This window comes from Methylobacterium sp. C1, assembly GCF_001854385.1.
GTDB lineage: Bacteria > Pseudomonadota > Alphaproteobacteria > Rhizobiales > Beijerinckiaceae > Methylobacterium > Methylobacterium radiotolerans.
In genome coordinates this window covers 6221773-6334272 of the sequence record NZ_CP017640.1, presented here as the reverse complement: position 1 = coordinate 6334272, position 112500 = coordinate 6221773, and the positions used below count along the sequence as shown (strand labels likewise).

Annotated in this window: 104 protein-coding genes and 1 tRNA gene (2 of these 105 cut by a window edge); 54 read left to right on the top strand and 51 right to left on the bottom strand. The window is 71.6% G+C overall.

The window, feature by feature from the left end; all coding sequences use genetic code 11:
- Positions 1–852, bottom strand: partial view of a Pls/PosA family non-ribosomal peptide synthetase gene (locus tag BKE41_RS29305; protein WP_071000587.1) — the start only. Its footprint begins 3219 nt before the window's first position; the window shows 852 of its 4071 coding nt (coding positions 1–852); its start codon is at positions 850–852; the stop codon falls past the left edge of the window.
- Between the two features lie 111 nt (positions 853–963).
- Positions 964–1551 carry a histidine phosphatase family protein gene (locus BKE41_RS29300; protein WP_012322416.1) on the bottom strand — a complete coding sequence of 196 codons (588 nt, stop codon included), beginning with the start codon at positions 1549–1551 and terminating at the stop codon, positions 964–966.
- 95 nt (positions 1552–1646) lie between these two features.
- On the opposite strand from BKE41_RS29300, the gene BKE41_RS29295 reads away from it, so the two are divergent.
- Both BKE41_RS29295 and BKE41_RS29290 read left to right on the top strand, forming a co-directional pair.
- On the top strand, positions 1647–2639 hold the full coding sequence (locus tag BKE41_RS29295) for a polyphosphate kinase 2 family protein (RefSeq protein WP_024828040.1): 993 nt from the start codon (positions 1647–1649) through the stop codon (positions 2637–2639).
- A 16-nt stretch (positions 2640–2655) separates the two neighbouring features.
- Positions 2656–3810 (top strand): AAA family ATPase, encoded by a 1155-nt coding sequence (locus BKE41_RS29290; RefSeq protein WP_059409450.1) that lies wholly within the window; start codon positions 2656–2658, stop codon positions 3808–3810.
- A gap of 116 nt (positions 3811–3926) precedes the next feature.
- Here BKE41_RS29290 and fabI read toward each other — a convergent pair whose 3' ends face one another.
- Both fabI and BKE41_RS29280 read right to left on the bottom strand, forming a co-directional pair.
- Entirely contained in the window at positions 3927–4751 is an 825-nt protein-coding gene (gene fabI, locus BKE41_RS29285) for an enoyl-ACP reductase FabI (protein WP_012322413.1), read from the bottom strand.
- A 127-nt stretch (positions 4752–4878) separates the two neighbouring features.
- Entirely contained in the window at positions 4879–5805 is a 927-nt protein-coding gene (locus BKE41_RS29280; RefSeq protein ID WP_012322412.1) for a J domain-containing protein, read from the bottom strand.
- 240 nt (positions 5806–6045) lie between these two features.
- Between BKE41_RS29280 and BKE41_RS29275 the strand changes: the two genes are divergently transcribed.
- From BKE41_RS29275 to BKE41_RS29260, 4 genes are read left to right on the top strand one after another with little or no spacing between them, the layout of a single operon-like run.
- Positions 6046–6429, top strand: coding sequence for a VOC family protein (locus BKE41_RS29275; protein WP_012322411.1), 384 nt, complete (start codon positions 6046–6048; stop codon positions 6427–6429).
- Positions 6429–7514 carry an ABC transporter substrate-binding protein gene (locus tag BKE41_RS29270; RefSeq protein ID WP_024828042.1) on the top strand — a complete coding sequence of 362 codons (1086 nt, stop codon included), beginning with the start codon at positions 6429–6431 and terminating at the stop codon, positions 7512–7514. Before BKE41_RS29275 ends, BKE41_RS29270 begins: the two co-directional genes overlap by 1 nt.
- A gap of 23 nt (positions 7515–7537) precedes the next feature.
- Positions 7538–8563 (top strand): iron ABC transporter permease, encoded by a 1026-nt coding sequence (locus tag BKE41_RS29265; protein WP_012322409.1) that lies wholly within the window; start codon positions 7538–7540, stop codon positions 8561–8563.
- The gene (locus BKE41_RS29260) at positions 8563–9348 is read left to right on the top strand and encodes an ABC transporter ATP-binding protein (protein WP_024828044.1); all 786 of its coding nucleotides are present in this window, start codon (positions 8563–8565) and stop codon (positions 9346–9348) included. Before BKE41_RS29265 ends, BKE41_RS29260 begins: the two co-directional genes overlap by 1 nt.
- 15 nt (positions 9349–9363) lie before the next feature.
- Here the strand turns inward: BKE41_RS29260 and BKE41_RS29255 are convergent, their stop codons facing one another.
- A complete protein-coding gene (locus BKE41_RS29255; RefSeq protein WP_053621308.1) occupies positions 9364–10137 on the bottom strand; it encodes a Crp/Fnr family transcriptional regulator in 774 nt (257 codons plus the stop codon).
- Between the two features lie 135 nt (positions 10138–10272).
- Positions 10273–11157, bottom strand: a complete 885-nt coding sequence (locus BKE41_RS29250; protein WP_012322406.1) for a GH25 family lysozyme — start codon at positions 11155–11157, stop codon at positions 10273–10275.
- 202 nt (positions 11158–11359) lie between these two features.
- Between BKE41_RS29250 and BKE41_RS29245 the strand changes: the two genes are divergently transcribed.
- Complete coding sequence (locus BKE41_RS29245) at positions 11360–11803, top strand: DUF488 domain-containing protein (protein WP_029361377.1); 444 nt, start codon at positions 11360–11362, stop codon at positions 11801–11803.
- Positions 11804–11810: 7 nt separating this feature from the next.
- Here the strand turns inward: BKE41_RS29245 and BKE41_RS29240 are convergent, their stop codons facing one another.
- The 4 genes from BKE41_RS29240 to BKE41_RS29225 all read right to left on the bottom strand — a co-directional run bounded on the left by BKE41_RS29240 (position 11811) and on the right by BKE41_RS29225 (position 16899).
- Entirely contained in the window at positions 11811–12188 is a 378-nt protein-coding gene (locus BKE41_RS29240; RefSeq protein WP_012322404.1) for a hypothetical protein, read from the bottom strand.
- A gap of 46 nt (positions 12189–12234) precedes the next feature.
- Positions 12235–12468 carry a hypothetical protein gene (locus tag BKE41_RS29235; RefSeq protein WP_024828046.1) on the bottom strand — a complete coding sequence of 78 codons (234 nt, stop codon included), beginning with the start codon at positions 12466–12468 and terminating at the stop codon, positions 12235–12237.
- A gap of 146 nt (positions 12469–12614) precedes the next feature.
- Positions 12615–13532, bottom strand: coding sequence for a DNA-binding response regulator (locus BKE41_RS29230; RefSeq protein WP_029361375.1), 918 nt, complete (start codon positions 13530–13532; stop codon positions 12615–12617).
- Positions 13525–16899, bottom strand: coding sequence for an ATP-binding protein (locus BKE41_RS29225; RefSeq protein WP_012322401.1), 3375 nt, complete (start codon positions 16897–16899; stop codon positions 13525–13527). The genes BKE41_RS29230 and BKE41_RS29225 overlap by 8 nt, the downstream gene beginning before the upstream one ends.
- A 274-nt stretch (positions 16900–17173) precedes the next feature.
- On the opposite strand from BKE41_RS29225, the gene urtA reads away from it, so the two are divergent.
- The 10 genes from urtA (at position 17174) to BKE41_RS29175 (ending at position 26876) form a co-directional block, all read left to right on the top strand.
- Positions 17174–18442: an urea ABC transporter substrate-binding protein gene (gene urtA, locus BKE41_RS29220; protein ID WP_071000586.1), complete on the top strand. Its 1269-nt coding sequence runs from the start codon at positions 17174–17176 to the stop codon at positions 18440–18442.
- A gap of 219 nt (positions 18443–18661) precedes the next feature.
- The gene (gene urtB, locus BKE41_RS29215; protein ID WP_012322399.1) at positions 18662–19588 is read left to right on the top strand and encodes an urea ABC transporter permease subunit UrtB; all 927 of its coding nucleotides are present in this window, start codon (positions 18662–18664) and stop codon (positions 19586–19588) included.
- A 13-nt stretch (positions 19589–19601) separates the two neighbouring features.
- On the top strand, positions 19602–20774 hold the full coding sequence (urtC, locus tag BKE41_RS29210) for an urea ABC transporter permease subunit UrtC (RefSeq protein WP_012322398.1): 1173 nt from the start codon (positions 19602–19604) through the stop codon (positions 20772–20774).
- A gap of 7 nt (positions 20775–20781) precedes the next feature.
- Positions 20782–21567 carry an urea ABC transporter ATP-binding protein UrtD gene (gene urtD / locus BKE41_RS29205; RefSeq protein WP_012322397.1) on the top strand — a complete coding sequence of 262 codons (786 nt, stop codon included), beginning with the start codon at positions 20782–20784 and terminating at the stop codon, positions 21565–21567.
- A gap of 56 nt (positions 21568–21623) precedes the next feature.
- Positions 21624–22334 carry an urea ABC transporter ATP-binding subunit UrtE gene (gene urtE / locus BKE41_RS29200; protein WP_041372884.1) on the top strand — a complete coding sequence of 237 codons (711 nt, stop codon included), beginning with the start codon at positions 21624–21626 and terminating at the stop codon, positions 22332–22334.
- 10 nt (positions 22335–22344) lie between these two features.
- Positions 22345–23364, top strand: coding sequence for an alpha/beta fold hydrolase (locus tag BKE41_RS29195; protein WP_043075077.1), 1020 nt, complete (start codon positions 22345–22347; stop codon positions 23362–23364).
- Positions 23365–23426: 62 nt separating this feature from the next.
- Positions 23427–24656, top strand: a complete 1230-nt coding sequence (gene fmdA / locus BKE41_RS29190) for a formamidase (protein WP_012322394.1) — start codon at positions 23427–23429, stop codon at positions 24654–24656.
- A gap of 173 nt (positions 24657–24829) precedes the next feature.
- Positions 24830–25147 carry a zinc ribbon domain-containing protein gene (locus BKE41_RS29185; protein ID WP_012322393.1) on the top strand — a complete coding sequence of 106 codons (318 nt, stop codon included), beginning with the start codon at positions 24830–24832 and terminating at the stop codon, positions 25145–25147.
- 46 nt (positions 25148–25193) lie between these two features.
- Positions 25194–26249 (top strand): aliphatic amidase, encoded by a 1056-nt coding sequence (locus BKE41_RS29180; RefSeq protein WP_012322392.1) that lies wholly within the window; start codon positions 25194–25196, stop codon positions 26247–26249.
- A 57-nt stretch (positions 26250–26306) separates the two neighbouring features.
- Complete coding sequence (locus tag BKE41_RS29175; RefSeq protein ID WP_024828051.1) at positions 26307–26876, top strand: peptidase S14; 570 nt, start codon at positions 26307–26309, stop codon at positions 26874–26876.
- Positions 26877–26978: 102 nt separating this feature from the next.
- Here the strand turns inward: BKE41_RS29175 and BKE41_RS29170 are convergent, their stop codons facing one another.
- The 3 genes from BKE41_RS29170 to BKE41_RS29160 form a co-directional block, all read right to left on the bottom strand.
- Entirely contained in the window at positions 26979–27827 is an 849-nt protein-coding gene (locus tag BKE41_RS29170) for an oxidoreductase (protein ID WP_043075074.1), read from the bottom strand.
- 27 nt (positions 27828–27854) lie between these two features.
- Positions 27855–29816 carry a cytochrome C oxidase Cbb3 gene (locus BKE41_RS29165; RefSeq protein ID WP_071000585.1) on the bottom strand — a complete coding sequence of 654 codons (1962 nt, stop codon included), beginning with the start codon at positions 29814–29816 and terminating at the stop codon, positions 27855–27857.
- A gap of 134 nt (positions 29817–29950) precedes the next feature.
- Positions 29951–30703 carry a glucose 1-dehydrogenase gene (locus BKE41_RS29160; protein ID WP_071000584.1) on the bottom strand — a complete coding sequence of 251 codons (753 nt, stop codon included), beginning with the start codon at positions 30701–30703 and terminating at the stop codon, positions 29951–29953.
- 111 nt (positions 30704–30814) lie between these two features.
- Here BKE41_RS29160 and BKE41_RS29155 point away from each other — a divergent pair, with 111 nt between their 5' ends.
- Complete coding sequence (locus BKE41_RS29155; protein WP_012322387.1) at positions 30815–31708, top strand: LysR substrate-binding domain-containing protein; 894 nt, start codon at positions 30815–30817, stop codon at positions 31706–31708.
- A 10-nt stretch (positions 31709–31718) separates the two neighbouring features.
- On the opposite strand, the gene BKE41_RS29150 is transcribed toward BKE41_RS29155, so the two are convergent.
- Together BKE41_RS29150 and BKE41_RS29145 are read right to left on the bottom strand one after the other, a co-directional pair.
- Positions 31719–32660, bottom strand: a complete 942-nt coding sequence (locus BKE41_RS29150; protein ID WP_071000583.1) for a glyoxylate/hydroxypyruvate reductase A — start codon at positions 32658–32660, stop codon at positions 31719–31721.
- A gap of 104 nt (positions 32661–32764) precedes the next feature.
- Positions 32765–32992, bottom strand: a complete 228-nt coding sequence (locus BKE41_RS29145) for a hypothetical protein (protein ID WP_012322385.1) — start codon at positions 32990–32992, stop codon at positions 32765–32767.
- 219 nt (positions 32993–33211) lie between these two features.
- Here BKE41_RS29145 and BKE41_RS29140 point away from each other — a divergent pair, with 219 nt between their 5' ends.
- Positions 33212–34684, top strand: a complete 1473-nt coding sequence (locus BKE41_RS29140) for an MFS transporter (protein ID WP_024828057.1) — start codon at positions 33212–33214, stop codon at positions 34682–34684.
- Positions 34685–34769: 85 nt separating this feature from the next.
- Here the strand turns inward: BKE41_RS29140 and BKE41_RS29135 are convergent, their stop codons facing one another.
- The 3 genes from BKE41_RS29135 to otsB all read right to left on the bottom strand — a co-directional run bounded on the left by BKE41_RS29135 (position 34770) and on the right by otsB (position 37067).
- On the bottom strand, positions 34770–35771 hold the full coding sequence (locus BKE41_RS29135; protein WP_043075067.1) for a glucokinase: 1002 nt from the start codon (positions 35769–35771) through the stop codon (positions 34770–34772).
- A 119-nt stretch (positions 35772–35890) separates the two neighbouring features.
- Positions 35891–36295, bottom strand: coding sequence for a DUF4260 domain-containing protein (locus tag BKE41_RS29130; RefSeq protein WP_029358053.1), 405 nt, complete (start codon positions 36293–36295; stop codon positions 35891–35893).
- A 28-nt stretch (positions 36296–36323) separates the two neighbouring features.
- Positions 36324–37067, bottom strand: a complete 744-nt coding sequence (otsB, locus tag BKE41_RS29125) for a trehalose-phosphatase (RefSeq protein WP_071000582.1) — start codon at positions 37065–37067, stop codon at positions 36324–36326.
- 114 nt (positions 37068–37181) lie between these two features.
- Between otsB and BKE41_RS29120 the strand changes: the two genes are divergently transcribed.
- Positions 37182–37691, top strand: coding sequence for a DUF427 domain-containing protein (locus BKE41_RS29120; RefSeq protein ID WP_012322380.1), 510 nt, complete (start codon positions 37182–37184; stop codon positions 37689–37691).
- Between the two features lie 52 nt (positions 37692–37743).
- Complete coding sequence (locus tag BKE41_RS29115) at positions 37744–38967, top strand: serine hydrolase domain-containing protein (protein ID WP_071000581.1); 1224 nt, start codon at positions 37744–37746, stop codon at positions 38965–38967.
- Between the two features lie 28 nt (positions 38968–38995).
- Here BKE41_RS29115 and BKE41_RS29110 read toward each other — a convergent pair whose 3' ends face one another.
- The 5 genes from BKE41_RS29110 to BKE41_RS29090 all read right to left on the bottom strand — a co-directional run bounded on the left by BKE41_RS29110 (position 38996) and on the right by BKE41_RS29090 (position 42547).
- On the bottom strand, positions 38996–39610 hold the full coding sequence (locus tag BKE41_RS29110) for a DUF2147 domain-containing protein (RefSeq protein WP_012322378.1): 615 nt from the start codon (positions 39608–39610) through the stop codon (positions 38996–38998).
- 243 nt (positions 39611–39853) lie between these two features.
- Positions 39854–40384: a GNAT family N-acetyltransferase gene (locus BKE41_RS29105; protein ID WP_012322377.1), complete on the bottom strand. Its 531-nt coding sequence runs from the start codon at positions 40382–40384 to the stop codon at positions 39854–39856.
- A 142-nt stretch (positions 40385–40526) separates the two neighbouring features.
- Entirely contained in the window at positions 40527–40736 is a 210-nt protein-coding gene (locus BKE41_RS29100) for a hypothetical protein (RefSeq protein WP_012322376.1), read from the bottom strand.
- A 408-nt stretch (positions 40737–41144) separates the two neighbouring features.
- Positions 41145–41345: a hypothetical protein gene (locus BKE41_RS29095; protein WP_012322375.1), complete on the bottom strand. Its 201-nt coding sequence runs from the start codon at positions 41343–41345 to the stop codon at positions 41145–41147.
- A 98-nt stretch (positions 41346–41443) separates the two neighbouring features.
- Complete coding sequence (locus tag BKE41_RS29090) at positions 41444–42547, bottom strand: PAS domain-containing protein (protein WP_012322374.1); 1104 nt, start codon at positions 42545–42547, stop codon at positions 41444–41446.
- 467 nt (positions 42548–43014) lie between these two features.
- On the opposite strand from BKE41_RS29090, the gene BKE41_RS29085 reads away from it, so the two are divergent.
- From BKE41_RS29085 to BKE41_RS29065, 5 genes are read left to right on the top strand one after another with little or no spacing between them, the layout of a single operon-like run.
- Entirely contained in the window at positions 43015–44157 is a 1143-nt protein-coding gene (locus BKE41_RS29085; protein WP_234741142.1) for a polysaccharide biosynthesis/export family protein, read from the top strand.
- Positions 44154–45686, top strand: a complete 1533-nt coding sequence (locus BKE41_RS29080; RefSeq protein ID WP_012322372.1) for a Wzz/FepE/Etk N-terminal domain-containing protein — start codon at positions 44154–44156, stop codon at positions 45684–45686. Before BKE41_RS29085 ends, BKE41_RS29080 begins: the two co-directional genes overlap by 4 nt.
- A complete protein-coding gene (locus BKE41_RS29075; RefSeq protein WP_029358045.1) occupies positions 45683–46324 on the top strand; it encodes a CpsD/CapB family tyrosine-protein kinase in 642 nt (213 codons plus the stop codon). The genes BKE41_RS29080 and BKE41_RS29075 overlap by 4 nt, the downstream gene beginning before the upstream one ends.
- Positions 46312–47949, top strand: a complete 1638-nt coding sequence (locus BKE41_RS29070) for an O-antigen ligase family protein (RefSeq protein ID WP_071000579.1) — start codon at positions 46312–46314, stop codon at positions 47947–47949. Before BKE41_RS29075 ends, BKE41_RS29070 begins: the two co-directional genes overlap by 13 nt.
- Positions 47946–48878 (top strand): glycosyltransferase family 2 protein, encoded by a 933-nt coding sequence (locus BKE41_RS29065; RefSeq protein WP_071000578.1) that lies wholly within the window; start codon positions 47946–47948, stop codon positions 48876–48878. Before BKE41_RS29070 ends, BKE41_RS29065 begins: the two co-directional genes overlap by 4 nt.
- Before the next feature lie 12 nt (positions 48879–48890).
- Here the strand turns inward: BKE41_RS29065 and BKE41_RS29060 are convergent, their stop codons facing one another.
- A complete protein-coding gene (locus BKE41_RS29060; protein WP_012322368.1) occupies positions 48891–49628 on the bottom strand; it encodes a class I SAM-dependent methyltransferase in 738 nt (245 codons plus the stop codon).
- A 72-nt stretch (positions 49629–49700) separates the two neighbouring features.
- Here BKE41_RS29060 and BKE41_RS29055 point away from each other — a divergent pair, with 72 nt between their 5' ends.
- Positions 49701–50843, top strand: a complete 1143-nt coding sequence (locus BKE41_RS29055) for a DUF1972 domain-containing protein (protein ID WP_012322367.1) — start codon at positions 49701–49703, stop codon at positions 50841–50843.
- Between the two features lie 28 nt (positions 50844–50871).
- Here the strand turns inward: BKE41_RS29055 and BKE41_RS29050 are convergent, their stop codons facing one another.
- Together BKE41_RS29050 and BKE41_RS29045 are read right to left on the bottom strand one after the other, a co-directional pair.
- A complete protein-coding gene (locus tag BKE41_RS29050) occupies positions 50872–51474 on the bottom strand; it encodes a serine acetyltransferase (RefSeq protein WP_244413156.1) in 603 nt (200 codons plus the stop codon).
- Positions 51471–52073: a serine acetyltransferase gene (locus BKE41_RS29045; protein WP_012322365.1), complete on the bottom strand. Its 603-nt coding sequence runs from the start codon at positions 52071–52073 to the stop codon at positions 51471–51473. The genes BKE41_RS29050 and BKE41_RS29045 overlap by 4 nt, the downstream gene beginning before the upstream one ends.
- Positions 52074–52222: 149 nt before the next feature.
- Between BKE41_RS29045 and BKE41_RS29040 the strand changes: the two genes are divergently transcribed.
- From BKE41_RS29040 to BKE41_RS29025, 4 genes are read left to right on the top strand one after another with little or no spacing between them, the layout of a single operon-like run.
- On the top strand, positions 52223–53680 hold the full coding sequence (locus tag BKE41_RS29040; RefSeq protein WP_245295870.1) for a polysaccharide biosynthesis protein: 1458 nt from the start codon (positions 52223–52225) through the stop codon (positions 53678–53680).
- The gene (locus BKE41_RS29035; RefSeq protein ID WP_071000576.1) at positions 53677–54618 is read left to right on the top strand and encodes a glycosyltransferase; all 942 of its coding nucleotides are present in this window, start codon (positions 53677–53679) and stop codon (positions 54616–54618) included. The genes BKE41_RS29040 and BKE41_RS29035 overlap by 4 nt, the downstream gene beginning before the upstream one ends.
- Entirely contained in the window at positions 54615–55997 is a 1383-nt protein-coding gene (locus BKE41_RS29030) for a right-handed parallel beta-helix repeat-containing protein (protein ID WP_071000575.1), read from the top strand. The genes BKE41_RS29035 and BKE41_RS29030 overlap by 4 nt, the downstream gene beginning before the upstream one ends.
- A gap of 1 nt (position 55998) precedes the next feature.
- Positions 55999–57126: a glycosyltransferase family 1 protein gene (locus BKE41_RS29025; protein ID WP_012322361.1), complete on the top strand. Its 1128-nt coding sequence runs from the start codon at positions 55999–56001 to the stop codon at positions 57124–57126.
- 38 nt (positions 57127–57164) lie between these two features.
- On the opposite strand, the gene BKE41_RS29020 is transcribed toward BKE41_RS29025, so the two are convergent.
- Positions 57165–58478 (bottom strand): MFS transporter, encoded by a 1314-nt coding sequence (locus BKE41_RS29020; protein ID WP_012322360.1) that lies wholly within the window; start codon positions 58476–58478, stop codon positions 57165–57167.
- 179 nt (positions 58479–58657) lie between these two features.
- Between BKE41_RS29020 and BKE41_RS29015 the strand changes: the two genes are divergently transcribed.
- Complete coding sequence (locus BKE41_RS29015) at positions 58658–59809, top strand: dimethylmenaquinone methyltransferase (protein WP_071000574.1); 1152 nt, start codon at positions 58658–58660, stop codon at positions 59807–59809.
- Between the two features lie 39 nt (positions 59810–59848).
- On the opposite strand, the gene lptB is transcribed toward BKE41_RS29015, so the two are convergent.
- From lptB to BKE41_RS28970, 9 genes are all read right to left on the bottom strand, one after another.
- Positions 59849–60643: an LPS export ABC transporter ATP-binding protein gene (lptB, locus tag BKE41_RS29010; protein WP_234742145.1), complete on the bottom strand. Its 795-nt coding sequence runs from the start codon at positions 60641–60643 to the stop codon at positions 59849–59851.
- A 65-nt stretch (positions 60644–60708) separates the two neighbouring features.
- Positions 60709–61380 (bottom strand): LptA/OstA family protein, encoded by a 672-nt coding sequence (locus tag BKE41_RS29005; RefSeq protein ID WP_071000573.1) that lies wholly within the window; start codon positions 61378–61380, stop codon positions 60709–60711.
- Positions 61377–62096: an LPS export ABC transporter periplasmic protein LptC gene (lptC, locus tag BKE41_RS29000; RefSeq protein WP_071000572.1), complete on the bottom strand. Its 720-nt coding sequence runs from the start codon at positions 62094–62096 to the stop codon at positions 61377–61379. The genes BKE41_RS29005 and lptC overlap by 4 nt, the downstream gene beginning before the upstream one ends.
- Positions 62097–62325: 229 nt before the next feature.
- Positions 62326–64158, bottom strand: coding sequence for a molecular chaperone HtpG (gene htpG / locus BKE41_RS28995; RefSeq protein WP_059409830.1), 1833 nt, complete (start codon positions 64156–64158; stop codon positions 62326–62328).
- Between the two features lie 123 nt (positions 64159–64281).
- Positions 64282–66165 carry a KUP/HAK/KT family potassium transporter gene (locus tag BKE41_RS28990; protein WP_245295983.1) on the bottom strand — a complete coding sequence of 628 codons (1884 nt, stop codon included), beginning with the start codon at positions 66163–66165 and terminating at the stop codon, positions 64282–64284.
- Between the two features lie 279 nt (positions 66166–66444).
- Positions 66445–67317, bottom strand: coding sequence for a carboxylating nicotinate-nucleotide diphosphorylase (gene nadC / locus BKE41_RS28985; protein WP_012322353.1), 873 nt, complete (start codon positions 67315–67317; stop codon positions 66445–66447).
- Positions 67314–68837: an L-aspartate oxidase gene (locus BKE41_RS28980; RefSeq protein WP_071000570.1), complete on the bottom strand. Its 1524-nt coding sequence runs from the start codon at positions 68835–68837 to the stop codon at positions 67314–67316. Before BKE41_RS28980 ends, nadC begins: the two co-directional genes overlap by 4 nt.
- Positions 68834–69850, bottom strand: coding sequence for a quinolinate synthase NadA (gene nadA / locus BKE41_RS28975; RefSeq protein WP_071000797.1), 1017 nt, complete (start codon positions 69848–69850; stop codon positions 68834–68836). Before nadA ends, BKE41_RS28980 begins: the two co-directional genes overlap by 4 nt.
- Positions 69851–69988: 138 nt before the next feature.
- A complete protein-coding gene (locus tag BKE41_RS28970; RefSeq protein ID WP_071000569.1) occupies positions 69989–70819 on the bottom strand; it encodes an aldo/keto reductase in 831 nt (276 codons plus the stop codon).
- Between the two features lie 300 nt (positions 70820–71119).
- Here BKE41_RS28970 and paoA point away from each other — a divergent pair, with 300 nt between their 5' ends.
- The 4 genes from paoA to BKE41_RS28950 all read left to right on the top strand — a co-directional run bounded on the left by paoA (position 71120) and on the right by BKE41_RS28950 (position 76690).
- Positions 71120–71776: an aldehyde dehydrogenase iron-sulfur subunit PaoA gene (gene paoA, locus BKE41_RS28965; protein WP_012322349.1), complete on the top strand. Its 657-nt coding sequence runs from the start codon at positions 71120–71122 to the stop codon at positions 71774–71776.
- Positions 71777–71786: 10 nt separating this feature from the next.
- Entirely contained in the window at positions 71787–72761 is a 975-nt protein-coding gene (locus BKE41_RS28960) for a xanthine dehydrogenase family protein subunit M (RefSeq protein ID WP_058607429.1), read from the top strand.
- 21 nt (positions 72762–72782) lie between these two features.
- Positions 72783–75005 carry a xanthine dehydrogenase family protein molybdopterin-binding subunit gene (locus tag BKE41_RS28955; protein WP_071000568.1) on the top strand — a complete coding sequence of 741 codons (2223 nt, stop codon included), beginning with the start codon at positions 72783–72785 and terminating at the stop codon, positions 75003–75005.
- A gap of 143 nt (positions 75006–75148) precedes the next feature.
- Complete coding sequence (locus BKE41_RS28950; RefSeq protein ID WP_012322346.1) at positions 75149–76690, top strand: AMP-binding protein; 1542 nt, start codon at positions 75149–75151, stop codon at positions 76688–76690.
- Between the two features lie 128 nt (positions 76691–76818).
- Here the strand turns inward: BKE41_RS28950 and mgtE are convergent, their stop codons facing one another.
- On the bottom strand, positions 76819–78189 hold the full coding sequence (mgtE, locus tag BKE41_RS28945) for a magnesium transporter (protein WP_071000567.1): 1371 nt from the start codon (positions 78187–78189) through the stop codon (positions 76819–76821).
- A gap of 435 nt (positions 78190–78624) precedes the next feature.
- On the opposite strand from mgtE, the gene pqqA (BKE41_RS28940) reads away from it, so the two are divergent.
- From pqqA (BKE41_RS28940) to BKE41_RS28930, 3 genes are all read left to right on the top strand, one after another.
- Positions 78625–78714, top strand: a complete 90-nt coding sequence (gene pqqA / locus BKE41_RS28940; RefSeq protein WP_041372433.1) for a pyrroloquinoline quinone precursor peptide PqqA — start codon at positions 78625–78627, stop codon at positions 78712–78714.
- Positions 78715–78792: 78 nt separating this feature from the next.
- A complete protein-coding gene (gene pqqA / locus BKE41_RS28935) occupies positions 78793–78882 on the top strand; it encodes a pyrroloquinoline quinone precursor peptide PqqA (RefSeq protein ID WP_020090597.1) in 90 nt (29 codons plus the stop codon).
- Positions 78883–79042: 160 nt separating this feature from the next.
- The gene (locus BKE41_RS28930) at positions 79043–79996 is read left to right on the top strand and encodes a class I SAM-dependent methyltransferase (protein WP_071000566.1); all 954 of its coding nucleotides are present in this window, start codon (positions 79043–79045) and stop codon (positions 79994–79996) included.
- A gap of 4 nt (positions 79997–80000) precedes the next feature.
- Here the strand turns inward: BKE41_RS28930 and BKE41_RS28925 are convergent, their stop codons facing one another.
- Complete coding sequence (locus tag BKE41_RS28925) at positions 80001–81248, bottom strand: nucleoside transporter C-terminal domain-containing protein (RefSeq protein ID WP_012322343.1); 1248 nt, start codon at positions 81246–81248, stop codon at positions 80001–80003.
- A 57-nt stretch (positions 81249–81305) separates the two neighbouring features.
- Positions 81306–81995, bottom strand: coding sequence for a TetR/AcrR family transcriptional regulator (locus BKE41_RS28920; protein ID WP_245295869.1), 690 nt, complete (start codon positions 81993–81995; stop codon positions 81306–81308).
- A gap of 74 nt (positions 81996–82069) precedes the next feature.
- On the opposite strand from BKE41_RS28920, the gene BKE41_RS28915 reads away from it, so the two are divergent.
- From BKE41_RS28915 to BKE41_RS28905, 3 genes are read left to right on the top strand one after another with little or no spacing between them, the layout of a single operon-like run.
- The gene (locus tag BKE41_RS28915) at positions 82070–82915 is read left to right on the top strand and encodes an SDR family oxidoreductase (RefSeq protein WP_012322341.1); all 846 of its coding nucleotides are present in this window, start codon (positions 82070–82072) and stop codon (positions 82913–82915) included.
- 1 nt (position 82916) lies between these two features.
- Positions 82917–83819: an alpha/beta hydrolase gene (locus BKE41_RS28910; protein ID WP_012322340.1), complete on the top strand. Its 903-nt coding sequence runs from the start codon at positions 82917–82919 to the stop codon at positions 83817–83819.
- Entirely contained in the window at positions 83816–85282 is a 1467-nt protein-coding gene (locus BKE41_RS28905; RefSeq protein ID WP_058607425.1) for an NAD(P)/FAD-dependent oxidoreductase, read from the top strand. Before BKE41_RS28910 ends, BKE41_RS28905 begins: the two co-directional genes overlap by 4 nt.
- Before the next feature lie 34 nt (positions 85283–85316).
- Here the strand turns inward: BKE41_RS28905 and BKE41_RS28900 are convergent, their stop codons facing one another.
- The gene (locus BKE41_RS28900; protein ID WP_012322338.1) at positions 85317–85970 is read right to left on the bottom strand and encodes a protein-L-isoaspartate O-methyltransferase; all 654 of its coding nucleotides are present in this window, start codon (positions 85968–85970) and stop codon (positions 85317–85319) included.
- 317 nt (positions 85971–86287) lie between these two features.
- Here BKE41_RS28900 and BKE41_RS28895 point away from each other — a divergent pair, with 317 nt between their 5' ends.
- Positions 86288–87562, top strand: coding sequence for a PQQ-dependent sugar dehydrogenase (locus tag BKE41_RS28895; RefSeq protein ID WP_199825821.1), 1275 nt, complete (start codon positions 86288–86290; stop codon positions 87560–87562).
- Positions 87562–88152, top strand: a complete 591-nt coding sequence (locus BKE41_RS28890; RefSeq protein ID WP_012322336.1) for a c-type cytochrome — start codon at positions 87562–87564, stop codon at positions 88150–88152. Before BKE41_RS28895 ends, BKE41_RS28890 begins: the two co-directional genes overlap by 1 nt.
- Before the next feature lie 54 nt (positions 88153–88206).
- Here BKE41_RS28890 and BKE41_RS28885 read toward each other — a convergent pair whose 3' ends face one another.
- On the bottom strand, positions 88207–88977 hold the full coding sequence (locus tag BKE41_RS28885) for an MOSC N-terminal beta barrel domain-containing protein (RefSeq protein WP_053621640.1): 771 nt from the start codon (positions 88975–88977) through the stop codon (positions 88207–88209).
- Positions 88978–89176: 199 nt separating this feature from the next.
- Here BKE41_RS28885 and clpB point away from each other — a divergent pair, with 199 nt between their 5' ends.
- Complete coding sequence (gene clpB / locus BKE41_RS28880) at positions 89177–91801, top strand: ATP-dependent chaperone ClpB (RefSeq protein WP_012322334.1); 2625 nt, start codon at positions 89177–89179, stop codon at positions 91799–91801.
- Between the two features lie 378 nt (positions 91802–92179).
- Positions 92180–94162, top strand: a complete 1983-nt coding sequence (locus BKE41_RS28875; protein ID WP_245295868.1) for a DUF4139 domain-containing protein — start codon at positions 92180–92182, stop codon at positions 94160–94162.
- An 85-nt stretch (positions 94163–94247) separates the two neighbouring features.
- On the opposite strand, the gene BKE41_RS28870 is transcribed toward BKE41_RS28875, so the two are convergent.
- From BKE41_RS28870 to BKE41_RS28855, 4 genes are all read right to left on the bottom strand, one after another.
- Positions 94248–95144, bottom strand: a complete 897-nt coding sequence (locus BKE41_RS28870; protein WP_071000563.1) for an inositol monophosphatase family protein — start codon at positions 95142–95144, stop codon at positions 94248–94250.
- Positions 95141–95716 (bottom strand): NUDIX hydrolase, encoded by a 576-nt coding sequence (locus BKE41_RS28865; protein ID WP_012322331.1) that lies wholly within the window; start codon positions 95714–95716, stop codon positions 95141–95143. The genes BKE41_RS28870 and BKE41_RS28865 overlap by 4 nt, the downstream gene beginning before the upstream one ends.
- Positions 95717–95723: 7 nt before the next feature.
- The gene (locus BKE41_RS28860) at positions 95724–96431 is read right to left on the bottom strand and encodes a glutathione S-transferase N-terminal domain-containing protein (protein ID WP_071000562.1); all 708 of its coding nucleotides are present in this window, start codon (positions 96429–96431) and stop codon (positions 95724–95726) included.
- A 103-nt stretch (positions 96432–96534) separates the two neighbouring features.
- Complete coding sequence (locus BKE41_RS28855; protein ID WP_071000795.1) at positions 96535–97485, bottom strand: SMP-30/gluconolactonase/LRE family protein; 951 nt, start codon at positions 97483–97485, stop codon at positions 96535–96537.
- Between the two features lie 334 nt (positions 97486–97819).
- Between BKE41_RS28855 and BKE41_RS28850 the strand changes: the two genes are divergently transcribed.
- Together BKE41_RS28850 and BKE41_RS28845 are read left to right on the top strand one after the other, a co-directional pair.
- A tRNA-Pro gene (locus BKE41_RS28850) sits at positions 97820–97896 on the top strand.
- A gap of 25 nt (positions 97897–97921) precedes the next feature.
- The gene (locus BKE41_RS28845) at positions 97922–98233 is read left to right on the top strand and encodes an ETC complex I subunit (RefSeq protein WP_012322328.1); all 312 of its coding nucleotides are present in this window, start codon (positions 97922–97924) and stop codon (positions 98231–98233) included.
- Between the two features lie 16 nt (positions 98234–98249).
- Here BKE41_RS28845 and BKE41_RS28840 read toward each other — a convergent pair whose 3' ends face one another.
- Positions 98250–98708 (bottom strand): nucleoside deaminase, encoded by a 459-nt coding sequence (locus BKE41_RS28840; RefSeq protein WP_024828093.1) that lies wholly within the window; start codon positions 98706–98708, stop codon positions 98250–98252.
- 63 nt (positions 98709–98771) lie between these two features.
- Positions 98772–99839 (bottom strand): spore photoproduct lyase family protein, encoded by a 1068-nt coding sequence (locus BKE41_RS28835; protein ID WP_024828094.1) that lies wholly within the window; start codon positions 99837–99839, stop codon positions 98772–98774.
- Between the two features lie 306 nt (positions 99840–100145).
- On the opposite strand from BKE41_RS28835, the gene BKE41_RS28830 reads away from it, so the two are divergent.
- Positions 100146–102059 carry an EAL domain-containing protein gene (locus BKE41_RS28830; protein WP_245295867.1) on the top strand — a complete coding sequence of 638 codons (1914 nt, stop codon included), beginning with the start codon at positions 100146–100148 and terminating at the stop codon, positions 102057–102059.
- Positions 102060–102101: 42 nt separating this feature from the next.
- On the opposite strand, the gene BKE41_RS28825 is transcribed toward BKE41_RS28830, so the two are convergent.
- A complete protein-coding gene (locus tag BKE41_RS28825; RefSeq protein ID WP_012322324.1) occupies positions 102102–102326 on the bottom strand; it encodes a hypothetical protein in 225 nt (74 codons plus the stop codon).
- A 279-nt stretch (positions 102327–102605) separates the two neighbouring features.
- On the opposite strand from BKE41_RS28825, the gene BKE41_RS28820 reads away from it, so the two are divergent.
- The 4 genes from BKE41_RS28820 to BKE41_RS28805 all read left to right on the top strand — a co-directional run bounded on the left by BKE41_RS28820 (position 102606) and on the right by BKE41_RS28805 (position 108959).
- Positions 102606–103352, top strand: coding sequence for a collagen-like protein (locus tag BKE41_RS28820; RefSeq protein WP_245295866.1), 747 nt, complete (start codon positions 102606–102608; stop codon positions 103350–103352).
- 431 nt (positions 103353–103783) lie between these two features.
- Positions 103784–105379, top strand: a complete 1596-nt coding sequence (locus tag BKE41_RS28815; protein WP_274852353.1) for a TolC family outer membrane protein — start codon at positions 103784–103786, stop codon at positions 105377–105379.
- A 197-nt stretch (positions 105380–105576) separates the two neighbouring features.
- On the top strand, positions 105577–106128 hold the full coding sequence (locus tag BKE41_RS28810) for a DUF2497 domain-containing protein (protein WP_071000560.1): 552 nt from the start codon (positions 105577–105579) through the stop codon (positions 106126–106128).
- Positions 106129–106241: 113 nt separating this feature from the next.
- Positions 106242–108959 carry a valine--tRNA ligase gene (locus BKE41_RS28805; RefSeq protein WP_071000559.1) on the top strand — a complete coding sequence of 906 codons (2718 nt, stop codon included), beginning with the start codon at positions 106242–106244 and terminating at the stop codon, positions 108957–108959.
- A 70-nt stretch (positions 108960–109029) separates the two neighbouring features.
- Here the strand turns inward: BKE41_RS28805 and BKE41_RS28800 are convergent, their stop codons facing one another.
- A complete protein-coding gene (locus BKE41_RS28800) occupies positions 109030–109395 on the bottom strand; it encodes a hypothetical protein (RefSeq protein ID WP_071000558.1) in 366 nt (121 codons plus the stop codon).
- Positions 109396–109721: 326 nt separating this feature from the next.
- Here BKE41_RS28800 and BKE41_RS28795 point away from each other — a divergent pair, with 326 nt between their 5' ends.
- The gene (locus BKE41_RS28795) at positions 109722–111248 is read left to right on the top strand and encodes a Do family serine endopeptidase (RefSeq protein WP_012322318.1); all 1527 of its coding nucleotides are present in this window, start codon (positions 109722–109724) and stop codon (positions 111246–111248) included.
- A 116-nt stretch (positions 111249–111364) separates the two neighbouring features.
- Here the strand turns inward: BKE41_RS28795 and BKE41_RS28790 are convergent, their stop codons facing one another.
- Positions 111365–112063, bottom strand: coding sequence for a phosphorylase (locus BKE41_RS28790; RefSeq protein ID WP_071000794.1), 699 nt, complete (start codon positions 112061–112063; stop codon positions 111365–111367).
- Between the two features lie 233 nt (positions 112064–112296).
- Positions 112297–112500, bottom strand: the final stretch of a protein-coding gene (gene shc, locus BKE41_RS28785; protein WP_012322316.1) for a squalene--hopene cyclase. The gene runs 1794 nt beyond the window's last position; only the last 204 of its 1998 coding nucleotides appear in the window; its start codon lies off the right edge, out of view; it ends in the stop codon at positions 112297–112299.

Below are 112500 nucleotides of genomic sequence, written 5' to 3'. Positions count from 1 at the left end.
CGTGATGCCCTCGGCCTCCAGGATGCCGGGGAGCGATTCCAGGTCGCCCATCATGGCGGGACTCGCGACGAACAGGGTCGCGCCCACGAGGTACGGGACCCAGATCTCCTCCATCGAGAGGTCGAACGCCACCGAGGCGCCCTGGAAGACCACGTCGTCGGCGCGCATCCCGTAGAGGGCGTTCCCCGACCTCAGGAAGTGGCAGATGTTGGCGTGGCTGATGACGATGCCTTTGGGCACGCCGGTCGAGCCGGAGGTGTAGATCAGGTAGGCGGGGTGCTCGGGCGTCAGCCCGGCCGCGCGCGGGTCCGGCACCGGCGCGTCGGCGGGCGTTCCGGCGTCGAGGTCGGCGGGCGTCAACGCGGGCGCGGCGTCCGGCGCCGCGGCGGCGAGCGCCGGGGAGACGAGCAGCGCCTTCGCGCCCGCGTCGGTGAGGCAAACGCCTACCCGGTCGGCCGGCGCCTCGGCATCGAAGGGCAGCCACGCCGCCCCCGACATCGTGATCCCGATCTGCGCGACGAGGAGGTCCGGGCCGCGGGCCATCCACAGGCCGACGACGTCGCCGGGACCGATGCCGCGATGGACGAGGCCGGCGGCGATCCGGCCGGCCCGGGCGGCGACGTCCGCGTAGGTCAGGTGCGGGTGGACGCCCCCAGCCTCGACCCGGGCGCCGTCGACGAGGCAGGGATGGCCGGGCCGGGTCGCGGCCGAGTGCAGGAAGATCTCGGCCAGGACTTCGTCGCGGATCAGGTCGGGCCGGTGGTCGCCGCGCAGGATCGCCGCCGCGTTCCCGAGAGGCGCGGGCTCCCCGGCCGCCGGGCCGGGCCGGGTCTTCTCGGCGACGTCGCTCATCCGCTGCTCCGCTGGCCGGCCGCTCGAGCCGGCGCCTGTCCTGGCCGCCGCCCTATAGCCTGCCGATCATGCCGTTATCGAGGCGGCTTTGCACTGCGCCGGCGCACAGGATCAAGCCCAGCGCCAGCCACCGGGCTCGAGGATCAGGACCTCGCCCTGGCGGATGCCGAGGCGGGGCGCGGCGTAGATGTCGAGGTGGCCGAGGGCCACCAGGGCGGCCCGCGCGACGCCGCCATGGGCGACGATCACCGTGTCCCGCTCCAGGGCCGCGATCATCGGGCCGACGCGCTCGACGAGGCCGGCGTAGCTCTCGGCGCCGAGGCCGGGCGGGCGGTAGTGCCAGCGGTCGCGGTCGCGGCCGGCAGCCCCGGCCGGGTCGCGGCGCCGGATCTCCGCCCAGGTTGAGCCCTCCCAGCTGCCGAAGCCGATCTCCCGCAAGCGCGGATCGGTGCGGTACGCCTCCGGCGGCAGGCCGAGGGTCGCCCTGAGGATCTCCATGGTGCGCCGGGTGCGCTTGAGCGGGCTCGCGACGAACTCGGCCGCCGCCAGCGCCGGACCCGCCGCGGCGGCGAGGCGCTCCGCCACGGCGGCGGCCTGCGCCTCGCCCTGGGCGTTGAGGTCGGTGTCGCGCCCACCCTGGAGGCGTCCCTCGGCGTTCCAGGCGGTCTGGCCGTGCCGGATGAAGTAGATCGTACCCAACCTCTCAACCCCGTCCTGCACAGGCGTTCGGAACAGCCTGGATTACCGGCCGTTCTCGCCGTCGGTCGGCAATATCCGGAAACAGGTCCTGCCCCATGTCCAAGAAGCACGGCAAGCATCATCGCGGCCACAAACGCGATGACGGCATGACAGGTGAGGCCGATCTGCATGGCCCCACCGTGGATCACCGCCCGTCGACGGCCCGCTGGGCCGGCAGCGTCGACGCCGTGGCCGAGTCCGTCCCGGCGGCGCTCGGCCAGCACGGGCCGGTGCCGATCCGCCCCGCGCCGGGCATCGTGGCGGTGGAGCCGGGCGCGCCCGTCGATCTCGGCACGGTCGATCCCGACGATGTCGGCGGCCTCGACAAGGACTGGGCCAAGGACGCCCTCGCCACGGAGCGCGAGCGCATCGTCGCCCTCCAGGAACGCCTCTACGCCGAGCGCGCCCGGAGCCTGCTGCTGGTTTTCCAGGCGATCGACACCGGCGGCAAGGACGGCACGATCCGGTCGGTGCTCAAGGGGGTGAACCCGCAGGGCTGCGCCGTGGCCTCGTTCAAGGTGCCCTCGAGCGAGGAACTCGATCACGATTTCCTGTGGCGCTACCACGCCCGCGTGCCGGGGCGCGGCATGATCGGGGTGTTCAACCGCAGCCACTACGAGGACGTGCTCGTGGTGCGGGTAAAGGGCCTCGTGCCGGACGCCGTCTGGCAGAGCCGCTACGGCCGGATCAACGATTTCGAGCGCCTGCTCGTCGAATCGGGGACGACGGTCCTCAAGTTCTTCCTGCACATCTCCAAGGCGGAGCAGAAGAAGCGCCTGGAGGCCCGGATCGCCGACCCCGAGAAGCACTGGAAGTTCGACCCGGCCGACCTGGTCGAGCGGAAGTCCTGGGACGCCTACCAGCAGGCCTTCGCGGACGCCCTCGGCCGCTGCTCGACGGCCCGGGCGCCGTGGCTGGTGGTGCCGGCCAACCACAAGTGGTTCCGCAACTACGTGATTGCCCGGACCGTGGCGGATACGCTGGAGGCCATGGACCCGCGATTCCCCGAGGCCGCCAAGGGCATCGCGGATCTGACGGTTCCGGACTGAGGCGGGAGAGCCCGGGATGCTGGTGGTTCGGGAGGTCGCGGTCTCGGGCTACCGCTCGCTGCGGCGGATCAGCTTCCCGGTCGACGCGCTGTCGGTCTTCGTCGGGGGCAACGGCACCGGCAAGACCAACCTCTACCGGGCCCTGGAGCTTCTGCAGGCCGCCGCCCGGGGAACCCTGACCCGCGACCTCGCCGCCGAGGGCGGCATGGATTCGGCCCTCTGGGCCGGCCGCCGGCGGCAGGGCGAGGCCGCGCGGATCTGCCTGTCGGCGACCCTCCGCCACGACACGATCGCGCAGGATTTCGTCTACGCGGTCGAGATCGGGCTGGTGCAGCAGGTCGGCGGAACCACCTTCGGCGCCGCCTTCCGGAAGGAGCCGCAGGTCAAGACCGAGCGCCTGACGGTCCGCACCCGCGGCCGCACGGCCGTGATCCTCGATCGCGACGGGCGAAGCGGGTTCGTCCGCGACGCGGAGGGCCGGAAGCGCGCCCTCGGCGGGGACCTGCTGCCCACCGAGACCGCCCTCGGGAGCCTCCTCGACGCCACCGGCCATCCGGAGATCGCCGCGGTCCGCCTCGCCCTGACGGGGTGGCGCTTCCACCACGATTTCCGGACGGATGCCGAGTCGCCCCTGCGTCGCCCCTGCCTCGCGGTGACGACGCCGACGCTCGCGTCCGACGGCGCGGACCTCGCCGCCGTCTTCGCCACCCTGGCGCATATCCGGCAGGACACGACCGAGATCGACGCGGCCGTCGACGGAGCCTTCCCGGGCGCGGCGCTCGTCCTCCCGGAGCCCGGCCGTCACGCGAGCTTCGGCCTGCGCTTCCCCGACTTCCCCGCCCGGACCTTCGATCCGCCGGAACTGTCGGACGGCACCCTGCGCTACCTCGCCCTGACCGGAGCGCTGCTCGGCTACCGGCTGCCGCCGTTCATCGCGCTGAACGAGCCCGAGACCAGCCTGCATCCCGATCTCATGGATCCCCTGGCGCGGCTGATCGCGCGGGCCGCGGAGCGGACGCAGGTCTGGCTCGTGACGCATTCGCAGCGGCTGGCGGCGGGGATCGCGCAGCACGGCAACGTCCGGCCGCGCACCGTCATCAAGCGCGACGGCGAGACCTGGATCGACGGCCTCAAGCTCTCGGGGGAGTTCGACGAGGCGGACGAGGCGTGACGATGGTCAGCCTGGTCGCGCCGCCTTCCCCACGGGCGCGGCCGAGAGACCCGGGCGGAGGCGCCACGCAGGCCGTCGCGCCGTCGCAGATCACGGCGCCCCGGACGACCGAGGCCTCAATCCTTGTCGAGGGTGAGGTCCGGCGCCTCGGGGTTCTTCATGCCGACCACGTGGTAGCCGGCATCCACGTGGAGGATCTCGCCGGTCATCCCGGCCGCCATGTCGGAGACGAGGTAGGACGCGGTCTCGCCGACCTCGCCGATCGTCACGGTCCGGCGCAGGGGCGCGTTGTACTCGTTCCACTTCAGGATGTAGCGGAAATCGCCGATGCCCGAGGCGGCGAGGGTCTTGATCGGGCCGGCCGAGATCGCGTTGACCCGGATGTTCTTCGGTCCGAGATCGGCCGCGAGGTAGCGCACCGACGCCTCCAGCGCCGCCTTGGCGACGCCCATGACGTTGTAGTGCGGCATCCACTTCTCGGCGCCGTAATAGGTCAGCGTCACCAGTGAGCCGCCCGGGCGCATGATCTTCTCGGCGCGCTGGGCCACCGCGGTGAACGAGTAGCACGAGACCAGGAGCGACTTGGTAAAGTTGTCCTCGGAGGTCTCGATGTAGCGGCCCGTCAGCTCGTCCTTGTCGGAGAAGGCGACGCAGTGAACGACGAAGTCGATGCCGTCGGGGAAGACCTTCGCGGCCTCCGCGAAGACCGCGTCGATCGTGGCCGATTCGGTGACGTCGCAGTGCCCGATCACGTGGGCGTCGAGTTCCTTGGCGAGGGGCTCCACGCGCTTGCGCAGGGCGTCGCCCTGGTAGGTGAAGGCCAGTTCGGCCCCGTGGGCGCGGGCGCTGCGGGCGATGCCCCAGGCGATCGAGCGGTTGTTGGCGACCCCGAGGACGATGCCCCGCTTGCCCGCCAGAAGGCCCTGCCCGTGTTCCGCCATGATCGATCCCGAAGCCGCGCGACCCCTCTCGGGGCCGGGGGGCCTCCTTAGCGGAGGCGGCCCGGCGACGGAAGTCCGGGACGCCACCGAGCGCGGTCAGGCGCGCCCCGAAGGCTGTTCCCGCCCGTCAGGCCGCATTGGTGGCCCGGCGGCCGCGGGCGAATTCGGTCAGGGCCGCGTCCTCGCCCTCCGGCAGGACGATCGCCGTGGTGGCGAACAGGTCCCCGCGGGTGCCGTCCTTCTTCGGCAGCCCCTTGCCGCGGAGGCGGAAGGTCCGGCCGGAACTCGTCATTGCCGGAATCTTCATCTCGACGGCACCGGTGAGCGTCGGCACGCGGATCGTGCCGCCGAGCACGGCATCCTCCAGCGGAACGTCGACGCCGGTGCGCAGGTCGGCCCCCTCGACGGTGAACCGCGGGTGCGGCCGGATCCGGATGGTCAGCAGGGCGTCGCCCGGTTCGGCCCGGGGCCCGCCGCTCTGGCCGAGGCCGCGCAGCCGGATGGTCTGGCCGTCGACCACGCCGCGGGGAATGACGACGTCGACCTCACGGCCCGTGGGCAGAGCGAGACGCAGCTTCTCCTCGCTGGCGACCTGCTCCAGCGTCACCAGCAGCTCCGCGGCGACGTCCTCGCCCTTGGCCGCCTGGCGCTGGCCGCCCGGACCGGCGCCGCCGGCGCGGAACGCCTCGCCGAAGATGTGCGAGAAGATGTCCTCGCCCATGCCGCCGCCCATGCCGCCGCCGCGCTGGGCGCGCGCCATGTTCTCGAAGTCGAAATTGCCCCCGCGTCCGCCGCCGAAGCCTCCGAATCCCTCGAAGCCGGTCGCGCGCGGCTTGCCCTCGGCGTCGATCTCGCCGCGGTCGAACTGCTTGCGCTTCTCGGCGTCGCCCAGGATCTCGTAGGCCGAGTTCGCCTCGGCGAACCGGTCCTTGGCCTTCGCGTCGTTCTTGTTGCGGTCGGGGTGGAAGTCCTTGGCGAGCTTGCGATAGGCCTTCTTGATCTCGGCCTCGCTCGCCCCCTTGGCCACGCCCAGCACGTCGTAGGGATTGCGCATGGATCTCTTGGCTGTGCGGTTGGCTGTGCGATGTGGGTTCGCGACCGGGATGTGGGATGGATGTTGCATCCCTGCAACGGTCCTGGCGGCGAAAGTCTGCGGGTTCGTGCCGAACGTCAAGCGGCCGGTCTCGCCGCGGCTCCGCGCCGGCCCTATCGTCGGACCCGGCGCGCAGCGGCGCCTCCGGCGCGACGGCACCGGGGGCCGCACCCGCCCATGTCATCCGGGGCCGGAGAGCCGATGCACTACGCCTGCGACCACCTCCACCTGCGCAGCCGCGATGCCGTCGCGGCCGCTTCCTTCTACGTCGAGACGTTCGGGGCCCGGGAGGTGAAGCGCGTCGGCGCGGACCCCGTGCAGCGGGTCGTGCTCGACCTCGGCGGCCTCGCCGTCTTCATCGAGCAGGCCCCGGATGAGATCGCGCCGGCGACCGCCACGCCCTGTCTCGGGATCGAGCATGTCGGGCTGCGCGTCGCCGACATCGAGGCCGCGATGGCCGATCTCATCGCCCGGGGCGTGACGGTGCGGACCGGCATCACGGCGCGCGGTCCCGACCTGCGGATCGCTTTCGTGGAGGGACCCGACGGCGCGCTGATCGAGATCCTGGAGCGGAAGCCCGCCTGATGGCGCCGAGAGCCGGCCGCCGCCGCGCCCTGGCCGCGGCGCTGATCGCGTTGCTGGCGGCGTCCGGCGGGGCGGCGGCGCGCCCGTTCACGGACGCGGCCGGCCGCACGGTCGAGCTCCCCGAGCGGGTCGGGCGGGTGCTCGCCGCGGGACCGCCCGCCGCGGTGCTGCTCTACACCCTGGCGCCCGACCTGATGGCCGGATGGGTGAGCGCCCCGCATCCCGCGGCGATGCCCTTCCTCGAGCCCCGGACCCGCGCGCTCCCCGCCTACGGCCGCCTCACCGGGCGCGGCGGGACCGCGAATGTCGAGGCGGTGCTCGCCGCCAAGCCCGACCTGATCGTGGATTCGGGCAGCCTCGGGCCGACCTACGCGTCGCTCGCCGACCGGGTCCAGGCCCAGACCGGGATCCCCTACATCCTGCTGGACGGCAGCCTCGCGAAGACCCCGGAAGCCTATCGGCAGCTCGGCGCGGCCCTGGGCCGTCAGTCCGACGCGGACGCCCTGGCGGCGGAGGCCCAGCGTCTCGCCGACACGGTGGAGCGCGCCGTCGCGGCGGTCCCGGAGGAGAAGCGGCCCCGGGTCTACTACGCGCGCGGGCCGCGCGGGCTGGAGACGGGGTTCGCCGGATCGATCAACACCGAGCTGGTCGAGGTCGCCGGCGGCCGCAACGTCGCGCAGGACGGTGGCGGCCGCCTCGGCAACGTCTCGCCCGAGCAGGTTCTCGCCTGGAATCCGGACGTGATCGTCACCCTCGATCCGGCCTTCGCGGCCGGGCTGAGCGCCGACCCGCTGTGGCGGGACGTCCGGGCCGTACGGAGCGGGCGGGTCTACGTGGCGCCGCTCCAGCCGTTCCCGTGGTTCGACGCGCCGCCGGGGGTCAACCGGCTGATCGGCCTGCGCTGGCTCGCGGCCCGGCTCCATCCGGACCTGTTCCCGCAGCCGATGCCCGACGTGGCGCGCGCCTTCTACAGTCGCTTCTACCACGTCGACCTTGATGCCGGTCAGGTCGCCGCTCTCCTCGCCCCGACGCCGGGCGCTCGGCCGAGCTCGACACCGGGCTCGTCCCCGGGCCCGGCCCGGTGAGCCGCGTCCCGGCCGCCGCCGTGATGATCCGGGCGCGCGCCCGACGCCGCCTGCCCGCTGCGCTGTTGTCCGGGCTCGCCCTGCTGGCGCTGACCGCCCTCGCGCTGGCTGTCGGCAAGTACCCGGTCGCGCCCGCGGACCTCGCCGCCATCCTCGGGAACCGGCTGCTCGGGCTGCCGGCCCGGGCCCCGGCGACGGCGGAGACGGTCGTGATGCAGGTGCGCCTGCCGCGGGTGATCGCCGCGCTGGTCGTGGGCGCGGCCCTCTCGGCGGCGGGGGCGACCTACCAGGGCCTGTTCCGCAACCCGCTGGTCTCGCCCGACATCCTCGGCGTCTCGGCCGGCGCCGGGCTCGGGGCCGTGCTCGGGATCTATCTCGGCCTGCCGGTGGCCCCGATCCAGGCCCTGGCCTTCCTGGGCGGGCTCGGCGCCGTCGCGGCGGTCTACGGCGTCGGCCTCGCCGTGCGGCGGCACGATCCGGTCCTGACCCTGGTCCTGGCCGGGGTCGCGGTGGGGGCGGTGCTCGGAGCTGGCATCTCGCTCCTCAAGGTCCTGGCCGATCCCTACAACCAGCTGCCGGCGATCACGTTCTGGCTCCTCGGCAGCCTATCCTCGGTCACCCTCGGCGACGTCGCCGCCACCCTGCCGATGATGCTGCTCGGCCTCGTGCCCCTGGTGCTCCTGCGCTGGCGCATGAACCTGATGAGTCTCGGCGACGCGGAGGCGCGGGCCCTCGGTGTGGAAACTCGGTTGCTCCGTCCCGTCCTGATCGCCGGCGCGACCCTGATCACGGCGGCGGCCGTGGCGATGACCGGGGTCATCGGCTGGATCGGGCTGATCGTGCCGCACGTCGCTCGGCTCCTGGTCGGGCCGGATTACCGCCGCCTGCTGCCGGCCTCGCTGGTGCTCGGCGCGGGCTACCTGGTGCTGGTCGACCTGATCGCGCGGAATCTGGGCACCGTCGAGGTGCCCCTCGGCATCCTGACGGCGCTCGTGGGGGCGCCGTTCTTCCTCTGGCTGCTGGCGTCCGGGCGCCGGGGCTTCAGCTGATGCTGCTCCAGGTCCGGGACCTCGCCGTCGGGTACGGCGGCCGCACGGCCGGCCGCACCGTCGCCCAGGGCGTGTCTTTCGACCTCACCGCGGGCGAGGTGATGTGCCTCGTCGGGCCGAACGGCGGCGGCAAGACCACGCTGTTCCAGACGCTGCTCGGCCTGCTGCCGGCCCGCGCCGGGCGGGTGATCCTCGACGGCGCCGATCTGTCGCGGCTGTCGCGGGTCGCCGTGGCCCGCGCGATCGCCGCCGTGCCCCAGGCGCACGCGGCGTTCTTCCCGTTCACGGTGCGCGAGGTCGTCGTGATGGGCCGGGCGAGCCGGCTCGGCCCGTTCGCCGCCCCCGGTCGCGCCGACGTCGCGGCCGCCGAGCGGGCTCTGGCCGCCCTGGGAATCGGGCACCTCGCCGATCAGGTCTACACCGAGATCAGCGGTGGCGAGCGGCAGCTCGCGCTGATCGCGCGGGCTCTCAGCGGCGAGCCGCGGCTCCTCGTCATGGACGAGCCGACCGCCAGCCTCGATTTCGGCAATCAGGCCCGCGTCCTCGGGCAGATCCGCCGCCTCGCCGAGGCCGGCATCGCCGTGCTGTTCTCGACGCACGATCCCGGCCACGCCCTGCTCTGCGCCGATCGACTCATCGCCCTGCACGCGGGCCGCCTCGTCGCCGACGGGCCCGCCGCCGCGACGGTCACGCCGGACCTGCTGCGCCTGATCTACGGGATCGACGTGGTGGTGGCGCCGGTGCCGGGTCTCGCGGCGCCGGTCTGCGTGCCGGTCGTCGACTGACCGCGCGCCGGTCCCTCACCGGAGTCGCGAGAGCGTCTCGGCCGGCTCGGTCCGGCGGTTCGTGTCGGCCCCGTAGGCCGCGCCGAGCACCGCCTCGCACTGGATCCGCACGCGGGCGTGGCACTCGCAGGCGGCGTTGGAGACCGCCCGGCGGTCGAGGATCGTGATGCGCCCGCGGCCGACCCGGACGAGGCCCTGCTCCTGCAGCACCCGCAGGATCCGGGTGAGGTAGGTGCGCTGGACCCCGAGCATGGAGGCCAGCAACTCGTGGGTGATCGGGAGGGTGTCGCCGCCGGTCCGGTCCTGCAGCGACAGCAGCCAGCGGAGGCAGCGCTGCTCGATCGGGTGCAGGGCGTTGCAGGCCGCGATCTGGAACAGCTGGGCCAGGAAGCAGTCGGCGTAGCGCGCGAACAGGTCGCGGAGCGTCTCGGATCCGAGCGCAGCCTGCCGGAGACGCTCCGCGTCGAGGCGCAGCGCAGCCCCGCCGACCTGCACCAACCCGCTGACCGCGGCCGGCAGCCGGCCCTCTCCGATGATCCCGCCGATCGCACCCTCGTGCCCGACGCTCGCGATCTCGGCCGTCCTGCCGTCCCGCGTGGCGACGATCAGCGCCACGACAGTCTGGACGTGGGGGAAGATCACGTGGCTCGCCGCGACGGCCGCCGAGAGCGCCGTGTCGCCCTTGGCGAAGGTCACCGGCTCCAGATGGGGCGCGATCAGGGCCCGGTCCGAACCAGACAGCGCGTCGAGGAGCAGGTTGCCGGTGGAGGCGGCAGAGTCGATCGGCATGGGGGACGGAGAGGTGCGGGAGGAGAGTTTCCCGTCAGGATCCTCTCGAGGCTCGCCCGCCGGTGCGCGGGCCCGTCAGCCATACCCCGCGCTCTGCGCCCCTGAACTAACCTAGGTTTTGCCGAAGGCTTTCATCTACTTATCCGTGCAGAGACCCTGCTCCGAGAGCCGCTTGTGCTCGCGCGGGTCGCAGTCGGTGGCCAGGAACGAGGCCCACTCGGACGGCGTGCCGTAGAAGGCGTTGCGGTCGACGTCGCCGCGCACGCCCGGGACCCGGCCCGTGGAGGTGAACTGCCACAGCATCCACTTGCGGTTGACGAAGCGCTGCTCGGGCTCGGCCGCGGTGGAGCGCAGCCAGTGCGGGTAGTCGGGGAGCTCGCCCTCCAGGACGTCCTTGTGGAAGGTGATGTCGGTGTAGATGATCGGGCGCTTGCCGGTGTAGCGCTCCATCTCCTCGAGCATCTCGGTGACCATCGCCAGGGCCTGGGCCTTGGGCAGCTTCTTCGGGCAGGTCTGCGAGTGGCCGTTCCACTCGACGTCGAGGACCGGCGGGAGCGCGGTGGGGTCGTTCGGGACGTTCTTCTTGAACCAGTCCATCTGCTCCCTGGCGGAGCGGCACCAGAACACGAAGTGGTAGGCCCCGCGCGGCACGCCGGCCCGGGCGGCGGCGTCCCAGTTGGTCCGGAAGCGCTCGTCGACGTGGTCGCCGCCCTCGGTGGCCTTGATGAAGGCGAACTGGGTGCCGGCGGCCCGGACCGAGGCCCAGTCGACGTTGCCCTGCCACTTCGAGATGTCGATGCCCTGGATCGGGTGAAGCTTGGCCTTGGCCACGCCCGGATGGGGCTTCACGTCGCCCTTGGTCGGATAGAAGTCGTTGTTCGACGCGCAGGCCGCGAGCCCGGCCAGGATGGCGGCGGCGGCGAACCGGCCGGCGAGGCGACGGGCCGGCCTCAGGCGTTCGCTCAAGTTCCGAGCGACTTCCCCGAACGGCGACCGCGAAAGCTCTAAAATCCGCGACATCAGTGTTTAGCCCGCCACCGAAGAAGCGCCACAGACAGGCGTATTCGATGGCCCCGGCGCGGTTAACGGAGCTTTGCGATCATTGCGGCGGAATTCCGGGACGCGTTGCATCCCCGCGACATACGGCGCCGATCCCCGGCTGGTTCACAGGCCCGCATCCGGCTAAGTCGCGGTTCCGCAACGCGAGTCCGGACGGGACACCGTGAGTAAGCAACTCTTTACCATAGGCTACGAAGGCCTCGACCCGGAGCGCCTCGTCGGCGTCCTGCGCTCGGCCGGCGTCGCGGTGCTGGCGGATGTCCGGGCAGTGGCGAATTCGCGCAAGCGCGGCTTCTCGAAGGGCGCGCTCGGCACGTCCCTGCACGAGGCCGGGCTCGGCTACGCGCATCTGCGCAGCCTCGGCACCCCGAAATCCGGCCGGCAGGCGGCGCGGGCCGGGGACGCGGGGCTGATGCGCCGGATCTACTGCGAGGAGGTGCTGGATACCGCCGCCGGGATCGCGGCGCTGGACGAGCTCGCCGCGCTCGCCGAGGCGTCGCCGATCTGCCTGCTCTGCTTCGAGCGCGATCCGGCCGGCTGCCACCGGCGCGTGCTGGCCGAGCGCCTCGCGCCGCGCGGCTTCGTGGTCGGCGATCTCTACGGCTGAGCGGGCCTCACCGCCCGGACAGGGGCTGCTGCGCGCGCATGCCGAGCGCGCCGGCGAGGCGCCGGACGGGCCCGAGGGCGGCGGTCAGTCCCCGCGGCGCGGCCCTGCGCGGCGCGCGCGGCCGGCGCCGGTCGGCGTCCGGGACCGGCTCGACCGGCAGGTAGAGCGTGTCGAAGAAGGACATCTCCAGGAGAACGGCGCCGTCGTCGTCGGTGATCACCATCGCGGCCTCCATGAGGCGCGGGTCACCGCCGTGCTGACGCATCAGCCCCTGCACGATCGTGCGCGCGGTCGACCGGGCGGCCTCGGCATCCTCGACCCACTGGGCCGCCGAGGCCGGGAGCGAGGCGTTGCCGAGGCGGATGGTGAAATGGGCGCGGACCATGGAGCGCTCCTCGGAGGGGCCGGCGGGACACCGCCGGCAACGGGTGTCAGGCGGCCTGAGCGTCGTCCAGCGGATCGCCGGCGGTATCGGCGGCGGGCTCGGACCTGTCGGCCGCGGATTTCGGATCGAAGGCGTCCGCGAGCAGGCCGAGGCGCCGCGCCATGTCCCGCACCTCGTTGAGGGCGATCGACTTCTGGCCTTCCTTCACCGCCCGCGTGATGTCGCTGACCTGTGTGGTGGCGATCCGCTTCAGTTCGTCGGCGAGCTGCTGGCTGGTCATCATCGCATCCGGACTCGGCTTGTCGGGCTGAGCTGGGACCGTGAGGCGGCGGGGCTTACCAAGGCGTTTCCCCGAGCACCCGGGCCTGTGGACAAGCTTGGGGATCCGCGGCCACCGCAACCCTGCCGACCGGTTCGCGAGCGGGCTCAATCCTGCAGGTGCCGCGCCGCGATGATCGAGGCGGCCGTGCGGTTCTCCACACCGAGCTTCGCGTAGATGCCCTCGAGGTGCTTCGTCACGGTCCGGTGGCTGAGCCCGAGGATCTCGCCGATGTCGCGGCTCGACTTGCCCCGGGACAGCCAGAGGAGAACCTCCGCCTCGCGCCCGGTGACCGGCAGGCGCGCCCGCAGCCGCTCGACCCCCGCCGACAGCGCGTCGCGTGACAGGCGGAGCAGGATCTCGTCCGGGGTGCGGCCGATGAAGCTCAGGGCGTAGGCGACGCCGTCGCGATCGGTCAGCGCGAGCGGCTGGGCGGCGCCGGCGAGGCAGCCACGCAGCCAGTCGCGGGCGCCGGCGGGCAGCGCGCGGGCGCCGGACGGATCCGCGCCGAGTCCGGCGAGCAGACGCCCGGCCTGCGGCGTCGACCACAGGACCGTGCCGTCCTCGGCGACCGCGAACAGCGTCCTCCCGGCGGTGTCGAGGGCGGCCCGGGCGCTCTGCGCGGCGCGGGCGCTCGCCAGATGCACGCGGATCCGGGCCAGGATCTCGTCCGGGGCGATGGGCTTCGTGACGTAGTCGACCCCGCCGGCAGAGAGCCCCTTCACGATGTGCTCGGTCTCGCTCAGCCCGGTCATGAAGATCACCGGCACGCCGGCGAGCTGCGGCTTGGCCTTGAGCCGCCGGCAGGTCTCGAACCCGTCGAGGCCCGGCATCACCGCGTCGAGCAGGATCACGTCCGGCGTGATCTCGTCCACCAGGGTCAGGGCGAGATCGCCGCCGACCGCGACCAGCACGGTGGCGCCGGACCGCTCGATCGCCTCGGTGAGGAAGCTCAGCGTATCGGGTGAATCGTCGATCACAAGGACGATGTCCCGGTGCGGCTGAACCGTCGGCGCCTCAGCCATGGCGGGCGAGCTCCTGCAGGACCGAGAGGTAGCGGCGCAGGTCGTACCCCTCGACCAGTCCGCGCATGCGGGCGACGAAGGCGGGCGGCACGGTCGCATCCGCCTCCATCTGAGTCAGCTTGGCCTCGATGGCGCGGATGTGCCCGATCCGGCCGAGGCGCAGGAGTTCGCCGACATGTTCGGGCCCCGGTCCCGGGAGGTCCGCGGCGGCCGGGACGGGCTCGGGCCGCGCCGGCGCGGCGCCCTCGGTCCACTCGAGGTGCAGGAGCTTGCCGATCCGCTCCATCACGTCGCGCAGGTCGAAGGGCTTCGCGAAGATCGCGTCGTGGGGGGCGTCGTCGCCGCGGGTCGGGCTGATCTCGTGGACGTTGGCGGACATCATGGCGATCGGGCCGGTATGACCGGCCTGCCGCAACGCCGCCGCCGCCGCCCAGCCGCTCATCCCGGGCATCGCGATATCGAGGAGGACGAGGTCGACGCCACCCTGCGCGACCATCGCGAGGCACTCGGCTCCCGACCCGGCCTCCCGCACGGCGATGCCCTGCGGCTCGAGAATCGCGCGCATCAGCGCGCGGTGGGCGCTGTCGTCGTCGGCGACCAGGACGGTCCGGCGCGCCCCCGCGTAGGCCCGCTCCGGGGACGCCGTCGGCGCGGGCGGGGCGATCGGCGCGGGCTGGGCCACGGAGGCCAGCATCAGGCGCAGCCGCGCCTGCGTGCCGCCGCCCGGGGCGGCCGTCACGGTGATCTCGCCGCCCAGCAGCTGCGCCAGCAGGTTGGCGATGGTCAGCCCGAGCCCGGTCCCCGGCGTGCTCCGGGCGGCCGGGGTCGAGCCGCGCTCGAAGGGCTCGAAGATCCGCGCGAGATCGGCCTCCGGGATGCCCGGGCCGGTGTCGCGGATCGTGAAGACGGCGATCTGGCTCCGGTAGCTCAGGTCCAGCGAGACGGTGCCGGCTTCGGTGAACTTGATGGCGTTCGACAGGAGGTTGAGCAGCACCTGCCGCAGGCGCTTCTCGTCGGTGGCGACCACCGCCGGCAGGATCTCGGGCCTCGAGAACCGGAACTCCAGTCCGGCCTCCCGCGCCTGGAGACGGACCATGTCGACGAGCTGGTCGAGGAAGTCGGTCAGCCGGACCTCGTCCCGGTGGATCTGGAGGCGTCCCGCCTCCATGCGCGAGATGTCGAGGAGGCCGTCGATCAGGCCGGAGAGGTGCTGGGCGCTGCGCCGGATCACCCGCAGGCCGTTGACGCGGTGCGCCGGGATCGCCGGGTCGGACTCGAGCAGCTGGGCGTAGCCGAGGACGGTGGAGAGCGGCGTGCGCAGCTCGTGGCTGATCCCGACCACGTAGCGGCTCTTGGCCTGGTTGGCGGCCTCGGCCCGCTCCTTGGCCTCCTGCAGCTTGGCGTCGGTGACCTTGTGGGCAGCGATCTCGGCTTGGTAGAGCGCGGTCTGGCGCATCGTCTCGGCCTGGGCGACGCGCCGGCTCTCCTGGGCGAGCACGAACAGCCACGCCACGACGCCGAGGATCACCACCAGCGTGAAGAACACGCTGGTCAGCGCCGTGCGCAGGAACTCGCGATTCTCCGGGTGGGCGATCGTCGCGCCCGCGTGCACGATCCCGAGGATCAGCCCGATCACCGCGCAGAGCGTCAGCATCACCGCGAGGTAGCGGCCGAGCGGCGCGCCGATCCAGGCGGCGGTTCGGCCCGGCAGGATCCGGGCGACGGCGGCCTGCGCCTGCGCTTCCAGGCGTCCATGGGGCTTGCACAGGTCGCCGCAGCGGGCGTCGAGCGAGCAGCAGAGGGAGCAGATCGGCGCGTCGTAGGCCGGGCAATGGGCCATGTCCTCGCCCTCGAAGGGCAGCTCGCAGACCCGGCAGACCACCTCGGCCGCGCCCCAATCCTGCTTCGGCGTCCGGGCGAGATACCAGCGCCCGGCCGTGGCCCAGGCGATCGCCGGGGCCGCACAGAATGCGATGGCGAGAGTCAGCAGCGGCGCGAAGGGCTGCAGGGTCGCGCCGAGCCAGCCGACATAGGCCGCGCCCCCGGCCGCGAGGGCCAGCGCCATGGCCCCGGTGCCGACCGGGTTCACGGCGTAGAGATGGGCGCGCTTGAACTCGATGCCCGGCGGCGAGAGGCCGAGCGGCTTGTTGACCGCGAGGTCGGCGGCGAGGGCCCCGACCCAGGCCGAGACCACGGAGGCGTAGAGCGGCAGCGTGCTCTCGATGGTCTTGTCGATGCCGAGCTCCATCAGGAGCACCGCGATGGCGACGTTGAACACGAGCCAGACCACTCGCCCGGGATGGCTGTGGGTCAGGCGCGAGAAGAAGTTCGACCACGCGATCGAGCCGGCATAGGCGTTGGTCAGGTTGATCTTGAGCTGCGACACGAGGACGAACAGCCCGGTGAGGAGCAGAGCCGCCCGGCTCCCCTCGCCCGTCAGGTAGCCGAAGGCCACCGCGTACATGCGGGTCGGCTCGGCAGCGTGCTCGGCCGGGACGCCGTGGCCCAGCGCCAGGACCGCCAGCGCGGCGCCGAGCAGGATCTTCAGCATCCCGGGCAGGATCCAGCCCGCGCCCCCCGACAGGACGGCCAGCCACCAGCGGCGGTCGCGCGGGCCCTGTGGCTCCGGCACGAAGCGCAAGAAGTCGACCTGCTCGCCGACCTGGGCGAGCAGCGCCAGCAGGACGCCGGTGGCGAGCCCGAACCGGGCGAGATCGAAGTTGGCCCCGCCGCCGTCGAGGCCCGGGAAGCCGGCGAGCGCCCGCAGCGGCCCCGCGCCCTGCGCCGCCACGAAGATCAGCGGCAGCAGGCTCAGGCCGAGCCAGATCGGCTGGCTCCAGATCTGGAACCGGCTGATCAGCCGGATCCCGTAGACGACGAGGGGAATCACCGCCCCCGCGCAGAGCAGGTAGCCGATGCCGAGCGGCAGCCCGAAGCAGAGCTGCAGCGCCAGCGCCATGATCGCCGCCTCGATGGCGAAGAACAGGAAGGTGAAGCTCGCGTAGATCAGCGACGTGACGGTCGAGCCGAGATAGCCGAACCCCGCGCCCCGGGTGAGCAGGTCCATGTCGACGCCGTGCCGGGCGGCGTAGACCGTGATCGGCGCCGCGGTGGCGAAGATGATCAGGCCGACGACCAGCACGGCCGCGACCGTGTTGGGGAAGCCAGCCGTCAGCGCCAGCGTCCCGCCGATCGCCTCCAGCGCCAGGAACGAGATCGAGCCGAGGGCGGTCTGCGCGACCTCGAGGCTCGACCAGCGCCGCGCCTTCTTGGCGGTGAAGCGGAGGGCGTAATCCTCCAGCGTCTCGTCGGCGACGAAGCGGTTGTAGTCCCGGCGGATGGGGATGATGCGCTGCGGACCGCTCATGGGGTCCCGGCCGGGCCGATCCGACCGCCGGTCCCGGGCGGCAGGGCGCGTGGGCGGTCACGCGCGCGCGAAACATCGCGCACCGGCGCAATGCCCACACTATTCGCGCTCTCAGCCACCCCGACCTCAAAGTATTCCGCCGCGATGGTGCGACGCATGCAAGAGCACGGCCATACGCAAAATCGCGTATAGGCCGCACCGCAACCCAGGACCTAGCCTGCGCTCGTCGATCCGGACCGCCTCTCAAGGCCCGGACGCGAACAGGGGCAGGCACATGGCAGACGACACCGAGACCGGCGCCGATCACGGCTTGCGCTCCCCGCTGCGGCGCAAACTGCTCATGGGGCTGGCCGGCGCCCCGGCACTGGCGCTGATGCCGCGGTCGGCCTGGGCGGCCCCGCCGACCTCGGCGGTCAACACCACGGGCCTCGCGGTGACCGACAGCGAGGTGACCGTCGGCATCCTGCACTCGATCACCGGCACCATGGCGATCTCCGAGACGGGCGCGCAGGAAGCCGAGAAGCTGGCGATCCAGCAGATCAACGACGCTGGCGGCGTGCTCGGCCGCAAGATCAAGATCATCCAAGAGGACGGCGCCTCCGACTGGCCGACCTTCGCCGAGAAGGCCAAGAAGCTCCTCGTCAACGACCACTGCGCCGCCGTGATGGGCTGCTGGACCTCGGCGTCGCGCAAGGCGGTGCTGCCCGTCTTCGAGCAGTACAACGGCCTCCTCTACTACCCGACCTTCTACGAGGGCCTGGAGCAGTCGAAGAACGTCTTCTACACGGGCCAGGAGGCCACCCAGCAGATCCTCGCCGGGCTCGACTGGGTCCACAAGGAGAAGGGCGGCGACAGCTTCTACTTCATCGGTTCCGACTACATCTGGCCGCGCACCTCCAACAAGATCGCCCGCAAGCACGTCGAGAACGTGCTCAAGGGCAAGGTCGTCGGCGAGGAGTACTTCCCCCTCGGCCACACGCAGTTCAACTCGGTCATCAACAAGATCAAGCTGACCAAGCCGAAGGTGATCTTCGCGACGATGGTCGGCGGCTCGAACGTGGCGTTCTACAAGCAGCTCAAGGCGGCCGGCATCGACCTGTCGAAGCAGGTGCTGATGACGATCTCGGTCACCGAGGACGAGATCGACGGCATCGGCGGCGAGAACATCGCCGGGGCCTACGCCTGCATGAAGTACTTCGAGTCGATCCAGAACGAGAACAACAAGGCGTTCGTCGCCGCCTTCAAGAAGATGTGGGGCGAGAAGACGGTCATCGGCGACGTGACGCAGGCGGCCTATCTCGGCCCGTTCCTGTGGAAGATGGCCTGCGAGAAGGCCGGCTCGTTCGACGTCGACAAGGTGGTGGCGGCCTCGCCCGGGATCGAGTTCAAGGGCGCGCCCGAAGGCTACGTGAAGATCGACGAGAACCATCACCTCTGGTCGAAGACCCGGGTCGGCCGCGCCAAGCCCGACGGCCAGTTCGAGATCGTCTACACCAGCCCAGACCTGATCAAGCCGGACCCTTTCCCGAAGGGGTACCAGTAGTCGCGCGGTATGCGCGCCTCCAACACGCGACCTCATCCTGAGGTGCAGGGCGATCATCGATCGCCCTGCCTCGAAGGAGCTCTCCAGGACCCGCGCGCGTTCTGGAGCCCTCCTCCGAGGCCTCCGCTGCGCTCCGGCACCTCAGGATGAGGTGATCTGAGCGGGATCACGGGCCTCCGCCGCGGGCGGAGCGCATCTCGGATCGGAGATAACGGGACCATGCTCGGCGACTACTCCCTCGGCGACCTCGGCGCGATCTTCGCCATGCAGGGCTTCGCAGGCCTGATCCTGTTCTCCGTCTACCTGCTGATGGCGCTCGGCCTCGCGATCATCTTCGGCCAGATGGGCGTGATCAACATGGCCCACGGGGAGTTCATGATCCTCGGCGCCTACGTCACCTATCTCTGCTCGACCTTCTTCCAGACCTACCTGCCGGCGCTCTTCCCGATCTACTTCTTCATCGCGATGGGCCTGGCGTTCCTCGCCTCCGGGGCGCTCGGAATGCTGGTGGAATGGGGCCTGATCCGGTTCCTCTACAAGCGCCCGCTCGACACGCTGCTGGCCACCTGGGGCCTGTCGCTGATCCTCCAGCAGGCCTACCGGTCGATCTTCGGTGCCCGCGAGGTCGGCGTCGAGCTGCCGTCCTGGCTGATCGGCTCGGTGCAGGTCACCGACACGATCGAGATCCCGATCAACGGCCTGTTCGTCATGGCCGTCACGATCCTGATCACCGTCAGCGTCGCGCTGCTGATCTTCCGCTCGCGCTTCGGCCAGCAGGTCCGCGCGGTCATGTCGAACCGCGCCATGGCGGGGGCCGTCGGCATCGATACCGAGAAGGTCGACCGCTACACCTTCGGCCTCGGCTGCGGCATCGCGGGGATCGCGGGCTCCGCGTTCACGATGATCGGGTCGACCGGGCCGACCTCCGGCCAGCTCTACATCGTCGACACCTTCCTGATCGTCGTGTTCGGCGGCGCCGCGAGCCTCCTCGGCACCATCGCGTCGGCCTTCTCGATCTCCCAGACGCAGTCGACCCTGGAGTTCTTCCTCTCCGGCTCGATGGCCAAGGTGATCACCCTGCTCGCGGTGGTCGGCATCCTGATGCTGAGGCCCCAGGGCCTCTTCACCCTCAAGGTCCGGCGCTGAGGATTTTTCGACCATGACGAATCCGGTCCAGACCCTCACCAAATCCGTCACCGTCAACGACAACCCGTTCATGAAGCCGGTGGAGTGGCTGAGCCTGCTCCTGCTCGCCGGGGTGATCCTGGTCGTCCTGCCGCTGGTGCTCGACGGCTTCCGCCTCAACCTCGTCGGCAAGTACCTGACCTACGCGTTCGTCGCCCTCGGGCTGGTGATCTGCTGGGGCTACGCGGGGATCCTGTCGCTCGGTCAGGGCGTGTTCTTCGGCCTCGGCGGCTACTGCATGGCGATGTACTTGAAGCTCGAAGCGTCGAGCATCGAGAACACGAAGATCCAGTCCACGCCCGGCATCCCGGACTTCATGGACTGGAACCAGATCACGGCCCTCCCCTGGTTCTGGCAGCCGTTCAAGAGCCTGCCGCTGACGCTGATCCTGGCGGTCGCCGTCCCGGTCCTGTTCGCGATGCTGATCTCCTTCGCGATGTTCAAGCGCCGGGTCGGCGGCACCTACTTCGCGATCATCACCCAGGCGATCGCCGCGATCCTGACCATCCTGATCGTCGGCCAGCAGGGCTATACCGGCGGCATCAACGGCATCACCGACCTGCGCACCCTCCACGGCTGGGACATCCGCACCGACCACGCGAAGGTCATCCTGTACTTCGTCAATGGCGGCCTGCTGATCGCCTGCATCCTGGCGGCGCAGTACGTGAAGAAGTCGAAGCTCGGCCGCATCCTCGTCGCCATGCGCGACAAGGAGGACCGGGTCCGCTTCTCGGGTTACTCGGTCGCCGGATTCAAGGTCTTCGCCTTCTGCTTCGCCGCCGGACTGGCGGCCATCGGCGGCGCGATGTTCACCCTCCAGGTCGGGTTCATGTCGCCCTCCTTCGTGGGCATCGTCCCCTCGATCGAGATGGTGATCTACGCCGCGGTCGGCGGGCGCCTGTCCCTGTTCGGCGCGGTCTGGGGCACGCTGCTCGTCAATTGGGCCAAGACCAGCTTCTCCGAGAGTTTTCCGGATCTCTGGCTGTTCGGCCTCGGCGCCCTGTTCATCGCGGTGGTGCTGGCCTTCCCGAACGGCCTCGCCGGGATCTGGCGCGAGCATATCGAGCCGCGCCTCACCCGCCGGGTGAAGGGCCTGCGCGCCCCGCCGCCCGCCATCGTCCCGCCCCACGGCGCCCCGGCCGAGTGAGTCTCCGATGAACGCCGCGATCCTCTCCTCCCCCGTGGTCGGCGCCGAGGCGGCCCCGCCCGACTACCTCCTCGCCGTCGAGGCGCTCACGGTCTCGTTCGACGGGTTCAAGGCGGTGAACGACGTGTCGTTCTACGTCGATCCGGACGAGATCCGGGTGATCATCGGGCCGAACGGCGCCGGCAAAACCACGGTCCTCGACCTGATCTGCGGGCGCACCCGGGCCAGCGCCGGCTCGATCAAGTACAAGGGCCAGGAGCTGACCAAGCTCTCCGAGAGCGCCATCGTGCAGGCCGGCGTCGGCCGCAAGTTCCAGACGCCGTCGATCTACGACGACCTGACGGTGTTCGAGAACCTGGAGATCTCGTTCCCCCGCGGCCGCTCGGTCTTCGGCGCCCTCACGTTCAAGCGGGACGCGGAGGTCCGCGACCGCATCCACGCCATCGCCGAGACGATCTTCCTGAAGGACCAGCTCCGGGAGCGGGCCGAGTTCCTGAGCCACGGCCAGAAACAGTGGCTGGAGATCGGCATGCTGCTGATCCAGGACCCGGAACTGCTGATGCTCGACGAGCCGGTGGCTGGCATGAGCGTCGGCGAGCGGATCAAGACCGCCGAGCTGCTCAACCAGATCATCAAGGGCCGCTCGGTGCTGGTGATCGAGCACGACATGAAGTTCGTCGAGGACATCGCCCACCGGGTGACCGTCCTGCACCAGGGCAAGGTGCTGTCTGAGGGTTCGATGGAGCGGGTCAAGAACGACCCGAAGGTCATCGAAGTTTATTTGGGACATTGACGATGGCGTCTCTTCAGACCGCGCATCCGCCCCTGGTCCAGGCGCCCCCGCTCGCCATGATCCCATCCGCTACGCCGGCGCTCGCCGTCGAGGACCTGCACGCCGCCTACGGCCAGAGCGAGGTCCTGCACGGGCTGACCTTCTCGGTGGCCCCCGGCGAGATCGTCGCCGTGATGGGCCGCAACGGCATGGGCAAGACCACGCTGATGAAGACCCTGATGGGCCTCGTGCCGGTCAAGGCCGGGTCGATCCAGGTCGAGGGCGCGGACGTGGCCGGGCTCAAGAGCCACGCCCGGGTCGCCAAGGGCCTCGCCTACGTGCCGCAGGGCCGCATGATCTTCTCGACCATGACGGTCCAGGAGAACATCGAGACCGGCCTGACGGTCACCGGCACCCGCAAGGTCCCGCAGGACCTGTACGACATGTTCCCGGTCCTGCTGGAGATGAAGGGACGGCGCGGCGGCAACCTCTCGGGCGGCCAGCAGCAGCAGCTCGCCATCGCCCGGGCGCTGGCGAGCCGGCCGAAGGTCCTGCTCCTCGACGAGCCCACCGAGGGCATCCAGCCCTCGATCATCCGGGAGATGGGCCGGACGCTTAAGAAGATCCGCGACGCGCGCGGCCTCTCCATCGTGGTGTCGGAGCAGGTCCTCAGCTTCGCCCTCGACGTCGCCGACCGGGTGATCGTGCTGGAGAACGGGTCCATCGTCCACGAAGCCCCGCGCGACGGGATCGACGAGGCAGCCGTCGCCCGGTTCCTGTCGGTCTAGGGGCACCCGCATGGCGGATTACGAGATCTTCGAACTCGGCGACTTCGTGCTCCAGTGCGGCAAGACGCTGCGCGCGGCCAAGCTCGCCTTCAAGACCTTCGGGACGCTGAGCCCGGCCAAGGACAACGCCATCGTCTACCCGACCTGGTACTCGGGCCAGCACACCGAGAACGAGTGGTTGATTGGCCCCGGCAAGGCGCTCGACCCGGACAAGTACTTCATCATCATCCCGAACATGTTCGGCAACGGGCTCTCGTCCTCGCCGAGCAACACGCCGGCGCCCTGGAACGGGCCGCGCTTCCCCAACGTCACCGCCTACGACAACGTCCGCGCCCAGCACCGCCTGGTCACCGAGCATTTCGGCATCGAGAAACTCGTGCTCGTCACTGGCTGGTCGATGGGCGCGCTCCAGACCTACCACTGGGCGTCGATGTACCCCGACATGGTGCCGAGGATCCTGCCGTTTCAGGGCTCGGCCAAGTGCTCCCGGCACAATTACGTCTTCCTGGAAGGCGCCAAGGCGGCGCTGCAGGCCGACGCCGCCTGGGCGGAGGGCTGGTACGCGAGCCCGCCGACGCGGGGCCTGCGCGCCTTCGGCCGGGTCTACGCCGGCTGGGGCCTGTCGCAGACCTTCTACCGGCTCGAGGCCGACATCACCCACATGGGCTACGCCTCGCTGGAGGATTTCCTGATCGGGTTCTGGGAAGGCCTGTTCTACGAGCGCGACGCCAACAACCTGCTCGCCATGCTGTGGACGTGGCAGCACGGCGACATCAGCGCCAACGACACCTTCAAGGGCGACTTCAAGGCCGCGCTCGGCGCCATCCGCGCCAAGGCAATCCTGATGCCCGCCTCGACCGACCTGTATTTCCCGCCCGAGGACAACGCCATCGAGGCGGCCGCCATGCCGAATGCGGAGCTGCGCGTGATCGACACGTGGTGGGGCCATTTCGCGGGCGGGCCCGGCACCAGCCCGGACGACATCAAGGTCCTCGACGACGCACTCAAAGAGCTGCTCGCGAGCGGGTGAGAGACGCGCAGCGGCGCGCGGACGGGGCCTGCCCCGGAGAGTCAGGGAGCTGGAGACACGAGATGCCCGAGACGCTGATCAAGGTCGATCTCACGCAATCGGCCTACGACAACGACATGGTGCACAACCGCTGGCACCCCGACATCCCGATGGTCGCCTACGTGAAGCCGGGGGCGGACTTCATCGTCGAGACCTACGACTGGACCGGCGGCTTCATCAAGAACAACGATTCCGCCGACGATGTGCGCGACATCGACCTGTCGATCGTGCACTTCCTCTCGGGTCCGATCGGCGTCGAGGGCGCCGAGCCCGGCGACCTGCTGGTGGTCGACCTCCTCGACATCGGCGCCAAGCCCGAGAGCCAGTGGGGCTTCAACGGCTTCTTCTCCAAGAAGAACGGCGGCGGCTTCCTGACCGAGCACTTCCCGCAGGCCCAGAAGTCGATCTGGGACTTCGAGGGGATGTTCACCAAGTCCCGCCACGTCCCGGGCGTGCGCTTCCCCGGCCTGATCCATCCCGGCCTGATCGGCTGCCTGCCCGATCCGAAGATGCTGGAGACCTGGAACACCCGCGAGAAGGCGCTCTACGACACCGATCCGGAGCGCGTGCCGGCGCTCGCCACCCTCCCCTTCGGCCCGACCGCCCATATGGGCCGCCTGAAGGGCGACGCGAAGGACGCGGCCGCCGCCACCGGTGCCCGCACGGTCCCGCCGCGCGAGCACGGCGGCAATTGCGACATCAAGGACCTGTCGCGCGGCTCGAAGATCTACTTCCCGGTCTATGTCCCCGGCGCCGGCCTCTCGATGGGCGACCTGCACTTCAGCCAGGGCGACGGCGAGATCACCTTCTGCGGCGCCATCGAGATGGCCGGCTGGGTGCATCTCAAGGTTGAGCTGATCAAGGACGGCATGGCCAAGTACGGGATCAAGAACCCGATCTTCAAGCCGTCGCCGATCACGCCGAAATACGACGATCACCTGATCTTCGAGGGCATCTCGGTCGACGAGAGCGGCGGCCAGCACTACCTCGACGTCCACATCGCCTACCGGCAGGCCTGCCTGAACGCGATCGAGTACCTGAAGAAGTTCGGCTACTCGGGCGCGCAGGCCTACTCGATCCTCGGCACCGCGCCGGTCCAGGGGCACATCTCGGGCGTCGTCGACATCCCGAACGCCTGCGCGACGCTCTGGATACCGACCAAGATCTTCGAGTTCGACATCAACCCGGGCGCCGACGGACCGACCAAGTTCCTCGACGGCTCGATCCAGATGCCGCTCTCGCCGGATCTTTGATGCTTCGTTTCCCGGCCGGTCGCGGCTGACGCGACAGGCCCCCTCTCCCGGGCGGGAGAGGGTTGGGGTGAGGGATGCGACCTCTCCGGACAGGTCTCGCCCCTCACCCTGTCCCTCTCCCGAACGGGAGAGGGGACCCGCGCTTAACCCGGCAGCCCTTCTGGAAGCACCCCATGCCCGTCTACGATTACGCCTGCGAGGCCTGCGGCCCCTTCACGGTGATGCGGCCGATGGCGGAGTTCCGCGAGCCGCATGCCTGCCCGGATTGCGGCGGCACGAGCCAGCGCGCCTTCCTCACCGCGCCGCGCATCGCCGGCATGGATGCGGGCCTCAGGACCGCCCACGCCACCAACGAGCGCAGCCGCCACGCGCCCAAGCGCTCGGGCAGTCACGGAGCCGGCTGCGGCTGCTGCTCACCCAAGAAAGCGACCGCCGCCCCGGCCGCCGCCAAGAGCTTCCCGAAGGCGCGGCCCTGGATGATCAGCCACTGAGCCGCGCGCATCCGAGGGACGAACACGGTCAGGAGGACTTCACGCCATGATGCACGGAGACATCTCGTCCAGCCAGGACAGCGTCGGCGTCGCCGTCGTGAACTACAAGATGCCGCGCCTCCACACCCGCGCGGAGGTGCTGGAGAACGCCAAGGCGATCGGGAAGATGATCGTCGGGATGAAGACCGGCCTGCCCGGCCTCGACCTCGTGATCTTCCCGGAATACTCGACCCACGGCATCATGTACGACGCCGCCGAGATGTACGAGACCGCCTCGACGGTCCCGGGCGCGGAGACCGAGATCTTCGCCGCCGCCTGCCGGGAGGCCAAGGTCTGGGGCGTGTTCTCGCTCACCGGCGAGCGCCACGAGGAGCACCCGCACAAGGCGCCCTACAACACCCTGATCCTGATGAACGATCAGGGCGAGATCGTTCAGAAGTACCGCAAGATCATGCCCTGGACGCCGATCGAGGGCTGGTATCCGGGCGACCGCACCTACGTGTCGGACGGGCCGAAGGGGCTGAAGATCAGCCTGATCATCTGCGACGACGGCAATTATCCCGAGATCTGGCGCGACTGCGCTATGCGGGGCGCCGAGCTGATCATCCGCTGCCAGGGCTACATGTACCCGGCCAAGGAGCAGCAGGTCGTCATCTCGAAGGCGATGGCCTTCGCCAACAACACCTACGTGGCGGTGGCCAACGCGGCGGGCTTCGACGGCGTCTACACGTATTTCGGCCACTCGGCGATCATCGGCTTCGACGGCCGCACGCTCGGCGAATGCGGCGAGGAGGAGATGGGCATCCAGTACGCCGCCCTCTCCAAGTTCCTGATCCGGGATTTCCGCGCCCACGGCCAGTCGGAGAACCACCTCTTCAAGCTGCTGCACCGCGGCTACACGGGCATGATCAATTCCAAGGAGAACCGGCACGGGATGTCGGAATGCCCCTACGACTTCTACCGACGCTGGATCGAGGATCCCGACGGAACCCGCGACGCCGTCCGGGCCATTACCCGTCAGAGCGTCGGCACGGAGGAATGCCCGATCGAGGGCATCCCCTTCGTGGGCAAGGGTCAGGGTGCGCCCGACCCGGCGCGCTGATCGCCGGCTGGGCGCCGCGGGGGGCGGCCCTGGGCCGGACCTTGGACCAGGAGAACCATGGACACGACTCCCCTCGGCCCCACCGCCTTCCGGGCCCCCGCGGTGCTGCTCTCCGGCCCGGTCGATTACGACATGTACAAGGACTTCCGGCGCCAGCTCGGTGCGGCGGGGGACCGTGAGATCGTCGTGGTCGAGCTCACGACGCTCGGGGGCGATCCGGAGGTCGCCCGGATGATGGGGGAGGACATCCGCTTCAACACCGCGATGGACCCGAACCGGCGGTTCGTCTTCCTCGGCAAGGCGGCGATCTACTCGGCCGGCACGACCTTCATGAGCTTCTTCGCCCGGCCGAACCGCTACCTGACCTGCGGCACGCGGCTGATGATCCACGAGCGCAAGATGAACAAGCAGCTCCACGTCGAGGGGCCGCTCACCACCTGCATCGCCGCCGTGAAGGCGACGCTCAACGAGATCCTGTGCTCGATCGAGATCCAGAACGAGGGGTTTGCCAACCTCGTTGCGGGCTCGGACGTCACCCTCGACGAGGTGCTCGAGAAGGCGCCGGCCAACTGGTACCTCGAGGCCGAGGAGGCCAAGCGGCGCGGCCTGATCGAGGCGGTCATCTGAGCCGCGTCTTTGCGGATGCCGTGAAGCAACCCAGGGCAGCGCGACACCGGCGCGCGCGGCGCTGCTCGACGGCTTCGCTCCGCTCGCGAAGATGGCCGGGTTTCACGGCTGCGGGTAATCGGCCCCGAGGCTGGTCTCGCGCCATGCCTCGATCTCGGCGAGACGCTGCTTCAGCCGGCTCGTGACTGCGTCGTACCCCCAGGCGCCGAGGACGAGGTGGCGCGGCGGGTTCTCCATCTCGGTCACCCGGATCATCGCCTCGCCGGCCCGAACTGGATCGCCCGCCTGGGTGCCGCTCTTTTCCGAGGTCGCCTTGAGGCGCGCGCCGGCGGTCTCGGCGTAGTCGGGAATCGCGTTCGGCGTCTGGACGAGGGAGCGCCCGGCCCAGTCGGTGCGGAACGGCCCCGGCTCGATACAGGTCACACGGATTCCGAGGGGTCCGGCTTCGGCGGCGAGGGAATCCGAGAACCCTTCGACCGCGTGCTTGGTAGCCGCGTAGTAGCCCGAGGCCGGGAAGCCGACGAAGCCCGCCACCGAGGTGATGTTGAGGATGTGGCCGGAACGCTGCGACCGCATGACCGGCAGCACCGCCCGGGTCAGCGCGAACAGGCCGAAGACGTTGGCATCGAACTGGGCGCGGACCTTGTCCTCCTCGCCCTCCTCGATGGAGGACTGGTAGCCGTAGCCGGCATTGTTCACGAGCACGTCGATCCGCCCGAACGTGTCCGTCGCGGCGCGCACGGATTCGCGGATCTGACCGGCCTCGGTCACATCCAGGGACAGGGCGAGCACCCGGTCCTCGGCGCCCCGCGCGAGGTCGGCGACCTTGGCCCGGTCGCGGGCCGTCACCACCGCCCGCCAGCCGCGCCCGATGATGAGCCGGGCGAGCTCCAGGCCGAAGCCCGTGGAGCAGCCGGTGATGAACCAGACCGGATCGCTGTTCTGCGTCATGGCATGTCCTGAACTCGGGTGGCGGGGTCAGGGCGTCGCGGCCGGCTCCGTCAGGCGATCGACCGAGAGCAGGTAGGCGATCAGCGCCGTCTGCTCCTCCGCCGTCACGCCGGAGCCGGCATCCGCCCAGAAGGCGTGCCCCGTGCCGGTAACGCGGGCGATCCGCGCCGTATCCGAGGCGGCGTTCGCGGCGATCACCTTGGCCCGCAGATCCCGGTCGACCAGGGCGCGCAGACTGTTGGCGGGATCCGGGGCGACGCCCCTGTACAGCGTGCCCGGGACGCCGAGCTGGCCCTCGGCATCGGGGCCGACCGCGACGCCGGAATCGTGCAGGTACGGCGCCGTCCAGGCGAGGCCCACGAGGTTCGGCACCTTGTAGCCGCCCTCAGTGCCCCCCTGCCCCCAGGCGAGCTGCACCTGCGCGAGCGCCGCGCCCGCGAGCGGAACCGGGACGATGACGGGATCGGCCGGGGTCGGGAACGGCGTGTCGGTGGCGAACATCGCCGGCGCCGACAGGCGCGCCTCCATCTTGGCGCCCGCCCGGGCCCGGGTCGGCTCTGTGCCGATCTCGGCCTCCGGGACGACCCGGTGGTTGGTGAGCGCCGGGCCGGAATGGCAGGTGCCGCAGCCGGCCTTCTCGAACACCGCCCGGCCGGCCCGGACCCGGTCCGGATCCTGCCCGGCGGCCGGCGGGTGCAGCAGGTTCTGGAAGGCCGACATGGCGTTGTTGGCGTGGTTGACCGGCTCCCCGGGGACCGAGGTGAACAGGCCGTTGTCGGTGACGTAGTTGGTCGCCGGATAGGTCGGCAGCACCGCGTAGCTGTTCAGGCCCGGCGAGGCCGGGGTCGGATCGACGCTGCGCAGCACCTCCGACGGGCTGCGGCCGCCGCTCGGCTTGTAGCGGAACGCCTCGGTGGCCGCCCCGCGCAGCACGATGCCGAGATACGTCTCCGGATCCATGCCGAACAGCCAGGGCGCGGCGGCGGCGAGCTGGGTCGTGTCGGAATTGGCCGCGTGGACGTTGTTGTTGAGCGAGGACAGGCCGGCGAAGGGTCCGATCGCTTCGCGCCCGCTCCAGCTGTAGGGCTCGCCATAAGCGGAGAAGCTCGACGGGATCGAGGTCGGATTGGTGACCCGGTCGGCGGACGAGTCGAAGCTGCCCGGCGGCCAGCTCGCCACCTGCACCTTGGTGGCCGCCTCCACGGCCGCGGCGTCCGGCAGCGCCGGTCCCGCGTCGGTCGAGCCGGTATGCTGCGGGTCGGCGGAAGGTCGGGCATCGGCCTCTGGCACGCTGGCGTGCATGAAGTAGGCCGAGGAGTTCCTCGCGAGCGCCATCAGCAGCCCGGCATTGAGGTCGGTGTTGGGCGCGCCCTCAACCACCTTGCCGGTGCCGGGATCGACTGCGGCGTGGCACAGGGCGCAGGTGATCCCCATGCGCAGGTGACCGCGGTCGGAGAAGGTCTTGATCCCGATGATGAAGGCGCCGCCCTTCGGCACGTCCAGCCCGGTCGGGACCAGCTCGCCCGTCCGGTAGACGCGGTCGCCGACGCGCACGTCCTTCGCCATGGCGACCTGGAGGTTGGTCGTGCCCTGACCTCCGAGCTTCGCCACCGCCAGCGCGACGGCGCCGGGCGTGAGGCCGCCGTCGAGCATGCCCATGACGTCGGTCAGGAAGACCTCGTTGCCGAACGTCTCCTGATAGAAGGCCTGGCGTCCACGCTCGACCATGGCCGGATCGATCGCGACCGCGCCGCTCCTCGGCGAGAGCGCCTTCCGTCCGTCCTCGGTGGCTTCGAGCCCGTCGGCCTCCGCGCGCGAGACACGGCGGCCGAGAATGTCGAAAGCGGTCTGGATCGGGTATCGGTCCGGATTGAGCAGGTCCGCCCGGTCAGGCATCGGCGCGTAGCTGAAGCGGCCGAGGCTCAGCGTCGCGCCGGCCGCGACGGCCAGGAGCCCGGCGGTGATGAGGATGCGGCGCGGCCAACCCATGAGACCCGATTGTCCTTCCCGGCGCCCGCCCGCGACGAAGCGGGACCGGAGGGCCGGGCCTTTAACCGCCGGCCATTGTTAGGGTTCACCCCGGCGGCCGGGACCGGGTGTCGCGTCCCGGCCGACCCGGATCCTCAGATCTGGACCTGCCCGCCATCGGCGAACAGCTCGACGCCGTTGATGAAGCTCGCCGCGTCCGAGGCGAGGAACAGGACCGCCTGCGCGATCTCCTCGGGCCGGCCGACGCGGCCGGCCGGGATCTGGCCGGCGAGGAAATCCTTGGTGGCCGCCGCCTGATCGCCGCCGCCGAAGAGCTCGTCGAGCCCGGCGGTCTCGGTCACGCCCGGGCTGATCGTGTTCACCCGGATGCGCCGGTCCTTCAGGTCGAGGATCCAGTTCCGGGCGAAGTTTCGCACCGCCGCCTTGGTGGCCGAGTAGACGCTGAAGCCGGGCGTCCCGGAGCTGCCGGCGGTCGAGCCGGTGAGCACGATCGCGGCCCCGTCCCGCAGCAGCGGCAGCGCCTTCTGGACGGTGAAGAGCACGCCCTTCACGTTGGTGTCGAAGATGCTCTGGTAGTGCGCCTCGGTGATCGCGCCCAATGGCGCGAAGGTGCCGCCGCCGGCGTTGGCGAAGATCACGTCGATCTGCGCGTGCCTCTGCTGGACCGCATCGTACAGGCGGTCGATGTCGGCGAGGTTCGCCATGTCGCCGCGCACACCGGTGATCCGGCCGCCGATCTGCTTCAACGCCGCGTCGAGGGTCTCCTGGCGGCGCCCGGTGATGAACACCGAGGCCCCCTCGGCCACGAAGGCCTTGGCGGTGGCGAGGCCGATGCCGCTGGTGCCGCCGGTCACCACCACAACCTTGTCCTGAAACCTGCCAGCCATCGTCGTTCTCCGTGCTGCGGCCCCGTATGCGCCGCTGGCCGGAGAGATGCCGCCGGAACGATGATGCGGGTAGCCCGCGAATGTGGCACCCAGCGTTCCACTGGAGGAACGATGGTCCGCGCCGATCTGAACGACTACGTCTACTTCGCCGAGGTCGTCGCGCACGGCGGCTTCGCCGCGGCGGGCCGGGCGCTGCACCAGCCGAAATCGAAGCTGAGCCGCCGCGTCGCGGCCCTGGAGGCGCGCCTGGGCGCCCGCCTGATCGAGCGGTCGAGCCGGCGCTTCCGCGTGACCGAAGTCGGCCAGGGCTTCTACGAGCGCTGCCGGGCGATGATGCTGGAGGCGGAGCGGGCCGAGGCGCTGGTCGCGGAAGCGCAGACCGAGCCGCACGGGCGGATCCGCATGAGCTGCCCGTCGGGCCTCGCCGACATCGTCGCCGCGCGCGTCCGCGGCTTCCTCGTCCGCTACCCGAAGGTGAGGCTGCAGCTGGTCGTGACCGACCGGCCCGTCGACCTGATCGAGGAGCGGATCGACGTGGCGCTGCGTGTGCGGCGAGACCTGACGAGCGACGCGTCGCTGACCATGCGCACGCTCGGATCCTCGCGCTGGATCCTGGTCGCCGCGCCGCAGGTGGCGCGCGGCCTCGGTCCCGACATCGCCGCGCTCGGCGCTGTCCCGACGCTCGGCACCCGCGACGATCCGGGCGAGGCGGAGTGGCGGCTCGAGCACCGTGACGGCACGGTCGTCACCCTGCGCCACGAGCCGCGCCTGACCTGCGGCGACTTCGCCGCGCTCACCGACGCAGCGGCTGACGGTCTCGGGGTCGCGTTCCTGCCCGACCACGCCTGCACCGACGCCGTCGCGGCGGGTCGGCTCGTGCCCGTCTATCCGGACTGGCAGGGCCAGCCCGGGATCGTGCACATCGTCTTCACGACCCGGCGCGGGCTGCCGCCGGCCGTGCGCGTGCTGATCGACCACCTCGCGGCGACATTCCCGAAGCTGTGACGCGCGCGTCTCAGTACCCCCGCGCCGCGTCGACGCCGTCCGGCACCTGACCGGTCCGCCGATAGGCCCGCAGGTTGGCCGCCACCGTGGCGGCCGCCGAATCCATGTCGGTGGGCCCCGAGACGTGCGGCAGCACCGTCACGCGGGGATGGGACCACAGGGGCGACTCGGTCGGCAGCGGCTCGACCGCGAAGACGTCGAGGACCGTGTGGGCGAGATGGCCGGTGTCCAGAGCGGCGATCAGATCTTCGGTGACGACGATCGGTCCGCGGGCGAAGTTGATCAGCGCGGCGCCGGGCTTCAGGGCGGCGAGGCGCTCGGCGTTCACGAGGCCCCGCGTCTCCGGCGTCAGCGGCACGAGGCAGACGAGGATGTCGCACCGGCCGAGCATCGCCGGGAGGCCGTCGGCGCCGTGGAACGTCTCGAGGTCCGGCACCGCCTTGGGGCTGCGGCTCCAGCCGACGACGCGGAAGCCGGCTCCGGTGAGCCGCTCCGCCGCCGCGGTCCCGAGCGCCCCGAGGCCGAGCAGGCCCACCGTCGTCTCGGACGGCTTGCGGTAGGCGTGCGGGCGCCAGACCCGGTCGCGCTGCTGGCGGGCATAGGCCGGCATGTCGCGCTGGAGATAGTAGGTCCAGGCCAGCACGGCCTCCGCCATGGTGCGGGCCATCTCGCGGTCGACGAGGCGGACGATCGGCAGCGGCCGGTCGAAGGCGCCGACGAGCTTCTCGACCCCGGCCCAGAGGCTCTGCACCCAGACCAGCCCCGGCAGCGCCGCGACCTCGGCCGGATCGGGGTTGGCCACGACGGCGACTCGGGCCGCCGCCCGGGCCGCGTCGTCCATCGTCCGGAACGGGATTAGGCGCTCCTCGGGCATGGCCGCCGACAGGATGCGCAGATACTCCGCCTCCTGATCCGGCCCCTTGCACCCGACCAGGGCGATTGCCTCAGCCATCCGCGTCCTCCGCACCGTACCGTTCCACCCGTCCACGCGCGGGCGAAGCAGGCGCTGTGCCTGACAGGACCCGGATCGTCGAGACGGGCCGGGCGCCGGCGTTCTCAGCGCGCCTCGATCAGCGCCGGGTAGACGAGACGGACGTTGCGACGGTCCTCAGGGATCGCGGTCTCGGCCCGCCGGCGGATGCTGCCGGTCGTCGTCGCGACTGCGGGCTCGGTCGGCCGGAGGCGCCAGCGCTCGGCCGCCTGCATCGCGACGCGGGGCTTGGGCCGCTCGAGGTGCCGGTCCGCTCCCTCTGTGGGCGCGGTGGCGAGTCCGCCGAGCGTCATGGCGGACAGCAGGACGTACCGGGGCCAGGATCGGCGGGAACGGGCAGCACAGGAGGACATGGGAGGAGCACCGCGTGAACCTCCCTGTTCTGCGCGGCGCGCGTGAAGACGAAATCGAACCGAATCGATTTCCAACCCGTTCCCAACACCTGCCTACAGTCGCGGTAAATGCCGGCTGTCTCAGCAGGGTAAACACTTGGACCGGGAGGATACGCGGACATGGCGAGCAAGGTCGAGGGGGGATCCGGGACGCCGGAACGCGCGGAGATCGGCCGCGTGATCGACACCGACATCTCCGCGCGCCTGGACCGGCTGCCCTGGGGCCGCTTCCACGTACTGGTGATCGTGGCGCTCGGCATCACCTGGGTGCTGGACGGCCTCGAAGTGACGCTCGCCGGCTCCCTGGTGGGCGCGCTGCGCCAGCCGCCCATGTCGTTCTCGGAGTTCGACGTCGGGCTCGCCGCCTCCTGCTACCTCGTGGGCGCCGTCACCGGCGCGATCGGCTTCGGCTGGCTCACCGACCGGATCGGCCGCAAGAAGCTGTTCTTCATCACGCTCGCCCTCTACCTCGTCGCCACGGCCGCCACCGGCCTGTCGTGGAACATCTGGAGCTTCTGCTTCTTCCGCTTCCTCACGGGCGCGGGGATCGGCGGCGAGTACACGGCGATCAACTCGACCATCCAGGAGCTGGTCCCGGCCCGGGTCCGCGGGTGGACCAACCTCGTCATCAACGGCTCGTTCTGGATCGGCGCGGCGCTCGGCTCGTTCATGTCGATCGTGCTCCTCAAGCCCGAGGTGATCGACCCGGCCTGGGGCTGGCGCGTCGCCTTCTTCACCGGCGGCGCCATCGGCCTCGTGATCCTCCTCCTGCGCACCTGGATCCCCGAGAGCCCGCGCTGGCTCGCGACCCACGGCTACGCGGCGGAAGCCGACCGGGTCGTCACCGGCATCGAGAAGCGCTTCACCGACGAGGGCGTCACCCTGCCGCCGGTGGACGAGAGCAAGCGCATGAAGGTCCGCACCCGCGACCACACACCGCTCTCCGAGGTGTTCAAGGCGCTGTTCGTGACGAGCCGCAAGGAGACCATGGTCGGTCTCGCACTGATGATCGCGCAGGCCTTCTTCTACAACGCCCTGTTCTTCACGTACGCGCTGGTGCTGGAGCGCTTTTACCAGGTCCCCGGCAACCATGTCGGCTGGTACCTGCTGCCCTTCGCGCTCGGCTCGTTCCTCGGCCCGCTGCTCCTCGGGCGGCTCTTCGACACGATCGGACGGCGCAAGATGATCGCCTTCACGTACGGCATCTCGGCGCTGCTGCTCGCCGGTGTCGGCCTGCTGTTCCGCCTCGACGTGCTCGGGCCGGTCGGCCAGACCGCGGCCTGGATGGTGGTGTTCTTCTTCGCCTCGGCGGCGGCGAGCTCGGCCTATCTCACGGTCTCGGAGACCTTCCCGCTGGAGATCCGGGCCCTGGCGATCGCGGCCTTCTACGCGGTCGGCACCGGTATCGGCGGCGTCTCGGGCCCGCTCCTGTTCGGCACGCTGGTCGAGACCGGCTCGCGCGACTGGGTGCTGTTCGGCTACGGCCTCGGCGCTGTGCTGATGCTCATCGCGGCGGTGGTCGGAGGCATCTGGGGAACGGCCGCGGAGGGCAAGTCCCTGGAGGAGGTGTCGAAGCCGCTGGCAGCGGCCTGAGGGCAGGCCCGCGGCGACAGCCGTCCGCGCGGGCGGAGCGAGGCCGCCGGGCCTCGCTCCGCACAGCGCTCGCCGTCGCGGTCCGTCACGTTTCCCTGCGCCACACCTGCCCGTGGTAGACGAACTTGGCGCCCTCGTTCGCCAGGGCCGCCAGGCCCCGGAAGGCCGGGTCGTGGACGGTGATCACGCTGGTCGGGATCCGGCGCATCATCTCGGCGAAGGGCGCCTTCTTCTCGAAGGCGGTGCGGAAACCGCTCTCCTCGAGCACCTTGAGGATCCGGGGCGCGATGCCCCCGCCGATATAGACGCCGCTCGTCGCCAGGAAGGTCAGCGCGAGGTCGCCGCAGACGCGTCCGAGCACCCGGCCGAACAGCTCGAGCGTCTCGGCGGCGTGCGGATCGGTGGCGCTGAGACCGGCCTCGGTGACCGCGGCCGGCTCGATCTTCTCGTGCGGCTGCCCGGTCCGGACATGGGCGACGGCCGCGTGGAGCCGCGACAGGCCCGGCCCCGACAGCACCGTCTCCACGGTGATCCGGTCCTCGACCCGCTCCAGCGCGTGCCAGACCTTCTCCTCGAAGGCGTCGGCCGGGCCGATATCGGTGTGGCCGACCTCGGTGGACACGATGGCGAGATGCGCCGCGTAGGGGACCAGCGCCGCCGCGCCGAAGCCGGTTCCGGGGCCCAGCACCACGCGGGCGCCGCCGGGCACGGGCGGACAGGGCCCGACCGGCGTGAGGTCGTCGGGCTCGATATCGGCGGCGCCGGCCGCCACCGGCACGTAGTCGTTCACGACCGTCGCGGATGAGAGCCCGAAATCCTCGGCGATGCGCTGGCCCGCGATCTTCCAGTGCGCGTTCGTCAGCTGGATCTCCGGCCCGTCGACCCGGCCGGCGATCGCCAGGATGGCCGCGCGCGGCGCCGGGCCGCCGCCCTTCGCCAGCGACGCCCTGATCGCACTCGAAGGATCGGGATGGTCTGCGGTGGCCTCGTGCGCGAGGAGGCGGGGCTGGTCGCCGGCCTTCTCGATCAGACCGAACCGCGCGTTCGTCCCGCCGATGTCGCCGACCAGAACCGGAAACTCGAACATCGCAACTAGCCCCTGCTCTCTGGCCCGCCGCGACGGGACTCGCGCCCGGCACGGCTCCGGCGATTGATCGGCCCCGCGACCCCGCGCGGGCAAGTCCCATTCGGCGGCGATTGCACCGCTCAGGACGGCGCGATCGTCTTGTCACGCGGCCGGCCGATGACGCCAAGATGCGTATCACCGAATCCGCTGCCGTATTTGAGACCGTAACCGACGGCGCGGTCGAGACCGATATGGGCGAACCAGATCAAGGCCAACCCTACGGCCTCGGGATGGCCGACGGCGATCGCCAGGGGCAGGCCGACGAGCGGCAGCGCGAGCGTGTGCGCCGCATTGTAGAGCGCGGCGCCGACCGCGGGACCGGCCGCGTAGCCCAGCATGCTCAGGTCGGGAACGAAGAGCAGCGCCGCGAAGAGCCACCACGACGGCCCGAGCCAGCCATAGGCGAGCAGGGCGGCGACCAGGATGCAGGCTCCCTCCAGCCGCAGCAGCAGGCGCGGCCAGCCCGTGACGGAACGCCCCGTCATCGCGATCTCCCCTGGACGGCGCGGCGCGTCAGGCCGGCGGCAGCGCGTCCGGGTCGATCGCACCGCCGGCGGCCCAGTTGCTCAGCAGGGCACGGACGGCGGCGGGGTCGGGCAGGCGTCGCCGGGCGACGGTCTCGCCGTCCCCGACGCGCACCGCGACGCCGCCGTCCTCGTTCACCGACGCGAAGGCGATCTCGTCGGTGCGGTCGTCGCCGAAGAAGACGGGAATCCGTCCCGCGTAGGGCGCCTGCGCCATGAAGGCCCGGATCGCGTGGGCTTTGGTGGCCTGCGCGGGGACGATCTCGCCGACCGCCTTGCCGAGCTGGAGGCGATAATCGGCGCCGAGGACCTCCGCCGCGCCCTTCACCAGCGTCTCGGCCCGCAGCGCGTCGTCCGGGCTCGCGAGCCGCCAGTGGACCGCCACTGAGGCGCCCTTGTCCTCGATCAGGACCTGCGCCAGCGCGGCGGTCTCGGCCTGCAGGCGCGCGACCTGCCGGCGGAGGTCGGGGTGATCCTCCGCGCGGCCGCCGGTGAGCGCGCCGTCGACCCGGCGCTCCACGCCGTGAAGACCGGCCGCGTCGAGGCGCGCGGGCGTCAGGAAGCCGTCGATCACCGTGACTGGCCGGCCGGTGACGATGGCGAGGGCGCCGTCGAGGCGTGCCCGGAGACGCTCCAGATCCTCCACCAGACCCGGCTCGACCCGCACGGCATCCGGCCGCGGAGCGATCTCGGCGAGCGTGCCGTCGAAGTCGAGGAAGAGGGCGATGTCCATCGCGGGCGATCCCGGGCTCGAGTGTCGGCGACGGGCTAGCACGGGCGCGCCGGACGACAAACGCCGGCCGCGGCGCCCTATCTGGATCCGCACTGACACAGCACGAGGTTTCCCATGCGCGGATCGCCTTTCCGGCCCGTCCCCGATCCCGTCAGGCCGGGCGAGGAGAGCGTCTGGGACTATCCGCGGCCGCCGCGGCTGGAATCCGTCCCGGACCGGCTGCAGGTCGTGCTCGGCGGCCGCGTCATCGCCGAGACCGGTTCCGGCTTCCGGGTACTCGAGACCTCGCACCCGCCGACCTACTACCTGCCGCCCGCCGACATCGCGGACGGGGCGCTGGTGAACCGGCGGCGCGGCGGGATCTGCGAGTGGAAGGGACAGGCCGTCCTGTTCGACGTGCGCGCCGGCGACCGCCTCGTGCCCGGGGCCGCCTGGGCCTACCCGGACCCGACGCCGGATTTCCGCGCGATCGCCGGCTACGTCGCGTTCTACGCCGGCCCGATGGACGCCTGCTTCGTCGGGGCGGCCCAGGTGACGCCGCAGCCCGGAAACTTCTACGGCGGCTGGATCACGCCCGGCATCGTCGGCCCGTTCAAGGGTGGGGCCGGGACAATGGGCTGGTGATTTCGTTCCCCTCCCCTTCTACGCTTCCGGACCGCCACCACGAGGAGACCGCATGAGCGCGCTGACCGAGACCGATCCGACGGGTGCCGGGTTCAGCCCGGACGGGCTCGCCCGGATCGTGCCGTGGATGGACCGCCTCGTCGGCGACGGTCGGCTGGCCGGCCTGTCGGTCACCGTGGCGCGGCGCGGCCGCATCGCCTTCGCGCGTGCCTGCGGGCAGGCCGACCTCGCCCGGGCGACGCCGTTCACCCTCGACACGGTGACCCGGATCTACTCGATGACCAAGCCGCTGACCTCGGTCGCGGTGATGCAGCTCTACGAGCAGGGCCTGTTCCAGCTCGACGATCCGATCTCGCGGGTCCTGCCCGAGTTCGCCGAGATGCGCGTCGCCGTGGGCGGCAACCGGGCGAAGCTCGAGACCGAGCCCGCGCGCCGGGCGATCACCGTGCGGGACCTGCTGACCCACACGGCCGGGCTGACCTACGGCTTCATGGAAGCGACCCTGGTCGACGCGCAGTACCGCGAGCAGGGTGTCGACTTCCTGGCGCGCGAGGGCACGCTCGCCGAGATGACCGCGCGGGTGGCGAAGCTGCCGCTCCTCGCCCAGCCGGGCAGCGCCTGGAACTACAGCGTCGCCACCGACGTGCTCGGCCAGTACGTGGCGGCGCTCACCGGCCGCCCCTTCGCCGACCACCTCCGCGAGGCGGTGATCGGGCCCCTCGGCATGGTCGATACCGATTTCTACGTGCGGCCCGAGCTGATGCCGCGCTTCTGCGCCACCTACGCGTACGATCGCGCGCGGCAGCTGCGCCTGTTCGACGATTCGGTGGAGACGGCCTTCGCGCGCCCGCCCGCGATCGCGTCGGGCGGCGGCGGCCTCGTCTCGACGGCGGCGGATTACCAGCGCTTCTGCCGGATGATCCTCGACCGGGGCACCCTCGACGGCGCGCGCCTCCTGGGCCGCAAGACGGTCGACCTGATGCTGGCGAATCATCTGCCGGGCGATCTCGCCGCGATGGGCACGCCGCGCTTCGCCGAGACCTCCTACACCGGCATCGGTTTCGGTCTGGGCTTCTCGGTGATGCTCGACCCCGCCCGGGCCCAGATCCTCGGCACGCCGGGCGAGGTCGCCTGGGGCGGCCTCGCCTCGACGGCGTTCTGGATCGACCCGGCCGAGGATCTGTCGGTGGTGCTCATGACGCAGCTCGTGCCGTCCTCGGCCCTGCCGATCCGGCGCGAACTGCGCGTCCTGACCTACGCGGCCCTCGCCGATTGAGGGCCGGCCGCGGGAGGGCTGGCGCCGCTCACTCCTCCTTGGGCGCCTCGGAGGCGGCGGGCTTCTGAGCCGGCTTCGCGCCGGCCTTGGCGGTCGGCTTCGGGGCGGCGGTGGCGTACTCGGGATCGCTGCGCGGGCCGTTCGCGCCGTTGGTCGGGCCGGGAAGCTGGCCCGGCGCGAGATCGGTCACCTTGGTCCAGGTCTGCGACTTGCACAGGAACGCGATCAGGCAGCCGCGCACCGTCAGCTCGCCGGGCGTCTCGGTCCAGATGGTGACGTCGTAGGACTTGCCGTCCTCGGAATTGTAGATCTTGCCCTCGTAATGGGCGTCGGCGTTCGGCTTCAGGCCCATGATGAGCTGGTGCCCGAGGGACGGCCGAGCCTGCTTCTTCGGATCGGGGTTCTTGAAGTCGATCCGCGGCTCGCCCTTGTCGTTCAGCGGAACCTTCAGCCACACCACGTAGCCGCACAGCCGGTCACCCGCGGTCCCGCACTTCTCGAGGCGCACGCGCGCGCGGCCGTCCTCGGTGAGATAGGTTCCGCTGGGATCGGTCGGCGTCTTGGCCTGGGCCGTGCCCGCCAGCGCCGAGAGCGCCAGGATCGCGAGCGGCGCAACCCGGCGACCGATCGATGTAAACCGCATACCCGAACTCCCATCCCTCGCGAGTCGTGATGGAGCCTTGACCGCCCGCCCTCGCGTAAACCGCTTCCGCGCGCGGAAAGATCTCTCCCTCCGCGTCATCGCGCCCGCACCGCACCGAGAACCGGACGGCGTGCGCGTCATGCCCGCCCTCTCCCGCGCGAAGTTGTCCGCATCATGACAACTCAGCCGGGGTTTTGGACCAGAATCGCTCCCGCGATACTGGGACTGGCAAGCGATTGACGGTCAGATCCGCGTCGGCGGGAGGCTGCGGCCGGGTCCGAGGGAACGCTGCATGAGCGTCACGTCGAGCCAGCGCCCGTGCTTGTGGCCGACACCCGCGAGGGTTCCGACGGGCGTGAAGCCGAGGCTGGCGTGCAGCGCGATCGAGGCGGGAGAGCCGCTGTCGGCGATGATGGCGACCAGGGTCCGGCAGTCGATCTGCTCGCTCGCCGCGATCAGGGCCGTGAGCAGGCGCCGGCCGACTCCGCCGCCTCGGGCCGTCCGGGCGACGTAGATCGAATCCTCGAGGGTCGAGCGGTAGGCGGCGCGCTGGTGATAGGGCCCGGCATAGGCGTAGCCGGCGACCGTGCCGTCCCGGTCGGCCACGAGATAGGGAAAGCCGCCCGCGCGCAGCACCTCGAAGCGGCGGGTCATCTCCGCCAGCGTCGGCGGCTCCGTCTCGAAGCTGGCCGTGCTGGTGGTGACGGCGTCACCGTAGATCGTCGCGATGGCGGGGAGGTCGGCCTGCGTGGCCGGGCGTATCACGTCTGTCACGGCCGCAGGTTAAGCGAAGCCGCCTGGCTCCGGCAATGCGCCCCGCGGGGGCCCGGCGGGGCGCGGTCCTGCGGGCGGTCTCGCGGCCGCGGCGGGACCGGCGCCGCGGCGCAGATCCCGCGCGACTGGAGCGGTCGACGTCTTACTCGGCGGCGGACATCTCGGCCGTGAAGTGGCCGCACCAGTCCTTCGAGGCGACGACCGGCCAGAGGCCCTTCGACTCGGGGGCCGGCTGGCTGACCGGAGGATTGAAGCGGCAGAGGCCCTCGTCACCCTTCGCCTGGGCGCCGTTGAGCTTGTGATCGTCGAAGAAGCGGCAGCTTTCGCAGGCGGCGTTCGCGGAACCGGCCATCGGGTCTCTCCATCGGATGTTTCGGGTGGTGGGACCGCGTCGGCGGTGCGCCCTCCACAGTTCTTAATTAGAATAGCTCGAAAGTGAGGTCAACGGCAGGCCTGTGCGGAGCTTGCTCGGCCGGCGGCTCACGCGCGGAGCGGTGCGACGGATGGAGGGGGTGAGCGATCCGAGGTCGATGACGGGAGGTGATCCGGGCCGCTGCCTCCTGCGCCGGCGCTCCCGCCCTCAGGGCGACGACATCGGGCATGCCGCGATGGCGGCCCGGACACGTGCGACCCGGCACGGCTCAGAATGCAGCGAAGCCGGATTCCCGTCGGGAATCCGGCTTCGGAGAAGCGGCGGTGATCCGGTCATCGCCGGAGCGGGTCGATCCGATCGCCGTCGACGCGGACGGCGTCGGATCGGTCAGCCCTGCTTGGCCTTCTTGTTGGCGTTGTGGTGACCGATCGCGCAGCCCGCGGCCGCGCCCATCTTGCCGTGTCCGGCCATGTGCCCGGCGACACCGCCGACCACGGCGCCCTTGAGGCAGCCCTTCGCCTGGGCGGGCGCGCCGGCCAGCAGGCCCGCGACGGCCAGGGCGGAAACGAGTGCGATCCGATTCGTCATCGAGACTTCTCCTGTCGTTGGTGCTGCAACGGGCGGGTGGCCCGAGCCGTTCCCGCGCCGACCCGACAGCTCCGCGCGCCTCTCGGGACCGTGACCCGTCAGCGCGCGAGCCCGGCCACGAGCCGCACGAGGTCCGACTGGCGGCTCGCTCCGGTCTTGGCGAAGATCGCCTTCAGCTGCGAGCGCGCGGTCGCCGCGGTGATCGCGAAGCGCGACGCGGCCTCCGCGAGGGAGGTTCCGCTCGACAGCGCCTGGGCGAGCCGCGCCTCGGCCGGCGTCAGCCGGTAGGCCGCCTGGAGGATCGCGGTCGCGGGCGCGGCCGGGGTCCCGGGAACGCTCCCGAGGAGCAGCGTGCTCGCGCCGGCGAACAGGCCGCGGCTCGGTCCGACCAGCGGCACGACGTGGATCACGATCGGCGGCCCGTCGCGTCGCGCCGCCACGACGGCGGAGATCGGCGGCCGACCGAAGGGCCGCGCGAGCGCTTCGAGCTGCCGCGCGGCGTCCGGATCCTCCGCGGTGAGGCGGCCGCCCGCGAGCTTCAGGTCACGCCCCAGGAGGGCGCCGAACGCGTCGTTCCAGCGGAGCGCCCGCCCCTCGGCGTCGAGGATCAGGGCGGCGCGGTCGATCAGCTCGAAGGCCTGCGTCAGCCCCGCGAGCCGGGCCCGCTCGACCATCGACGTCAGCAGGCCCGCGCGCTGCAGGAGGGGCGACAGGGTCGCGAGGCGCCGCTGCTCGTGCGGCTCGTACGGCCCCTGCTCCACGGTCCGCTGCAGCGAGAGGCACCACAGACGCCCCTTCACGGCGAAGCCGATGCCGGCGAACCAGCGCAGGCCGCGGGAGGCCAGCAGGTCCTGGTAGAAGGGCAGGCGCGCGATCTCTTCCGGCGTGGTGAAGTCCTGATCGACCGCGATCCCGCGCGTCCGCATGAGCGGGATACCGCGGAGGCGATGGTCGTCGCGGTGCCAGCCCTCGTCGAAGTAGCGGCGCGAGGCGTCGGCGAGCGAGGCGGTGCAGAGCGATTCGAGGCCGGTCCGGTCTGAGCGCAGCAGCAGGGCGCCCTCGCTGCCGGATGCTCGCACAACGCGCTCGGCCAGGTCCGGCCAGCGCGCGGGGTCGACCACCGCCTCCTCGAGGTCCTCCCGGAAACCGGACTCAAGGTCATCGTGCAGGCGGGCGAAGAGATCCGGCCTCACGCCCGACATGTCGCGCGCCTCCCCCGTGACGGATACTGCCGCGCGACAGCGGCCCGCCGAACTATCGACCTCGATCCGTACGGCTTCATACCGTCGAACTATAGATCACGTTTCTAAATCCGAGCAAGCACCCCACTATTTACAGCTTTCGGTCGGCAGCGGACGGGCGGACTTCGCCGGCACTCCGCACCGCCGCGTCGAAATCCGCGCATCATTCGCCGGCGGAGGGAGCGACGGCGCCCGTCAGCACGACAGGTCGGCCTGAGCTGGGACCCGGCTTGCCGATCCCGCGCGGCTCTCGGGTCAGCACTCTGCCACGGCTTGCCATTTACAACTTCTGATAGAGTTGCCGTGAGCCGGGTTCAAGCCTCGTTAACCAAGCTTGGCGATTGTATCGCGGTGCGCGGTTCGATCACGAGTTGTGATGGGGCGAGCGCAGTCGAGCAGGATGCGGCTGAAGGTCGATGGCGTTTTCCTTGTCTGCGTTCCTCGGCGCGTCGCACCTGCGTGCCGGCCGACCATCCGGCGCCGCGGGGACCGCGCTCGCGCTCCTCGCCTGCGCGCCGCTGCTCGCCGGCTGCATGTCGGGCCGCCCGCAGAGCGCGTCGCGCTCAGGCCTCGACGTGACGCAGACCGGCTCGGTCACCGAGGGCCTCCCCGCGGCACTGGTCGCGGCCGCCCAGGAGGAGGTCGGGCGGACCATGCGCCTCGGGCTGGCGAACTACCGGCTGAACGTCGGCGACAACCTCGAAGTCTCGTTCCTGATCGATTCCAGCGTCGTCCAGCCGACCTACCGCCTGAACCCGAACGACGAGTTCGACGTCGATTTCCGGACGCACCCGGAATACAACCGTACGGTGATCGTCCGACCGGACGGCCGGATCTCGCTGCCGGGCAAGAACGGCATCAAGGTCGCGGGGCTGTCGCCCGAGGCGGCGGCCGCGCTGATCAAGAGTACCTACGACGACGTGCTGATCGACCCGGTCGTCACGGTCATGCTGCGCCGGTTCCGCACCGTGACCGACGATTTCCGCGACCTCACCCAGCGGGCCGACATGGGCCGCGTGAAGGTTCTGGCGATCGAGCCGGACGGCAAGATCAACCTGCCGATGGTGCCCCCCGTCCAGGCGGCGGGCCGGACCGTGCACGAGGTCATGGGCAGCCTGAACGCCGCCTACAAGCACCAGCTGGCCTCGGTGACGACCAGCGTCCGGCTCGCGAGCCTCGTCCCGGCCAACACCATGGTATTCGGCGAGGTCCGCGCCCCGGGTCCCGTCACCCTGCAGGGACCGCGGACCCTGGCGCAGGTCCTGGGCTCGGCCGGCGGCGTCCTCCCGACGGCGGCCGGCGAGGCCGTACGGATCATCCGCTTCGACGCCGAGGCGGCCGGCAGCGTGCGCATCGTCGACATCAGCCAGCCGGGCCTCGCGGATTCGATCGTGGTGCCGCCCAACGCCACGGTCTACGTGCCGCCCTCGCTGCTGGCCAAGACCGCCCGCGCGGTGGACCTCGTGGTGCGCCAGATCCTGCTCTTCAACGGGACGGGCTTCGGCGTGAACTACATCACCGGCCCGGCCGCCAGCACCTCCACCACCGCCACCGTGAGGTCCGGCACGTGAGGCAGACCGACCTGACCGCCGCCGACGCGGTCGAGGGCCCGGCCTTCGACCTCCGCGACGCCCTCGCGGCCCTGTTCCGGCACATCCGGCCCGCGCTGCTGATCCTGGTCGCGGCGATCCTCGGCGCCGGGATCTACCTCCTGCTGACGCCGGCCGAGTACACGGCCGACGCCAAGCTGATCATCCGTCTCGGCCGCGAGAAGGCGGGCGCCCCGCTCCAGGGCGGCGCGAACCAGAACTACATGTTCTCCGAGCGCGCGCAGAACGTGAACAACGAGATCGAGATCCTGCGCGACCCCAGCATCGTGCGCGACGAGTTCGCGGCGCTGAAGGCGATCACCCCGACCGGCGACCTCGGGCCGCCGCCGGCGGACTGGATCGACTGGCTGATCTACCAGGGCCGTCAGGCCGTGCGCGGGGCCAAGGCGGTCAAAACCTGGATCGTCGACACGGTGCGGATCCCGTTCGAGGCGGTGGGCCTGCTGCGCCACCTCACGCCGGACGAGAAGCTCTACGAGGCCTATCTCGCGGCGTTCAAGGTCGTCTTCGTGAAGGAGACGGACGTGATCCTCACGGGCTTCACCTGGACGGACCCGCACTTCGCCGCCCAGGCGCTGAACCGGCTGCTCGACGCCTACAAGCGTCGCCACGTCGAGGTCTACGCCGACGAGACCCCGGCCTCGTTCTACCAGAGCAAGCTGGACCGCGCCCGGGCCGACCTCGCCGCCATCGACGCGCAGCTCGCGACCTACCTCAAGGGCAACAACACCGCGAGCTTCGAGATCGAGCAGCAGAACGATCTCGGCACCCTGGCCGACCTCGCCAAGCAGAAATCGGCGGCGCAGATCGAGCGCGAGGTGGTCGAGACCCGGCTCAAGCGCACCCGCGAGGCCGGGCCCGACCGCTGGCAGCCGACGCCGCCCGACGCCGATCCGACGGTCACGGCCTTCGACCAGCGCTGGGCGGACCTGCGGACGAAGCGCGCCGAACTGGCGGTGCGGTTCCGGCCGACCGCCCCCGAATTCGTCAGCCTCGATCGGGACCTGGCCGCGCTGGCGCGGCAGAAGTATCAGGCACTCCTCGCCGCCGACACGGCGAAGCTCGCCGTCCTCGCCGAGAAGATCCAGAGCATCACGGGGATCGAGCAGACCCGCCGCCGGGCGGCCATCGGCCAGAGCGACGCGGCGCTGGCCTACGGCCGGCTGACCCAGCAGAAGGGCCTGCTCACCGACGAGATCACCGAGACCCAGAAGCGGATCGACGCGCTGAAGACCGGCACCGGGCTCGACGCGCAGGCCGTCACCTCCTCGGCCCTGGTGGCGCGCGCCGTTCCGCCGCGGCTGCCCTCCGGCCCGAACCGGCCGCTGATCCTCGGCCTCGCGGCCGGTCTCGGGCTGCTCGCCGCCCTGGCCTACGTCGCCCTCGCGGAGATCCTGGCCCAGACCTATCGCAGCGCGTCCGAGGTCGCCCGCTCGCTGCGGGTGCCCGTGCTGGCCGCGGTGCCGCTGCAGACAGGAGCCGCCGGATGATCGCCGCCGCAGCCGCACCCCGCATCGATCCGGCGATCCTCGAACCGGCACTCGTCCAGCTCACCCGGCACGAGGCGCGCGTCCGCCGGGTCGGCGTCACCGCGGTCCAGCCCGGCGAGGGCGTGAGCACCCTCGCCCGCGAACTCGCCGGCGCCTACGCCCGGCGGGGCCGCAGCGCGGTGCTGATCGAGGCGAACTGGTCGCGCCCGTCGCTGGCGGAGGCCTACGGCCTGACCGGCCGGCCGGGCTTCGCCGACATCGTCGCCGGCGCGGTGGCGCCGAGCCGCGGCGTCCACGCGGTTGCCGAGAACCTGAGCGTCGTGCCGGCGGGCAGCGCGTCGGCCATCCGCGAGGCGACCCTCGACGACGGCCGCGTCGAGGATTTCCTCGCGCTGATCGACGACCGCTTCGACCTCGCCATCGTGGATTGCGAGCCGATCACCGAGATCGGCGACGCCGCCGCGCTCTCGCCCTTCGTGGACGGCTTCATCGTGGTGATCGGCGCCGAGCGCACCCGCCGGGCGGTGGCACAGCGCGCCCTGGCCGACCTCAAGGCTGCCGGCGGTGCGCCGCTCGGCGTCGTCCTCAACCGCACCCGGCGACCGATCCCGAAATGGCTCTACCGATGGCTCGGGTGAGCGCGGCCCCCGTCCGCGCGCTGCGGGTCCTGCCGCTGGCCGGGATCGGCTTCGCGGCGGCGGCCGGCGCGATCGCCCTGAGCGCGGCGCCGCTGAAATTCGCCGTCGTCGGCCTCGCGGCGGCCTTCGGCGGGGTCGGCGCCCTGATCGTCGGGCGCCTCTATCGCCTCACACCGCTCCTGCTCGTGGCCCTCGCGGTCGGGCTGACGGTCAAGCTCGACGTCAGCTTCCTCCAGCATTTCGAGGCCGTCGGTCAGTACCTGCCGAGCATCGGCGGCGGGGCCGGCCTGACGGTGAGCGTCGCCCTGCTGGTGGCCGCGGCGCTGATCGTCGCGAAGCTCACGGGCCTCGGGGAGGCTTCTCCGGGCCTGCGCCTCGACCGGCCCCTCGTCCTGACGCAGTTCTGCTTCCTGGTCGCGGGGCTGCTCTCGCTCTCCAACGCCACCGACACGGCCTATCTCTGGTTCGACACGTGGCGCTTCGCCGGCCTGCTCCTGGTCTCGGTCGCGGTCTCGAACCTGTCCGAGTCCGACATCCGGACCCTCGCGCTGGCGATCTGCGCCCTCTGCCTCGTCCAGACCGCGGTGGCGGGCCTGCAATACATCTCGGGCTCGGAACTGGGCCTCTCGGTGCTCGGCGAGGAACAGATCGTCGAGGAGAACATCAACTTCTCGGCCCAGCGCCGCGCCGGCGGACTGAAGGTTCACCCGAATATCCTCGGCTACTACTACGAGTTCGTCTGGCCGCTCGCCCTGGCGCTGGCGCTGTCGCGCGGGCCGCTCCTCCTGCGCCTCGCGGGCGCCGCGGGCGCCGCCTCGGCCCTGGTCGGCGTGGTCCTGACCCTGTCGCGCGCGTCCTGGCTGACCTTCCCGGTCTCGGCCGCCCTCCTGATCCTGCTGGTCTACCGCGACCGCCTGTTCTCCCGGACGAGCCTGATCGTCTTCGGCCTGCTGGCGATCGTCGGCGCCGTCGCGGCGCTCTACGCCGGCCCGCTGATCTGGGAGCGGCTCACCGCCGACGACGGCGGCTCGGCCGCCCAGCGCGGCCCGCTGAACGCGGCGGCCCTGGCGCTGTTCGAGCAGTTCCCGATCTTCGGCGTCGGACTCAACAACTTCGGCAACCAGTTCGCGGTCCTCGATAGGACCGGCCTGTCCCGTCTCGCCGGATTGTTCGACCGGTCGAACCACGTGGTGCACAACCTGCACATCCTGATCCTCACCGAGGTCGGGATCGTCGGCTACGCGGCCTTCGTGCTGGTCTTCGGCACCGGCATCGTCCGGGGCTTCCGCGCCGCCCGCCGCGCGCCGGTGGGCGATCCGCTCGCGGCGATCGCGGCCGCCTGCGCGGTCGGCCTGATCGCGCACCTGCTGCACGGGCTGGTCGATCCGGGCTTCCGCCTGAATCTCGGCATCGCCGAGTTGCTCTACACCGGCCTCGGGCTGATCGCCGGGGTGCGGGCGGCGCAGCGGCGCAGGGCTGTCGAAGCGTCCCGGGCGGTCGCGTCCACCGGCATGATCGGCGCGGCGCGCGCTCGACCGGAGCGGAACCCGGCGCCGCGCAACCCTTCGCGCCCGGCGTCGCCCGGGGGGCGACCAGCCCTGGCAGCGTATGGAGACCGTTCGTGAGCGCCGTCAGCCTCAGCGTCCTGATCGTCACGTACAATGCCGGCCAGGACATCGAGACCTGCCTGGAACGGCTGGCGGAGAGCCGCATCGACCGCCCCTACGAGGTGATCCTCGTCGACAACGCGTCGACCGACGGGACACCGGAGCGGGTCGCGAGGGTCTTTCCCTGGGTCCAGGTGATCGCCGAGCGGACCAATCACGGCTTCGCGGGCGGCAATGCCGTCGCGCTGAAGCACGCGCGCGGCGCGGCGATCCTGCTCCTCAACCCCGACGCGTTCCTGCGCGACCCGGGCGCGCTCTCGGGCTTGCTGGACCATCTCGACGCGCATCCGGAGGTCGGGGCGGTCGGTCCGCGCCTGACCTTCCCGGACGGGACGCACCAGGTCGGTGACGCCGGCTACGAACCGCGCCCGCTCTCGATCCTGGTCCACGCCGCCGGCCTGTCGGGCCGCTTCGGGCTGCGCGGCCTCTACCTCGCCAGTCGCCAGGCCAAGGGCGCGCGGCCCCTCGACGTGGACTGGATCTGCGGGGCCTGCCTGCTCCTGCGCCGCTCGGCGATCGCCGCGATCGGCGGCCTGCAGAGCCCGATGTTCCTCTACGGCGAGGACGTGGATTGGGGCTGCCGCCTGCGCGATGCCGGCTGGCGCGTCGCCTACCGCCCGGACATCGCCGTCACCCACCTCCAGGGCGGCTCCGGCAGCACACGCTCGGCCCGCTGGCTCGATGGGCTGGCCGCCATCTACAGCCTGCGCAATGCCGGCCGGCCCCTGTCGTCGCCCGCCTTCTTCTCGGGGCCGCTCCGGCTCGGCTTCACCCTGCGGGCGCTCGCCTACGGTCTCGCGGCCCGGCTGCGCGGGCAGCCGGACCTCGCCCGCAAAGCCGACGACATGCGCAGGTTCGCCGGCCACCTGCGCAGTCTTCGTCTCTGATCTTATGAACCGTCACGGCCGCTTGCGGATGAACACCATGTGGTAGCCCTTGAACGGGCCCGGCGTGAGCCGGAACAGCAGCTCCCAGAACTTGCCCAGGACGATGTTCTCGCCATGATAGAACGGCTGCCCGTCGAAACTGTAGGTGAAGTGCTCGAACCGGTCAGTTGGGAAAAGCCGCTTCCGCGCCGCCTCCGTGTTCATCGTGTAGAGCGGCACGAACGAGTCGATCTCGACCCGCCGCGGCTCGACGAGGCGCAGCACCCGGGCGTGCAGCCGCTTCGGCACGAGCCGCGCCCCGATCCCGACATAGCCCCAGCGGTTCGGCGTCCAGGCGCAGAGCCAGCCGCCAGGGGCGAGCACCCGGCCGAGCTCCGCCGCGGTGACCTCGGGATGCTCGATATGTTCGAGGACCGAGAAGGCCGAGATCAGGTCGAAGCTCGCGTCCGGGAATGGCAGCACCCCGTCGTGACCGATCAGCCGGACCTCGTCGGCCGACTTGTTGCCGAGGACCGCCTCGTCGACGTCGCAGGCGACGACCTGGGCGCAGCGTCCCCGGAAGTCGCCGAGGTGCCGCCGCAATGGGACCGGGTCATCGCTCCACTTGCCGCGCCCCGCGCCGAACTCCATCACCCGCATGTCCGGCCGGAGCAGCGCGTTGACGCGCACGATGTACTCCATCCGGTGGTCGTGCCGGGAATAGCCCCCGGCTCCCATCTCCCGGAACAGACGCTGTTCGACCGTGACCATGCTTCAGGCTCCTCTGAACGTGCCGCGCCCACGGCGCGTGTGAAAGCGGGGGGATCGGGCGGGCGCCCGGCGGTGGCGATCCTCGGCACCCGCGGGGTGCCGGCGGCGCACGGGGGGTTCGAGACTTTGGCGGAGCGCCTCGCGCTGGAGCTCGTGGCGCGGGGCTGGCGGGTCGAGGTCTACTGTCAGGTGCGCGAGCCGGCGCCGCTGACGGTCTGGCGCGGGATCACACTCATCCCGGTCGCGGTCCGCGGCGACGGCGCCGTCTCGACGATCGTGTTCGACCTGAAATGCACCCTGCGGGCGGCTTTCAGGCCCGCCCTGCCCCTCGTGCTCGGCTACAACACCGCGGCGTTCTCGCTGCTCTACCGGCTGACGGCCAAGCGCAGCGTCATGAACATGGACGGCATCGAGTGGAAGCGGGACCGCTGGTCGAAGCCCGCCAAGGCCTGGTTCTGGCTGAACGAGCGCCTCGGCAGCCTGTTCTCGACCCACCTCGTGGCGGACCACCCGGAGATCGCCAAGCACCTCGCCCGCAGGACCTCCGCCGCACGGATCTCCACCATCGCGTACGGCGCCGACCCGGTGCTTGAGGCCTCGACCGACCCGCTTGCGAAGTTCGGGCTGCGCCCGCGCGATTACGGCCTGCTGATCGCCCGGGTGGTGCCCGAGAACCTCGTGCTCCAGATCGTGCGGGCCTGGAGCGAGGTCCGGCCGGGGCTGCCGCTGCTCGTGCTGGGCAAGCTCGCGGAGTCCGATCCGTATCACCGCGCCGTCCGCGCGGCGGGCGGCCCGGACGTGATCTTCGCCGGCGCGATCTACGAGGCCGAGCGCGTGGCCGCGCTCCGCTTCCACGCCCGCTTCCACATCCACGGCCACACGGTGGGCGGGACCAACCCCTCGCTGGTCGAGGCGCTGGGGGCGGGCTCGCCGATCCTCGCCCACGACAACCCGTTCAACCGCTGGGTGGCGGGGCCGCAGGCGCTGTATTTCGGCGACGAGACGGAGCTGCGGCGGGGTATTCTCGGCCTCGTGCGGGCCGGGCCGCGCCGCCTGGAGGTCATGGGCGAGGCGTCCCGACGCCGCCACGCCGAGGCGTTCACGTGGCGCGGCATCTTCGACGCCTACGAGCGCGTCCTGCGCCGCCAGCTCGCCCCGGAGCGGGAGGGCCGGGGCGCGCAGCGGACGGTGCGCCGGGAGCACGGTCGCGCGTGACACGGGCGCGGGCCGGGCGCGGCCGGTCCTAGCGCCCATGGCCCACCTCCGAGCCGCGCCCGCCGCTGCGGAGCTGCCGCTGGACCACCATCGTGACGGTGCCGGCCGGGACGTCCCGGAGGCTGCAGACCCCGATCCCGACCGTCGCGCCCGCGCCGATGGTCACTGCTCCCTGCACCGCGGCGTGCGCGCCGACCACGGCGCCGTCGCCCAGGCGGGGGCCGTCGGCGGGGAACGGCTGGCTCGGCAGGATCCAGTCCCGCGGCCCGACCAGTGTGCCGGGCAGGAGCGTCAGGTCGGCGCCCCCGGTGCCGCAGAACGCGACCCGCGCCGGGTGCGGCACGAACAGGCCGGGCCCGAGGCGCGAGCCCGGATGCAGGCTGGCGCCTGTGAGCCGCAGGGACAGGTCCGCCACCAGGGCGGCGCAGCGGCGCCAGCCCCGGCCGTGCAGCAGGTGCGCGGTCCGGTGGAGGATCGCCACCTGCATGGCCGGCAGCGTGAGGTGCATCAGGCGCCGGAGCCGCGAGGTCGGCTTCCCGCCCGTGGTCTGGCGCAGGACGCGGGCGAAGTCGGCCGCCAGGAGGCGCCGCAGCCCCGACAGGGTGAGGTGATCCGTCATCGGACCGCTCACGCCGCGACTCCCCGGCCGGGAAGCGGCCGCCAGGGCTGCGGCATGACCTCCTCGTCGGCCTGGACGGGCTTGAGGATAGTGGTCCGCGGACCGATCCGGGCCCGGTCGCCGATCGACACGGCCCCGAGCACGATGGCGCCGGCCTCCAGGACCACGTCGTCGCCCAGCACAGGGAGGCCGGGACCGCCGCCGATGTCCTGATCCGGCTCCTTCAGCAGGCCGCCGATGGAGGCCTGGATCCCGAAGGCGGCGTCGCGGCCCACGGCGCCGGCGATCACGGTTCCGTAGGGCTGCGGCAGGAACAGGCCGCCGGCGATGCGGCTGGAGGGCGGGATGTCGGCGCCCGTCCACCAGCCGTTCACCAGCCACAGCAGCCACGCCGCCATCCGCCAGCCGCGCTCGTGGGCGTAGCGGGACAGGCGGTAGAGCCAGACCGCGTGGTAGCCCCGGCGCAGGCGGGCCGGCCCGCCGCCGCGGCGGCGCCAGTGATCGCGGTCGGCGGACAGGGCAGCCCGCACCTCGACCCACCGGAGACGCCCCGCCTCCGCGTCCGCTCCGCGCGAGAGACGCAGATCCGGTCCAGCGGCTGTCTCGGACATACGCAGTCCTCCGGTTTTTCCCAACGCGACAACTCTGCAACCATAAATTGAGCTTGCGGTTGCAAGCCATACGCAGCCTGCCACGATGCAATCGTAGGTCGCAGTTTTCAGTCAGGCTTCACCGAGAGATGCTCCGCTTGGTAAACCGATTGTCGGGACGGAGGCGCGCCGGCGGGCTGCGCTACGGCGCGAACCTGCTCGGGCAGGCGGCGGGGCGCGGCGTCTACCTCGCGGCCGGCTTCGCGGCCTTCGTGATGGTCGGCCATTTCGCCGGCCCGGCGGCGCTGGGCCGCTACGGCCTCGCCCTGGCGATCCTCGCGGTGGCGCTGATCGCGGCGGATTTCGGCACCACGCTGACATTCGGGGCGCGGCTCGGCGCGGTCAGACCGGAGATGCGGGCGGCCGAGTTCGGCCGGATGCTGTCGGCGCGCCTCGTTCTCGGCCTCGGGACGGGTGCCGCGCTCCTCGGCGTCCTGCCGATGCTGCCGGATTCGATCCGGCCCGCCCTCGCGCTCGCCGCCCTGCTGATGCCGCTCGCGGCCGCCCGCTTCCTCGACGCCCTGTTCCAGGTCTGCGGGCGGCCGGGCTGGTCCGTCTGGCCGTCGCTCGCCAACGCCGCCCTGCTGATCGGCGGGACGGCACTCGCGCTCTGGCTTCAGCTTCCGGAGGCGGCGCTCAGCCTCGTGGCGGTGGCCGCCGGCATCGCGTACGGCGCGGTCGGGCTGGCGCTGGCGCTGCACCTCGTGCCCGCCCGCCCCGCCTCGCTGCCGCACGCGCTCGCGACGATCCGGGCCGCGGCGGGGGTGGGCGTCTCGAACGCCCTCGGCTCGCTCAACGGCCGGATCAGCCTGATGATGCTGGCCGCCTTCGCGGGCGCGGCCGAGCTCGGCCAGTTCACGGCCGGCTTCCGGTTCTTCGAGTTCGGCGCCGCGGTGGCGATCACCCTGTGCGCGCCGCTGGTGCCGGTCTTCGGGCGCGCCGTCGGGCCCCTGGTTGACGGACGGTCGCGCGCCGGCACGACCGCCCTGCGCGCGCGGGTCCGCGGCGCTTTGGTGCCGATCCTCGCCGCGTCCTGCGCCGGAGCGGTGGCGGCCTGCGCCCTCGCGGAGCCCCTGGTACGCCTCGCCTTCGGTCCGGATTTCGGCGGCGCCGTCCCGGTGCTGCGCGTCGCCACCGGGATGAGCGTCCTGCTGATCGCCGCCACGGTCCTGTTCGCGGGCCTCGTCCCGCTGGGCCGGACCGGTTTCGCGGTACGCGGCAGCGCGGCGGCCTGCGTCACCAACCTCATCGCCTGCACGCTGCTGATCCCCTGGGATCCGCTCCTCGGCGCGGGCCTCGCCGCGCTGCTCGCCGAGGCGGCGATGCTCGGCGTCCTGGCTCAGGCCTTCTGGCGGGAGGCCGGACCGCCGCTCGCCCTGGCCGACGTGCCGACCCTCGCCGCGCCGGCCCTCCTCACCGCCCTCGCCTGGGCAGCCGGCCCCGCCGCGCTGGTCCCCGTGACGGTGCCCGCCGTCGCGACCCTCGCGACCGCCGCCGCGGGGTGGCTGTGCCTGCGCCGCAACCCGTCCGATCCCCTCCCCCTCCCGCTTCCGGAAGCCTCGTCATGAGCGATGGACCCGTGCTCTCGGTCATCATCCCGACCTACAACCGCGCCGACACGCTGCGTCTGTGCCTGCGGGCCTTCGACCGGCAGGAGACGGAGGCGCCCTTCGAGATCGTCGTCTGCGACGACGGCTCGACCGATCACACCGGGACAATCGTCAGCCGCGCTGTCGCCACGGGCCGGATCCCCGTGGTGCACCTGCGCCAGGAGAATGCCGGGGCGAACGCCGCCCGCAACCGCGCCATCGCGGCGGCCCGGGGCGAGCGCCTCCTGATCGTCAACGACGACACCATCCCGGTGCCGAGCCTCGTCGAGGCGCACCGGCTCGCCCACACCCGGCGGGGCGGGCGGGAGACCGCGATCCTCGGCCGGATGACCATCGACCCGGCGCTGCCCTTCTCGCCGTTCTCGGCGCTCCACCACGACGCCTCCTACGACGCCCTGGCGGGCCGCGAGGAGGTCGGCTGGGACGCGTTCCTGACCTGCAACGTCAGCGTCGACCGGCACTTCCTGGGGGAAGCCGGGGGCTTCGATCCGAAGCTGTTCTGGCACGAGGACATCGAGCTGGGCGAGCGGCTGGCCCGGCGCGGCATGCGCCTGTTCTACGCCCCCGAGGCGCTGGGCTACCACCACCATCTCCTCGACGAGGCGGCCTATCTGCGCATCGCCGAGCGCGAGGGCGCGGCCCTGGTGCTGTGGTACCGCAAGCGCCCGGACCTCGTGGCCGATCTCGGCCGCCTCGGCCTCGTCGGGCCGCCGCCGCTCGGCGCGGCGGCGCGCCACCGGGTCGCCGACCTCGCGATGCCGCAGGCGCTCCTGCCCGGCTGGCAGATGGCGGCCCGCGCGCTGACGCGGATCAGCCCGGAGGCCGGCCGGACCGTGTGGCGGCGTCTGTTCCAGCGGCGCAAGCGCCTCGCCATCGCCCGGGCCCTCGCGGCATGAGGCGGCCCCGCACGGTCCTCGGCTGCGCCCTGTCGGCGCTGGTGCTGCCTCTCCTGGCCGCCTGCGGGCCGGCCGACGCGCAGGTGCAGCAGAACATCTTGGTCGACCCCGCCGGCGGCACGAAGCCCGGCTACACCACGGTGGCACGGCTCGCCGACGTGCCCTTCGCCGCGCTCGGTCCCGGCTCGAGCGTGCTCGTCCGCGGCGGCAGCTACGGCGACGTCGTGTTCGTCGGGTCGCGCGGGACCGCGGCGGCGCCCGTGACGGTGGCGGCAGAACCCGGCACGCAGCCGCGCCTGTCCAACTCCGTGGTGTTCGAGAACGCCGTCTACGTCACGGTCACAGGCCTCACCGTGCAGGGCGCGGTGAATTCCGGCTTCATCATCCGCCGGGGATCGAGCCACGTCACGGTCGCGGGCTCGACCGTGTCACGCTCCGGCCTGGGGATCTGGATCGGTGACGGTGCCGGGGCGGGTCACCGCATCAGCGGCAACACCCTCGCCGACAACCAGACCCACGGTGTGGCGGTCGACGTGATCAACGCGCCCCGGGAGGACCCGAGCTACATCCTCGACAACACCGTGACCGGCAACGGCATCCACGGGATGGAGATCAACGGCTCCGGCTACGTGGTGGAGGGCAACCGCGTCTCGGGCAACGGCGTGGGGATGTCGGGCACCTCCGGCATCCACGTCTACGCGAAGGACGCCGCCCAGGACGCGGGCGACCGCAACACCATCCGGTACAACATTGTCACCGGCCAGAAGGAGACGACCGGCCAGGACGGCAACGGGATCCAGATCGACCAGTGGTGCGACGGCAACGTCGTCGCGTTCAACGTCGCGGCCGACAATGACGGTGCCGGGATCAACCTGTTCGACGCCGGCTCTAACACGGTGGTGAACAACACGACTTACGGCAACATGCGCGATTCCGGCGGCAAGCACGTCTACCGCGGCGAGATCGTGCTCGCCTCCGACTACACCAAGCAGGTCGACCGCACGTCGAACAACCGGGTCCTCAACAACATCGCCTACGCGACGCGGCCGAACGTCGCCGCGATCGTGGTCGAGGCGACCACCACCGACAACAACAACGCGATCGGGCCGAACTTCCTCGGCAGCGCCGTCGGCGCCCCGCTCTACCGCTGGGACACGCAGGCCACCGGCGACGGGGCGAGCCTGCCGCTCAACGGCCAGGGTCCCGACCTCACCGGCACGCCCGCCTTCCGCGATCCCGCGAACCCCATGACCGGCGGACTCGCCCTGACGGCGCCCCCGGCCCGCGCCGGCATCCCGCTCGGCGCCACCCGCGACATCGCCGGCCAGGCCTACGCCCCCGGCGAGGCCCCGACCTTCGGCGCCTACAGGAGCCCGTAACATGCTTCGCATCGGCATCGACGCGCACGTGCTCACCGGCAAGCCGCAGGGCAGCCGGACCTGGCTCGTGAACATCATCGGGCGGGCCGCCGCCCGCCACCCGGACGCCACCTACGTAGTCTATTCCGGCGACCCGGAGGCCTGCGCCCGCATCGTCTCGGGCGACAACATCGAGCACCAACGGCTACCGCGCGTGCCCGCGACCGTGCGGCTGACCCTGGTCTGGCCGTGGCTGTTCCTGCGCGACCGGCTGGACACGCTGCTGACTACCTACATCGCCCCGCCGCTGGTGCCGGGCGACCGGCAGGTGGTCGTGGTCCACGACATCCTGTTCGAGACGCATCCCGAATTCTTCCCCTGGTCGATGCGCTGGCGGAACAAGATCCTGACCCGGCTCTCGGCGCGGCGCGCCAAGCTGGTCCTGACCATCTCCGACTACAGCCGCGACTCCATCGCCAACGTCTACGGCATCGCGCGGGAGCGCATCGCCGAGGTGCGCTGCGGCTCCACGCCGCCGCAGGCGGTCACGGAGCGGACGCCGCTCGCCGACGGGCGCCCCTACCTGCTGATGGTCGGCCGGCTGGAGCCGCGGAAGAATCTCGGCCTCGTCCTCGACGCCTTCGCGCGGCTGCCGCAGGGCGCGGCCCGGCTGATCGTCGTCGGCAAGGGCGACGGCGAGCGGCCCGAGACCCTCGACCGCCTCGCCCGGACGCCGGACGCGGTGCACATCGCCGGCATCGACGACCGGGGCCTGTCCGACCTCTACGCCCGGGCCGCCGCCCTGGTCTTCCCGAGCCGCGGCGAGGGCTGGGGCATCCCTGTCCTCGACAGCCTCGCCCGCGGGACGCCGGTGATCGCCTCGAGCCTCACGGCCATCCCGGAGGCCGGCGGCAGCGCGGCGAGCTACTTCGACCCGGACGCCCCCGACCGGGTCGAGCGGCTCACCGAGCTGATGGCGGCGGCGATCGAGGGGCGGCTGCCCTTCGACGCCACCGCCGCGCGCGCCCACGCGGCGCGCCACGACTGGGACGGGCCGGCCGCCACCTTCGTCGACCTGATGCGCCGCAGCTTCACGGCCCGCACGCACCTCCGCGACCTGATCCTCGCCGCGCCGAACCTGCGGGGGTGACGCGAGGGGCTGACGCCAAGGAAGCGCGGTCGGCCCGCCTAGCGCGCGGCCCCGAGCGCGCCGACGATCGGGCTCTCCGGTCCCTCGTCGGCGATGGGATCCTGGATCAGCGTCCAGTAGCCCAGGGCCGCCACCAGGGCGATCGCGGCCCCGGTGATGAAGGCCATGGAGAAGTGGCCCGTGCCGCCGACGATGAAGCCCGTCACGGTCGGCGCCAGGGCGCCGCCGATGTAGCCGCCGAAATTCTGCATGGCGCCGAGCGACGCCGTGCAGCTCGCCGGCGCCGCCACGGAGGCCATCGCCCAGGCCGACGACGAGCTCATGTAGACCAGGAACAGCGAGGCCGAGATGCAGGCGATGGCGAGGGTGTCGCTCGGCGTCAGCGCCGCCACCACCGTGAAGGCGGCAGTCGCCACCAGGGAGCCGACCATCGGGATCTTGCGGCTGCGGATCGGGTCGACGCCGCGGCGGACGAGGACATCGACGACGCGGCCGCCCAGGATCCCGCCCAGCACGCCGAAGGCGAAGGGGATCGAGCCGACGAGGCCGGTCTTCTGCAGGGTGAAGTGTCGCTCGATCTCGAGGTAGCTCGGCAGCCACGCGGTGTAGAGCCACGTCATGTAGATGCAGCCGAAATAGCCGACGATCATCCCCCAGCTGGTGCGGAACCCGAAGAGCCGTCGCCACGCGCTCCAGGTGACCGCGCGGCTCGCGTTCGGGGCGTCGCCCTCTTCCAGGAAGGCGCGCTCCCCCGGCGTCAGGTCGGTCTCGCGCGGGTTGCGGAAGACCAGGTAGACGATCGCGGCGAGCACGAGGCCGGCCGCGCCCATGATGACGAACATCGCCCGCCAGCCGAAGCTCACCATGAGGAAGGTGAGCAGCGGCAGGGCCAGGAAGGTCCCGAGCGAGGAGGCGCAGTTCCAGATTCCCGTGGCGGTGCCGCGCTGGCGGATGTTGAACCAGTCCCGGGAGACCCGGGCGCAGGTCGGAAAATGCGGCGCCTCGCCGACACCGAGCACGATCCGCGCGCTCACGAACTGCCAGAACGACGTCACCGCGCCGCCGAGCATCTGGCCGAACGACCAGCAGGTCAGGCCGAGCGTCAGCGTCAGGCGCGGGCCGAGCCGGTCGGCGAGCGCCCCGGCCGGGAGCTGCGCGAAGGCGTAGGCCCAGAGGAAGGCCGAGAGCAGCAATCCCATGTCGGGGATCGAGAGGCCGAGATCCTCGCGGATCAGCGGGTTGGCCACCGCCAGGGTGGCCCGGTCGACGTAGTTGACGACGCCCGCCGTGACGAGCAGGGCGAGCGAGATCGTCTGGATGCGGCGCACGCGCGGCGTTGCGGCCAGGGCCATCGTGTCCTCCCGGTATGACGGGCCCCTTGGGGGTCTCCGTGGCCGGCCGGTCCTTCGCGACTCGCGGCGGCCCGGGACCATTCTGCACCGAATGCCGCCGGACGGAAGGCCCGCCGCCCCTCGCCTCCCGGCGCCGGGCGTCGTAGACGGGCCGCTCCGTCACCCTTCGAGTCCGCCCGTTGCGCCTGATCCAGATCACCCACCACGACCTCGACGGCTACGGCGCCTCCACGGTCGCCGCCGCCTGCGCCACGGTCGAGCGCGTCGTCCACGTGCCGCGCTACAGCGATGTCGGCCCCGTCTTCGAGGACGAGATCAAGCGCCTCGGCCGCGCGGCGGAGCGCGAGATCCTGCTGATGACCGACCTCGGCCTGGAGGAGCAGACCATCGCGGGCCTGAAGAAGTTCGCCGCGATGAACCGGCGACGCGCGGACGGGCAGAAGCACCGGCTCGTGGTCCTCGACCACCACGCCTCCTCCCTCGACCAGCTGCGGCGCCTGGGCCTGGACGCGGCGCCCGACGCCGAGCGGCCGGCGCTCCACCGGATCGACCTGGGCGACCCCGAGATCGCCGTGCTGATCGAGGACGACATCTGCGCCACGCGGATGACCTTCGAGCACCGGGCCCTGTTCGCCACGCACGAGCCCGCGACCGACCTGTCGAGCCTGCTCACCGCGGTCGATGCCCTCGACCTGTGGCGCAAGGAGAGCCCCGCCTTCCGGGGCGGCCTCGCCCTGGACGAGCTGTTCTGGGAGGTCGTGTCGAGCTACGTGCCGGTCGGGCATCCCTGGCACGACCGCTTCGTGTCCGAGATCCTCCTCGCGGCCGCCGCCGCCCTGCGGGACGGGGCGAGCCCGGCCGATCTGGAGCGCCGCGCCTCGGCGATCCGCGCCGGCGTGGTCGACGCGCTGCTGCGCGACGCGCCGGACGACGACCCCACCCTGACGACGCGCATGCGACTCGCCCGGGCGCTCGCCCGCTCGGACTCCCTGTTCCGACCGCTGAAGGACGGCACGCTCCTGTCCTTCGCCCTCGACTCGGGCACATTCCAGCGGGTCTCCGACCTGATCATGGATGCGGGCCGGGCCAAGCGCGTGGTCAACGTCCAGCGGATGGGCACGCTGTCGTTCCGGTCCAACGACGGCACGGCCCTCGACGGCGCCCGCCTGTTCCGCGGCGGCGGCCACCGCGACGCGGCGGGCGGCCGGCTCCAGAGCGGGTCGGCCTTCTCGATGGCGGACGCGATCGCCCAGGTGGAGCCGGTGCTGAACCCGGAGAAGCCGGCCGGCTCGGACAGCCCGTTCGCGGCGCTGAAGAACTGGAAGGGCTGAGCGACCGCCCGCCCTGCCCGTGCGGGTGCGGCGGCCGGCTTAGAGCCGGAAATCCTCGCCGAGATAGAGCCGGCGCGCGTCCGGGTTCGCCACGATCTCCTCGGGCGTGCCCTCCGTGAGGATTCGGCCGGAATGGGCGATGTAGGCGCGGTCGATCAGGCCCAGCGTCTCGCGGACGTTGTGGTCGGTGATCAGCACGCCGATGCCGCGCTGCTTCAGATGCTTCACCAGATCCTGGATGTCGCCGACTGCGATCGGGTCGATGCCCGCGAAGGGCTCGTCCAGCAGCATGAAGGTCGGCGAGGAGGCGAGCGCCCGGGCGATCTCGCAGCGCCGCCGCTCGCCGCCCGAGAGCGCGATCGAGGGCGACTTGCGCAGGCGCGCGATGTCGAATTCCTCGAGCAGGGAATCGAGCTTGCGCGCGCGCGTCTTGCGATCGGGCTCGACCACCTCCAGCACCGCGCGGATGTTGTCCTCCACGGTGAGCCCGCGGAAGATCGAGGCCTCCTGCGGCAGGTAGCCGATCCCGAGCCGCGCCCGCTGGTACATGGGCAGGTGCGTGATCGGCAGGCCGTCCAGGGTGATGTGGCCGCGGTCGGCCGCCACAAGCCCGGTGATCATGTAGAAGATCGTGGTCTTGCCGGCGCCGTTCGGCCCGAGCAGTCCGACGGCTTCGCCGGTGCGCACGGTGAGGCCGGCCTCGTGGACGACCGTGCGGGCGCCGTAGCTCTTGCGCAGGCCGCGCACGCTGAGGATGCCGAGGCCACCCTCATCGGCCGCGGACCAGCCGTCGGACTCGGCGGCCTCGTTCGGCCGCGCGCGCCGGCCGAACAGGCGGCCGAGCCAGCCCGTCCGGCCCGCCGGCTCCTGCGGGCCCGCCTGGAACGCCACGGCGCCGCTCAATCGACCTGCGCCTTCGGCCTGGGCGGCGGCTGGGTGCAGCCCTTCGCCTTGCCGTCCTTGGCGTCGGACTTCTCTCCGGGCACGAACAGGGCCGAGACGCGCCCCCCCGCCACCGGGTCCATGTTCGCGCGCCCGGTGTTCATGTCGTAGACGAGCCGCTGCCCGCGGGTGACGTTCTGGCACTGGCTCAGGACGACGTTGCCGGTCAGCACGATCCGCTTGGCGTCCTGGTCGAACACCGCGTGGTCGCCGGTGGCGACCTGATCCTTCTGCACCACCGTCACCGGCCCGGCGCAGTCGACCTTCTGAATCCCGTTCTCGGCGGGGTTCCGCAACGCCGCGTCGGCGCCCTCGTCCCGCGCTTCAGTCTTGGCGTCGCCCCTGGCGCCCTTGCCGGGGGCGTCCCTGCCGCGCTTGTAGGTCACCGTCATGGTCGAGCAGCGGATGGTGCTGTCGCCCTGCACGGCCACGACGTTGCCGGCGAAGACCGCCTTGTTCTCCCGGTCGAACACGTCGAGCCGGTCGGCGTCGATCTTGATCGGATCCTTGCCGCCGCCGCCGATATTGCCGAAGGGCGAATCTTTCCGCGCCGGCTTCTCGGCCAGCGCCGGGCCGGCGAGGAGCAGCCCGGCCGCCAGGGCGGCCCAGAGGGTGCGGGCGGCTCTCATCGGGCAACGTCCGCGGCTTCGGCATCGGAGGTCAGAATGCGGGCCTGCGGCTTCTCCGCCTGCTCCTCGTTCGCGATGACCACGTGGACGTTGCCGATGAAGGAGATCCGCTTGCCATTCTCGACGACGTCGAGGGTGTCGGCCTTCACGTTGGCCCGCGGGCTCGAGACCGTGACGGGCTCCTGCGAGCTGATGGACCCGGTCTTGAACGCGACGGCGGCGGAGCGCAGGCGCGCCTCCTCGCCCTTGTCGGTCCAGATGCGGATGTCGTCCTTCAGGTCGAGCGCCTCGCGGGCGGTGTCGAACAGGCCCGACGTCGCCGCGAGGCGGGCGATGCCGCCCTGATCGTCGGTGGCGATGTGGCCGCGCATCTGCTGCAGCTCGATCTGGCTCGGCTTGCGCACGTCCTGGAGCGCGGCGTCGGCCGTCACCTCGTAGCCGCGGGTGCCCTGGCGGAAGCCCGAGAGCCGCGGATTCTCCATGCGGACCTTCGAACCGGCCAGCGTCACCGGACCGACCGAGACGCCCGGCAACGGTGCCGCGAAGGGGTTGAACAGGTAGGCCAACAGCAGCGCCACCGCGCCGCCGGCGACCACCGGGATCAGCCGGCGCATGGCGCGCACGCGTCCGCTGTGGCGATACGCCCGGGCGTGGGCCCGGGTCCGCGCCGCCGCGACCGCCTGTCCGTTGCCGGCTTCAGCCTCGACCGGGTTCATGCAGCGTCCGTGAGGCGCGCCCGAGGCGCGCGAGAGGGTTCGGCTCAGACGCCTGCGGCCCCCACCGCGCCCGCGCCATCGGCCGGGCAATGATCCCGACCGGTGGCGAAGTTATGGCTTGACCATTTCCGAATGATCAACCGAACCCACAATCATCCCGAACGGAGGTGTGTGGAGACACACGCCGCGCGCGGCCTCCCGGCGGCGCGCGGCGCGGGTCTCCGTAGTCCTACGCGCCCCGCGCGGCCGCGAGGGCCGCCGCCACCGTGCGGGCGAAGGCCGCCGGGTCGCGGGGGCTGTCGCCGTCCTGGATGCGGGCGAGGTCGAGGAGCGTGCCGGCGGCCTGCGGCACCTCCGATTCGGGCGCCGCGGCCAGCGCCCGGATCAGCGGGTGGCGCGGGTTGATCTCCAGAACCGGCTGCCCGGCGCCGGCCCGCCCGGCCCGGCGCATGAGCCGCTGCATCTGCAAGTCGGGCCCGCCGCTGCCGGCCGAGAGAACCACGGCCGAATCCACGAGCCGGTCGGTGGTGCGCACGTCCGAGACCTCGGCGCCCAGGGCCGTCTTCACGGCGGCGACGAAGGCGTCGATGCCCTCGGGCGCCTCCGGCTGCTCGCCCTCGAGCGCGAACTTCGAGAGGTCGAGCCCCCCCTTGGTGATCGAGCGGAGCGGCTTCCCGTCGAAGGTGCCGAGCTGATCGGGCCAGAAGGCGTCGACGTGGTCGGAGAGGAGCAGCACCTCGAGGCCGCGGGCCCGGAAGCCCTCCAGTTGCGGCGACGACTTCAGCGCCTCGGCATCGTCGGCGACGAGGTAGTAGATCGCCTCCTGGCCGTCCTTCATGCGGGACACGTAGTCGGGCAGCGAGGTCCAGCCCTCGACCGCCGAGGAGCGGAAGCGCAGGAGCGGCGCGATCTCGCCCCGACGCTCGAAATCCTCGTAGATGCCCTCCTTGAGGACGGGGCCGAAGTTCTCCCAGAAGGACTGGTAGCCCTCCGCGTCCTTGGCGCGGGTGGTGAGTTCGGAGACGACGCGCCCGGTAACCGCGCGGCGGATCCGGGCGAGCGCCGGGGTCGACTGCAGCATCTCGCGGGAGACGTTCAGCGGCAGGTCCTCGGTGTCGACCACGCCCTGGACGAAGCGCAGCCACGGCGGCAGCAGTTCGGCCTCGTCGGTGATGAACATCCGTCGGACATGGAGCCGGACCTTGCTCTGCCGCTCGTTCTCGAGGGCCTGGAACGGCTTCGAGCCGGGGATGAAGAGCAGGGCGGAGAACTCGAGCTGACCCTCGGCGCGCCAGTGAAGCGTCGCCCACGGCTTGTCGAAGTTCATGCCGATGGAGTGGTAGAATTCCTCGTACTGCTCCTCGGTGACCTCGGACTTCGCCTTGCGCCAGAGCGCGGTGCCCTGGTTGGCCGACTCGTCCTTGCCGTCGCGCACGACGGCGATCGGCACGGTGATGAAGTCGGCCCATTTCCGCACCAGATGGTCGAGGCGGTAGGGCTCGAGGTACTCGTCGGCATCCGCCTTGAGGTGCAGGACGATGTCGGTGCCGGGTTCGGCCCGCGTGGCCGGCTCCAGCGTGTAGCTGCCCTGCCCTTCCGAGGCCCAGGTCCAAGCCTCGTCGCTGCCGGCGCGGCGCGACGTGACGGTGACTCGGTCGGCGACCATGAAGGCCGAGTAGAAGCCGACGCCGAACTGGCCGATCAGGCTCGGTCGGTCCTCGGCCTTGGCGGATTCCAGCGTCTGCGAGAAGGCCCGCGTGCCGGAGCGCGCGATGGTCCCGAGGTTGGTGGCGAGATCCTCCTTGGTCATGCCGATGCCGGCGTCCGAAACGGTCAGGGTCCGCGCCTCCTTGTCGGGCGCGATTCGGACCTTGGCCTCCGGCGGCAGGGCGCTCGCCGCCGAGGTCAGCGCCTCGAATCGCCGCCGGTCCATGGCGTCGGCGGCGTTGGCGACGAGTTCGCGCAGGAAGATCTCGCGGTCGGAGTAGAGCGCGTGCACGACGAGGTCGAGGAGGCGACCCACCTCCGCCCCGAACTCGTGCCGCTCGATCGTCTCGCTCACGGGTGATGCCTCCGCTGTGGGGGAAATTGCGGTGGCGATATGCTGGCGAACGGGGCCGTTTTCAATGCGAAAGACGGCCGGCCTCGGCCTCCGCAGCGTGGCCCCCGCGCGCGCCGCGGCCGGTCAGATCTCGATCTCGGTGCCCACCTCCACGATCTGCCGGGTCGGCAGGCCGAAATGGGCGCCGGTGCGCTCGGCGTTCCGCTTCATGAAGGCGAACAGGCCCTCCCGCCACGGCGCCATGCCGGGATGGGTCGGCGACGGGATCACCACCTCGTGGCCGACGAAGTAGGTCATGTCCTCGAGATATTCCGGCGGCAGCAGCCCGCTCGCCACCGCGCATTGCAGCCCCTCGGGGATCGAGGCAATCTGCATGAAGCCGTAGCGCAGCACGACGCGCTCCATGCCCGGCGTGTACTCGGAGATCGCCCTGCGGATCCCCTGCGCCACCAGGGTGACCTGCGCCCGCTCGCTCGCCGGGATCACCGGCTCCTCCTCGTAGATGACGGTGATCAGCAGGATCCGCTCATGCAGGCAGCGGCTGCGCTCCAGCAGGCGGCCCAGCGCCATCGGGATGCCCTCGGTGGCGGCGGTCAGGAAGGCCGCGGTTCCGGGCAGCGTCACCGGCGGGTGCGAGCTGAGGCTGGACAGGAAGGCCGCCTCGGACATGCGCATGGTCTGCCGGACCGACTCGAGGACGAGGTTGCCCTTCATCCAGGTCAGCATCAGGAAGGCGACCGCGGCGGCGAGCAGCAGCGGAAACCAGCCGCCCTCGAACAGCTTCACGCTGTTGGCGGAGAAGAACACGAGGTCGATGCCGAGGAAGAAGCCGTTGACCGCGAGGACCAGGACCGGGTTGTAGCCCCAGCGGAGCGCGATCAGCGCGGCGAGCAGCGTGGTGATGCCCATGAGTGCCGAGACCGCGATGCCGTAGGCGCCGGCGAGCGCGTCGGAGGAGCCGAACACCACCACGGCCGTCAGGGTCGCCGCGGCGAGCAGCCAGTTCACCGCCGGCACGTAGATCTGGCCGCGCTCGTCCTCGTCGGTGTGCACCACCCGCATCATCGGCATGAAGCCGAGCTGGATCGACTGCTGGGTGAGCGAGTAGACGCCCGAGATCACCGCCTGCGAGGCGATGACGGTCGCCATCGTGGCGAGCGCCACCAGAGGGTAATGCGCCCAGTCCGGCGCGAGCCGGTAGAACGGATTCTCGATCGCGCTCGGGTCGGCGATGATCAGCGCGCCCTGCCCGCAATAGTGGATCAGCAGCGCCGGCAGGACGAGGCCGAACCACGCGATCCGGATCGCCGGGGCGCCGAAATGGCCGAGATCGGCGTACATCGCCTCGCCGCCGGTCACCGCCAGGAACGCCGCGCCCAGCATCAGGAAGCTGACGTGCCAGCCGGCATGGATCAGGAAGTCCACCGCCCGGAACGGGTTGGCCGCCGACAGGATCTCCGGCGCGCGCAGGATGCTCGGGAGAGCGAGCAGGACCAGGACGACGAACCAGACGAGCATGACGGGTCCGAAGACCCGGCCGATGGCGGCCACGCCCTTGTGCTGGACGAGGAACAGCCCGACCAGGATCACCAGGGTGATCGGCACGACGTACGGGCCGAGTGACGGCGCGTCGACCTTCAGCCCCTCGATCGCCGACAGGACCGAGATCGCCGGCGTGATCGCGCCGTCGCCGTAGAGCAGGGCCGCGCCCACCAGCCCGACCACCAGGAGCAGCGCCTTCCACGTGCCCGGCCGGGCCTGACGGGCGCCGAGCAGCGCCAGCATGGCGACGATGCCGCCCTCGCCGCGGTTGTCGGCCCGCAGGATCAGCACCGCGTATTTCAGCGACACGATCAGGATCAGCGCCCACAGGATCAGCGACACCGCGCCCGTGGCGGCTGCCGGCACCGAGGCGCCGCCCGCGGTCGCCGCCTTCACCGCCTCCTTGAACGCGTAGAGCGGGCTCGTGCCGATGTCGCCGTACACGACGCCCAGCGCGCCCAGCATGAGCGCGGCGCCCGGCCCGTGGCGGGTCGCGCCGGGCTTGCGCGCCACCGGCGCCGCCGGAAGATCGACCGCCTGGGCAGCCGCGGAAGGCAGAGCTTGGCTCACGGTCGGGTCCGGTCGATGGCGTCGCTGTGGGGCGAAATCTTAGCGAGTCGCGCGTTCGGCGATAGACTCGGCAGATCTCGCGAGCGACCGCGACGAACACTCGTCACCCGAACGTGATGACAGTCGAAGGCCCGCGGCGGCCCCGCCGCGCCGGTGGCGAGCGGGGCCCGCCGATCAGGCGGCGTCGAGCCCCAGGTCGATGATCGCTGCCGAATGGGTGATCCAGCCGCAGGAGATCAGGTCGACGCCCGAGGCTGCGACGGCGCCCACCGTCTCGCGGGTGATCCGGCCCGACGCCTCGGCGAGGGCGCGACCGTCGATCATCGCCACCGCGCGGGTGAGCCGGTCCGGCCCCATATTGTCGAGGAGCACCGCGTCGACCCCGACCGAGAGGGCCTCCTCCAGCTGCTCCAGGCTGTCGACCTCGCACTCGATCTTCACCAGGTGGCCGGCCCGGGACCGGGCGCGCTCGATCGCCGGGACGATGCCGCCGGCCACCGCCACGTGGTTGTCCTTGATCAGCACCGCGTCGTCGAGGCCGAAGCGGTGGTTCGAGCCGCCGCCGGCGCGGACCGCGTGCTTCTCCAGGGCGCGCAGGCCCGGCGTGGTCTTGCGGGTGCAGACGATCGAGGCCTTGCCGTGCGGGCGCGCGGCCTCGACGAGGCCGTGGGTCGCGGTGGCCACGCCCGACATCCGGCAGAGCAGGTTCAGCGCCACGCGCTCGGCCGTGAGGATCGCCCGCGCCGGGCCTTCGAGACGCAGCACCACGTCGCCCGGCGCCACGCGGGCGCCGTCGCCGCGCTCGACCGTGACGGTGACGGCCGGGTCCACCAGCGCGAAGGCGATGGCGGCGGCGTCGGTGCCCGAGATGACGCCGTCCTGCCGCGAGGCGATCACGCCGCGCATCCGCTCGCCCGGCGGGACGATGGCGTCGGTGGTGATGTCGCCGGCCCGGCCGAGATCCTCCAGCAGGGCGGCGCGCACCACGGGCTCCACGAGGAGCCGCGGCAGGGGAAGGATCTCTTCGGAGAGAACCGACTGAATCATGGCGTCAGCACCTCCTCGGTGGACGGAGCCGCGCGGGGCGCGGCGATCGCGTCAAACAGCGTCGCTTCGGTGTGCGCGGCCGGAGCGAGGTGGGGGAAGTCGCTGCGCCAGTGGGCGCCGCGGCTCTCCCGGCGGGCGAGCGCGCCGCGGGCGATGAGCAGTGCGACGAGGGCGGCGTCGCAGGTCTCCGCCCCGGGCTCCAGGACGGCGACGGCCTCGGCGAGCCCCCCGGCGTCGCGCACGACGCCGACTCTGCTCTCCATCAGCGCGCGGATCGCCGGCAGATCGCCGGCGGCGCGCGCGGACACGGCCTCCGGCACGATGGCGGCGGGCGGCGGCGCGTCGAGACCGTCGGCGATGAAGCGCGCGTAGGCCAAGCCCTCCAGCAGGGAGTTGCTGGCGAGCCGGTTGGCGCCGTGGAGGCCCGTGGAGGAGACCTCGCCGCAGGCGTAGAGGCCCGGCACCGAGGTGGCGCCGTGGGCGTCCACCTTCACGCCGCCCATGTGGTAGTGCGCGGCCGGACGGACGGGAATCGCCTGCACGGCCGGGTCGATGCCGGCGGCGGCGCAGAGCCCCGCCACCGTCGGGAAGCGCGTCGGCATCGCGGCCCCGAGTGCGCCCCGGGCGTCGAGGTACACCGTGCGGCCCCGCTGCAGCGCCTGGAAGATGCCGCGGGCGACCACGTCGCGGGGGGCGAGGTCGCCGCCCGCGATGCCGGCCATCACGGCCGCGCCGGTCTCGTCGATGAGGCGGGCACCCTCGCCGCGCAGGGCCTCGGTGGCGAGCGGCATCGGGTCGGCGCCGGCCGCGATGGCGGTCGGGTGGAACTGGACGAACTCCATGTCGCGCATCACCGCGCCGGCCCGGGCGGCGAGCGCCAGCCCGCGGCCGACGGCGCCCGGCGGGTTCGTCGTCGCGGCATAGAGCGCGCCGACGCCGCCGGTGGCGAGCACCACGGCGCGGGCCGGGATGCGGAACAGCGCGCCGTCGCGCTCGGCGACAACGCCCGCCACCGCCCCATTCGTGTCCCGCAGGAGATCGCACGCTCGCGCGGTGACGATCTCGACGGAGGGCGCCTCCAGCACGGCCCGCACCAGCCCTTCGAGGACGCGGGCGCCGGTGGCGTCGCCGCCGGAGCGGACGATGCGGCGGCGGCCGTGCGCCGCCTCGAGCCCGAGGGCCAGCGCGGCGTCGTCGGTGCGGTCGAACGGGACGCCGATCCGCACCAGCCAGTCGATCAGCGCGGGCCCCTCCCCGGCGACCCGCAGCGCCACGTCGGGCTCGGTCAGCCCGGCGCCGGCGGCCTCCGTGTCGGCGGCGTGGAGCGCCGCCGCGTCGTCGGCGCCGACCGCGGCGGCGATGCCGCCCTGGGCCCACCCGGTGGCGGTGCCGAGGCCGAGCGCCGACGCGGTGACCAGCGTGACCGGGCGGGGCGCGAGGCGCAGCGCGACGCTGAGGCCCGCGACCCCGCCGCCGACCACGACCACGCGGTCGGCGTTGTTGGGAGAGACGGCGTTCATCGCGTGCGCACCTGGAGCATGCGCTCCACCGCGGCCCGGGCGCGGTCGGCCAGCGCCGGATCGACCGTGACCTCGTGGGTCATCGTCTCGAGCGACCGCCGGATGTTGCGCAGGCTCATCCGCTTCATGTGCGGGCACATGTTGCAGGGCTTGATGAATTCGATGTCCGGGTTCTGCGCCGCGATGTTGTCGGCCATCGAGCACTCGGTGACGAGCACCACCTGCTTCGGCCGCTTCTCGACGACGAAGTCCATCATCATCGCGGTGGAGCCGGAGAAGTCCGACTCGGCCACCACCTCCGGCGGGCATTCCGGGTGCGCGATCACCGTGATGCCGGGATAGCTGTCGCGGACGTCGCGGATGTCGGCCGGGGTGAAGCGCTCGTGCACCTCGCAGTGGCCCGCCCAGGTGAGGATCTCGACCTCCGGGATCTCGGCCTGGACGTTCTGCGCGAGGAACTCGTCGGGGATCATCAGAACGCGGGGGGCGTTCAGCGACTTCACCACCGCGACGGCGTTGCCGGAGGTGCAGCACAGGTCGGACTCGGCCTTAACGGCCGCCGAGGTGTTCACGTAGGTCACGATCGGCACGCCCGGGTACTTGGCGCGCAGACCGCGCACGTCCGCGGCGGTGATCGAATCGGCCAGGGAGCAGCCGGCGCCCATGTCGGGGATCAGCACCGTCTTGCTCGGGTTCAGGAGCTTGGCGGTCTCGGCCATGAAGTGGACGCCCGCCAGCACGATCACGTCGGCGTCGACGTTCACGGCCTCGCGGGCCAGCGCGAGGCTGTCGCCGACGATGTCGGCCACCGTGTGGAAGATCTCCGGCGCCTGATAGTTGTGCGCCAGGATGACGGCGTTGCGCTCGCGCTTCAGGCGCAGGATCGCCTCGATGTCGGGGGCGAGCGCCGGCCACTCGATCGCGGGGACGTGCCGGCTGACGCGGGCGTAGAGATCCGGAAGGGGCAGCCCCGGGATCGTCGTGCGGGAGTCGGGTGCAACGGTCGCCGCCATGGCGTCCTCCATTATGCTCAGTTTGAGCATTGCGCCGTCTAACTTATGGGGGCCGCGCGCGCCTGTCCAGATATGCTAGCTGTGAGCATAAATCTTTTGCGGTGCGATGTTACGCTGCGCCGCCGAAGGCCGAAGCGATCAGCAGAAGGTCGCCGGGTCCGGCCCGATGCGGCCGTCCGGCCTGTCGAGACCGGCGATCCGCGCCATCTCGTCGGCGCCGAGCTCAAAATCGAACAGCGCGATGTTCTCGGCGATGCGTCGCGGGGTAGCGGTCTTCGGGATCGCCACGCAGCCGATCTGGATCTGCCAGCGCAGCACCACCTGAGCGGGCGTCTTCCCGTGCGCCTTCGCGATCGCGAGAATGACCGGGTCGTTCAGCTCCTTGCCCCTGCCCAGCGGGCTCCATGACTCGGTCACGATACCGTGACGGGCGTCCTCAACGCGCGGCTCCTCGCGCTGGAAATAGGGGTGCAGCTCGATCTGATTGACGGCCGGAGCCACGCCGGTCTCGCCGATCAGGGTGGCGAGATGCTCGGGCGTGAAGTTCGACACGCCGATGGACTTCGTGCGGCCCTCCTTCCGGAGTTCGATCAGCGTCTTCCAGGTCTCGACGAACAGGCGCCGCTGCGGACACGGCCAATGAATCAGGTACAGGTCGACATATGGGAGACCGAGCTGCCGCAGGCTCTCGTCGAAGGCGCGGCGTGCCTCGTCCCGGCCCTGGCGGTCGTTCCAGAGCTTCGTGGTGAGGAAAATCTCCGCGCGGGGGATCCCCGCGTCCCGGATGCCGCGCCCGACGCCCCCCTCGTTGCCGTACGCGGCGGCCGTGTCGATCAGCCGATAGCCGGCGCGGAGGGCTTGGCCGACCAGGTCCGGAGCCTGCGCGTCCGAGAGCTGCCAGCAGCCGTAGCCGATCTTCGGGATGCGGCGCCCGTCGTTCAGCGCGAGGGTCGGGGCGGTTGCGGCCATGCGGCGTGTCTCCGGTGACGGCTGTCGCTCAACCCAAACGGCGTCGGCGCAACACGTTCCGAAGCGGCACGCCGAAGCGGCACGTCGCTGCGAGCGGAGCGGAGCAATCCAGCGCGGCGCGATGCCTGCGCAGCGTGTCCTGCCCCGGGTGGGTTTGCTCCGCTCCCGATGACGGGACGCTATCCGCCCGCGCTGAACGGGCGCAGTCTGGACCGGATCTAATCGAGGCGGATGCACGTTGGCGCACCAGATTCCAAGCTGCGCGGCGTCCCACGCGCGGTGCACGGGCGGGATGGCAGCATGACAGACGCGACTCCGACGAAGCCGCTCGCCCTGACGCGGCGGGCCGTGGTGGAGGGCTGCGCCGTGGCCGGCGCTCTGGGCGCCCTCGGCTTCCGCCCCGCGCCCGCAGTGGCGGCGTCGGCGCCGGGCGATCCGGCTCCGCAGACCATGCCGGTGCGGCTCACCGTCAACGGCCAGTCGCACGATCTCGTCCTGGACACCCGCACCACGCTCCTCGATGCCCTGCGCGAGCACTTGGCCCTCACCGGAACGAAGAAGGGCTGCGACCACGGCCAGTGCGGGGCCTGCACGGTCCTGGTCGACGGCCGGCGCATCAATTCCTGCCTGACGCTCGCGGCGATGCACGAGGGCGACTCGGTCACCACGATCGAGGGCTTGGCGGACGGTGACAAGCTCCACCCGATGCAGGCGGCGTTCCTGGAGCACGACGGCTTCCAGTGCGGCTACTGCACGCCGGGCCAGATCTGCTCGTCGGTCGGCATGCTGAGCGAGGCGAAGGCGGGGTGGCCGAGCCACGTCACAGAGGATGTCGCGTCCACGCCGACCCTCAGCGACGCGGAGATCCGCGAGCGGATGAGCGGCAACATCTGCCGCTGCAGCGCCTACCCGAACATCGTCGCGGCGATCCGCGACACCGCCGCCAGCAACCTCTGAGGAGGCGCAGATGAAGGCCTTCGCCTACGAGCGCCCCGCCACCGTGCAGGACGCCGCCAAGCTCGCGGCCGAGCGGCCGAACGCCAAGTTCATCGCCGGCGGCACCAACCTCCTCGACCTGATGAAGCTGCAGGTCGAGACGCCCGCCACCCTGATCGACGTCAACCGGCTGCCCTTGGACAAGGTCGAGGCCACGCAGGACGGCGGCCTGCGCGTCGGCGCGCTGGTGCGCAACGCCGACCTCGCCGCCGACCCGCGGGTCCGGAAGGACTACGCCGTGCTGGCGAAGGCGCTGCTCGCCGGTGCGTCGGGCCAGTTGCGCAACAAGGCGACCACGGCCGGCAACCTGCTCCAGCGGACGCGGTGCTACTATTTCTATGACACGGCGATGCCCTGCAACAAGCGCGAGCCCGGCTCGGGGTGCTCGGCGATCGGCGGGTTTAACCGCATCATGGCGGTGGTCGGGGCGAGCGAGGCCTGCATCGCCACCAACCCGTCCGACATGAACGTCGCCCTGCGCGCCCTCGACGCGACGGTCGAGACCGTGAACCCCGACGGGCAGGCGCGCAGCATCCCGATCGCCGATTTCCACCGGCTGCCGGGCGACACGCCGCAGATCGAGACCGATCTGCGCAAAGGCGAGATCATCACGGCCGTGACGCTGCCGAAGCCGGTGGCCGGCACGCACATCTACCGGAAGGTCCGCGACCGCGCATCCTACGCCTTCGCGACCGTGTCGGTGGCCGCCGTGATCGCGGGCGCCGAGGGCGGCAAGCCGCAGGCCGCGCGCCTCGCCTTCGGCGGCCTGGCCCACAAGCCCTGGCGGGTGGCCGAGGCCGAGACGGCCCTGGTGCAGACCGGCTCGGCGGATGCCGCCGCCGACGCGGTGCTCAAGGGCGCCCGCGGCTACGGCAGCAACGACTTCAAGATCCCGCTGACCCGCCGGACCCTGCGCGCCGTCGTGGCGCAGGCGACGCGCGCGTAGCCCTCGCTCAAGGACCGTCCCATGGAGATGAACCAGCCGATCGGCCGGACGCCCCTCGACGACCGGCCTGACGGCCTCGTCGGCAAGCCGCTCGACCGCGTGGAGGGCAAGCTCAAGGTGACGGGCCACGCGCCCTACGCCTACGAGACCCGGGCCCTGGCGAATCCGGCCTACGGGTTCATCGTGCCGGCCACGATCGCGGCCGGCACGATCCGGTCGATCGACGCGGAGGCCGCCCGCAGGGCGCCGGGCGCGATCCTGGTTATGACCCACGAGAACGTGCCCGAGCAGGGCGAGAAGAAGGAGCAGGTCTGGCCCCAGCTCCAGGGAACCGAGGTCAAGTTCTACGGGCAGCCGGTCGCCTTCGTGGTCGCCGAGACCTTCGAGCAGGCCCGCGCCGCCGCCATGCTGGTCAAGGTCCGCTACGACGCGGCCAAGCCCAAGGGTCTGCTCAAGGACAGCCTGGCGGCGGCCTACGAGCCGAAGCCGGTCAACTCGCCGCCGGATTCGAAGCTCGGCGACTTCGACGCCGCCTTCGCGGCCGCGCCGGTAAAGCTCGACGTCGAGTACGTCACACCGAACCAGATCCACGTGCAGATGGAGCCGCACGCCACCATCGCGTCCTGGGAGGGCGACGGGGTGGTGCTCCACACGGCCAACCAGATGCCGAACCGGGGTCAGAAATCCCTCGGTTCGGTCCTCAAGCTGCCGCCCGAGAAGATCCGGATCGTCAGCCCCTACATCGGCGGCGGCTTCGGCTCGAAGCTGCAGGTCCAGCCGGAGGCGACGCTCGCGATCCTGGCCTCGAAGGTGATCCAGCGCCCCGTGAAGGTCGCGCTCACCCGGCAGCAGGAATTCCACGTCGCGACCCACCGGACCGACACGATCCAGCGGATCCGCCTGGGCGCCGACCGGGACGGCCGCCTCTCGGCGATCAGCCACGAATCGTGGTCCGACACCGCCGAGGGCGACGGGTTCTTCGAGACCTCGGCCAACGTCACCCGGTCGCTCTACGCCGCGCAGAACCGCGTGACGCGCCATCGGCTGGTGAACCTCAACATGCCGATCGCCTCGGCGATGCGGGCGCCCGGCGAGGCCGTCGGCCAGCTCGCCTTCGAGTGCGCCATGGACGAGCTCGCCGAGCAGCTGAAGATCGACCCGATCGAGCTCCGGGTGCGCAACGAGCCGGCCGAGGATCCCGAGAAGAAGGTCCCGTTCTCGACCCGCAAGCTCGTGCCCTGCATGCGCGAGGGCGCGCGTCTGTTCGGCTGGGACAAGAGGCAGGCGGCGGGTTCCCGGCGCGAGGGCAACTGGCTCGTCGGCATGGGCATGTCGGCGGCCGCGCGCCTCAACCCGCTGATGCCGTCCTCCGCGAAGGTCCGGCTCGGACCGGACGGCGTGCTCGTGGTGCGGATGGCGATGACCGATCCCGGCACCGGCACCTACACGATCCTCACTCAGATCGCCGGCGAGATGCTGGGGCTGCCGCCCGAGCGCGTGCGGGTCGAGATGGGCGACACCGACTTCCCGTTCGCGGCCGGCTCGGGCGGATCCTTCGGCGCCGGCTCGGCGGGCTCGGCGCTCTACGTCGCCTGCGACAACCTCCGGCAGGCCCTGCTCAAGGCCGGCGACCTCAACCCGGACGGTGCCACGTTCCGCGACGGCGCCGTGACGTCCGGCAACCGCACCGAGTCGCTCACCGACCTCGCCAAGACCGGGCTGGAGGCCTCCGGCGAGATCAAGCCCGGCGAGATGAAGCAGAAGTTCTCGCAGTACTCGTACGGGGCGCACTTCGCCGAGGTCGGCGTCGACGTCGACACCGGCGAGATCCGGCTGCGGCGGATGCTCGGCGTCTTCACCGGCGGCCGCATCCTCAACGCCAAGACCGCGCGCAGTCAGGCGATCGGCGGCATGACCTTCGGCGTCGGCGCGGCGCTGATGGAGGATGCGGTGGTCGATCCGCGCTACAGCTACTTCGTCAACCACGACATGGCCGAGTACCACGTGCCGGTCCACGCCGACCTCCCGGAGATCGACGCGGTGTTCCTGCCGGAGCTCGACGACAAGGCGAACCCGCTGAAGAGCAAGGGGCTCGGCGAGCTCGGCATCTGCGGCGCCGGCGCCTCGCTCGCCAACGCGATCTACAACGCCACCGGGATCCGGGTCCGGGACTACCCGATGACCCTCGACAAGATGCTCAGGGGCTTCGAGGAGCAGGAGGGCCAGACCCAGCGGCGGACGTGAGGGCCTGGTTCCACTGACGCTGCGCGCCCCCCGGCGTCGCGGTCGCCGGCGGGCCTCGCGCCGTGCGCGGCGGCGGCCCCTGTTGACGCAGGCGCGCCCAGGCGGGACACCCGGCGAAAAGCCCGCCCGCGGGGGAGCGCCCGGTGTCCGACAGCCAGCACGATGATCGCCGTCCGCCGGCCCGCTTCAACGCAGCGCGGTACTGCCTCGCCGAGAACGCGCGCCTGCGCCCCGACAAGACCGCCCTGGTGATGGTCGGCGACGGCACCGCGGACCGCCTCAGCTTCGGCGCGGTCGAGCGCGCGGTGCGCGGCATCGCGGCGGGCCTTCTCGGCCTCGGCCTGAAGCCCGGCGACCGGGTGATGATCCGCATGGGCAACGAGGCCGACTACGTCCTCGTCTATTTCGGCGCCCTGGCGGCCGGCCTCGTGGCGCTGCCCTCCTCGCCGCAGCTCACGGAGGGCGAGGCCGCCTTCCTGATGGAGAATTCCGGCGCCGCCGCCGTGGTCGTCGGGAGCGGCTGCACGGTCGCGCCCGAGGCTCTGGGCGGGCGCCTTCTGCTCGACGCCGCGGCGGTCGCCGCCCTGAAGGCGGGCCCGCCCCTGCCCGACTACGCCGACACCGCCGCCGACGACCCGGCGATGCTGATCTACACCTCCGGCACGACGAGCCGGCCGAAGGGCGTGCTGCACGCCCACCGCGCCGCCTACGGCCGCCGCCCGATGCTCGACCACTGGCTCGGGCTCACCGAGTCCGACGTGATGCTCCACGCCGGCACCATGAACTGGACCTACACGCTGGGCGTCGGCCTGAGCGATCCCTGGTCGGTCGGCGCGACCGCGGTGCTCTACAACGGCCCGCGCGATCCCGGGGTGTGGCCGCGCCTGATCGCCGCCTACGGCGCGACCCTGTTCGCCGCCGTCCCGACGCTCTACCGCCAGATCCTCAAGTACGGCGACCTCGGCGCCCACGACCTGTCGAGCCTGCGCCACGGCTGCACGGCCGGCGAGCCCCTCGCGGTGGAGCTTCTGGAGGCCTGGGGTCAGGCCACCGGCAAGCCCCTCTACGAGGCACTCGGGATGAGCGAGATCTCGACCTACATCTCCAGCGGCCCGACCATCCCGGTGCGCCCCGGCTCGCCCGGTAAGCCGCAGCCGGGCCGGCGCGTGGCGATCCTGCCCGTCGCGGGCGAGCCCGTGCCGCTTCCCGCCGGCGAGAGCGGGCTCCTCGCCGTCCACCGGACCGAGCCGGCGCTGATGCTCGGCTACTGGAACCGGCCGGAAGAAGAGGCCGAGGTCATGCGCGGCGACTGGTTCGTCGGCGGCGACCTCGCCCGTCTCGACGCCGACGGCTACCTGTGGTTCGAGGGCCGCAACAACGACCTGATGAAGGCGATGGGCTACCGGGTCTCGCCCAACGAGGTGGAGGCGGTGCTGTCGACCCACCCGTCCGTGGCGGAGGTGGGCGTCGCCGAGCTGCCGGTGCGTGCGGACGTCTCGGTCATCTGCGGCTTCGTGGTACTCCAGCCGGGCGTCGAGCCCGACGCGGAGGGCCTGCTCGCGTGGTGTGCCGAGCGGCTCGCCGCCTACAAGCGCCCGCGCGAGATCCGCTTCCTGGATGCCCTGCCGCGCACCGCGAACGGCAAGGTTCAGCGGAAGCGGCTGGCCGAGGCGGTGGCGGGCTGAAGCAGGCTCGAACGCCATCCGGACGGGAGGCGGGTCCCCGCTCCCGCACGGGATAAGGGGCCGGTCGCTCGCGGTCATCCACGGCATTGGCCGGGCTGCGCAGCGTCCGACCCAGAGGGTCGGCGCGCCTACAGAAGCGTCCCGCGCAGGATCAGCAGCGCCACCGAGAAGTAGATGACGAGGCCAGTGACATCGACCAGCGTCGCCACGAAGGGCGCCGAGGCGGTGGCCGGATCGAAGCCGATGCGCTGGAGCAGGAACGGCAGCATCGAGCCGGCGAGCGATCCGAAGGTCACGATCCCGACGAGCGCCGCACCGACCGTGGCGGCGACCAGCGGCCAGTGCTCGCCGTAGTCGTAGAGGCCGAGCTTCTGCCACGCCACGATCCGGACCACCGCGATCACGCCGAGGATCGCGCCGAGGAAGATCCCGGTCGGCAACTCGCGCAGCGCCACCCGCCACCAGTCGCGCAGGCGGATCTGGTGCAGGGCCAGCGCCCGGATGAGCAGCGAGGTCGCCTGCGAGCCGGAATTGCCGCCGGAGCTCATGATCAGCGGGATGAACAGGGTCAGGACGATCGCCTTCTCCAGCTCACCCTCGAAACCCTGCATGGCCGAGGCGGTGAGCATCTCCGACAGGAACAGCGCGCACAGCCAGCCGGCCCGCTTCCGGATCATCGTGAAGAAGCCGATATCCATGTAGGGCTCGGGCAGAGCCTCCATGCCGCCGAAGCGCTGCACGTCCTGCGTCTGCTTCTCGATCATCGCGTCGATCATGTCGTCGACGGTGACGATGCCGATCACGTGGCCGACCGCGTCGACCACCGGCAGCGCCAGGAGGTCGTACTTGGAGATCAGCCGCGCCGCCTCCTCGCGGCTAGCCGTCGGCGAGACCGCGAGCGGCCGGCGTCCCGGCGCGACGCTGAGGACGTTGTCGCCCGGATCCCCCGAGATCAGGCGTCGCAGCGGCACCGCCTTGGTGAGCGCGCGGGTGCGCGGGTCGAGCACGAAGATCGCGTAGATCGTCTCGCGGGTCTTCTCGACGTGGCGGATGTGCTCCAGCGTCTGGCCCACCGTCCAGGTGCCCGGCACGGTGACGAACTCGGTGGTCATGAGCGAGCCCACGGTCTCCTCGCCGTAGGCCGACAGCCGGTCGACGGCGCCGCGGGTCTCGGCGTCGAGGCGGGCGCGCAGGTCGGAGCGGCCGGGCTCCTCGATCTCGCGGAACACGTCCGTGACCCGGTCGGCCGACATGCCCGACAGGTAGCCCGCGACCCGGTCCCGCGGCAGCATCTCGATGATGTCGGCGGCGCAGTCGAGCTCCGGCTGGTCCAGCACCTCGATGGCCCGCTCCATCGGCAGGCCGAGCAGGATGGCGGCGGCGACCTCGGGGGCCTCGTCGTTGAGGGCCTCGACGATGTCGGGCGCCCGCTCGTCCGACAGGCGTGCGGCCAACACGGAGGGATCGACGCGCGTGTCGAAGGGGGCGATCTCGTTCATGGCCTCGCCTCGTGCATTACGAGGCGACGCGTCGCCGGTCATCCTAGGTCAGGGCCGTGACCGGCCGCCGCGTCGGTCGCCCCGCGGCCAGGCCTCTCAGCGGCTCAGGCGGGACGACGGCACGGGGCCGGGCACGGCAGGCACGATCGGTCGGGCACGTCGCTTCGCGGGTCGCTGCTGGAATGGGAGCGCGACACCGTCGAGGACACCGTCGCGCGGGTGCGTCGTGCGCCCGCGCGCAGAGCCCGTCAAGCCGAAACCGTGCCCATCCGCAGCCGATGCCGAACGGCGCCCCGGCGGGTGGCCGCGCGGCCACGGGACGGTTGCGCGCGGCTCCCGGCCGAGCTCCCTATGAGAAATATAAGTGTTGTGCTCGCTTGTATTGCGTCCAAGATATTGCCTATATGGATCGCACCAACAGCGAGGAGAAACGCCATGGCTTGGTCTGCCCCGATCGTGTCCGAGATCTGCGTCGGCATGGAAGTCACCAGCTACGAGTCGGCCGAGATCGACACCTTCCACTAAGTCGCGCCCGGCCTGGAGCGCGCGTCGCTCCGGCCCCGCGGCCTCTCTATCCACGCACCAATTTACCTGGAGGAAATCATGGCTTGGTCTGCCCCCGTCGTCTCCGAGATCTGCGTCGGCATGGAAGTCACCAGCTACGAGTCGGCTGAGATCGACACCTTCCACTAAGACGTCGCTCCGACGGTCTCGGGCGCCGCTTCATCCGGAGCGGCGCCCTTTTCTTTGGGCGCTCGTGGGAAGTCGCGCCTCGGCTTGACGGGCCACACCAAACCTGTGCCGCTGCGGCGTCCCCGGACCGTCCGGGCCTGCGGAGCGAGCGAGGATCAGTTTGGCGGACAGCGCCCGAGCGGCCGATCAGTCGATCCCCCCCTGCCCGATCACCGGCGCCCCCGCCCTGCGCTGCGTCGAACGCCTGGACGCCGCCTTCCTGACGCTTCTCTGGCACTATTCCGGCGGCGTCGATGTCGGGCCGCTGCTGCGTCCCGCCGGGACGTTCCGCCTCTGGGAATCCCCGACCGGGCTGATCTTCTTCGACCCGCCGGTCGCCGGCGACGCGGCTTTCTACCGGGCGTTCTACGGCCGGATCGCCGCGCACGATAAGCTCGCCGGGCCGGAGACGGAGCGCCTGGAATTCCGCCAAGCGGCCGCGCACGTGTCCGCGGGCGCCCGTGTGCTCGATGTCGGCTGCGGCCACGGCGGGTTCCGCGCCTACGTGCCGGACGCCACCTATACTGGCCTCGACCCGAACTTCTCCGCCGAGGACCCGACCGGCGCGATCCTCGACGAGACCGTGGAGGCGCACGCGGCGCGCGTCGGCCCGGTCTACGACGTCGCCTGCGCGTTCCAGGTGATCGAGCACGTGGCGGACCCGCTGAGTTTCGCCAAGGCGCTCGCGGCCTGCGTCAAGCCGGGCGGCGTGGTCCTGATCGGCACGCCGCTCTGGCCCTCGCCCAACACCACCATCCCGAACTTCGTCATCAACGCGCCGCCCCACCACCTGACGTGGTGGACGCCCACCGCCCTGGAGGCGCTGGCCGGCACGCTCGGCTGCACGCCCGAGGCCGTCCACGCCATCGGCATGGACCAGCACGATTCGCTGATCCACTGGATGGCCAAGGTCAGCCCCGTCCGCTGCCGCGACCGCTTCTTCCGGCGGACGTGGTCCTGGGCGGCGGCGCTCACCTTCGCGTACGGCGTCGGCGCGATCCTCGACCGCGTCCTGCCGGTGCCGAAGCGGACCCGCCCGAACGCGCTGCTGCTCGCGGCGCGCAAGGGCGCCTGATCCGTCACGCCACGAACAGCCCGGCGATCGCCGCGCTCGTGAGGTTCGACAGCGTCCCCGCCAGGATCGCCCGCAGCCCGTACCGGGCGACCTCGGAGCGCCGCTCCGGGACGAGGCTCGAGAAGCTCGCGAGCTGGATCGCGATCGACGCGAAATTGGCGAAGCCGCACAGGGCGAAGCAGACGATCGCCTGCGCCCGCGGCTCGAGGGTGCCGGCCTTCAGGACCGGCGACAGGTTGGCGTAGGCCAGGAACTCGTTGAAGGCGAGCTTCTGGCCGATCGCGCCGCCGACCAGGGTCGCCTGGTCCCAGGGCACGCCGAGGAGCCACGCCAGCGGGGCGAGCGCCCGGCCGAGCACGCCCTCGAACGAGGCGGACGGGTAGCCCATCCAAGCCCCGAGGGTGCCGAACAGGCCGTCCGCCAGGGCGATCAGCCCGACGAAGGCGATCAGCATGGCCCCCACCGAGACCGCCACCGCGAGCCCCTTCTGGGTGCCGTCCGCCGCCGCCTCGATGATGTTGGCCGCCCGTGTCTCGCCGAACTCCACCCGGGTGGTCGCGATCCGGGTCGGCTCCGTGGAGGGCATCAGGATCTTGGCGTAGACGAGCCCTCCCGGGATCGCCATCACGGAGGCCGCGAGCAGGTAGGTCATGGGTACGCCGAGCGCCGCGTAGCCCGCCAGGATCGATCCCGCGGTGGACGCGGCACCGCTCGACATGACGGCGAACAGCTCGGCCCCGGTCAGCAGGGCGAGGAACGGGCGCAGGGCGACGGCGATCTCGCTCTGGCCGATGGCGATCGTGATCACCGCGGAGAACGACTCGATCGGCGACGTGCCCAGGATCCGCCGGAGCACCGCGCCTAGCAAGCGGGCGAGCGCCTGCATCACGCCGAGATGGTAGAGCACGCCGATCAGCGCGGAGACGTAGAGGATCTGCGGCAGGACCCGCAGCGCCAGGATGAAGCCCGAGCCGCCGAACAGCTCGAACATCTTGGGCTCGACGAGCCCGCCGAACAGGAAGGCCGTGCCCCGGTCGCCGTAGGACAGCACGGTGACGACTCCGGCGGCGGCGGCCCGCAGCGCGGCTTGGCCGGCGGGCAGGAACAGGACCAGGGCGCCGAGGCCGACCTGCAGAGCCAGGCCGGTGAGGACCACGCGGGGACTGATCGCCCGCCGGTTCGTCGAGAACAGGAACGCGACGGCGAGCAGCACGAGGAGGCTGAGGCCGGCATGGGTCAGGCGGTCGAGCATCGCGTCCTTCGGGTCCGAGCTTGGCCGGGGCGCATGGAAGGATCGGGCCAGGGGCCGTCAGATGGGACCTTCCGGCACGAGATAGGGCGCGAAGAGGTCGCGCACCTGCGCGAAGCCCCAGTCCCGGTCCGCCTCCGTGAGGGCGGTGCCGCCCTGGAGGCGGTGGCTCATCCAGTGGCTGGACACGATCCAGGCATTGTCGATGAGCCGGCCGAGCGCGTCCGGGGCGACGCGCAGCCGCCCTGCCCGCACGGCCGCCTCGAACACGCCGCGGGCCAGCGCCTGGGTCTCGGCCCGGAGGGTATGGACCCGGGCGCGCAGGGCCGGCGCGATCTCCACCATGGCGATGCCGTCGCGGTAGACGCAGCGGTAGCGCCACATCAGGTCGAACCACGCCCGTTGATAGGCGAGCAGCGCCTCCGGCGCCGCGGGGTCGGCGGGCATCCGACCCGCGACCGCCACGGCCTCGGTCTCGAAGGCCGCGAACAGGGCTTCGATCAGGCCGCGCTTGCGCGGGAAATGGTACTGCAGATTGCCCTCGCGGATCCCCGCCGCGGCCGCGATCTCCGCCGTCGTGACGTGGCCGAGGCCGCGGGCATTGAACAGCGCGAGGCTGACCGCGAGGATCCGGGTGCGCGTATCGGGGGACGCGGCGGCGAGATCGGCCTCCGGATCGACATCCGCCCCGCGCTCACCCCTCCGAACCTCGCCCCGCGACATGATCCCGTCCCCGTCTAGGGTGCTCACCCTAGACAATCCGGCCGGCCGGGCCTATCCCCCGAGAACAGTCGATCCGGATCGACGGCACGGGGAGGCGCGGTTTGGCACAGCGGTTCCAACTCGCGGGCGCGGTGGCCCTGATCACCGGCGCGGCGAGCGGCATCGGCTCGGCACTGGCCGAGGGCCTGGCCGCGAAGGGCTGCACGCTTCTCCTGGTGGACCGGGACGAGACCGGCCTCGCGGCCGTCGCTGCCCAGATCCGCGGGGTCACGGTCGCGACGCGCGTCCTCGACCTCACGGATGCCGAGGGGATCCGCGCGCTGCCCCACTGGGTCGCGGAGCAGTCCGGGCACCTCGACCTGCTGATCAACAATGCCGGCGTCGCCCTCGGAGGCCGGTTCGACGAGACGCATCTCGACGACTTCGAGTGGCTGCTCGACATCAACCTGCGCGCCGTCGTGCGGATGTGTCACGCCTTCCTGCCGATGCTGCGCGCCCGTCCGGCGGCGCAGATCGTCAACCTGTCGAGCCTGTTCGGCCTGATCGCGCCGCCGGGGCAGGTCGCTTACTGCACCAGCAAGTTCGGAGTGCGCGGCTTCTCGGAGGCCCTCCGGCACGAGTTCGACGGCACCGGCCTCGGCGTGACGGTGGTCCATCCGGGCGGCGTCGCCACCGCCATCTCCCGCAACGCCCGCGGCCGGCGGCCGCCCACCGATCCGGAGGCGGCGAAGCGCGCGGCCGTGGAGGACGAGAAGGCCCGGGCGGCGTTCGGCAAGCTCCTGACCCTGGCGCCGGCCGACGCGGCCGCCGCCATCATCCGCGGCATCGAGGCCCGGGCGCCCCGGATCGTCGTCGGCAAGGACGCCAAGAACGCCGCGCTGATCCAGCGCCTGATGCCGGTGGGCTACTGGAAGACGATCGTGCGCCTGTCCGGAGGGACGCTCTGAGATGGCGAGCCTGCGCGCGTATCTCGGCGCCTACATGGTCCGCAGCCGGGTTCGGGGCCCCCTGTCCCGGGCGCGGGACGCGGCCGCGTTCCGCCGGATCTTCGAGGCGCCGACCTTCCCCGACCCCAAGGGCGTCACCTACGAGCCAGGCATCGTCGGCGGCGTGAAGGGCGAGTGGGTTCGGCCGAAGGCCGGGCCCGGCCGGCGGATGCTCTACATCCACGGCGGCGGCTTCATCGCGTGCTCGCCGCGCACGCACCGTCCCATCACCGGCGCGCTGGCGAACCGGGGCTTCACGATCTTCGCGCCCGACTACCGCCTCGCCCCCGAGCACCCGTTCCCCGCGGCGGTCGACGACGTGACCGCCGCCTGGGCGGCGTTCAGCGCCGAGGGCGCCGCCTGCGTGGCGGGCGAGTCGGCCGGCGGCAACCTCGCCCTCGTGCTGATGGGCCAAGCCCGCGCCCGCGGCCTGCCGATGCCCTGGGCGGCGGCCCTGTTCTCGCCGGCCACGGACTTCGTCTCCGAGGACGGGTCGCGGGTGACCAATGCGTGGCGCGACGCCATGTTTGACCCGCAGGCGCTCGCGGCGATCCGGCCGATGTATCTGGGCGCCGCCGATCCGGCCGATCCGCGGGTCTCGCCGCTCTTCGGCGACCCGACCGGCTTCCCGCCGCTGCTGTTCCATGTCGGCGCCCGCGAGGTCCTGCGCGACGACTCCGTGCGCATGGCGGAGCGGGCCCGCGCGGCCGGCGTCGAGACCGAGCTCAAGCTCTTCCCGGTCGTGTCCCACGCCTGGCAGTTCGCCGCCGGCGTGCTGCCCGAGGCGCGAACCTCCCTCGACGAGGCCGCGGCCTTCCTGACGGCGCACGCGCCCCACGCCCCCTTCGGGAGCCCTCAGCGATGACCGAGCCCGCGTCCGAGACCCTGGCCGTCCTGATCGTCGGCGCCGGCTTCTCGGGGCTCGCGATGGCGATCCGCTGCCGGCAGGCGGGAATCGGGCCGCTGCGGGTGATCGAGAAGGCCGACGGGATCGGCGGCACGTGGCACGACAACACCTATCCGGGTGCGGCCTGCGATATCCCCTCGCACCTCTACTCGCTGTCCTTCGCCCCGAAGGCCGACTGGAGCCGGATGTACGCGCCGCAGCCGGAGATCCTGGCCTACCTCCGGGACACCGCCGAGCGGAACGGGTTGATGCCCCTGATCCAGCTCGGGACGACCTTCACCGGAGCCACCTGGGACGCGGAGCGCGCCCTGTGGCACGTGGAGACCGACCGGGAGCGGATCACGGCGCGCGCGATCGTCGCGGGCATGGGCGGGCTCCACCATCCGGCCTTCCCGGACATCCCGGGCCGCGACGCGTTCGCCGGCCCCGCCTTCCACACGGCGGCCTGGGATCACTCCGCGGCGCTGGCCGGCAAGCGCGTCGGGGTGATCGGCACCGGTGCGAGCGCGATCCAGGTGGTGCCGGAACTCGCCGCCGTCGCGTCCCAGCTGACGCTGTTCCAGCGCACCCCGCCCTGGATCATGCCCAAGAACGATCACGCCATCGCGGAGCGTGCCCGGGACCGCTACCGGCGCCTGCCGCTCAGCCGGCGGCTCGAGCGGGCGCGGCTGTTCTGGCTGCACGAGGTGCGGGCGCTGCTCGGCTTCACCAAGGTCTCGAAGCTCACCGGCCAGGCCGAATCCCTCGCGCGGCACCATCTCGCCAAGGCTGTCCCCGACAAGGCCCTGCGGGCGAAGCTGACGCCGAACTACCGGCTCGGCTGCAAGCGGGTGCTGATCTCCGACGACTACTACCCCGCGCTCCAGCGCCCGAACGTCACCCTGGAGACGGACGGCATCGCCCGGATCACCGAGACTGGCGTGACCACCGAGACCGGGCGGCATCACGAGCTCGACGTGATCGTCTACGCCACGGGTTTCGACGTGGCCGCGACCTTCGCGCGGATGCACCTCGTCGGCCGCGACGGCCGGAGCCTGACCGAGGCCTGGGCCGGCGGCGTGGGCGCCTACCAGGGCATCACGGTCGCGGGGTTCCCGAACTTCTTCATGCTGCTCGGGCCCAATACCGGGCTGGGCCACAACTCGGTCGTCTCGATGATCGAGATCCAGGTGCAGCACGTCCTCGACTGTCTGACAGCGCTCGGGCGCGGGACGAAGACCGTCGAGGTCCGGCCGGAGGCTCAGGCCCGGTTCGTCGACCGGCTCCAGAGCCGCATGGCCGACAGCATCTGGCAGGCCGGGGGCTGCCGCAGCTGGTACCTCGACGCGACCGGGCGCAACACGACCCTCTGGCCCGACTCGGTCATGGCCTATCGCCGGAGCGCCCGCCGCGCCCGGCTGGGGGATTACAGGCTCGGCTGATCGGGGCGCACGCGTGCGCCGCCTCGGCGCGGTGTCAGAACGCGAAGCCGGCTTCCGCCGCGAAGGCCTCCAGATTGGGCAGCGACGCGTCGAACAGCGGGCGGGCCCCGAACGCGTCGCCGGCGCGCACGAAGAGGGTGACCTTGGCGTTGCGATGCGGGCCGAACACGCAGATCAGGCGGCCGTCGTCCTTGAGCTGGTTCAGCAGCGCCTGCGGCCGGACCTCGACGCGGCCGTTGATCAGGATGACGTCGAACGGGCCCTGCTCGGGGGCGCCGTCGGCGATCGGGCCCTCGATCACCTGGGCCGAGGCGCCGAGCCGGGTGCGCGCCGCCGCGGCGAGATCGGGCACCGATTCCAGCGCCGTGACCTGCGCGCCGAGCTGCGCCATGATGGCGGCGGCGTAGCCGTAGCCGGTGGCGACGTCGAGGGCGGCGACGCCCGGGCGGACCCGCAGGGCCTGGATCATCCGGGCCACGACCATCGGGGCCGGCATGCAGCGTGTCTCGCCGTCGGCCTCGCCGAGGTTCAGGGTCTGGTCGATATACGCGAAGGGCTCGCGGCCCTTCGGCACGAAGGCCTCGCGCGGCACGGTGTCGAACGCGTCGAGCACTGTGTTGTCGTTCACGTCGAAGGTCCGCAACTGGCAGTCGACCATCATCCGCCGCGCCTGCGCGTAATCGATCATCGATACGTGTCCTCGAACCGGATCGGAACGCCGCGTCGGCCGGGCTCCGGCGGACGGCCGGCATCCCAGGCCAAGCCTAAGCTTCCCGGACGGGGGGCGTTTTCGGAGATCATCGCCCAAAACGCAAGGTGAGCCGACGCGACAGCCGGCGATGGCCCTGGAGGGCGCGGCGGCGCACCTGATCTCGGCCCGCGTTACGGCGGCCGCGGAGTGTCGCCTCCGCGGCGCCCGGCCCGGTCGCGCTCTCCGGCCGACCGTTGAATAAAGAGTGCAGAGCGAGCGGACGGTCCGCGGGGCCGCCCCCACCGGGAGACATCATGACGCCGATCAGCCAGCCGATCCTGACCCGCAGCCTCACCGCCGCCCTCGCCGGACTCGGTCTCGGCCTGATGGGATCCGGCCCGGTCGCCGCGCAGGAGACGCCCGCGACCGCGGCCCCGCCGCCCAGCGTCCAGGTCGATCGCGGCTCGGCCCTCTACGGCCGCCCCGAGGGCGGCGCCGCGGCCAAGCTCGCGCCGGTGGCCGGACCGCCGCTGGCGACCGCGGCCGCCAAGCTGCCGCTCGACAAGCTGACGGTTCCGGACGGCTTCAAGATCGAGGTCTACGCCAGCGGCCTCGCGAATGCCCGCGAAATGACCCAGGCGCCGGACGGCACGCTGTACGTGGGCACCCGGACGGTGGGGAAGGTCTACGCCGTGCTGCCGAAGCCGGACGGCGACGGGAAGCGCGCGGTGAAGACCATCGCGACGGGCCTGCACCGGCCGAACGGCGTCGCGTACCACGACGGCGCGCTCTACGTCGCCGAACTCTCGAAGATCTGGCGCTACGACGACATCGCGAACCATCTCGATGGCGCGGCGAAGCCGACCCTGGTCTACGACGACCTTCCGAAGGACGAGGCCCACGGCTGGAAGTTCATCGCCATCGGCCCGGACAACAAGCTCTACGTCCCGGTCGGCGCGCCGGGCAACATCGTGATGCCGCCGGACACCCACGCGCAGATCCGGCGGATGGACCTCGACGGCAAGAACGCCGAAGTGATCGCCCGCGGCGTGCGCAACACCGTCGGGTTCGACTGGAACCCGAAGACCAAGCAGCTCTGGTTCACCGATAACGGCCGCGACTGGGTCTCGGAGGACATCCCGAACGACGAGCTGAACGTGCTCACGGAGCCGGGCAAGCAGCATTTCGGCTATCCGTACTGCCACCAGGGCACGTTCACGGATCCGGAATACGGCTGGGGCCACGCCTGCTCGGAATTCACCGCGCCGGCGGCGCTCCTCGGCCCGCACACGGCCTCGCTCGGCCTGCGGTTCTACACCGGAACGCAGTTTCCGGAGGCCTACCGGGACGCGATGTTCGTCGCCCGGCACGGCTCGTGGAACCGCACGACCAAGCTCGGCGGCGACGTGGTCGTGGCCAAGCCCGGACCGGACGGCAAGACCGCCGCGGTGGAGCCGTTCCTGACCGGCTTCCTTCAGGACAACAAGTATGTGGGCCGGCCGGTCGACGTGCTGGTCGCCACGGACGGATCGCTGCTCGTTTCCGACGACTACAACGGCGCGATCTACCGCGTCAGCTACGGCCGGTGATGCGCCGCCATCTCCGTTTGATCCGCGGGCTGGTCTATGCCCTCGGCGGGCTGCTGCTCACGGGCGCGACGCGCGCCGCCCCGGACGCGGCGATGCAGGAGCGCCTCGCTCCCTGCATCGGCTGCCACGGGGCCGGCACGTCGGCGACGGAGGGCGTGCCTTCGCTCGGCGGGCAGCTCCCGGACTACGTGGTCACGCAGCTCTTCCAGTTCCGGGAGAAGCAGCGGGAGGCGCCGCCGATGAACGAGGTGGCCGCCGGATTCTCCGACGACGACCTGCGCGGCTACGCCGACGCGGTGGCGACGCTGCCGCCGCCCGCCTGGGCCGGGCCACCGGCCGACGCGGCTCTGGCGGCGCGCGCGCAGGCGCTCGTCGCCAAGCACCAGTGCAATTCCTGCCACGGACCGGACCTCGCGGGCCGCGACGCGATCCCGCGGATCCGCGCGCAGCGGGAGGATTACCTCGCCAAGGCGCTCGCCGCCTACAAGTCGAACGCCCGGCCCGGCTACGATCCCGCCATGAACGAGGTCGCGCAGGGCCTGAGCGAGGCGGACATCAAGGATCTCGCGGCCTACGTGTCGCGGCTCTGACACGACCTCCCTCTGACCGCGACGACGGCAGCACCGGAGGGAAGAGTTAGCTCGTCACCCCACCACGCGCAGCGCGTCACCCTTCGCCAGCGTCCCGCCGGCGATCACCTCCGCGTAGACGCCGAGGTCGCGGTGGCCGAGGCGCGCGTCGAGGGTCCAGGGGATGTCGCAGTCGCGCACGCCGCTGACCGGGTCGACGTTGGTCGCCGCGCACCGCACCGTCCGCTTGGTGATCTTGAGCCGCAGCCCGCTCGGCGCCTCGATCACCCGGCCGACCATCTCCAGCTCGGCGAAGGGTTCGAGCCCCTCGACCAGCAGGTTGCCGCGGAAGCGCAGCGGGTCGACGGGCGCGCCGAGGTAATCCTCCACCGCCGCCACGCTCGCGCGGTTGATCAGCGACACGTAGCCGGTCGGCGAATCCGTGAAGCGGTACTGCGGCGGGGCGGCGAGCACCTTCGGCTCGCCGCGCAGGCTCTCGGGGACGTAGCGCCGCATCAGCTCCGCGAGCCCCTCTCGCCCCGCCTCGGTGTCGAGGCGGAAGGCCCGCGGCTCGCCGTGCCCCTCGACGGTCAGCGTCGCCGTGGCGTCGTCGTAGCGGGTGCGCAGGCGGGCGAGCGCCTCGTCGCGCATGAGCATCAGGTACTTGGTCTTGGGCTGGTGCCGGGGCGCCACTGCGTTGAAACCTGACGGCCCGTTCTCGATGGCGTAGAGCCGGTCGCCCGGGAAGAAACCGCTGGTCTCGAGTTCCGCCCGCGCGACGGGTTCAGGGCTCAGGCCCTTCACCGGATAGCGATACAGGGCGCTGACATGAATCAATGCGGTCATGCGCGGAGCGTGGCCCTGAAATGATCCGGGGCGCAAGAGCTTCGCCGCCCCTTGTGGTGCTGAATTGCAACACCACATCGGGTCTACCGGCGGCCACCAGCGGCGCCGGGGCCCTCGCGCGGCGGATAGCCGGAGGGCGACGTTTCGGTGGCGCCGCGCCTCTCATCGGGCGGCGGATGCCGGTACGGGAGGGTTGTGCATGAACTTCGAAAAGTACACCGAGCGCGCCCGCGGCTTCGTGCAGGCGGCTCAGAACCTCGCGATGCGCGAGGGACATCCCCAGCTTCAGCCGGGCCACCTGCTGAAGGTGCTGCTCGACGATCCGGAAGGCCTCTGCGCCGGTCTGATCGACCGCGCGGGCGGTCAGTCCCGGGTGGCGCTCGCTCAGACCGAGCAGTGGCTCGCCAAGCAGCCGAAGGTCTCCGGCAACGCCGCCGCCCCGCAAGCGACGCGCGAGCTGATGCGCCTGTTCGACACCGCCGAGAAGGCCGCCGAGAAGGCGGGCGATTCCTACGTGACGGTGGAGCGGCTGCTCCTCGCCCTCGCGGTGGAGAAGGATTCCGAGGCCGGCCGCGCGCTGCAGGCGGCGGGCGTCACCCCCGCCTCGCTCAACGCCGCGATCAACGCGCTGCGCAAGGGCCGCACCGCCGACAACGCCTCGGCCGAGAACGCCTACGACGCGCTGAAGAAGTACGCCCGCGACCTCACCGAGGCCGCACGGGACGGCAAGCTCGACCCGGTGATCGGCCGCGACGAGGAGATCCGGCGGACCATCCAGGTCCTGTCCCGGCGCACCAAGAACAACCCGGTCCTCATCGGCGAGCCCGGCGTCGGCAAGACCGCGATCGTCGAGGGGCTGGCGCTGCGCATCGTCAACGGCGACGTGCCCGAGTCCCTGCGGGACAAGAGCCTGCTGGCCCTCGACATGGGCGCGCTGATCGCCGGCGCGAAGTACCGCGGCGAGTTCGAGGAGCGGCTGAAGGGCGTGCTCTCCGAGGTCACGGCGGCCGAGGGCGGCATCATCCTGTTCATCGACGAGATGCACACGCTGGTCGGCGCCGGGAAGGCGGACGGGGCGATGGACGCCTCGAACCTCCTGAAGCCGGCGCTCGCCCGCGGCGAGTTGCACTGCGTCGGCGCGACCACGCTCGACGAGTACCGCAAGCACGTCGAGAAGGACGCGGCGCTGGCGCGGCGCTTCCAGCCGGTCTTCGTGTCGGAGCCGACCGTCGAGGACACGGTCTCGATCCTGCGCGGCTTGAAGGAGAAGTACGAGCAGCACCACGGCGTGCGCATCCAGGATTCCGCCCTGGTCGCGGCCGCGACGCTGTCGAACCGCTACATCACCGACCGCTTCCTGCCCGACAAGGCGATCGACCTCGTCGACGAGGCCGGCTCGCGCCTGCGCATGCAGGTCGACTCGAAGCCCGAGGAGCTCGACAACATCGACCGCGAGATCGTCCGGCTGAAGATCGAGGCCGAGGCGCTCAAGAAGGAGACCGACTCCGCCTCCCGCGACCGGCTGGTCCGGCTCGAGAAGGAGCTCGGCGACCTGGAGGAGCGGTCGGCGGCGATCACCGCGCGCTGGAAGGCCGAGAAGGACAAGCTCGGCACGGCCGCCGGCCTCAAGAAGAAGCTCGACGAGGCCCGCAACGACCTCGCGGCGGCGCAGCGCCAGGGCCAGTACCAGCGCGCGGGTGAGCTCGCCTACGGGGTCATCCCGGGCCTCGAGAAGCAGCTCGCCGAGATCGAGGCCAAGGCGGAGAACGGCCGCGACGCGATGATGGAGGAGGCGGTCACGCCCGCCCACGTCGCCGGGGTCGTCTCCCGCTGGACCGGCGTGCCGGTGGACAAGATGCTGGAGGGCGAGCGCGAGAAGCTGCTGGCCATGGAGGAGGCGCTGTCCAAGCGCGTCGTCGGCCAGCGCGAGGCGGTGGAGGCGGTCTCGACCGCGGTCCGGCGCGCCCGCGCGGGCTTACAGGATCCGAACCGGCCGATCGGCTCGTTCATGTTCCTGGGCCCGACGGGCGTGGGCAAGACCGAGCTGACCAAGGCGCTCGCCGGCTTCCTGTTCGACGACGACACGGCGCTCGTGCGCATCGACATGTCCGAGTACATGGAGAAGCACGCGGTCGCCCGGCTCATCGGCGCGCCTCCGGGCTACGTCGGCTACGAGGAGGGCGGCGCTCTCACCGAGGCCGTGCGGCGCCGGCCCTACCAGGTCGTGCTGTTCGACGAGGTCGAGAAGGCGCATCCGGACGTGTTCAACGTCCTGCTGCAGGTTCTCGACGACGGGCGGCTCACCGACGGTCAGGGGCGGACGGTCGACTTCCGCAACACCCTCTTGATCATGACCTCGAATCTCGGGGCCGAGTACCTGGTGAACCAGCCCGCGGGCCAGGACACCGACGCGGTCCGCGACGAGGTGATGGGCGTGGTGCGCGGTCACTTCCGGCCGGAATTCCTGAACCGGGTCGACGAGATCATCCTGTTCCACCGCCTCGCGCGGTCGGAGATGGGGGCGATCGTCGAGATCCAGCTCGGGCGCCTGCAGAAGCTCCTCGACGACCGCAAGATCGCCCTCGACGTGGATGAGGACGCCAAGAACTGGCTCGCCGACAAGGGCTACGACCCGGCCTACGGGGCGCGGCCGCTGAAGCGGGTGATCCAGAAGAACGTCCAGGATCCGCTGGCCGAGCTGGTGCTCTCCGGCAAGGTCCACGACGGCGAGACGGTGCCGGTCCGCCTGGGGCCCATGGGCCTGATGATCGGCGACGTGACGGTCGGCGCCGAGCGGCGGCCGGTCAACGCGACGCTGAACTGATCGCCCGAGACCCAACACCGAGGCGGCGCGCCACGCGATGGCGCGCCGCCTTCTTTTGCGCCCCGGACGCCAGGCCGACGGCGCCCGGGATCGGGTCCGGAGTTGCGGCACCGCGATGACCTAGTTGGCTGGACAGCGCCGACGGGACGGAGAATCCTGGCGGCACGCGTCGCGCCGTCGCGGTTCCCGGCTTCGCGGTATCACCGGCTGCCGCGGAGACGGGCGATCTGCCGCGCAGGCCGAGGCGCGCGGGCTGCCGGCTCCCCGTCGGCGACCGCGTGGGAGCGGGCGTCACGGTGCCGTGCCAGCGGCTCGAACCCGCCATCACATCCGCGACCGCCGCGGCGGACGGCGCTCGAACGGGAGGCAGGCGATTTGGTGACGTCTCATGTCGTGTGGGCGGGCGTTCTGCTGTGCATGATCGCGGCCGCGCCGCCCCTGAGGGCGGCGTCCCCGGGGCGGATCCGCGCCGTCACCCTGTCGAGCGGCGGCCTCGCGGAAGTCACCCAGGTCCACCCGGTCGACGGCGACGCGACGATCGGGCTCGACGCTCGCTCCGAGCAGATCGACGACATCCTCAAGAGCCTCGTGGTGCGGGATCCCGTCGGCACCGTCGGTGCCCTGCGCCTGGACGGGCTGGATCAGGCCGACGAGACGCTGCGGACGATGCCGTTCACCGCGGACGACTTGTCCGGGCCGGCACGCCTCCTGGGGAAGCTGCAGGGCGTTCCGATCAGGATCCAGAGCGGCGGGCGCACACTCGAGGGGCGAGTGCTCGGCGTGTCCGAGCGGAACGCCGGGACCGAGAGCGGCGAGGTCGCGATCCTGACTGTGCTGACCGGGACGGGCACGCTCGAATCCGTGTCGATCGAGGACGGCGCCGCCGTCACGATCCAGGACTCGGCCATGGCGGCCAAGATCGCCGAGGCGATCGCGGCGGCCGGGACGGCCAAGGTCGGAGACGCCCACCGGGTCGAGGTCGATGTCTCGGGGCGTGGCCAGCGCGAGATCCGGCTGACCTACGTGGTCGCCGCACCGGTCTGGAAGACGAGCTACCGCATCGTCGACGGCGGCGGCGGCCGCGCGAACCTGCAGGCCTGGGCCATCATCGAGAACGCCCTCGGGGCCGACTGGGCAGGCGTCGACGTCACCCTCTCGTCCGGCTCGCCGGTGGCGCTTCTCCAGCGCCTGCACCGGCGCTACTGGCGCAAGAGACCGGAGGCGCCGGTGATGGTCGAGGATGTCGGCATGCCGGACCTCGACCCAGGCACGGTCGCCCCGAGGTCGGTCGCGCGCCTGCGCGCCCCTGCGCCCGCCGCCGCGCCCCTTCCGGCACCGATGGCGCGGATGGACACCCGGGCGGAGTCAGCGGAACCGAGCTACGACGCCGCGGCCGCCACCGCGGGCGCCGCCGCCAGCGAGGGGGATGTGGCGGCGAACTTCACGCTGCCGCATCCGGTCGATCTCCGCGCCGGCAGCACGCTGTCGGTGCCGTTCATCGATACCGAGATCGAGGCCGAGCGGGTCGCCCTCTGGCAGCCGGGCCGAGGGATCCATCCGACCGCGGCCTTCCGGATCCGGAACAGCGCCACCGCGACCCTGCCGGCGGGCCTCATCACCCTCTACGACCGCGAGGCCGGCTACCTGGGAGATGCCCGCCTGCCCGCGACGCCGGTCGGCGAGCAGCGGCTCGCCAGCTTCGCCCTCGACCGCAAGGTCGCCGTCCAGGCGGAGACCGAGCCGAGCCAAGCCCTGACCCAGATCACCGTGGTCGACGGCGTGGCGCGCGCGACGGTGATCGCCCGGGAGGTCACGACCTACACGATCAAGGGCGCGCCGGACGCCGCCCGGTCCGTGATCATCGAGCATCCCCGACGGGAGGGCTGGACCCTCACCGCTTCCGCCCGCGACAGCGAGACCCCCACGGCCTATCGGCTCAAGGTCGCGGTCCCCGCCGGCGGGACGGCCGAGACCCGGGCCGTGCTCGAGCACGTCCAGATCGACGCCTACGATCTCGTCGACGCCGACGAGGCGCTGCTGGTCCGGTGGGCCGCCCTCGCCACCGACCCGGAGCTGGGCGGCAAGCTCAAGACCCTGTCCCGGGCCCGCGCCGAGGTCGCCGCGGCGACCCGGACCGTCGAGGAGATCGCCGAGCGCGAGGCGAAGGTGCAGGCGGAGCAGGAGCGCATCCGCAGCAATCTCGGCGCCGTTCCGAAGGACAGCGAGCTGGCGCGGCGCTACCTTACCCGCATGGGTGGCCAGGAGGACGAGCTGGCGAAGCTCGCCGCCGCCCGGGCCGAGGCCGAGAGCGGGCTCAAGGCGTCGCAGGCGCGGATCCGGACGCTGATCGCGGCGCTCTGAGAGCCGGCCCGGATCCTGTCGCGGTCCGGGAGGACCGCCCGTTCGTCTGGCCCTGCGCCCGGGCGCGGCCCTCACGGGCCCCGTCCTAGGCGCGGCGGATGGCCGTCGCCAGATCGGCGGCCTGGTCGCGGTCCCGGCACACCAGCCAGAGGTCGTCGTGGGCCGACAGCTCCGCGTCGAACAGGTCGACGAAGTCCGCCGGCGGATCTCCGAGGTCCGGCCAGTGGAACAGGCGGAAGCCCAGCGCCTCGAACAGCGGGAGGATCGGACCCAGGTCCCACAATCGGTTGTTGCTGAGGGTCGCGTCGAGGCGCCCGGTCGCCAGGAGCGCGGCGTCCGAGATCGCCCCGCCCTCGCTCCAGGGGAACCAGCCGCGGCCGTAATCCAGGGTGTAGCGCTGCGCCGTGACCGACAGCCAGCCGACATGGCCGGTCCGTCGCGCCGCGCGCTCGAGCGGGCGCAGCGCCGTCGTCATGCGGCCGCCGCGGATCGGTGCCCAGAAGGCGCGGCCCTCGCTCGCCGCCAGCAGGAGCCCCTCCGTAGCCTCCGCCGGAGTGCCTCGGGCCGGTGCCGAGCGGTCCTCGTTCCAGGCCGGCAGGCTCATGACGCAGGCTCGAGGCCAGCCCGCGCGGCAGGCCGCCACCATGACGCCCCAGCCCGACAGGCCGCCCGCGAAAGGCCGGGTCCCGTCGATCGGGTCACCCACGAAGGTCCAGGCGTCGCGGGCGAGCAGCGCCCGGGCCGCCGCCTGCCCGAGATCCTCGGCCGTCTCCTCCTCGATCAGGTCGGGGCCGAACCGCGCGTGCATCAGCTGGCTGACGGCGAGGTCGGCCTCCGTCAGGGCCTGGCCGAGATCGGGGCCCTTGTTGCTCATGGCGAGGCCGCCCGCCCGCATGGCGAGGGCCAGAGGGGCCGCCTCCTCGGCGAAGGCGAGCATCGCCGCGAGGACATCCGGCGCGGGTGCGGTGGGCGAGAGGGTCATGCGGCGAACAGTTCGGGGCTTCGGAGCATCAGGGCCTGGACGAGGGCCAGGGTCTTGAGGTCGGGCAGGCGGCCGGCCCGGGCCTGTTCCGCCAGCGCGGTCAGCGGCATCTCCACGACCATCACCTGCTCGCCCTCCGCGTGCAGCCCACCGCCGGGACCGACCCGGTCGGCGGCGCCGTAGGGCGCGAGGTAGAGCCAGAGGCGCTCGGAAGACACGCTCGGCATGCTGTAGGCGTGCGCGACCGGCTCGAGCCGGGTCAACCGGACGCCCGCCTCCTCCATCGCCTCGCGGATCGCGGTCGCCTCGGGGGCGTCCCCGTCGAGTCCGCCGGCCGGGGCTTCGTCGAACTCGGCCGACTCCCCCCAGAACGCGGGCCCGACCCGCGCCTGCCGGACGAGCAGCGCCACGCGCCGCTCGGGATCGTACGGCAGCACGCAGGCGGCCTGCCCGTGATCCTCCAGCGCCCGCCGCACGGCGCTGCCATCCGGCAGCGTCAGGGTGGCGATGCCGAAGGTGTTCCAGCCGCGGTGGATCACCTCCAGCGGCAGCGCGGGCAGGGTCTCGGTCATGGTCCGGTCAGCGCCTGGTGCTGGAGGCGGTCTGTCCGAACATCACCTTCTTGGCATCCTCGCTCATGGTCTTGCCGAAGTCGGGATTGACCTCCGGGGCGCGGGCATAAGCCGCCTTGGTGGCGGGCCGCTCGGCGATCGCCGTGAACCAGCGCTTGAGGTTCGGGTGCTCGTCGAGGTTCTGACCCTGCTTCTCCCACGGCACGATCCAGGGATAGCAGGCCATGTCGGCGATGGAGTAGTCCGGCCCGGCGACGAAGGCGCGGTCGGCCAGCCGCCGGTCGAGGACGCCGTAGAGCCGGTTGGTCTCGTTGACGTAGCGCTTGATCGCGTAGTCGATCTTCTCCGGCGCGTACTGCGAGAAGTGATGGTTCTGGCCGAGCATCGGGCCGAGGCCGCCCATCTGCCAGAACAACCACTGCAGCACCTCGGCCCGGCCCCGCAGGTCGCCCGGGATGAAGCGCCCGGTCTTCTCGGCGAGGTAGAGCAGGATCGCCCCCGACTCGAACAGCGAGACCGGCGCGCCGCCGCCCGCCGGCTCGTCGTCGACGATCGCCGGCATCCGGTTGTTGGGCGCGATCCTGAGGAAATCGGGATTGAACTGCTCGCCCTTACCAATATTGACTGGGTGAATACGGTAGGGAATGCCCGCCTCTTCGAGAAACATCGTGATCTTATGGCCGTTCGGCGTCGGCCAGTAGTGGAGTTCGATCATCGGTCGGTGTCCCGCTATGCCCCCGGCGGACGGGAAGTGGGTCGGCGCGGCGCTCCGGTCAAGCATGAGCCCGGCGGCGGGCTCGGGCCCCGGTATCGGGGCCTCACCCGCCAGCGCAGCCCTGGACGTCGACGTGGACGGCGTAGAGCGACTGGCTCGCCGCCATGAACAGGCGGTTGCGGTGCCGGCCGCCGAAGCACAGGTTCGCGCAGCGCTCCGGAAGACGGATGCGGCCGATCGGCCGGCCATCGGGGTTGAACACCATGACGCCGTCCAGGGCGTCGTCGCCCATGCCCCAGCCGCACCAGAGATTCCCGTCGACGTCGCAGCGCAGACCGTCCGGCGTGCCGGGCCCGGCGTCGATCAGGACCCGCCGGTCTCCGAGTGCGCGGCCGGCGACCACGTCGTACGCGACGATCCGCCGGGTCGGCCGGCCGCGCGACTCCACGAGGTAGAGCACGCGGCCGTCGGGCGAGAAGCACAGGCCGTTGGGGCCGGCGAGGTCAGTGGCCACCGCCTCCAGCACGCCGGTGACCGGGTCGAGCCGGTAGACGTTCTGCGGAAGCTCGGGCTCGGCGCGGACGCCCTCGTAGAAGCCGCCGATCCCGAAGGGCGGATCGGTGAACCAGACCGCGCCGTCGGCCGCGGTCACCACGTCGTTGGGCGAGTTGAGCCGGCGGCCCTCGAACGTGTCCGCCAGGACGGTGATCGCGCCGTCATGCTCGGTGCGGATGACGCGACGTCCTCCGTGCTCACAGGTGACGAGCCGCCCCTGCCGGTCGCGGGTGTTGCCGTTGGCGAAGCCCGACGGCTTCCGGTAGAGGCCGACGACCCCGCTCTCCTCGTCCCAGCGCAGGATGCGGTCGTTGGGGATGTCGCTCCAGAGCAGGTAGCGACCGTCGCCGAACCAGACCGGCCCCTCGCACCAGCGGAAGCCGGTCGCGAGGCGCTCGACCGCCGCGTTGAACACCCGGTAGCGGGCGAAGGCGGCGTCGAGGATCTCGACCGCCGGGTCGGGGTAGCGCGGGCTCGGTGTCCACACGGTCAAATCCATGTCGCTCGCGGTGATCGTCACCGTTTCCGCGAAGGCCGGCAAGACCCGCCGCGCGGGCGCGGACCTACGCCGCGGCGACGAGGACCGGAACCACCCGGCACGCCGATCCGAGCGCACCATCCTCCACCCCCCAGTGATGGCAGGCGCCGGTTCGACGGCGGGGAGGCCCAGCCCTCGTCCGGGAACCGACGCTAACGCCCTCCCATTTGTCTGACAAGTGAGGCGCCGCGCGATCTCTGCGCGGGGAAGCCGCCGCCGGCACAGGGCGCGCGCACCGCGCCGCGCCTTGCGGGGGAACGGCGGAACCGCTACGGCATTGAGGCCGTGTGGCAGTCGGGGTGTGGCGCAGTCTGGTAGCGCACCTGGTTTGGGACCAGGGGGTCGTAGGTTCGAATCCTATCGCCCCGACCATTCGATCAGGAGCTTGTCGAGTCAGATGCCGAGCGCCCGCATCTTCCGTCCGTCTCGGGATGCCACGCAGTCGGGCCTCGCCCGAACCAAGCAGTGGATCCTGGAGTTCGACCGGACCAGCCCGCGCGAGATCGATCCGCTGATGGGGTGGAACGGGTCCTCCGACATGCTCCAGCAGGTGCGCCTCGAGTTCGACACCGAGGAAGAGGCCGTGGCCTACGCGAAGCGCGAGGGGATCGCGTTCCGCGTCGAGCAGCCGGCCAAGCCGGCCCACCGCAAGGGGCTGTCGTACTCGGACAATTTCAAGTTCAACCGCACGGCCCCCTGGACGCATTGAGCTCCGCGCGGCCGGGTCAGGCCTCCCGGCGCGCCCTCCAGGCCGCGTAAGGCGAATCGCCCGGCGGACGGATCTGGGTGACCCGCATCGGCTGCGCGTCGAGGGGTCGGCACAGCTCGGCGTAGATCGCCGCGCTGCCGGCACCGTAGGTCTCGGCCTCCTCGGCCGAGAAGGCGAAGTAGCCCTCCTTGAAACCCGCGAGCCGCATCGCCGCGTGGCACATCGGGCACGGACGGCCGCTGGCGTACATCACGCAGTCGCCGAGGTCGCGGCGGCCGAGCAGGCGGCTGGCCTCGCGCAGGGCCACCATCTCGGCATGGGCGCTCGGGTCGTTGGTCGCGTGCACGGTGTTCGCCGCGCGGACCAGCACGGCGCCGTCCCGCACGATCACCGCGCCGTAGGGCGCGCCGCCGGCCTCGACATTGGCCGCGGCGAGGGCGACCGCCTCGCGGATATGGTCCTCGTGCGTCGACATGGCTGAGCTTTCCTCCCCTGGCGCGCCAACGCCGCGCATGCCGGGAAGTTCAGCCATCCGCGCTCAGAACGCGTAGCGCACAGTGCAGTAGGGCATCGTCTCGGCGAGCAGGGCCTTGAACCGCGCGAGCCACCGGCCCTTCCAGCCGGCCCGGTAGCGCAGATTGGCGCCGCCACCCTCCGAGACTTTCGCCTCCTGGATGTCCGGCCGCCAGAGCAGGTCCTCGGCCTTCGGGTGCCAGCCGAGATTGACCGCATGCAGATCCGCGTTGTGGGTCAGCATGATGATCTCGCACTTGAGCTGCGCCTTGGCGGCGTCGGACAGCGTCGCGTCGATCTCGGCGAACAGCGCCCGCCAGTCCGCCTCCCAGCCCTCGTAGAGGATCACGGGCGAGAAGTTGGCGTGGACCTCGTAGCCGGCGGCCACGAAGTCGTCGATGGCGGCGATCCGCTCGGGAATCGGGGCGGTGCGCACGTCGACGATCCGGGCGATCCGCGCCGGCATGAGCGAGAAGCGGATGCGCGTCTTGCCCTGCGGATCGTAGGCCAGGAGGTCGCGGTTCACGGCCTTCGTGGCGAAGGAGGCCTTGGCGTTGGGCAGGGTGCGGAACAGCGCGACCAGGGCGCGCGCGCCGTCGCTCACCGCCGCGTCCACCGACAGGTCACCGTTCTCGCCGATATCGTAGACCCAGTACTCCGGATCGATCGGATCCGGCTCCGGGAGGCGCCCCTGGCGCCCGGCGTGGCGGGCGATCGCCGCGCAGGCCTGCTCGACGTTCACGAACAGCGAGATCGGGTTGGAGTAGCCCTTGCGGCGCGGCACGTAGCAGTAGGCGCAGGCCATGGCGCAGCCGTTGGAGGTCGAGGGCGCGATGAAGTGGGCGCTGCGGCCGTTCGGGCGCATCGTGAGGCCCTTCTTAACGCCGAGGACGAGGGTCGAGCGCTTGATCCTTACCCAATCCTCCACCGAGCCCGCGTTGCCGTGGAGTTCCGGAATGTTCCAGTGCGACGGCACGACGATGCGCGCGGCGTCGGGAAAGCGCGCCAGGATCTCCCGGCCCAGCGGGAAGTCGCCCACGGCGGGCTCGTGATAGATCGTCCGGATGTCGAGCAGGTCGCGGGTCAGGGCCATGGACGATCCGGGGCCCGGAAGCGGCCCGGGACCCGATATGGTGCGCGCCGACGCGGCCGGAATGCCTTGCGACCGGTCGTCTCTGTCCCCGCGGCGCGGGAAAGGCGCGGGATCGCGCGCGGCGAACGTTGATCGTTCAACGATATCTTACGATTCGCTGCCATGAGTTCCTCATCTTCGAGTGGACGTGCAATGATCGTTCGGGACCAGGAGAGGTCCGTGCCGGGTTCATCCGGTTCCGGTGATTCTCTCGACCCTGCGGATCCGAGGTGGAACGCGCTGATCCGGCGGGACCAGCTGGACGCGATGCGCGGAAGCGTGCTGGCCGCCATACCGGTCAACATGCTGCTCGGCCTGGCGAGCATTTTGGTCGCCTATCGGAGCGGGCACGGCACCGTGGGGGCCGTCTGGTTCGCGGCCTCGACCAGCGTCAATCTCCTGCGCATCGCCCTCTGCCGGATTCCCTGCCTGGGCCTGGCGCTGACCGCCGACATGACGCCGAGCCTCGCCGCGGCCGCCGCGCGCTCTGTCGACCGGCACCTGCGCGCCTGCACGTTCGCCGCATTCCTCTCCGGACTGGTCTGGGCCTGCCAGCCGCTCCTGTGCGACGGCTACACCACCGCCGAGACCCTGTTCTATCTCACGATCACCTGCGGCGTGACCGCGGGGGCGGTGACGCACGGGACCGCCTACGCGCGCATCCCGCTCGCCTTCATCGCCCTGCCGCTGCTGTCGGTCACGGCCTGCCTCGCCTCTGCCGGCGACTTCGACCGGAACTGCCTCGCCGCCTGTGTGCTGCTCTACTTCCTCGCCCTGACGCACACGGCGTTCCGGAGCGAGGCGGTGTTCCGCGATGCGAGCCGGCTCAAGAACGAGGCCCACGCCCTCGCCCGCTCGCGCGCCGAGGCCCATGCCAGCGCGAGCGCCCTCGTGGACGAGATGCGGTGGCGCGCCACGCACGACGATCTCACCGGCCTGCTGAACCGCGCGGGCTTCCTCCAGGCGACGGAGAACCGGCTCCGCACCGGGACACTCAGCCTGCTGATGCTCGACCTCGACGGGTTCAAGTTCGTCAACGACGTCTACGGCCACAAGGCGGGAGACCGGGTGCTCGTCGAGGTGGCGCGCCGGCTGAACGACGCGCTCCCGGAGAACGGCCTCACGGCCCGGCTGGGCGGCGACGAGTTCGCCGTGCTGTACGATCCCGTGACGTCGGGCGTGCCCGACGCCGTCATGGCGGCGAACCTCATCACCGCGGTGTCGCAGCCGTTCGACGGTTTCGACGCGGGTCGCCTCGGGGTGAGCATCGGCGTCCACGCCAGTCGGGAGCCCAGCCTGACCGAGATGCTGAGCTGCGCCGACGAGGCGCTCTACGCCGCCAAGGCCGCCGGGCGGAACCGCTACCGCGTGTTCGATTCGAGCCTGCGCGAGCGGCTGCAGATGCGGCGGGACCTGGAGCGCGACCTGTCGCAGGCCCTGGTCGAGAACGCCCCGAAGGTCTGGTTCCAGCCGATCTACGCGGGCGACGGCCGGACCTTGGTCGGGCTGGAAGCTCTGATCCGCTGGGAGCATCCGCGACTCGGCTGGATCGCGCCCCCGGACCTGATCGCCGCCGCCGCCATGGCGGGCCTGACAGAGTCGCTGCTCCGCTACATCCTCGAGCAGGTCTGCGCGATGCTGGAGATCCTGCATCGCCGCGGCCTGGGCAGCGTCCGCGTGGCGATGAACGTCTCACCCCGGGAGATGGCACAGGTGCCGGTCGACGAGATCGTCATCGAGCGGCTGAGCCTCCTCGGCCTGCCGCCCACCATGCTGGAGATCGAGATCACCGAGGAGACGGCCCTCGACATCGGCGCGGTGCAGGGGAAGCTGCAGGCGCTGTCCCGCGCCGGCATCCGGGTCGCCCTGGACGATTTCGGGATCGGCTACTCGTCGCTCTCCTCGCTGCGGCAGCTCAAGGCGGACCGGATCAAGATCGACCGGAGCTTCGTCACCGGCCTGGGGGCGAGCGACGACAAGCGCGGGCTCGTCCTCGCCGTCCTCGGCCTCGGCCGGCTGCTCGGCCTCGACGTCGTGGCGGAGGGCGTCGAGTCGGCCGAGGACCTGAACATCCTGCAGGCGATGGGCTGCCCGTTCCTGCAGGGCTACCACCTCGGCCGCCCGATGCCCGTAGCAGACTTGGAAGCCACCCTGCTCGGCACGCGCATCGCCGCCGCCTGACCCGGCGCCGGTGCGCGGAGCGGTCACGGCCGCCGGCCCCCCTCAGAAACGCTCCGCATCCGCGGGATCGCGGGACGGGAGCCGGCGCGCCGCCGCGCGCCACAGGCGGTCCGGCATCCCGTAGAGCCACACGAGCCCCGCGCAGCCGGCGATCGCCAGCAGGAACAGCCAGGCCAGGGCTTCGAGGATGGGCCCCGGCGGCGCCCCGGACTCGGTCCGGTCGTACCAGAGCGGGTCCGTGTCCCAGGGCGGATCGCTGTCGTCCACGGCTGAACCCTCCACCGCGGATCGGACTCGGACCCGGGGCGCTCGCGCGGCGCTGACCGGTGGACCGGGGCACGCCATCCCTCAGCTGGCCCGGTCCGCACGCGCCTGACCCGGTCCAGCGCGGGCACGCTACGGGCCCCGCCGTGCGCCCTGCGAATACCCATTTCGGATTACGGCGTTCGGCCGGTCGCGCTTTTCCACATCCAACTTTCTCCGCAATTTATTGCCTAGTTTGCGGGCTATGGCATTCTGACTGTCGAAAAGACTGTGTGACCTGCCATGAGATCTGCCAGGCGCCTGTGGCGCGAGCGCTGGGCGCTCTGTTCGATGCTGGCCCTGTCGGCCGCCTGCGCGCTGCCGGCGCGGGCGGCGGAGATGCGCATCGAGGCCGCCAAGATCACCGGCGGCGACCTCTGGATCATCGGCTACGCCGACGATCCGGGGGTGGAGATCACGCTCGACGGCCAGTTCCCGCACAGGACCGACAGCCGCGGCTATTTCGAGTTCCGCGTCGTCTACCATCCGGCCACCTGCATCGCGACTCTGCGGACGCCGAAGCAGAGCCGCAGCATCGTAATCGGCGAGTGCGGCCAGCAGGGGCCGCAGGGGCCGCAGGCGCCGGGTCTGGTCGGCCCGCGCGGCGAGGCCGGTCCGCGGGGCGAGGCCGGGCCGCCCGGGGAGCGGGGCGCGATGGGACCGCCCGGACCGCAGGGGCCCGCCGGCGCACAGGGTGTCGCCGGACCGCCGGGTCCGCCGGGCGAGCGCGGCCCCGCCGGAATGGCCGGCGCTCCGGGGCTTATGGGCGCCACGGGTCCGGCCGGCCCGCCCGGGCCGCCCGGCTCCCGCGGACAGCCGGCTTCCCCGAGCGCAGCCCCGAAGCCGAAACCGTCGGAAGCGCTGACAGGGTCGGTGCCCAGACCGCGTCCGCCGGCGCGCGCGCGCCGTGCGCCCGAATCCGACTCAGCCCCCGAGGGCCCGCTGGAGCTGGAGCCCGACGCCGGGGGCGGCGGAATGGACCGGTACTAGGCGGGCGCCGGTGCCGTCGGCGGAGTCGAACGGTCGCGGACGGACCGCCCCCTCCCCTGCCGGCGCTCGGTCAGCTCCGAGTTCTCGCGCCTCCGCATGCCGGCAATAGTCTCTGAAGGGGCGTATTTATGAAACTAAACAGCTCAATACGCGTCCACGCCGCGGTGTGCGTGCGGGGTGTGTCACCTTAATGCCCCAACGCCGCACTTTCCGCCGCGGGACCCACGGCGAGGCGAGCCAAATCGCCCGGTTTGCGCTAAGCGTGACGGTGGGGCGGGCTTGATCGGAGACGAGCGAAACGCCGTACCTTGGCCGTTTTCGTCTCGGACTTCCGGACCGAAAGAGACCGCAAGGGCTTGTTCATCGTGACACGACGTCCACCAGCGAGTTGCCCGACGTTCCGCCTGGCCGGGATGGTGTCCGGACTCGCGATGCTGGCTGCGATGCCGGCATCCGCCGAGACTCTGGAGAGCGCTCTCGCGAAGGCTTATCAGGGCAATCCGAGCCTGAACGCCAGCCGCGCGGGCGTGCGCGCCATCGACGAGAACGTGGCGATCGCGCAGTCGGGCTACCGGCCGACTGTCAACGTCAACGCCGCGATCGGCGTCCAGTACCTTCAGACGCGCTCGTCCAGCTCCGTCGCGTCGGCGGGCACCGCCGGCACGACCGCGACCACCGCCGGAGCGGGCCTCGGAACGACAGGCGGAGGCCTGGGCGGGACGGCCGGCGCCGGGACGACCGGTACCGGGACCACCACGGGGATCGGGACGACGGGGATCGGGACGGCGGGCGGAACCACGGGCATCGGGACCTCAGGGGCCGGGGCGGCAGGATCCGCGACCGGCGGCGAGGGCTTGGCCGGCGGCGCGACGTCCGACATCGCGAGCCAGGTCATCACCTCCCGGCGGACGACGCGCACCACGTACCTTCCGAGTTCCGCCAGCCTGAACGTCACGCAGACGCTCTTCAACGGCTTCCAGACTGACAACACCGTCCGGCGCGCCGAGTCGCAGGTCTACAGCCAGCGCGAGAGCCTGCGCTTCACCGAATTGACCGTCCTGTACAACGCCGTCCAGGCGTACATGAACGTGCTCAGCAACACGGCGACGCTGGAGCTGAACCGGAACAACGTCGAAGTTCTGGAAGAGCAGCTCCGCCAGACCCGGGACCGCTTCAACGTTGGCGAGGTGACCCGGACCGACGTCGCGCAGGCCGAGGCCCGACTGGCCGGCGCGCGGTCGCAGGTCGCCCAAGCCGAATCGACCCTCCGCACGAGCATCGGCGTCTACCGGCAGAACATCGGCGTCGAGCCGCGCCAGCTCGCGCCGGGCCGCCCGCTGGACCGGTTCGTGCCGCGCAGTCTCGATCAGGCGATCGCCGTCGGCCTGCGCGAGCACCCGCAGGTCGTCTCGGCCATCCACAACGTTGACGCGAGCGAGGCCCAGGTGAAGGTCCTGGAAGGCCAGCTCGCCCCGCAGCTCAGCCTGCAGGGCTCGCTCAGCCAGCTCTACGATCAGAACGGGCCGAACCAGAGCTTCTTCGTCGGCTTCGTCGGCGGCCGGCTCTCGATCCCGATCTACGAGGGCGGCCAGACCTACGCGCAGATCCGGCAGGCCAAGGAATCGGTCGGCCAGGCCCGCATCCAGGTCGATCAGATCCGCGATCAGGTCCGCGCCCAGATCGTCGACTTCTGGGGCCGGCTCGAAGCCGCCAAGGCGCAGGTGATCGCCGCCCAGGCCCAGGTCCAGGCCAACGAGGTGGCGCTGAACGGCGTGCGCGAGGAAGCGCGCGTCGGCCAGCGCACGACCCTCGACGTCCTCAACGCGCAGCAGGAACTGCTGAACTCCCGCGTGAACCTCATCGTCGCCCAGCGCGACCGGGTGATCTTCTCCTACGGGGTGGTCCAGGCGATCGGACAGTTGACCGCGCGCTTCACGGCGCTCCCGGTCGAATACTACAGCGCCAAGGTCCACTACGATCAGGTCAAGGATTTGTGGTTCGGCCTGCGCACGCCGGACGGCCGCTGACGGCTTTTCCACGGGGAGTGTGTTGCGGGCGCGCTTGCCGCGACGAAACGGCATGGAATACTGATTGAAGATCGATCCGTTCGGGTCGCTTTCCAGTCTCCCATGCCCGAGTGCGCCTGCCGATGAGTGCAGCAAGCCCCAAGATCCCGGACTCGAAATTCCAGGACAAGGCTGCCGATAAGGCGCACGAGCCTTCCATGGAAGAGATCCTCGCGTCGATCCGAAGGATCATCGCCGACGATCAGGCCGCCAAGCCGGCCGAGGTCCCGGTGACCGCTCCGGAGCCCGACGACGTGCTCGACCTCGCGGAGGTCGCCGAGCCGGTGACGCGCCCGCGCGTGGTCGAGCCGGAGCCGGAACCCGAGCCGGCCCCGGACCTGCTCGACTTCGACGCGATCGACTTCGAGGATCCGGTCACCGCCGCGCCGGAGCCCGAGCCCGAGCCGCTCCCGGAACCCGAACCGGCCCCGGAGCCGCCCCCGCCGCCGCCGCCGCAGCCCGTGCTCCAGGCCGCCCGCGCCCCCGAGCCGGAGCCGGAAGCCCTGGTCTCTCCGGCCACCGATGCCAGCGTCAGCGGCGCGTTCAACCTGTTGGCCCATACGGTGCTGACGCAGAACGCCCGGACCCTGGAGGATCTCGTCAAGGAGATGCTCCGGCCGATGCTGAAATCCTGGCTCGACGACAACCTGCCGGCCGTGGTCGAGCGCCTCGTGCGCGCCGAGATCGAGCGGGTCTCGCGCGGGCGCTGAGCCGGCGGCCTGGCTCTGGTGGCCGCGGGCCACCCTCCGCGTGTTGACGGGAGCGGCGTGACGGTCGAAAGCGGGGCCACCCCCGTTTGGACAAGCGCCGGCCCGTACCCGCGATGATGGACAAGACCTTCGAGCCCACCTCCGTCGAGGCGCGGATCTCCGCTGCCTGGGCCGAGGCGGACGCCTTCCGCGCCGGCCGACCCGAGCGCGCCGGCGCTCCGCCCTACTGCATCGTGATCCCGCCGCCGAACGTGACGGGCTCGCTGCACATGGGTCACGCCCTCAACAACACGCTGCAGGACATCCTCTGCCGCTTCGAGCGCATGCGCGGCAAGGACGTGCTCTGGCAGCCGGGGACGGACCATGCCGGCATCGCCACCCAGATGGTGGTGGAGCGGCGGATGATGGAGCGTCAGGAGCCGGGCCGCCGCGAGATCGGCCGCGCGGCGTTCGTCGAGAAGGTCTGGGCCTGGAAGGCGGAGTCCGGCGGCGCGATCGTCAACCAGCTGAAGCGGCTGGGCGCCTCCTGCGACTGGTCCCGCGAGCGCTTCACCATGGACGAGGGCCTGAGCCGGGCCGTGCTCAAGACCTTCGTCGACCTGCACCGGCAGGGCCTGATCTACCGCGACAAGCGGCTGGTGAACTGGGACCCGAAGTTCCAGACCGCGATCTCGGACCTGGAGGTCCAGCAGATCGAGACCAGAGGCCATCTCTGGCACTTCGACTACCCGGTGGTGGACGAGGCTGGCAACGAGACCGGCGCCGTCATCACGGTGGCCACCACCCGCCCCGAGACGATGCTGGGCGACACCGGCATCGCGGTCCATCCCGAGGACGCGCGCTACACCGCGCTCGTCGGCCAGCGCGTGCGCCTGCCGCTGGTCGGGCGGCTGATCCCGATCGTGGCCGACACCTACTCGGATCCCGAGAAGGGCACGGGCGCGGTCAAGATCACGCCCGCCCACGACTTCAACGACTTCGACGTCGGCCGCCGCCACGGGCTCGGCCTGATCAACGTCCTCGACCCCGAGGGCCGGATGCAGCTCGACGGCAACGCCGACTTCCTCGACGGCGTCGCGCCCGAGCCGGAGGCCCTGGCGCTCCACGGCCTCGACCGGGCGCAGGCCCGCAAGGAGGTGGTGGCGCTGATGGAGGCGCGCGGTCGGCTGCGCGCGATCGAGCCGAACACCCACGCGGTCCCGCACGGCGACCGCTCGGGCGTGGTCATCGAGCCGTACCTGACCGACCAGTGGTACGTGAACGTCAAGCCGCTCGCGGAGCGCGCCCTGCAGGCGGTGCGCGACGGGCAGACCAAGTTCGTGCCCGAGAACTACGAGAAGATCTTCTTCCAGTGGCTCACCAACATCGAGCCGTGGTGCATCTCGCGCCAGCTCTGGTGGGGCCACCAGATCCCGGTCTGGTACGACGACGAAGGCGGTATCTTCGTCGCCGAGAGCGAGGAGGAGGCGCGGGCCGCGGCCGAGGCGCAGCGCGGCCGACCGGTCGCCCTCACCCGCGACGCGGACGTCCTCGACACGTGGTTCTCCTCGGCGCTCTGGCCGTTCTCGACTCTGGGCTGGCCGGACTCGACCCAGGAACTCGCGCGCTACTACCCGACCAACACCCTGGTGACCGGCAAGGACATCCTGTTCTTCTGGGTCGCCCGGATGATGATGATGGGCCTGCACCTCACCGACCGGGCGCCGTTCGAGACGGTCTACCTGCACACCCTGGTGCGGGACGCGTCGGGCGCGAAGATGTCGAAGTCCAAGGGCAACGTCGTCGATCCCCTGGAGCTGATCGATCAGGTCGGCGCCGACGTCCTGCGCTTCACCCTCTGCGCGCTGGCCGTTCAGGGGCGCGACATCAAGCTGTCGACCGACCGGGTCCAGGGCTACCGCAACTTCGCGACCAAGCTCTGGAACGCCGCCCGCTTCGCCGAGCTGAACGGCTGCCGCCTCGACCCGGCCTTCGACCCGCGCTCCGCCACCGGCGCGATCAACCGCTGGGCGCTCACCGAGGCGGCCCGCGCGGTCGACGAGGTCACGGGCGCCCTCGAGGCCTTCCGCTTCAACGACGCGGCGGCGGCGGCCTACCGCTTCGTCTGGAACATCTTCTGCGACTGGTATCTCGAGCTCGCCAAGCCTGTGCTCCAGGGCGAGGGCGTCGATCCCGCGATTCGGGCCGAGACGCAGGCGAGCGTGGCGTTCCTGATCGATCAGGTCGCCAAGCTGCTGCACCCGTTCATGCCGTTCCTCACGGAGGAGCTGTGGGCGATCAAGGGCGCCGACCTAACGGAGCGCGGCCTGCTGACCCTGGCCTCCTGGCCGGACCTCGGCGGGCTCGCCGACGCGGCCGCGGAGGCCGAGGTCGGGTTCGTGGTCGATCTGGTCAGCCAGATCCGCTCGGCGCGGTCCGAGACCAACGTCCCGGCCGGCGCGCAGATCCCCCTGGTCATGGTCGGCGCCGCCCCGGAGGTCCGGGCGCGGGCGGAGGCGTGGCGGGACACGCTCCTGCGCCTCGCCCGGCTGTCGGAGATCACCTTCGCGGAGACGCCGCCGAAGAACTCGGTGCAGCTCCTCGTGCGCGGCAGCGTCGCCGCCCTGCCGCTGGAAGGCGTGGTCGACCTCGCCGCCGAGGTCGCGCGCCTGAGGAAAGAGCAGGGCAAGGCGCAGGGCGAGATCAAGAAGATCGACGCCAAGCTCGGCAACGCCGACTTCGTGGCCCGGGCGCCCGAGGAGATCATCGAGGAGAACCGGGAGCGCCGCGAGAGCGAGTCGGCGCGGCTGGCGAAGATCGAGGAAGCTCTGGTCCGGCTCAGCGGCGACTGAGCGCCCGTCCGGGACGCGCCCCGAACCGTCAGGCCGCGTCCCGGCTTGGCCTCGGCGCCCTGCGCCCGCGTCAGCGGCGGGTGCCGAGCGTGCCGGTGAACGCCCGCGGCCCGCCCCAATTGGCGGCGGACGCGTCGTTCGGGGTCCAGAAGCCGTCCTGCGACGCGCCCCGCGGATGCAGGGAATAGTCCGGCGGAACGTAGCCGCCGGCCTGGTTCCAGTAGCCGGGCCGGAAGTTGGCTCCTGATTTCGCGGTGCGCTCATCGCCGGGGCGGCGCGTATCGACGCCGTATGTCCCGTCGGAAACGCTGCACGGCGCGCGACTTCTGAAGACAGGCTTCGCGTCGAAGTAATCACGGTAATCCGCGTAAGACTCGACCGCCAGCGCGCCGACAGTCGACCCGAAGAACATGGCAGCCGCCAGCAGCGCCTTCATTGTCGATCCCTCCACCTCCACGCTCGGTTCTAGCAGCACCGAGTTTACGCCGGCCTGCCGAATTGAGCGGTAATTTAGATCGACTCCCGGAAACTGCGGTGTCGGACGGCACGGGCCCGGATCCGGCTCGGCCGGCGCCGCGACGTCGGGCCTCCGGTATCGGTCGATCGCCGTGGTCGCGCCGGGGCTTCGCGACCGCTCGGCCACCTGTCCAAACGGTAATTTGATCGCCACGCCCGGGTCAGGCGCCACCCCTTAGACAGATCCCATCGACGGCCGCGACCGCCGGCGTCGTCCCGATCAGTCCCGAGAGGTTGAGACCCCCCATGACCGAGACCCGTCCCACTGGCCGCACCTCGCGCCGCGCCCTCGCCTCCGTGGCGGCCGCCGCGCTGATCGCCGGCGGTGCCGTCGGCAGCGGCTATCTGCCGGCCGCGACCCCGGCCTACGCGCAGGCGCTGCCCAAGTCGCCGATCGAGGCTCCCGAGCACCCGCCGGGCTCGTTCGCCGGCATCGTCAGCAAGGTGAAGCCGGGCGTCGTCTCGGTGAAGGTGAAGCTCGACGACTCGGCGAGCAGCGACGACGACGACGGCCCGAGCCAGGGGCGCAACCTCCAGAACGTGCCGCCGCAGCTGCGCGAGTTCTTCAAGCGCTTCGGCCAGAACGGCCCGGGCGGCATGCAGCCCCAGCATCAGGGCCCGCGCGGCGCGGTCGGCTCCGGCTTCATCATCTCGGCCGACGGCTACGTGGTCACCAACAACCACGTGGTCGACCATGCCAAGACCGTTCAGGTGACGCTGGACGACGGCCGCACCCTCGACGCGAAGGTCATCGGCAAGGATTCCAAGACGGACGTCGCGCTCCTGAAGATCACCGAGGGCTCGAACTTCCCGTACGTGCAGTTCGGCAAGGCCGCTCCGCAGGTCGGCGACTGGGTCGTGGCGATCGGTAACCCGTTCGGTCTCGGCGGCACCGTGACCGCCGGCATCGTCTCGGCCCGGGGCCGCGACATCGGCGCCGGCCCCTACGACGACTTCCTGCAGATCGACGCGCCCATCAACAAGGGCAACTCGGGCGGGCCGACCTTCAACGTCAACGGCGAGGTGGTCGGCATGAACACCGCCATCGCGTCCCCGTCGGGCGGCAGCGTCGGCCTCGCCTTCGCGATTCCCGCCGAGACCGTCCAGGCGGTCGTCGACCAGCTCCGCACCGACGGCAAGGTCGCCCGCGGCTACCTGGGCGTCCAGATCCAGCCCGTGACGCAGGATATCGCCGAGGGTCTGGGCCTCGACAAGGCCAAGGGCGCCCTCGTCGACCACGCCGAGAACGGAACCCCGGCGGCCAAGGCCGGCCTGAAGGCGGGCGACGTGATCGAGAAGGTCAACGGCGACACGGTGGACAGCGCCCGCGAGCTGTCGCGCAAGATCGCCGGCCTGAAGCCGGGCGCCAAGGTCGAGCTGAGCTACCTGCGCGGCGGCAAGACCGACACCGCCACGGTGACGCTGGGCACGATGCCGACCGACGGCACCAAGATGGCGAGCCGCGACGACGACTCGGGCAACGGCCAGCCGCGGCTCGGCCTGCAGCTCGCCCCGGCCGGCGATGTCGGCCTGTCGGATCAGGGCGTCGCGGTGGTCCAGGTCGATCCCGACGGCCCGGCGGCCGCCAAGGGCATCGAGGCCGGCGACGTGATCCTCGACGTCGGTGGCCAGAGCGTGTCCCGCCCGGCGGACGTGGCGACGCAGATCCGGGCGGCCGAGACGAGCGGGCGCAAGGCCGTGCTGATGCGGGTGAAGAGCGGCAAGGGCCAGACCCGGTTCGTGGCGGTCTCGCTCAACAAGAAGGCCGGCTGAGGCCGGTTCCTCCCGGCGCGGGGTCCGCCCCGCGCCGTCTCGTGGTGACCTCCGACTCGCGCCGGCCGTGCAGGCCGGCGCTTTTTTCGTGGCCCCCCTCACCGCGGCTGCGCGTCTCAGCGCTCCGGGGCCGGTATGCCCAGGCCCGGTCCGAGCCGTGTCCGGCACCGTCCCAGCGCCGCGAAGGCGGCGTTCGAGTCCCGAGCGAGGCGCATCAGGTCTCCGAGGCGCGCGCGGCCGCGCGCGAAGGCGAAGAACACGGCGGCGATGTCGGGCTCGCCGTCCGGCGTGAGCGCCGAGGCCGCGAAGGCCGGCAACGCCTGGTCGGCCGGATCGCAGATCACGCGCACGGCCGCGAAGGGCAGGCCGTACCGGCCCGCGAAGGACGCGGCCACGTGCGATTCCATGTCGACGGCCGCGGCGCCGGTGGTGGTCCGCAGGTCGGTCTTGCCGTCGACCGCGAGGACCGCGGTGTCGACGCCCGCCAGATCCGCCGGGATCACCCGCGGCCCGACGCCGGACAGGATGTTGAGCAGCGTGGCCGACAGGTCGAGATCGGCGGCGCGCCGCCCCTCCTCGCTGACCACGCCGGTGCCGACCACGACGTCGCCGGGCCGGAGCGAGGGATCGAGGCCGCCCGCGATGCCGAAGCTGACCACCGCCCGGCAGCCGGGCTGGGTGCGGGCCTCGAGGAGCTGGCGGAGACGGTGGGGATTGCCGCCGGCCCCCACCGCCTCGACCCCCTCCCCCGCCGCCATGCGGCGCTCGCGGGCGAGGCCGGTGACGGCCAGGACGGGTGCGGCGGGATCGATCATGGCGCGCTCGTGGACCAGTCCGGCGAGGTCCGCAAGCAGGCGCGAGCGCCGGGGCGGGGTCCGGGCCGGATCCGGCGCGGGGGGCGGCTCGTCCGGTCCCGCGGGATCGCTGTCAGAGGAGGCCACGTGTCGGGTACCGGGGCTCGCGGATCGGCTGTCGGGACGGTCGAACGCGCTGCGATCCGGCGGAGCGGAGCCGGCCCGCCGGGCCGGCCCCAGGACGTCGGCGGACGTCACATGCCGAACTGGACGCGCCGGCTGTTGCCACGCTTGAGGTTGCGGAAGCGCGCCATCGCCCAGAGCGGGAAGAACTTCGGGTAGCCATGGTACCGCAGGTAGAACACCCGCGGGAAGCCCGTGGCGGTGTAGCGCTCCTCCTTCCAGAATCCGTCCGCGCCCTGCGTGCGGGTCAGGAAGTTGATGCCCCGGGTCACGGC

Coding starts and splice junctions, on each gene's coding strand:
- BKE41_RS28885 (WP_053621640.1), bottom strand. CDS start 88,977: ATGACCGCATTGATTCATGTCAGCGCCCTGTATCGCTATCCGGTGAAG.
- BKE41_RS28890 (WP_012322336.1), top strand. CDS start 87,562: ATGCGCCGCCATCTCCGTTTGATCCGCGGGCTGGTCTATGCCCTCGGC.
- BKE41_RS29045 (WP_012322365.1), bottom strand. CDS start 52,073: ATGTCCGAGACAGCCGCTGGACCGGATCTGCGTCTCTCGCGCGGAGCG.
- BKE41_RS28790 (WP_071000794.1), bottom strand. CDS start 112,063: ATGATCGATCCCGCCGCACCCGTCCTGGCCGTCACCGGCCTCGCCCGC.
- pqqA (WP_041372433.1), top strand. CDS start 78,625: ATGGCTTGGTCTGCCCCGATCGTGTCCGAGATCTGCGTCGGCATGGAA.
- BKE41_RS28865 (WP_012322331.1), bottom strand. CDS start 95,716: ATGACCGAGACCCTGCCCGCGCTGCCGCTGGAGGTGATCCACCGCGGC.
- BKE41_RS28990 (WP_245295983.1), bottom strand. CDS start 66,165: ATGCTGGGCGCGCTGGGCGTCGTGTACGGCGACATCGGCACGAGCCCG.
- clpB (WP_012322334.1), top strand. CDS start 89,177: ATGAACTTCGAAAAGTACACCGAGCGCGCCCGCGGCTTCGTGCAGGCG.
- BKE41_RS29195 (WP_043075077.1), top strand. CDS start 22,345: ATGGCGGATTACGAGATCTTCGAACTCGGCGACTTCGTGCTCCAGTGC.
- BKE41_RS29070 (WP_071000579.1), top strand. CDS start 46,312: ATGGCTCGGGTGAGCGCGGCCCCCGTCCGCGCGCTGCGGGTCCTGCCG.
- BKE41_RS29035 (WP_071000576.1), top strand. CDS start 53,677: ATGAGCGATGGACCCGTGCTCTCGGTCATCATCCCGACCTACAACCGC.
- BKE41_RS28970 (WP_071000569.1), bottom strand. CDS start 70,819: ATGGCCGCAACCGCCCCGACCCTCGCGCTGAACGACGGGCGCCGCATC.
- BKE41_RS28870 (WP_071000563.1), bottom strand. CDS start 95,144: ATGACCCTCTCGCCCACCGCACCCGCGCCGGATGTCCTCGCGGCGATG.
- urtB (WP_012322399.1), top strand. CDS start 18,662: ATGCTCGGCGACTACTCCCTCGGCGACCTCGGCGCGATCTTCGCCATG.
- BKE41_RS29025 (WP_012322361.1), top strand. CDS start 55,999: ATGCTTCGCATCGGCATCGACGCGCACGTGCTCACCGGCAAGCCGCAG.
- paoA (WP_012322349.1), top strand. CDS start 71,120: ATGACAGACGCGACTCCGACGAAGCCGCTCGCCCTGACGCGGCGGGCC.
- pqqA (WP_020090597.1), top strand. CDS start 78,793: ATGGCTTGGTCTGCCCCCGTCGTCTCCGAGATCTGCGTCGGCATGGAA.
- BKE41_RS29235 (WP_024828046.1), bottom strand. CDS start 12,468: ATGACCAGCCAGCAGCTCGCCGACGAACTGAAGCGGATCGCCACCACA.
- BKE41_RS29130 (WP_029358053.1), bottom strand. CDS start 36,295: ATGACGGGGCGTTCCGTCACGGGCTGGCCGCGCCTGCTGCTGCGGCTG.
- BKE41_RS28845 (WP_012322328.1), top strand. CDS start 97,922: ATGCCGAGCGCCCGCATCTTCCGTCCGTCTCGGGATGCCACGCAGTCG.
- BKE41_RS28905 (WP_058607425.1), top strand. CDS start 83,816: ATGACCGAGCCCGCGTCCGAGACCCTGGCCGTCCTGATCGTCGGCGCC.
- nadC (WP_012322353.1), bottom strand. CDS start 67,317: ATGATTCAGTCGGTTCTCTCCGAAGAGATCCTTCCCCTGCCGCGGCTC.
- BKE41_RS28955 (WP_071000568.1), top strand. CDS start 72,783: ATGGAGATGAACCAGCCGATCGGCCGGACGCCCCTCGACGACCGGCCT.
- BKE41_RS28980 (WP_071000570.1), bottom strand. CDS start 68,837: ATGAACGCCGTCTCTCCCAACAACGCCGACCGCGTGGTCGTGGTCGGC.
- BKE41_RS29290 (WP_059409450.1), top strand. CDS start 2,656: ATGCTGGTGGTTCGGGAGGTCGCGGTCTCGGGCTACCGCTCGCTGCGG.
- BKE41_RS28860 (WP_071000562.1), bottom strand. CDS start 96,431: ATGATCGAACTCCACTACTGGCCGACGCCGAACGGCCATAAGATCACG.
- fabI (WP_012322413.1), bottom strand. CDS start 4,751: ATGGCGGAACACGGGCAGGGCCTTCTGGCGGGCAAGCGGGGCATCGTC.
- BKE41_RS28815 (WP_274852353.1), top strand. CDS start 103,784: ATGCTGGCTGCGATGCCGGCATCCGCCGAGACTCTGGAGAGCGCTCTC.
- BKE41_RS28925 (WP_012322343.1), bottom strand. CDS start 81,248: ATGCTCGACCGCCTGACCCATGCCGGCCTCAGCCTCCTCGTGCTGCTC.
- BKE41_RS29100 (WP_012322376.1), bottom strand. CDS start 40,736: ATGGCCGGTTCCGCGAACGCCGCCTGCGAAAGCTGCCGCTTCTTCGAC.
- BKE41_RS28895 (WP_199825821.1), top strand. CDS start 86,288: ATGACGCCGATCAGCCAGCCGATCCTGACCCGCAGCCTCACCGCCGCC.
- BKE41_RS29075 (WP_029358045.1), top strand. CDS start 45,683: ATGATCGCCGCCGCAGCCGCACCCCGCATCGATCCGGCGATCCTCGAA.
- BKE41_RS29110 (WP_012322378.1), bottom strand. CDS start 39,610: ATGCGGTTTACATCGATCGGTCGCCGGGTTGCGCCGCTCGCGATCCTG.
- BKE41_RS29120 (WP_012322380.1), top strand. CDS start 37,182: ATGCGCGGATCGCCTTTCCGGCCCGTCCCCGATCCCGTCAGGCCGGGC.
- BKE41_RS29185 (WP_012322393.1), top strand. CDS start 24,830: ATGCCCGTCTACGATTACGCCTGCGAGGCCTGCGGCCCCTTCACGGTG.
- nadA (WP_071000797.1), bottom strand. CDS start 69,850: ATGGCGGCGACCGTTGCACCCGACTCCCGCACGACGATCCCGGGGCTG.
- BKE41_RS29295 (WP_024828040.1), top strand. CDS start 1,647: ATGTCCAAGAAGCACGGCAAGCATCATCGCGGCCACAAACGCGATGAC.
- BKE41_RS28835 (WP_024828094.1), bottom strand. CDS start 99,839: ATGGCCCTGACCCGCGACCTGCTCGACATCCGGACGATCTATCACGAG.
- BKE41_RS29150 (WP_071000583.1), bottom strand. CDS start 32,660: ATGGCTGAGGCAATCGCCCTGGTCGGGTGCAAGGGGCCGGATCAGGAG.
- BKE41_RS29265 (WP_012322409.1), top strand. CDS start 7,538: ATGATCCGGGCGCGCGCCCGACGCCGCCTGCCCGCTGCGCTGTTGTCC.
- BKE41_RS29155 (WP_012322387.1), top strand. CDS start 30,815: ATGGTCCGCGCCGATCTGAACGACTACGTCTACTTCGCCGAGGTCGTC.
- BKE41_RS28795 (WP_012322318.1), top strand. CDS start 109,722: ATGACCGAGACCCGTCCCACTGGCCGCACCTCGCGCCGCGCCCTCGCC.
- BKE41_RS29030 (WP_071000575.1), top strand. CDS start 54,615: ATGAGGCGGCCCCGCACGGTCCTCGGCTGCGCCCTGTCGGCGCTGGTG.
- BKE41_RS29135 (WP_043075067.1), bottom strand. CDS start 35,771: ATGTTCGAGTTTCCGGTTCTGGTCGGCGACATCGGCGGGACGAACGCG.
- BKE41_RS29230 (WP_029361375.1), bottom strand. CDS start 13,532: ATGGCTGAGGCGCCGACGGTTCAGCCGCACCGGGACATCGTCCTTGTG.
- BKE41_RS29280 (WP_012322412.1), bottom strand. CDS start 5,805: ATGCGCAATCCCTACGACGTGCTGGGCGTGGCCAAGGGGGCGAGCGAG.
- BKE41_RS29095 (WP_012322375.1), bottom strand. CDS start 41,345: ATGACGAATCGGATCGCACTCGTTTCCGCCCTGGCCGTCGCGGGCCTG.
- urtA (WP_071000586.1), top strand. CDS start 17,174: ATGGCAGACGACACCGAGACCGGCGCCGATCACGGCTTGCGCTCCCCG.
- BKE41_RS29260 (WP_024828044.1), top strand. CDS start 8,563: ATGCTGCTCCAGGTCCGGGACCTCGCCGTCGGGTACGGCGGCCGCACG.
- BKE41_RS29270 (WP_024828042.1), top strand. CDS start 6,429: ATGGCGCCGAGAGCCGGCCGCCGCCGCGCCCTGGCCGCGGCGCTGATC.
- lptC (WP_071000572.1), bottom strand. CDS start 62,096: ATGAACCCGGTCGAGGCTGAAGCCGGCAACGGACAGGCGGTCGCGGCG.
- mgtE (WP_071000567.1), bottom strand. CDS start 78,189: ATGAACGAGATCGCCCCCTTCGACACGCGCGTCGATCCCTCCGTGTTG.
- BKE41_RS29255 (WP_053621308.1), bottom strand. CDS start 10,137: ATGCCGATCGACTCTGCCGCCTCCACCGGCAACCTGCTCCTCGACGCG.
- BKE41_RS28830 (WP_245295867.1), top strand. CDS start 100,146: ATGCGCGGAAGCGTGCTGGCCGCCATACCGGTCAACATGCTGCTCGGC.
- BKE41_RS29060 (WP_012322368.1), bottom strand. CDS start 49,628: ATGGTCACGGTCGAACAGCGTCTGTTCCGGGAGATGGGAGCCGGGGGC.
- fmdA (WP_012322394.1), top strand. CDS start 23,427: ATGCCCGAGACGCTGATCAAGGTCGATCTCACGCAATCGGCCTACGAC.
- BKE41_RS29175 (WP_024828051.1), top strand. CDS start 26,307: ATGGACACGACTCCCCTCGGCCCCACCGCCTTCCGGGCCCCCGCGGTG.
- BKE41_RS28840 (WP_024828093.1), bottom strand. CDS start 98,708: ATGTCGACGCACGAGGACCATATCCGCGAGGCGGTCGCCCTCGCCGCG.
- BKE41_RS29225 (WP_012322401.1), bottom strand. CDS start 16,899: ATGAGCGGTCCGCAGCGCATCATCCCCATCCGCCGGGACTACAACCGC.
- BKE41_RS29275 (WP_012322411.1), top strand. CDS start 6,046: ATGCACTACGCCTGCGACCACCTCCACCTGCGCAGCCGCGATGCCGTC.
- BKE41_RS28820 (WP_245295866.1), top strand. CDS start 102,606: ATGAGATCTGCCAGGCGCCTGTGGCGCGAGCGCTGGGCGCTCTGTTCG.
- urtD (WP_012322397.1), top strand. CDS start 20,782: ATGAACGCCGCGATCCTCTCCTCCCCCGTGGTCGGCGCCGAGGCGGCC.
- BKE41_RS29140 (WP_024828057.1), top strand. CDS start 33,212: ATGGCGAGCAAGGTCGAGGGGGGATCCGGGACGCCGGAACGCGCGGAG.
- BKE41_RS28855 (WP_071000795.1), bottom strand. CDS start 97,485: ATGGATTTGACCGTGTGGACACCGAGCCCGCGCTACCCCGACCCGGCG.
- BKE41_RS28800 (WP_071000558.1), bottom strand. CDS start 109,395: ATGAAGGCGCTGCTGGCGGCTGCCATGTTCTTCGGGTCGACTGTCGGC.
- BKE41_RS29165 (WP_071000585.1), bottom strand. CDS start 29,816: ATGGGTTGGCCGCGCCGCATCCTCATCACCGCCGGGCTCCTGGCCGTC.
- urtE (WP_041372884.1), top strand. CDS start 21,624: ATGATCCCATCCGCTACGCCGGCGCTCGCCGTCGAGGACCTGCACGCC.
- BKE41_RS29115 (WP_071000581.1), top strand. CDS start 37,744: ATGAGCGCGCTGACCGAGACCGATCCGACGGGTGCCGGGTTCAGCCCG.
- BKE41_RS29145 (WP_012322385.1), bottom strand. CDS start 32,992: ATGACGCTCGGCGGACTCGCCACCGCGCCCACAGAGGGAGCGGACCGG.
- BKE41_RS28805 (WP_071000559.1), top strand. CDS start 106,242: ATGATGGACAAGACCTTCGAGCCCACCTCCGTCGAGGCGCGGATCTCC.
- BKE41_RS29005 (WP_071000573.1), bottom strand. CDS start 61,380: ATGAGAGCCGCCCGCACCCTCTGGGCCGCCCTGGCGGCCGGGCTGCTC.
- BKE41_RS29180 (WP_012322392.1), top strand. CDS start 25,194: ATGATGCACGGAGACATCTCGTCCAGCCAGGACAGCGTCGGCGTCGCC.
- BKE41_RS29160 (WP_071000584.1), bottom strand. CDS start 30,703: ATGGCTGGCAGGTTTCAGGACAAGGTTGTGGTGGTGACCGGCGGCACC.
- BKE41_RS29020 (WP_012322360.1), bottom strand. CDS start 58,478: ATGGCCCTGGCCGCAACGCCGCGCGTGCGCCGCATCCAGACGATCTCG.
- BKE41_RS28910 (WP_012322340.1), top strand. CDS start 82,917: ATGGCGAGCCTGCGCGCGTATCTCGGCGCCTACATGGTCCGCAGCCGG.
- otsB (WP_071000582.1), bottom strand. CDS start 37,067: ATGGACATCGCCCTCTTCCTCGACTTCGACGGCACGCTCGCCGAGATC.
- BKE41_RS28900 (WP_012322338.1), bottom strand. CDS start 85,970: ATGATCGATTACGCGCAGGCGCGGCGGATGATGGTCGACTGCCAGTTG.
- BKE41_RS29090 (WP_012322374.1), bottom strand. CDS start 42,547: ATGTCGGGCGTGAGGCCGGATCTCTTCGCCCGCCTGCACGATGACCTT.
- BKE41_RS29170 (WP_043075074.1), bottom strand. CDS start 27,827: ATGACGCAGAACAGCGATCCGGTCTGGTTCATCACCGGCTGCTCCACG.
- BKE41_RS29240 (WP_012322404.1), bottom strand. CDS start 12,188: ATGGTCCGCGCCCATTTCACCATCCGCCTCGGCAACGCCTCGCTCCCG.
- BKE41_RS28960 (WP_058607429.1), top strand. CDS start 71,787: ATGAAGGCCTTCGCCTACGAGCGCCCCGCCACCGTGCAGGACGCCGCC.
- BKE41_RS28810 (WP_071000560.1), top strand. CDS start 105,577: ATGGAAGAGATCCTCGCGTCGATCCGAAGGATCATCGCCGACGATCAG.
- BKE41_RS29250 (WP_012322406.1), bottom strand. CDS start 11,157: ATGTCGCGGATTTTAGAGCTTTCGCGGTCGCCGTTCGGGGAAGTCGCT.
- urtC (WP_012322398.1), top strand. CDS start 19,602: ATGACGAATCCGGTCCAGACCCTCACCAAATCCGTCACCGTCAACGAC.